The sequence below is a fragment of the Vibrio sp. FF266 genome, assembly GCF_041439695.1.
In the GTDB taxonomy this organism is placed as follows: domain Bacteria; phylum Pseudomonadota; class Gammaproteobacteria; order Enterobacterales; family Vibrionaceae; genus Vibrio; species Vibrio tasmaniensis_A.
Genome location: NZ_JBGOOO010000007.1, coordinates 57672 through 173014, shown reverse-complemented (window position 1 = coordinate 173014; position 115343 = coordinate 57672). Strand labels below are relative to the sequence as shown.

The window sequence follows — 115343 nt, the reverse complement described above, 5'->3', positions numbered from 1 at the left end:
CCACGCTGCCAACACAATAACATTGCTAAGAATCAGAGCCTTGTTGCTGGATTGGCTTTCGAAGTTCTCTATCCCATTGCCCCACAAGATGCCCGACAAAAAGCTCAAGATAACCACGCTGTAGGTGATGAAGAGTGTTTCGCCGCTCAAGCTAAAGAATTGGCTGTCGGTGAGTGATAACAGTAGGCCGAATAAAAAGGGGATTAAACCCATATAACCGAGCTTGGCCATGGTGTTGCGTGTTTGAGTTGTGTCCAAGTAATCTGACCTCATAACTGCTGCTCTATTGCATTTTTGAGGGTACTACTGGTTGGCGAGGTAGAACTCGGGAAGGTTGCTATCACTTTGCCTTCTTTGCTGACCAAGAACTTGTAGAAATTCCATTTCGGTTTGATACCGGCTTGTTGTTGGATTTCGGCAAAGACTGGGTTTGCGTCTGGCCCAGAGAGTGAAGCGCGCGCCATCATCGGAAAAGTCACACCATAATCTAGGTAGCAGATTTTAGCGGATTGCTCCTCGCTTCCTCTGTCTTGGCGAAAATCATTACTTGGGAAACCAACAACCGTGAAGCCTTCATCTTTATACGTTTGGTGAAGCTGCTCAAGTTGTTCGAATTGAGGCGTGAAACCGCATTGGCTTGCCGTATTCACGATTAATAAAGTCTTACCTTGGAACTCTTCACACAGCTCAATTTCGTCGTTTGAATTTAACAGCCTTTGTTTGCCGTTGAGTATCTCAGGGCAGCTTGCTGAAAAAGCGAATGGACTTGTTAGGCTCGCTATTAGGGCGGTGGAGCACAGCAGTAAATGTTTCATAAGTCTGACTCATTTTAGTTGGCGTAACTGTTATTACTGTTCAACGACTTAAAATGATCACTCTAAAGACCAAAATCGCTTAAGTATCAGCTATCGCTAAAGTGTCAATTGTCGCTTAGTAAATGGGGCTCTACTAAGCGCCTGATATTCACCTTTGCTCCAAGGCGAGATGCCAGCAGGTACATGCCTCCAATTTTTCGGTGGAGGAATAGGGCATCGGCTGGTGGCGTGTGCCAATACTCTTGTTCCATGCTGAGTATGGTTCCTGCTTCACGAAGCCTTTGGGCTAAACCACTGGCTTTGAAGTCGTAATCTTCATCGACAAGCATGGGTTCACAGGCCATTTTCACTAAGTTGAGAATCGCTTGGCGCTGGTCTGGGAGGATGGTCTCGCTAAAAAATCCAATCTGCTCTAACGCCTTGTTGAGTCCTTGTTCATCGCGAGTAATCACAGAGGTAAAAGCCAAACGATAGCCATCACTGAAGCGGCCGCTGTATTCTCGGGTTGCTCCAAAGTCTAAAAGCCCAATCTGTCGCGTGTTTTCAACGTAAAGATAGTTGGCGAAGTTGGGATCGGTTTGCACCATCTTGAAGTCGAATAACTCTCTGAACAGAAGCTCGAGCAAGCTGTGCATCACAAAATCACGGGTGCTTTGATCGTAACCTTCTATTTGCTCTATCGAGACGCCTTCAATGAAGTCCATTGCGAGCACTGATTCTGAAGACATTTGAGGGTGAATTTTAGGTACAACGAAGTGAGAGTGTTCTTTTAATGCATGGTGATAACGAGTCGCATAGTCAGCCTCGCGAGCATAGTCGGCTTCATCATGTAGTTGTTTTTTTGCCTCTTCTAATAAGCCTTTGTAATCGACAGACTTGGGAATCAAACCAACGATGTTCAGCAATGTACCTACGTTGTCTACATCACTGTCGATGCTTTTTCGAATGCCTGGGTATTGGACTTTTATGGCAAGTTTGTCTCCAGAGTCGCTATACGCTTGGTGAACCTGACCGATGGACGCACTGGCGATGGGCTTAAAGTTGAAGGAGATAAACTCCGCCTTCCAGTTCATTCCGAGTGAATTTTCTAACACTTGGCTGAGCTGTTTGGCTGGCAGTGGGTCAGCGTCTGAACGCAGGCGAGCGAGAATGTTGGCTAACTCGGGTTCAAGAATATCACCCGCATCCATCGACAGCATTTGACCGAACTTCATCGCCGCCCCGCGTAAATGGGCCAGTTGATCGGTGAGCCGAGCAATGTTTTGAGGTGTTAGCAGTAGGTCTTTTGCTTTGGGCCTGTTGCCTTGTGCTATTTGCTTGGTGCCTTCCGTTAGCACATTACCCGCGACCCTTGTTGCCAGCGAGGCGAACTTACTGAATCTAGAAATTCGATGGGTAGGTAGATTTCTCTCTTTTGCAGACATAAAGGTTCTCACTTAGTTATCAAGATTGATACCAATCGTAGTAAATAACTGTTCACCCTAGCTTGTTAAAAATCTCGATAACGTCGTTAGATTTTTTGATTGTAGAATAACTACTTATCGAAAAAATCCGCCTTGTTCTCCAGCTTTTTCCCTGCGCTATTTTTGACCACTTACTTACTGTGATTGGTATGACTACAAAGTTCTATAAATCATTACCCAACCGAATGTTTTGTTGTGGTAACTTGTCTCGCGAAACAGTAAACAGAATTTAAAGGACAAAACATGAAGTTTATTTGGTTAAAAGTCGCGGTTACCGTTTTAGTTTTTGCTGCGCTGTTTGGTGTGGTGTATTACAAAGTCGCAAGTGGTATGTCTTAACCAAGTACTATTTTGTGCAGCTGTTACCATCGCAGCGTGACTTTCCAGTTAGCCAGAAAGAGACTTTGTATCGGTTCTTGGCAAACCGAAGATAACACCAGTCGGCCACTGGCTTGAATATCGCCCAACGTAAAGGGGCGTATAGCCAACCTTTTCCTACTAAGCGCCACGCTTGGTAGGTCACGTCTAAACCTAGCAGCAGTTTTCCATTCTCATCCAGTGCATGCAAAACGGTGTTGGCTGCGTCGGCATCAATCTGAGGGTAGTCTGAAAAGGCTTCACTGTAGATATCGATGGTTTGAATCTTATTCTCGACATCATGCTTTGCAAGTGCCGCCATCTCCTTTGCGCACAATGGACATGTCCCATCGTAGAATATCGTAAGTTGTGTCATCGTCTGTTCGCCTATCATTTCACGACCTGAACCTTCAGTTACCCGTTAAGTCGGCACCCGTCAATTCAATCGCTTGTTATTCAATAATCTAGCAATGGCTACGTGATTGTACCTTTTAAAGATCACTCTCCTCGTATCAAAGCTAAAAAAATGTCTGACGTAGACACTTTGTTCATCTATTCAAGTCCTTGATTGTTTGGTCAAATCTCGGGTTTATGGACAAAGGATAACAAAGCGTCAATAAAGGTTTGCCTTCAATATATAAACATCAATCAATTCAACAAGTTGAACTTGGCTTGGAATATGCTCTATCGAACCTACGAATTGCTAAAGGATTTTCTCCAATTTGGGCAAGGCAGAAAACCCTAAAAGCATAAGTATGAACAAATGGAGAGAGAACATGAAGGTTATAAATTATTTACTTAGTGTGCTTTTGTTGTTTAGTAGCCCCGAGTTGGTGTGGGCTACTGTTGATGTGATGGAACTCGATGGTAACGCGACCAGTGATAATAGTGGTATTGATTGGGATGACGTAAATGATCCCAACAGCATGGTTGGGATTGCAGAATTTTTCGAAAAAGACCGTAACGGTATCGACCAAATCTTTTGGAAGGGTGGATCAAAAGATGATTCCGACATTACAGATTGGGCGTTCCGTACCGCGTCACCACAACCAAAAGATGACTTTACCAATGCGTATGCCGCTGCCTTTGAAAGCGAAGGTGACTTGCTGATTTACTTTGGTGCAGACCGATATGCGAACAATGGTGATATGTACATTGGCTTCTGGTTCTTACAAGACCAAGTAGGGTGGCCGGATGGGAAAACTAAGGGCGACTTTGTTGGACAGCATATCAATGGAGATATCCTTGTGCTGATTTCATTCCCACAAGCAAGTGGCGGTAATCCGTATATAGAAGTGTTGCAGTGGGATTTGAATAATGGCGATGTCACCGACAACATGACGAGAATCTTCCAAACTGATGGTGACCCTAAGTCGAATGACTTCGTTGGTGCAAGATGTGGCAGTGGTGCTGTCGGTGTCGAGAAGATCTGTGCGATTTCAAATGATGATTCTATCGGGGCAATTGATCTACCCAATGTACAAGGTTGGGAGTATCTCGCGAAAACGGGTGAAACAACCTCTATTCCGACAGAAAGCTTTGTGGAAGGTCGATTAAACTTGTCAGCTCTGTTGAATGATGAGTTTGGTATTGAGGATATTCCTTGTTTCAGTAGCTTCTTAGTGGAGTCACGAGCTTCTCGTTCGATTGATGCATCTTTGGCTGACTTCGTTGTCGGTTCATTCAGTTTATGTAGCATCAATATAGCGGCGACTTGTAACACAACCAGCTTTACGGTTGATGGTATGTTCAACATAGATTACACCGTGACGGTTACCAACACTGGCCCTGGTTCGTTAGGCACCAATGGTGACTACTAAGTGGCCTTTTTATCTGAGTCACCAATCTTAGGTGCGCTTCCAGTGGTTGGTAACGGCGATGAAGTGTGGAGTGTCGGTGAGTCATTCGCAATCATGGGGAATTATCTGTCTGTAAATAACGGTGCCGTCGGCGTGATAGATGGTGCGGTGGATCTTGATGGGCTTATCGTGAATGCTCAAGCGCCAGTGGCCTACAATTGTCCACCAATAGACTTGAGTCCAATGGTTGAGATTTCTAAGGTGTGTAATAGCTTCTTAGAGGTTGATGGCGGTCAAGTTGTGCTTAAGAAAACCTATGATGTTGAAATATGTAATACCGGTGATATCCCATTGGCCATTGAATCGCTGGTGGATTCTAAGGATGACTCTCTGAGCCGTTCTGATTTACCTACTGAAGTAGTCAACAGCAGTTATTACCTCGACTTTGCTTTACCTTGTGATGATCTTGAGGATGTGACCACATGTGGTGCTGGTAATATGTGTAGTGCATTAAGTGCCGACCCTGAGCTGTTTGCTTGTAAAACGGGTGAAGGAGAGTGGATACCGAACTTTGGTGATGCGATTGGTCAAGTGTGTACACAAGTAAGTAAAACTTATGCGCCAAATGTGTTACCAACCGGAACTGCAGGAATGCTATCTAATCAAGTGACAGCAACGTTTGACTCGCTGTTCTTGCAACAAGCATTTATGGAAACATCGAACATTGCAACCTGTGATGTTTGTCCGTTTACTGTTCCTGAGCCATAAGCACTTTCATTAATTGAGTACAACTAAACTCCAAAGCAGCCTAGTTCGTTAGGCTGCTTTATTAGTTATTTAGCTAGCTAGTTAGGCTACTTAAATTACTATCTGATGTTTTTTGATCAGCTTGTATAAGGTTGTCCGAGAGATAGATAACGCTTTAGCGGATTGGGAAATATTGTAGTGGTGTAGCTGAATCACACGACGAACATTTTTTGACGAAAGTCGAGTATCATTTTCTACGTCGGGCGACGCGTCTTTCAATTGAATCCCCATATGACGAGTAGAGAGGGCGCTTGAATTAGAAAGAACAATCGCCCTTTTTATGCAGTTGAATAACTCTCTAACATTGCCCGGCCAATGGTACTGTTTCATTTGCTCAAGGGTGTCACTAGGCAGTTTGGTTTTGGATGCGTAATTGTGCTTCAGTTCAAATCGAACCAAATCTTCAATGTCTTCTTTGTGATCATTGAGTGGTACTAGGTCTAATGGAAGTACATTGATGCGATGAAAGAGATCCTTTCGAAATTTACCCGCAGCAACGGCTTGTTCGATATTGACGTTGGTGGCGAAAATTACACGGCAATCTACGGGCAATTGGTTATTACTACCGAGTCGTTCTATCGAACTATTTTCAAGAAAGTGGAGCAGGTAAGTTTGCAGCGAAAGTTCAAGGTCGCCGATCTCATCCAAAAATAGTGTGCCACCATTCGCTCTTTCCACGTGTCCGACGTAGCGTTTGTTTGCACCCGTGAACGAGCCTTTTTCAAAGCCAAATAACTCTGAGTGAATCAGGGATTGTGGAATTGCGCCACAATTTACAGCGATGAAAGGTTTTTGACTGCGGGCTGAGGCCTCATGTATTAAACGAGCACATAGGCTTTTTCCTGTTCCGGTTTCCCCTTGAATCAGCACTGGAAAATCGTTGTTAGCGATCTTGGCTATCTTCTTTTTAAGTTGCTGGATGGTTCTGGATTGCCCCACCAATTGACATTCATGGCACGAGACAGGCTTAGGTTTAGTTTGCTTGGTGTCGACCATGCCATACGCATGGCCTAAATTTCGACAAAGCCATTCTGTATCAATAGGGAGGTGGTAATAATCCCAAAAGGTTTGTTTAATGAGCGATAAGTTGCGTCTTGGTGGTTGGTTGCAGATAGCGATTGCTTTTAAATTTGGAGAGTGAACCTTTAACGCTGATATTTGCTCACATTGTTTGTCGATTGAGGATGATGTTAGACAAGAAACCACAATTGGTGCGTAGCTTTCGCTGCGTGTATCGAGTAAGTGAATGGCCTGTTCGGTTGTTTCTGCAACTTGAGCTTCCCAGTTATGGAGACGCAGTTCTCCGACCCACTGACTATGGTGCAGGCATGCGGTGTTGCATAACAAAATCACAGAACGAGTTATTGGCTCAGGTGATACTCTTTTTGATGGCATTGTGCTCACTCTTCATGTTTCGATATCCATGATGAAACCTTCAGTAAGCCCCCTAAATATCCCATAAGCTTAGAAGCAAAATTCAATTAATTCGAGTACACAAACCTAAGAACGTTGAGCAAGTAAGTGGCAGTGCTTCAAGCGAGAAAGCCAATCTGGTGCTTTACTTACTGATAGTTATACTTATTAATACACGTATTCACGGATATTGTGTTTTTGCTGTTTTGTGTATTGATGATCACAAGGTAAACTCCGCGGTAATCACTAACAATAAAGAGCTGATATTGATGATAATTAACGTAGCAAAAAAGTTCATTTTGGCAGCGTCTGCACTGATATTAGGTGGTTGTGTTAGCTACAGCGTGACTGAGCAAGAAATGACGAACTACCTTCAAGATTCGGTGATGTTAGAGCAAGAAGTGGGTGTACAAAACGTTATGTATGCGCAAGTCGCTGTCGATGACTTAGCGGTGCAAATTGGCCGAGCTGATGCCGAGCGCGTTTCTGTTCTGGCGAATACCAATGCACAAGTTCAGGTGTTTAACGTGCCGAACATGAGGTTGGATCTTGATATCGAGTTCAGTGCGATTCCTGAATACGACAAAGAGAGTGGCGAGGTCTACTTAAAATCTCTGCGTCTTGAGCGCTTTGAGGAGAAGGGAAAGCAGCTTTCTCCTGAAATAGAGAAGTTACTAAAGCCTGCCGTTTCTATGATTGGCTTTGCTTTGTCCCAGTCACCGGTTTACAAATTGGATAGCAACAAGGTTCAAGAGTCATTGATCAAGTCATCGGAACCTAATCTAGTGATTAAAGACAACAAGCTGGTCATCGAGTTATTCGATTAACCTTTCACGTTTAGCTTAGACTCAGATTTAAAACACAATGGCTGCCGATTTGGTGGCCATTTTTGTTTGTGTTGAATCAGCAAGATTTCTGTTTTTAGGCTGTCTATCCAGCTTGTTTTCTCTGGCTCATTCATTGAATTAGCCGCGTATCTCACCTTTACTTTACTCTTGTGAGCAAGTCATCGCTTCAGTCATCAAATCATAAGAAAGAAAAGGTGAGCGAACTATGAAGAATCCAGTAATAGCGGATAACAAACCCGTTAAGGTCGAGCTAACAGAAGGGGAGGAGTATTACTTCTGTACCTGTGGGAAATCGAAAAACCAACCGTTTTGTGATGGTTCTCATGCAGGAACGGGCTTCAAACCGAAGAGTTTCGTGGCCGAGGAAACCGGTGACGCTTACCTGTGCCGCTGTAAGTATTCAAACAATCTCCCATTTTGTGACGGTACCCATAAACAGTTTACGGCTGAGCAAGTGGGCCAAGAAGGCCCTGATGTTCATATCCAAGCGGCAACGCCCGATCTCTCACCTGCGGCTTCTGCAACCAAAGAGGAGCCCACGGTTGAGTTCATTCATCAATTAGCACGAGATGGCTTATCCAAAGTGGGTCACCATGGGCCGATGACCTCAATGGGTGTTCCAAGATATCTACTGCCTCACTGGGATGATATTCAAGTGATGGTTGCACAAATGGCGACCAAACCGTTATTGGAACATGTGCCCGTCGGTACTGAGCTTATTATTGGGCCAAAAGCGAAAAAGCCGCTTAAATTGAACATCTCTTTATTTGTGTCTGATATGAGTTTTGGTTCGTTATCTGAAGAAGCGAAAATTTCTTTAGCGACAGGCGCGGAGCTTGCGGGAACGGGAATTTGCTCGGGTGAGGGCGGAATGCTACCTGAAGAGCAAGCGGCGAACTCACGTTACTTTTATGAATTAGCCAGCGCACAATTTGGCTACGATGAATCTAAGCTCAAAAATGTCCAAGCCTTCCATTTTAAGGGTGGGCAGGGTGCTAAAACCGGAACAGGCGGTCACCTACCTGGGGCGAAGAACATTGGCAAGATAGCTGAGGTGCGTGGTATTGAAGCAGGTACAGCCGCGATTTCTCCACCCACCTTTGTTGATCTAAAAACCGTCGAGGATTTCAAAAAGTTCGCCGACCGAGTTCGAGAAGTGACTGGCGGGATCCCAATTGGCTTCAAGTTGAGTGCCAATCATATTGAAGAGGATATTCAGTTCGCATTGGATGCTAGTGCCGATTACATCATCTTGGATGGTCGAGGCGGTGGTACTGGGGCGGCGCCAGAAATGTTCCGTGACCATATTAGTGTGCCAACTATTCCTGCGCTTGCTCGTGCCAGAGCTTATCTAGACAAGCAAGGCGTCAGTGACAGAGTCACCTTAATCATTACTGGTGGGCTTCGTGTTCCGATGGACTTTGTAAAAGCGATGGCGCTTGGTGCAGATGGTGTCGCTATCTCGAACAGTGCCATGCAGTCGATAGGGTGTGTTGCTGCCCGAATGTGTAATACCAATAATTGCCCGGCGGGCATCGCGACTCAAAAAGCCGATTTACGCCAACGGTTAAATGTCGAGAAGGCCTCGAATCAATTGAAGAACTTCTTCGAAGCCTCGACTGAATTGATGCAAGTGATGGCGAGAGCATGTGGTCACGACCATTTGAATCAATTTAATCCTCACGATTTGGCAACATGGAATCGCGAAATGGCCGAGCTATCTGGAGTCGCTTACTCTGGTGTCAGTTCATCAAATCAACTTAAGTAAATAGTATTTCGATAAAGCACACTCACTGTATTTTGGGTGTGCTGACTTTTTCCTGTGTAATGCCAACCTATGTTTAACCTTTCGTAATTAACTGCTTTATAAGTATTTTTAAGTTATTTCCTATTTTTTGAAAATATCGCTTTACCTCAAGTTAACTTGAGGTTTTATCATCATCCCCAATCTAAAAACACAATCTATCACCTTGTCGCCTAGTGCAGGTTTTGATGTTATCAAACAGACGTTACGAATCTTCAGTTATGAACTTTGAGCTCCGTAATTGAAGTCATGAGTGCAAAAAGGTGAGAAAAATGAACAAGGATCAACAATGAAAGTATTAGCGATTGGCGCGACCAACAGTAAAGCATCGATTAACCAACAATTGGCAGCGTACACCGCAAGCTTAGTTGAGGGCGCGCAAGTAGAGGTGCTCGATCTTAATGATTTCGAGATGCCCATTTACAGTGAAGACAGAGAAAAAGAGTCCGGTGTCCATCAACATGCGCAGCGCTTTTTTAGCAAGATTGGCGAAGCAGATGCTGTGGTCATCTCTTTTGCAGAGTACAACGGTTCATACACCGCAGCCTTTAAGAATGTGTTTGATTGGACATCTCGAATCGACATGAAAGTGTATCAAGGCAAACCTGTTGTTATGCTCTCCACATCACCAGGCCCAGGTGGCGCAAGCTCTGTGTTGTCGTCTGCGGTAAACTCGGCACCTTACTTTGACGCAGATGTGAAGGGCTCGATGTCGGTGCCGAGTTTCTACGACAACTTTAATGTAGAAACGGGTGAGATCATCAATGCCGAAATAGCAGAGAACTTGAAATCGATCATGAGTCAGATTTAGAGAGCGAGAACACCACAATAAAACAAAGCAGCTATTTGCGTGGTTTCTTTTCATTGCGCCCGTTATCAAAGTTTAAGGACATTAACTGGTTAAGGTAACAATAGGTCGCTATTCTAAAGTTAAAGTAAGCTTTAAATATTTATGATCTCAGGGATAGTGTAACAATGAGAAACATCGTATACCTCAGCATCGGCCAGTTGGCAGAGCGCAGTGGCGTGGCTCCTTCGGCGTTACGTTTTTACGAAACCAAGGGGTTGATTGCTTCAATTCGTACTAACGGAAATCAACGCAGGTATCAGTCGGCGATGTTGCGTCGAATCGCGCTGATACAAGTCGCGCAGTCAATAGGCTTCACGCTGGAAGAGATCACCGAAGAGTTATCGACACTGCCGATGAACCATACCGCGACTAAGCGAGATTGGGAGCGCGTTGCTAAGAAGTGGCAGGGGCAACTCGACAGTAAAATGGCGCAGATTAAATCGCTACAAGAGAACTTAACAGGTTGTATCGGCTGTGGGTGTTTGAGTATGCAGAAATGCCACTTGTTGAACCCTGAAGATATTTTGCATGATCAAGGGCAGGGCGCACAACGGATCGTTGAGTAGCCCTGAATTAATGTATCTTATCTGAGATCGTCGAATCCAATGCACTCAATCTGATGGTCAGCCAACCACTGTTTTAGCGCAGGGCTAGTGAGAAGTTGATGCTCTTCGACGCGTTTATCACTATAGCTTGATAGGGACTTAAGCTGTTCACTTGCCACTGATGAAGGGTGGCACATTAACTCAAGCACACCATCAGGCATCATAGTTTGGTAGCTCAGCAATAAATCTTGCAGGCCATTAAGCGATACGCCTTCGTCAAAGAAACGCATATCGAAAGCATCTGGCGTTGGCACTCGCAGTGCATCTTGGCCACTTAGGATGTTATCAATTCGTCTAACTGGAAGACCAATGCGATTCACTGTGTGGGTAAACGCTGCTTTTAGAGATTTAAATACACCACCAAAGTGATGGCTGTCGATATGGTTAATCTTTAAACCGGCATCGACAGCGGCTTGATATTGCGCGTTGAGTTCGAGCATCACCTCATCTTCATTCACGTCTGATTTATCGAACAGGGTGACGTTGCTAAAGAAGTGGCCGTGTTCTTCGACTAAGCTCGGAACTAACTCTGGTGAAGTCAGTGGTTTGCCTGCGGTGACCGTAAAGTGCAAGCCAACTTCAGGGACTAAACCTTGATGATAGAGCTCAATCGCGTGCTGTGTACCCGGTTGATTCATCATGATGGTGGTCGACTTAACCAACCCCGCCTTGAAGCAGTCAACGATGCCATGGTTCACGCTTTCAGTGAGGCCGAAATCATCGGCGTTGAGTATCAATTTCATCATGACCTCTTATTAAAAGATTTGGATTCAATATCTTGAATTAGCTCTGCTGTCATTGAGCTCATTAGCTTGTTATCACCGAGCTTATTAACTGTTATCACTGAGCTCATTAGCTGTTATCACCGAGCTTATTAGTGGCTAACAAAATGCCACATTAAGCGAGTCGATGAGCGAACGCAGGCATGAAGTCTAAGTTCTCGCGAATGGTTTCTTGCAAAGCCTCGTCGATGTGCGAACCACTATCGACGATAGGGTTTAAGATCAGGGCACGTTTTGCTGTTGCGATGTCACCCGTCATCGCCGCTTTAACGGTCAAGGTTTCAAACTCTTTCATCTGCTGAATCAAGCGCAGCGTGTCGCTATCAAAAGGTTCAACGTTGAGTGGCAGGATCGCACTGCTGGTGATTACCGAACTTACTTCTACCGCACAATCATCGGGTAATCCTTGAATCGCACCATTGTTGCGAGTGTTGACGTGCATGATAGAACGTTTGTTGTTGTGAATACTGCTCATCAGCTCACAGGCCGCTTCAGAGTAGTAAGCACCGCCTCGTTCTTCTAACAATTTAGGCTTGGTATCGAGCATGGGATCTTTGTAGATCTCTAACAACTGTTGCTCAACCTTGGCAACTAGGTCTGCGCGATTGGTGTTGCTTTCGGACGCAGCAAACTCTTTGTCTAAGATATCTCTGGATTGGTAGTAGTAACGTAGGTAAGCACAAGGAACGATGTTCAGAGAACGAATCAATTCAGAGTCCCACTCAAAAGGAGGGATGTTCTTTGGCATCATTTGATCGTTACCACCAAGGAGTTGTTCGATGAGTTCTCCCAACTTGTCTTCACCTTTATGAAGCACCTTACGAGCCCACACTAGGTGATTTAATCCGGCAATTTGCATCGTGATATCTTTACGTTCTGCGTCGAGCATTTTCGCCGCGCCTAGCTCCATGTTGACGGGAACGTTACATAGACCAACGGTTTTAATGGTTGAGTGCTTAATCAGTGCTTCCGTTACCATGCCTGATGGGTTGGTGAAGTTGAGTAACCACGCATTCGGACACAGTTGTTCCATCTCTTTCGCTATATCGAGTGCAATCGGAATGGTTCGGCACGCATTAGAGAAGCCACCCAAGCCATTGGTCTCTTGGCCGATCATGCGATACTTCAGAGCAATCCTCTCGTCACGTAATCTTGCTTCCATTCTTCCTGCGCGAAATTGTGAGCAGACAAAATTGGCGTCTTTCAGGGCTGATTTTCGATCTGTGGTGAGGTGAACATTAATCTCACAGCCTGCTTTGTTTATCATTCGCTTGGTGAGCGCCGCGATTATCTCTGCTTTTTCCATGCCTTGTTCGATATCGACCAACCACAGATCAGAGATAGGTAATTCGTGATGGCGCTTGAGCAGTCCTTCAACGAGCTCTGGGGTGTAACTTGATCCACCACCAATCACAGTTACTTTGAGTTTTTGATTCTGTTGCATGCTGTTCACCATTTTATGTTGTAGATTACTTGGTTTAATTTATATGATGGTTACATACGCCGACAAACCAGTTACGACGACTTATGAATTAGTGGGGTTAATGCATGGGGCTGTTCGAAAATCGCCAACAAACGCTGTCACTGCTGCACACCTTCAGTGTTGCGGCTAAACATTTAAGCTTTACGCTTGCCGCCGATGAGCTCTTCTTAACGCAGGGAGGGGTCAGCCATCGCATTAAAAAACTCGAACAACAATTGAAGTTCAACCTGTTTGTGCGCAAGACAAGAAAGCTCGAACTGACGCCAGAAGGTCAGCGCGTGTTATCCATGTTGAACGTCTCGTTTGAGTCTATCTTTTCCGAACTCATGGATATTCAAACGGGTGAGCTAAGCGGGGAGTTATATATCGCGACATCGCCTTATTTCGCTTCCTCGTGGTTGATGCCGCGCTTGCCAGAGTTCAGACGCTTGTATCCGAATCTAAGCATCAAACTGCAAACCAAACAGAGCCAGTCAGACTTCCAGTTTGAACCTTATGACGTGGCAATTTTCTATAGCGAAGGCCATTACCCAAACCATTACAGCGAGCGATTATTCAGTGGAGTAAGAACTCCTGTGTGCAGCCCTGAATACGCGAAACACTTCAAACTAGACCAAGGCATTCAACACTTAGACGATGTTCGCTTCATTCACAGTGGCGATATCACTGCGTGGCAGCGTTGGTTGTATGAAGCTCAAAGTGATACCAACTGCGCACTTCAGTGTGACTATTACAGTGATAATCGCTTGGCGATGGATGCGGCGATATTATCGATGGGGCTGGCACTAGGGCGGTTAGAGTTTATGACACCGCAGATTGAACAAGGCTTATTGGTCGCGCCTCTTATGAGCATTGAATCGGGCAAAGGGTATGATTTAGTGTGTCCGAAAGGCATGGAGCAACGAACTAAGTTTCAGGTGTTTGCTCAATGGGTTAAGCAACAGTTGTGACCGAATAGCGTGCCTAGACAAACACGAATTATAGGTCTAGTTTAGGTGGTTCTTTCAATAAAAGAAGAGGTTAGTTATGTTCAGCCATGTTTTTCTCGGTACCAAAGATATTGAACGCGCGAAGGCTTTTTATGACCCAATCATGAAAGTGCTTGGTTATAGCGAAGGTTCTGTTGATCCCAAAGGGCGCTGTGTTTACGTTAGCCAAACGGGTGTGTTGGGTTTAACGAAGCCGATTGATGGTCAGCCTGCGACTCACGGCAACGGTATGACGGTGGGTTTTCTTGCATCCTCCCCAGAAGTTGTAGATGAGTGGCATCGTGTTGGCGTCGAAAATGGCGGTACCAGTATTGAAAATGGCCCCGGAGCGAGAGGTTCTGACGAGCGTCGCTTGTACATGGCTTATTTGCGAGATCCTGATGGAAACAAGATCTGTGCAACTCACTTTATGCCATAATGGCTTATACTTAGATGACATGGACTGTTAAGGATCGCTGGCGAATGCGAAGAACCAACAAAATGACACCTAATGAACTGTTTTATGAAAGCTTTGAGCGTTGCAGGATCGATGAAGAATTTCTAGAAACATTTTTGGCGGACTTCTGCGAACACAACCCTAGGTTTTCAGAGCGATTTGAAAACATAGGGTTAGAGCAACAAACCAAGATGCTTAAAGCTTCAATCATCCTTATCTATAACTCTGCAGGTCTGCCGAGCGTACGAAACTCGGTGAGAAAGCTTGGGAAGCGACATAAAGATTTAGGCATGGATATTTCTGAGCAAGAGCTCAACGAGTGGTTTAATTCCTTGCTCAATACGGTTAAAAAATACGATCCACTTTATGATGAAAATATCGAACAAGCTTGGGCACATACCTTGGAAACAGGACTTGCTATCATGAAGAAAGAGTGTGTAGTCTGAATCAAAAAATGTACAAAGTAAGCCCCACACAACAAGAGGCTTACTTTTTTATCGACTCAATTAAAAGGTAAAGCCTGCTTGGATACTCAGTACCGACTCAGCGGTATACCAACCAGTACTTCCGCCGAACTCATACCAATCAAATCCAGCTCGAGTCACAAACTTGGAGTGGCCGAAAACTGGTTTTAGTGACTTGTATTCTGCGCCGATGCCGTAAGTTAAGCCAAAATCACCATGGGACCCTTTGTGGACTTCATTATTATCGCTAGATCGGAACACCAATTTGGTATCTGAGTGTGCGTAAAACGCGCCCGCCTTACCATAAACAGCGAAGTTTTCGCTGAAGCTGTGCTTATACATAGGTGTTAATGAAAGCATTAAAGAATCGAACTCTTGCTCTGTTTGAAGCACCTTGTCACCATTATAGCTAGTAGACTTATCGTCAGTGCTGATAACAAGTAACGTCGATTCAATATACCAATTGCTTTGAACGATCTGGCTACCTAACGTGAATTGAGCGCCAACGTCACCGCTATCCATACCTACACCACCTAATGTGTACATTTCGTTTGATGCGAAAGCTGAAGTTGATGCGATCCCCGTAACTGAGGCAATCGTAAGAGCCGCTAAGACTAATTTTTTCATTGTTTTTACTCTGGTTTGTAAATTTCGGGAGAGGATTTTAGCGGCATTTTCAAAATAAAAAACACTGTTCGAATGGGCGATGGTAAGATTAAATGAAGATTAAATATCTCAAAACATAAGCCTGTATTTCCATGATCTAAAATTACAATTTTTTAGATGGATCAAATGCGCGGTGTGCGAGAGTTAGTCTATGATTTAATGGGTTTTCTATGAGGGAGGGCGGTGCATGTTTCACGCAGAAAAACCTCTGGCGACGGAGGTCATCACCAGAGATAAGAATCATTCGAGGCTTACGTTTTAATTGAAATTAAATCCAAATGACCAATGTTGGGTTGGCATTGGATTGGCCGAGGTTCTAACACGTTACGATAATCGGATTAAAAGTGAGCAGCCCAACCAATCAGGAACCCTTGCGATGCGGTATCGTATTCAAAGGTACCTTTATTTTCGTAATCAACCCAAGTGGATTTATACGCCAGATTTAAATCCGACCAGTCGTTAATTTGATAGCGAGCGCCGGTTAACAGAGATGAGGTAAAGTCGGTATCGCTTCCAAGGCCCATATCTAAGCTCGTGTGCACAGTCCAATTTTTGTTGAGTTCCTTGGTCCAACGAACGCCTATCAGATAATCAATCCAATCTTCTTCTAAAGATCTTGAATTCAGGGTTGTCCCGCTGTTTGTGTAGAGTTTGGAATCAATATCGTTATCCCACCAGCGTAATCCAACCATATAATCAATGGCACCAATGTCGTATTGGTAGCGTTTAAAGCCTTTTGCTTCTAAAACGCCTTGTCTGATCTCAAGCTTGCCATTAAGAATGCCTGTGTTGCCAATGATTGAATCTGACTGTCCGCTCAGTTTCATGTAGCTGTAGTCAACGTAATAACCCCACTGATTGTTATAGACCCCCTCTAGTCGAAGCATCGCCCCCATATCCAAATGATCCATGATGAACGCTGGGTCAACATCAACATCGCTGGACAAATTACCAATGGTGGTATCGCCACGAATATTCAGCGTCAGTGCGTAAATTTCAATGCTGTGTTGCCATTTTTTGGTGTCTGTTTGTGAGTCGGCCTGTTGCGCATTTACGGTTGAGCTAGCGACCAATGCAAATGTGAGAACGTAACGCCCTTTAGCCATATTGATATCCCTATCTTCGGTGTGAAATAGCAAGGTTGTGAATGTTTGCTTTAACCACTTGGTTTTTACATATGCAACTTGTATAACTCTGATTGTAGACTATGTTTTTTGAAAAGAGCCAAATTAAAAGAGTAAGGATATGAAGCAACAAAGCGTTTTTTTGTTCGTCGCAGTTATGGGTTTAACACCGATAGCTTTGTCGTATGGTTATGCCCCGGTTGTCTCCCTTGATTATCTTTTCGGAATTGATGCTAGCCCTATCAATGTCACTCATATCTTTCGTGCCGTGATGGGGTTGTACTTAGCGTTGGCTCTGTTTTGGATAGCAGGGGCGTTACTAAAGAAATACCGACTGGCAGCACTCTACAGTTTGGTGGTCTTCATGTTGGGTTTGGCTGCCGGCCGAGTCATTAGCTTGTTGATAGATGGCATGCCTTACTGGCTACTTGTCGTTTATCTACTATTGGAGCTTGGCTTTGGTTTGGTAGGAATAAAAATGGTTCACAAAGAGCAATCTGAAACAGTATAAGGACATTCTATGAAAAGGATTTTCCACCTTGTTGTGATGAGTGTGTTGAGTAGCTTTTCGCTATCGGCATGGTCAGCACAAGAGCAACCGAATATTTTTGTTATCTTCACGGATGATATTGGGATCTCAAATCTGAGTGCTTATCACAATGGTGTGATGAGTAGTGAAACACCGAACATCGACAGTATTGCTGAAAAGGGCATGCTACTGACGGATTATTACGCTCAGCCTTCTTGTACGGCGGGTCGTTCTGCATTCTTAACGGGTCAACTTCCTGTGCGAACAGGCATGCACTCAGTCGGGTTGCCAGGTGGCCCTGTTGGTTTAAGTGCCGACACACCAACGCTTCCTGAAATCCTTAAAACCATGGGTTATGTGACTGGACAGTTTGGTAAAAACCACCTTGGTGACCGAGATGAATTCCTACCGACAATGCACGGTTTTGATGAGTATTGGGGTTGGTTGTATCACTTGAATGCAATGGAATACACAGAAGATCCAGATTGGCCAAAAGATGGCTCTTTGGATGCCTTTGCACCTCGTAATGTTATTTACGCAAGATCAGACGGTAAAGGTGGTCAAACGATCGAAGACGATGGTGCATTGTCGATCGAGCGTATGCGTACACTCGATGACGAAGTGAATAAACACGCGATCAACTTCATTGAAAGGGCGGTTGAAGCGGATAAGCCCTTCTTCACTTGGTACTGTCCATCACGTGGTCACGTTTAGACGCACCTGTCACCTGAATACGAAGCGATGCTCGGCCAAAACGGTTGGGGACTTCAAGAAGTGGTCATGAAAGATCTTGATGATCACGTCGGCGAGATGATGGCGAAAATGGAAGAACTCGGTATTGCCGACAACACCATCATCATATTCACTGCCGATAACGGCCCTGAGATCATGACTTGGCCAGATGGCGGTATGACACCTTATCACGGTGAGAAAGGCACAACTTGGGAAGGTGGCGTAAGAGCCCCTGCACTGGTTAGCTGGCCGGGTAAAATCCCAGCGGGTACTGTAGGCAATGGCATCTTTGATGGTATGGATTGGTTACCCACTCTTGTCGCTGCGGCTGGTGGTCCAACGGATCTAAAAGAAAAACTGCTGAAAGGTCACGATGGCTTTAAAGCGCACCTTGATGGTTACAACCAAGTGGATATGCTGACTGAGAAAGGTGAGTCAAACCGTAAAGAGATCTACTACTACGAACGAGACAAGCTGCAAGCGGTTCGTGTTGGTGATTGGAAGGCGCACTTTGTGGTCCAAAACCATGGCTGGAGTGGTCCGAAAGAAGAGCTAAACGCACCATTGCTGTTTAACTTACGTCGTGACCCATACGAGCGAGCGGCAGAAGAGTCGGGCATGTACTTGAAATGGATGGGGCAGAAAATGTGGGCATTTGGTCCTGCTCAAGCTGCTGTTCAACAACATCTAGCAACCTTCCAAGAGTGGCCCCCAGTGACACCAGATTTACCAGCTGAGAAAACAGGTGGTGTAGGTAATTAATACGCACTTGTAAAAACTAAGTGCCCGGTTAACAAACCGTTGACTGGGCATTTTTTGTTTGGTCTATCAATCTTTTCTTTGAGTAAAAATAAGCCCGAGTTAATAGAGTTTTGAGTAGATGGTAGCCCAAGCTAATCCCCAAGAGGCAACTTATAGCTGTTTTTCAACTCCTTAACCGAGATATTAGACTTAATCGCACTCACGCCTTTTACTCGTCTGATCGAGCTAATACGCTCAAAGTACTCTTCTAAATCTTTCGCTAGCACTTGAATCATATAGTCGGCGCCGCCTGCAATACAGTGACACATAGGAATCCAATCGGTTACTTCGACAAACTCTTCAAACGGTTCTGTGTTTTCTACTTCATGGTTACCTAAGGTCACAAGAGTAAAACCAGCCACATGAAAACCAAGCTTTTTGCGGTTTAGCTTCGCGGCGTAACCATCGATGTAACCCGTCTCTTCCATGCGTTTCCAACGGCGCCAGCACGGGGTTTCGCTGAGGTTCACTTTCTCTGCGAGCTTACTGTTGCTCATGCGTCCGTCTTGTTGGATATGTTCTAAGATGGCGATATCTGTGTCATCTAACACTTCTTTGGTGGATTCTTTCTGTTTCATGGCTATTTTAGAAAAGTCTTGCTCAAATTTAGATTAATATTAGCCTATATAGCAATTTAATTCCTAGTCGAATCTGTAAACTCTCTCCCTATAAATACTTTACTTATTAGGAGTGAGAGGAAATGAGCTCTCAATTAATGCTGGCGTTCTTGCTATTTTCAACATCAATTGCAATTACACCTGGGGCAGGCAATATCGCATTACTTGGGATTTCAAGTCGTTATGGATTTGCTGCGACTTTACCTTTTATCTCTGGGAACGCTGTTGGCATCATCATCGTACTGGCAGGATCCAGTGTCGGATTGGTGAGTCTATTTACCCTTTACCCAGATCTTTATAACATTTTGAAATACGCGGGTGCGGCTTACTTGCTGTTTATGGCGTGGTCGATTGCGAACATGCAAATCGAAGAAAGCACGACTGATAATCGCTCGGGCTTTATGTCAGGCGTGTTAGTGCAGGTGTTGAACCCTAAAGGTTGGATTGCTTCATTAACCGTGTTTTCGCAATTCATTACTCCGAATGCAGATTACTTGATTCAAGTCGTGACCATTATCGCGGGTATGGTTATTACCGGTGTGCCGTGCATGTTGGTGTGGGCGTATTGCGGCACCATGCTGAAAAAATTACTGCAATCACCAAAACAGATGATGTTTGTGAACCGTTGCTTGGGTGGAAGCTTAGCGATGGTGGTTGCCTTTATGCTTTATCAACCGGCATAAATCACAAAGAAAAAACCACTCCTAAATCCATAGGAGTGGTGTCTAAATGTCGACTAAGTCGTTAACAGTAAAGAAATAAGTTAACAAATATTTAAGGAACTTGAGCTAAAAGCTTTTAAGTTTGAAGCTTAAGCCGTTTCAGCCTCTTTAACTGGAGCTGAGTTACGGATTAGGTGGTCAAATGCACCTAAGCTTGCTTTTGCACCTTCACCCATTGCAATGATGATCTGTTTGTAAGGTACGGTTGTTACGTCACCCGCTGCGAATACACCTTTCATTGATGTTGCGCCATGAGCGTTAATTTCAATTTCACCGCGTGGTGAAAGCTCTACCTTCGAACCCTTCAACCATTCGCTGTTTGGCATCAGGCCGATTTGAACAAAGATACCTGCTAGTTCAATCTGTTTAAGTTCATCGGTGTTGCGGTCTTTGTATTCCAGACCGGTTACGCGGTTGCCATCACCAATCACTTGCGTTGTTTGCGCCATCTTGATGATTTCGATGTTTGGTGTTGCGTTCGCTTTGTCGATAAGCACTTGGTCGGCACGCAGTGTGTCTGCAAATTCAAGTACGGTTACGTGTTCAACGATACCCGCTAAATCAATTGCCGCTTCGATGCCTGAGTTACCACCACCGATAACCGCTGTTTTCTTACCTTTGAATAAAGGACCGTCACAGTGTGGGCAGTAAGCTACACCTTTATTGCGGTACTCTTGCTCTCCCGGAACGTTCATTTCACGCCAGCGAGCACCGGTACTTGTGATAACCGTGCGAGCTCGTAGTGTTGCGCCGCTCTCTAGCTCTACGTGGATGTAACCGTCTTCAGTGTTTTCTGCCGCAATGATGTTTGCAGCGCGCTGCTCAGTCATCACTTCAACACCGTACTCTTTTACGTGCTCTTCAAGGCTTGCCACTAATTTAGGGCCAGTTGTCGCTTTCACTGAGATAAAGTTCTCAATCGCCATCGTATCCATCACTTGGCCACCGAATCGGTCAGCAACCACACCAGTGCGAATGCCTTTACGTGCAGCATAGATAGCGGCTGAAGAACCTGCAGGGCCACCGCCGACAACCAATACATCAAACGGTGCTTGTTGGTTTAGGTTTGCTGCTTTCTTTTCTGCTGCGCCTGAATCGACTTTGTTAAGGATTTCAGCCAGTGACATACGGCCTTGACCAAATAGCTCACCGTTAATAAACACGCTTGGTACTGCCATGATGTCGCGAGACTTCACTTCGTCTTGGAATGCTGCGCCATCAATCATTGTTGTCTTAACTAGAGGGTTAATCGCCGACATCATGTTGAAGGCTTGAACCACTTCTGGACAGTTTTGGCATGAGAGCGAGATAAAAATCTCTACATTAAGCTCTTGATCGAGTTCTTTAATTTGCTCGATTACGTCCGCTTCAAGCTTGATAGGGTGACCACCACTATGAAGCAGTGCAAGTACCAGTGATGTGAATTCGTGACCCATTGGTAAACCGGCGAAACCGATCGCAGTGCCTTTCTCTTGGTTTACGACCTGCATGATAGGGCGGCGAGTGCTTGCGTTATCATCACGAATTACTTCAATTTTGTCGGTGAGAGAGGCGATATCATTCGCCAGATCTTGAAGTTTGTTCGCGGTATCGCTGCTATCAAGGCTCAGTACTAACTGAACATTGGTTTTTAGGTTTTCTAGGTATGCTTTTAGCTGCTGCTTCATTGCTTGATCTAACATAATCGTGCCTGCTCTTAAATTCTGTGTCTTGGTATTGACCAATACCTTCTTGCTGAAAAAGGGAAATAAAAAGGGGGCGCAAGTCGGCAAATACTGTGGTGTTGATGTTTTGAAAGGGTGGCGCGCGACTGCCCTTTAGGAGGGGGGCCGAAGCGCGCCTGTAGAACCGTTTAACTGTTCTGTTTTACTCGTTCTTTCTTGGCTATTCTTGTTTAGCTAGGCTTAGATTAAATCTTGCCTACTAGGTCTAGAGATGGCGCTAGAGTCTCTTCGCCTTCTTTCCATTTAGCTGGGCAAACTTCACCTGGGTGAGCGGCTACGTATTGTGCTGCTTTAACCTTGCGTAGTAGGTCTTCAGCGTCACGGCCGATGCCTTCAGCTGTGATTTCCATTGCTTGGATAACGCCTTCAGGGTCGATTAGGAACGTTGCACGGTCTGCAAGGCCTTGACCTTCACGCATAACGTTGAAGTTGTTTGTGATGTTGCCTGTTTGGTCGCCGACCATGAAGTATTCGATAGTGCCGATTTTGTCAGAAGTATCGTGCCATGCTTTGTGAGAGAAGTGCGTGTCAGTTGATACTGAGAAAACTTCTACGCCGCGAGATTGAAGCTCTGCGTATTTGTCTTGTAGGTCAACTAGCTCAGTTGGACATACAAACGTGAAGTCTGCTGGGTAGAAGAAGAATACAGCCCACTTGCCTTTAACGTCTTGCTCAGTGATTTCTACGAATTCGCCGTTTTTGAATGCTGTTGCGTTGAATGGTTTGATTTCTGTGTTGATCATGATTCGACTCTCTTTCTAATTTGTAGTGTTTAACGCTATCCCGCGTCGATGGAGCTATATTGCATTCGCACCGAAAATTAGTGAAATCGGACATTTCTATAGATTCAATAGGCAAATCCTATCTTCGTAAGAAGATCGCTATCGACAAAAACTATCGATAAAAGTTATCAAACTAGGGCTACGTTCTATTTGGGTAGCTATGCTCTTTAGGCTGTTCTCTATTTCGGCTTATCTCTATTCACGTAAGCCTCTATGTATCTATGTATCTATGTATCTAAGTAGGCAAGTAGGCAAGGGCAGGCGTGGCTTCTTTAAGCGAGCTGGGATTTGATGCTAAATCTGTAAATAACAAAAAATTGTCATTAATATAATTAATGATAATTTCAGTTAATCGTTACATCTCCATATACTCTCTCCATCGAAACGAAACATCGAAGCCAGTCTTCGAAACGCACAGAATTAAAAACGAATTTGGAGTAAGTTATGAAAATGAATCACGTAGGCATCATGGTGGGTGACATGGATCAAGCAGTCGAGTTTTACACGAAAGCGCTGGGTCTAAGAATCGTAATGAACAACACTAAAGTGATGGAAGAGCGCGAATCAGCAATCGGCCGTATGTGTATCGCTGTGTTCGGTGAAGGCTTTAAAGGCTTCAACATTGCACACCTAGTAACTTCTGATGGTATTGGTGTTGAGCTGTTCGAAATGAAAGATCGCCAAGAGCGTCACGAAGTTGATTTCTCTCGCCTAGGTATCTTCCACTTCTGTCTGCAACTTCCAAAAGAGCAGTTTCATTCAGCTATTAAGCGTGTTGAAGAGTATGGCGGTAAGGTTCGTATGGACATCATGCGTTACCACCCAGAAGACGAACTAAAACAAGCGCAAATGGTTTATCTAGAAGACCCGTTTGGCAACCTATTCGAATTCTACTCGCACACATACGAAGACACGTACGCGACTGATTACGAGTAATCGCGTTACCTGCCTGTCATAAGGTAGAAAACCGAAACACCCCCTAAAGAGGATTGGTAGAGATACCAATCCTTTTTTGTTTTTGGATGTTTGGTTGAGTGACTTATCTATATGAAGTGATTAAGAAAGGTACAGATTTAAGGCGTTGCTAAAGTTGACGTTTTGAAGATAAAACCTTTCATGAATATGACGGAAGAAAACGTAGTTTATGGAAATATTGCGGGCTCATACCGAATGGTAGCCTTGATTGAGCTGAGACTATACTCAGCTCAATATTGCTAACCAACAACAACGAAAATAGAGAAACATGCAGAGATTAGCGTTCCCAAATCACATGAAAAAACTACATATCATCTTTACCGCTCTTATTCTTATGATATTAGCTGGATGCACCTCAACGTCGGCTGTCGGCAGTTCTAAAACAAAGGACTATGCCAAGTCACATGCTCTTGTGGGTAAAGCTTCTTGGTATGGCGATAAATTCCATGGAAAACTCACAGCAAGTGGTGAGACATACAACATGAATGCCTACACAGCGGCTCATAAAACCTTGCCCTTTGGGACGATCGTGAGAGTGACCAATACAGACAATGGCAAGTCGGTCGATGTGAAAATTAACGATCGAGGCCCTTACGTAAAAGGCCGAGTGATCGACCTTTCTCACAAGGCATTTGCACAAATAGGTAACGTTAAGCAAGGCACTGTGCCTGTCAAAATTGAGATTGTTGATGACAGCAATACCTTTAGGTATAAGCACTAACCAACTTCAAGTATTCCTTTGAATTGTCAACCACTACTATAAACGGTACTAAGAGCTAGGCCGGTACTGGTTAGTAATCAAAAGTGAAGTTGTATTCGTTAAACAGGCTCACATCTTACTAAACTTGTGAGACATAAAATGGCCTACGGTTAAGTTGGGAATATAGAATTGAGTCGCTCCGCCAGGTAAGCCTTGCGAATTACCTCTCATTTCAAGAGCTGTATTTCTTTTGGATTGTGAGCCTGTATCAATCCGGTCCATCCCTTTAAAACCGCCAAACCAAGCATAAACCGGAGATTTTAGTCTCATCTCCAATAAGTAATCCAATGAACTCCAGTTCTCTTTGATAACTGAGGTCAAACGTCCCCATTCTCTAAGAGATACGCCATTACGCTGCGCAATTTTTTTCTTTTGTTCTAGTCCTGCATCATGTTGGAAAGGGTCGGTTGGTGACCACCATGGTGAGAGTGTGGTCTCGTCTGTAATTTCACCTCGCCCTAAAGTTGGATAACCATTAAATTTATATATCGATGTCCCAGCTGGAAGGAGTTCTCTAGTGGGTTGGCCATATTGTAATTGAAAGGCATCTCTTACAAATGTTCCAGGGCCAGTTGGTATAGAGCCAACAATACTCCAGTCTAAATTATGATTTAGTATCACTTTAATACTCCTGCGCGATTCATTATAAATAATTGAATTTGCGAATCGAATAACTGTCTGAAAAATAGCTATTATTATTTGTTTGCAATATCATCACCAAGTATTACCCAGCAATATCACTCAGTGTTCATATATGTTCGGTTTCAATGCAATTGACAAGTGCGTTGGAGGCATGAGTTGATTCGCTATGTCTATATTTCCCCGTCGAAAATCTACATATAGGATGAGGATGATTAGGACTAAAAATAAGTGAACTTAGGTGAATTAAGGAGATTAAAAAATCGGCTTTCAATGCTGAACCAACAAGCGACATGCTGACTTTGGAGGGTGTCACTTCTCGTAAGCGCCAGATTGGCCCTGCGGTTCAAAAGGCAATTGAGAGCTTGTAAGCAGAAAGAGAGTTTGGGAAAGGGATTGGTAGAGAACCCCCCCTTTTTTTGATAAACTAATTAACTTGGACTTAAGGACTAAATTCACCAGTGTTTTCGTTGGCAAAATACTAATACCCGCATTGTATAAATATGGTAAAAAGTAGAGTTTGGTTGTTTATATGAAGTGTATAAATAAAAATTTCTTTTTATTTGAGTAGAAATGCATTTTCTGTTGTCCAAAACACACAATGTTTCTACCTAAAGGATTTTATTCTGTATGAGAAAACTAATAATAACTGCTCTTTGTCTTTATATATCTGGCTGTGCAACCAACGGTGCTGTCTGCATTCCTACAGGAGTTAGTATTTACTGTGGTAGTGGTGTCTAAATAAACAATATCAATAGTGGACAACCAATAGTCAATTAATCTTAAAAATTATTTCCATTAGAATTATAGCCTTGTTCGGCTCTCAACCAAAACTCAGAAAGATCTTCAAACAAGTCGTCGTTGTCTAAGATGCTTAAATGGTTTTCATCGTAACCAAGAATTTGGTCGGCGTTTAATTGAGCTGGACGCGAAAGCTGGCTTGATAGGTCAATTACGCCATCATTACTGTTGGTATTAAATAACTCCCCTGAATTGTATCCAAACGCTAAAAAGTGCGGGGTATGGTTTTTAGTCTTACTACCAAATAACTCGGCGATAAATTTTCCGTCTGGATTTAAATCTACCCAGGCTGGCATCACGATAGGGGAGTATTCAACTCCTTGCTTGGCGGATGCCACACCCCCAAACGGGGAAGATATGGTGGTGATGCTGCTGACAAAATTGCACAACTGCCCGATTTGGCACTGACGAACACTGTTTGCCACGATCAGCCCGCCCATGCTGTGTGCCACCACGTGTAATTGTTGGATCTTGTATTCCGTCACTATGGTATGCAGCAGGTTATTTAAGCCTTTCGAGCTTAAAACCAGAGATAAGCCAGAAGGGTAGTTGAATACCCATATTTGGTATTTAGATTGATCGATTTTTTCGATTAATGGAGCAAAATCTAAAGCGGTCGCATTGATACCATGTACAAATAGGATAGGGATTTTAGTTGGGTCGTATTCCGACAAAAAGTAGAGTCCAGCATTGCCTTCAAAAAAGAATGTTACTGGCTGCCACATGCCGAGCTTAGCGTTTTCTCGCTTAAAGGGCGGATCCGTTAAACTCACAACAGTGCCTATATCGACAAGATCCAATTCCACTTTCAGTAAAGAGGACAGTGAGTGATTAACAAAGGCTCTGGGCGCTTTGTTTTCGTCAATGGCGAGTGAAATTCTTACTGTAGAATTGTCTTGGTGATCGTGCAGATTAACGACACTGAATGGTTCGTCAGCTTGTAGGGTTAAATCTTGGTTTTTATCATCAAAGACAAGTAGGTAGTGTATTTTTCTAGATAGCTGCAATTGAATACTGTCGCTATCTATTATGCCGTCGTAGCCATCAACTTCGCTTTTATTGATATCTTTTATCTGTTGAATAACGACGGCTGAGCCCGACGCTGGTTCGGTCAAAATGATTTGGTACTGGTCGGTATAGGCATCAATTGCGTCTATCTCATGAGATAGATTTCTAAAATTACTGCACCCTGATAGCACTGAACTGAGTAACAATGCTGAACTGAAAAATATTGCAGTAAGTAATCGCCTCATTCTAATTTAATCCCCATATCAACAAGCTTCGTCATTCAATCAATAATTTTTATACATAAACAAACAGCATGAGTTTAATACTAGCAAGAAAACAGAGAGTTAGGTCATACGTTGTTCTTGAGCATGTATTGTCTTGGTCCGAGTTTACTTAGTTCACGCTGCTCGACCGCGGTATGGCTGATGTCGATTGTCTTTTCGATACTGATTGTCTTTCCGACCCTGATTGTTGGTATATGATTTTTACGATTCTCAATCGCTTTGATTCATGAAAATTATCGACATTAAGAAAAAAATTGAACTTTATTATTTTAGTTAAGTCGTATTGCTACGTTTACCATAACAAGACATCTGCAGTTTAGATATGATCTCAAGTCGAAACACACATCAGCTAACTCGTAGCGCACTATTATTAGTGGGTTGGGTTATCTGTTTCTGTCTCGCCAGTAATATGAGTTTTATCCAAGGCTGCAAAGTAAATTATGACAACAGTGATTCTGCTATTTCTACTGCCGTGCAGGCAAACAAGATTAGCGATGGTGGCGTTTTTATTGATGGGGCATCTCAATCCCAAGACGGCCAATCCGTCCAAAAATGTGAGTTATCAGAACATCTGATAAATTTTGATCACCACCAAGTCAATGATCAAGCAATATTCACGTACTTCATACTCGTTGTCGTCGTATTGTGGCTGCTAAGTACTGTCCCGTATTTCCCTCCCTTCACTGAGCCAATCCTCCACAAAGGTAGGCGCATCCATCTCAAGGTCTGTGTCTTTAAAGAATAAGAATAAGAGCGTTTAACTAACACTCATATTATTCATTTTTTAAGGAAAAATTAGACATGCCTAAAAGCAAAATGTCATTGCGCTTTGTTGTGCTTTGGCTATTCGTTGCGCTGTGTTCAACATTCACTGTGAACGCAAGTGCGAGCGAATCGATGACTCCTGTTACAACGGGTTGGATGCAAGACAAGTTACATCCGTATGTAGAAACGCGTTTTGTCATGACAGGACAAATTAATAAAGAAGATAAAACCGCGGCGGGTTATCTGGAAGTGAACCTTTCTGATGAATGGAAAACTTACTGGAGAAGTCCTGGCGAAGGAGGCATTGCGCCCAAAATTAAATGGGCCGACTCTAAGAACGTTTCGCAACTGCAATGGTTTTGGAAGTTTCCTCAACGCTTCAACTTGCTCGGCATAGATACGCTGGGCTACAAGCACAACATCATCTTTCCGATGAATCTTCATATTGATGATATGAACAAACCTGTTGAGCTCCATGCAGTGCTGACGATGTCTTCATGCACCACCATATGTATTCTCACGGATTTTGACATCAACTTGGTGTTTAACCCAAGTGAGATGACCGTGAATAACGACGCGATGCTTGTCTACGCAAAAGCAATGAGCGAAGTGCCGAAAGACTCACCGCTTGTAGAGGGCACATCTACGATTTGGGATGCTCACAAGTCGCAACTTCAAGTTATTGCTACACATCAAATTGGTTGGACTGCACCCGATATAATCGTGGATGGTGATTCAGATGAAATGCAAGATGCTGAATTTGGTATTCCTCACATTGAAATTGAAGGTAACCAAGCCATTGCGACTTATGACGTAAGCAGCTGGATGGGCACACCCGATCTCAACAACCAACACATTCGTGTAAGCATCAAAGACAAAGACTTCATCACAGAATACCCAGCCACCGTTACCAACGGCATAGTGGGTAATAGCTCTATGATAAGTATGGTGCTTTTGGCGCTATTAGGAGGGTTGATTCTCAATATCATGCCCTGTGTATTCCCTGTACTTGGAATGAAACTGAGTGGGGTTATTTCTGCTCAAGGCATGGCAAGAAAACAGGTTAGGTTCCAATTCCTTGCATCTGCGAGTGGCATCCTCGCATCCTTCTGGTTAATCGCCACTTTCTTGGCTGTGTTAAAAATATCAGGCAGCGTTATCGGTTGGGGAATTCAGTTCCAAAATGGTTGGTTTATCGGTGGGATGTTTATCGTCACAGCCCTTTTCAGCGCCAACATGTTAGGGCTTTTCGAGATCCGTCTTTCATCGAATACAAGTACGTGGATGGCAACCAAGGGAGACAGTAGTTACGTCGGACACTTTACTCAAGGCATGTTCGCAACGCTATTGGCTACGCCATGTTCTGCTCCATTTCTTGGGACAGCCGTTGCATTTGCTCTTGCCACGACTATCCCGACGATGTTTGGTATTTTCACCGCACTTGCCGTTGGTATGGCACTTCCATGGATCATCGTTGCTGCATTCCCATCGATAGCTTTGGCGCTGCCTAAACCAGGAGCATGGATGAACCGTGTTAAATACCTGTTCGGCGGAATGATGCTAATCACTAGCGTTTGGCTCTTTAGCTTGCTTCGACCTCATGTCCCTCAATTGTGGCTATACGCAATACTGGCGGTCAGTGTTTGCCTATTGCTTGTCAGGTTGGTTCAAGTGCATGGAATCAAGACTGCGGGTGCTGTTGCCTTGCTGCTGTTGAGTGTTATCTCTGCCTCGTTATTTGTCGAGAAGGCAACATCCAAAATTCTGCCACCAGAACCTGAGTGGGAAGCTTTGTCGACCGTAGCCATTGATGATCATGTTGCTAACGACAAAGTAGTTTTCGTTGATGTTACCGCTGATTGGTGCGTGACTTGTAAAGCAAACAAGATCGGGGTTCTCTTACAAGATCCTGTTTACAGCGTATTGACTGAAGGTGATGTAGTGCCGATGGAGGGCGATTGGACAGTCCCAAGTGATAGTGTCACGTCATACCTACAAGATCACAACCGTTTCGGTGTTCCGTTCAACATGGTTTATGGCCCTAACGCTCCGGAAGGTATTGAGCTTCCTGTCATCTTAACCAGTGATGCGGTGATGGAAGCCATTGAGAAAGCAAAAGGTGGTGACGAATGATGAGAAAAAAAGCTAAGGCAAAACCTCAGTCCAAAAAGCAGAAGTTGAGATCGGCATTACTGTATACCTTGTTCGCATTGGTCGTGGTCTTTGGTGTTGATTATTGGCGTACAAAAGACGTTCCAATGCAGAACGTTCCGCCAATGGTTGGGATGTCGTTATCCGGTAAACCGATAGATGTAATAGAGATGAGTAAGAAAGAGCCGGTATTAGTTTATTTTTGGACGACATGGTGCGTCGCCTGCAAATTTGTGACGCCAGTGGTTGATTGGTTTTCATCGAGCTATCCCGTCGTTGGTGTATCACTGACTTCGGGTAAAGATGAAAGAGTTCAACGCTATATGAATGCTAAAGGGTATAGCTACGACAACATTAATGACACTCAAGGTAAAATTACACGCGATTGGGGAATCTCCTTAACGCCAACACTCATTGTTATTAATGATGGAAAAGTAACAAGTGTTACTTCAGGAATTACTACGCCAATAGGTATCGCAGCCCGACTTTGGTTAGCTAAGTATTAATGGGAAAAATATGAAATTCATTACAAAAAGCATCATCACACTATTGGTTACTCTGGCTTTCTCTCCCGTCACTTTCGCAATGACAAAACAAGAAAAAATTGCCGAGATAACGCAAATGCTAGAAACGAACGAAGGTATTATCGATTCAGTTCACGACAGTCTAGCTGCTTACATAGATCAACAAAGTAGCTTTGATAAAACGTTAGTTGAGAGTCATGACTTTATTTATAACAACCCACATCACCCTTGGTATGGTTCCGAACATCCAAAACTGACGATCGTAAATATGACTGATTTTAGTTGCCCGTGGTGTAAAAAATTAGACCCGGTTCTTCGAAAAATAGCGGATGAGTTCCCTAATGACATCAAGGTGATAAATATTTATATCCCTCTAAAGGAGAGAGATTCGCCATTGAACTCAGCAACTTTTGGACTCAATGTCTGGAACAATGACAAAGAAAAATACAAAGCAGTTGAAGAGATGTTGATCAGTAAGCCTGGTATTCACAACGTTCGTTCGATAATGAAAGTAGCGAAGAAGAACAAAGCCACCGATTATGTTTCTTCAGACAGTGAAATAGCGATTGAAGTTGCTGAAAACTATAACTTATTTACGAGGCTGGGTGTTCGGGGTACACCAGCGATGCTAATTGATGGAACATTGCTCCCCGGCTACTTGCCATACGAAAAACTATATCCAATAGTAAAGGCTAAGCTAGAAGAGAAAAGTAAATAGAATAAATTTACGATAACTTAATTATTATCTTTGATGGATAAAAAGCCCTATTGATTAGGGCTTTCTATCATTTAAATATTAATTGTAAAAGTGGATTACAAATTAATAAACAATATACAACGCAGCTAGTCCAAATATGCCTAGAAAACTCAGAACACCACATGTCGAGTACAACAACAGTCTCATTGTTAATTCCTGATTACAAAAAATTATTAATAGTATTTACTTTTATAAATTGCCTTATGTGAAATTTAAGGGCGTGGGGTTGACAAGGTTATATTAAAATAGCACCTCCAGATAAATTATCACTTAACATTTAGTTAGAGTTCCCCATGCTGAAATAATTCCCTTTACTCTGTGTTTTTTACGAAGTAATTAGAGGTTGTTTATTTTTAATTTTTACAGGTTGATATTCCATTTTGTTTCTTGTGTGGTTGTTATTTGGGTGGGTAATACGTGAATGTAAATTGATTCATAGAGTTGGACTTAACTCGAAAAACGGAAACTAACTCGTAGAATGGAAGTTAATTTCTCTAATCTGGGTGATCAAGTTATCCTCGATTAAGTTGTTATCAACACCGTTAAATACGTTCACGTTAGTGATTAGCTTTTTCATAGTCTGCACCTTTTGGAAATGAGTGTGTGTCGCTGATGGAGTCATCATATGGGGGCAGCATTTGAAGAATGGCCATTTGGTGACAGTGATGAATTGGGTGTGTTTTTGCTATTGCTATAAGAGAAGGAAGGGGGATTTCTGTCGAATCATTAATTTGAATAATGATTATTGGTGGTGTCACAAAATGGTAAGTTTTGCTCCTTTTCGAGCGCTAAGATGTATTTCAAATCAAGGCGACTTATCAAATTAGAGAGAGACAGAATGACTAAATCAGACAAAGTTTACGGGTTCAACACACCACAACGTCTATTTGTAGGTTACACGTTAGCTGTGCTGGTGGACTTAGTGGTACTTAACTTTTTCGATGAGTACTGGGACTTCGTCAACATTGAGTCTTTCACTATTTCTTTGATAGCAGCGTTATTACTGCAGTTATTGTTGAAGCTCTCTATTGGCTTAGAGCACAAGATTGCTGAGCACTTCAAAAGTAAACCGGGTACCGCGCCTAAGGTTTATCGCGCCATCACTACTTACATCATCTTGGTGGGTTCAAAGTTCGTGATGCTAGAAGCGATTAACTTATTGTTCGGCGAGAAGGTGAGCTTTACAGGCCCTTGGAATGGTGTAGTGGCGTTCTTCGCCGTGGTATTTACGATTCTCATTGCTGAAGTAATTGTATCGAAGATCTACTTTGCGCTTGATGATAAACAAGAATCAAACTTGAAAGAAAAGACAGCTTAAGCATAAGTAGAGTTAAACATAGGGGAGTTCGGAATGAACCCTCAATTGAAAAGGGTTGGCATGTTTGCCAACCCTTTTTGTCTTTTAGCTATCCCACACTTTAGAGTAAGCGACTAATTCAGCTTATGCAGACCGATTAATTAGTACTTAACTTGGTAGTTCAGAGTGTAAGTACGGCCGCGGCCTTTGTAGTCATACGCTGCTGAGTCGTAATGAGACGAGTAAAGGATTTGAGCACGTTGACCCCAAACAGTGGTGTAGTCTTTGTTCAGTAAGTTTTGAATACCAAAACCTAGACTACCGACAGGAAGCTGATAGGTACTCACTAGATCAAACACGGTGTAGCCATCAAGTTTGTTTTTGTCGTCTTCGTAATCAAACATAGTTTGGCTTTGTACTTTTACAGATAGGTCTGTGTCATACCAACCTGCCCAAGCACTTGCTTTAGAAGTACTTGCACTTCCTGCAGATACATCTTTCCAACCGTCGTTACCTTTCACTTCAGAGGTGACGTAGTGACCAGAAGCGCCCAGTTGAATGTTGTCATGTACCCAGTAAGAAGCCATCGCCTCTAGCCCGTACACTCGCTTTTTGTCATTGATGTTTTCAATCAGCAATGTCTTTCTGTTGTACTTCACTGATTTGTCAGATTGTGAGTAATAAGCCGCGGTTTGCAAGCTTAGCTCGCCAGTATCAAGGCGGTAACCTAACTCGAAACTGTTGGTTTTGATACCAGACATTTTTGAGTCATTAACGTTGATGCTGTCGTTGAGTTTCCAGTGATCACCAACGAGCTTGTAGCTGCCTTGTCCGTAGTATTTAGCTGGGTCTGCAAGGTCGAAACCTTGCGAGAAGTTTGCCCAAACTTGAGACTCGTTATTAAGGTGGTAGATCGTACCTAGGTTAAATAAGCCAACACCGTAATCAGTTTCACCACCTGGTACTGCGTCTGCTGTTTTGCCTTTACCAGCAGCAATTTTCTTCTGCTGGCTGTAGCCGACAAAATCATCAATCTTGTTAGAGATGTATTGGTAGCGGAATCCACCTTCCACCGTCCAATCATCGGTGATCGCATAGTCAGATTGTATAAAGCCTGCGATAGAGCTGACTTTAACACCTGCATAGCGACCCACTTGTGCATAGGTCTTGTTGACTAAGTTGCCTGAATTGTTCGCAATGGTGCGATCGTAAAGCGCTTGATTGCTATCAAGCTGATCTTGATACGCATCGATACCATAAACAATATTGAACTTATTGAAGCTCTTAGCCAGTGCTGTTTTTAATGAAATAACATCGGTAATTTGTTGACCAGAAGATTGGAAGTAAGGCGTGTAAGTTTGGTCTTCTTTACGGTATGAAGCTTCAGCAATAAACTGATGCCCAAGGAATTGATCATCGACGTAAGAGGCACTCAGCATGATGCGCTCAGTTCCGTGTTCGCGATCCGAGTAAAACCCTTTACGTACGTCAACAAAATCGCGCCCGGTGATGTATAGACCGTAAGGAGAGTTTTGCTGGCTATCGTAATATTGTGCTAGGAAGTTGAGCTTTTTGGTCTCAGACAGGTTCACGCCGACAGTTGTCAGAAAATCTAACGTCTTGTTGAACTGCAGTGAGCCTTGTGAAATGTCAGGAGTAACAATATCGCCATCTGCATCGAATACACCTTGTGTCTCGGTGTAAACCACAGAAGAGCGAGCTTGAACTTTGTCGTTACCGCCAGAGATAGATTGACCGACTTTGTAATCGAAATCTTCACCTGAATTAAAGCCCGATGAGCCACCGACATAAGATTCGAATTCTAACTCTTCACCTTGTGCTTTTTTGGTGATGATGTTGATGACACCACCAGAAGCACCGGCACCGTAGATAGATGTTGCACCCGATAACACTTCGATGCGATCAATGTTAAATGGGTCGATTGAATCTAAGTGGCGGCTGATTTGGCGAGAGGATTGCAGTGATACGCCATCGATCATAACGAGCATCTTACGGCCACGTAGATTCTGACCATAGTTAGTACGAGCGCCGCTGCTTACATCTAAAGAGGGAATGCTCGCCGATAGAATTTCACCTAATGATTTACCACCACGGTATTCCTGTTCGATTTTATCTGCGTCGATGTACCAAACTGTTCCCGGAATATCGCTGATCGCTTTTGGTGTTCGGCTAGCGACAACCACCATGTTTTCTTCGGTTGTGTATTCTTGTGCTTGGGCTGTAAACACTGTGCTTGCTGCGACAATCGCTAGCGTAACGGTGGAAAGCTTGAAACTTCCTTTTTCGGTTTTCATTTTGTTCTCAATCTTGATCAATAAAAGGCTGCACAAAGACTCATATTTGTGCGATGACTTTGTTTTTTATAAGTAAACAAGCGTTCATCTTTACTGGTTAGTAATAAATGAAGCCTCCTAAATTAGAAAAGAGGTTAACAGTGGTCACTTACTTATGGCCCCAAACATACTCATCTCGATATCTTTCAAGCTTGTATACGTTCGCATTCACGCCACCTAAGCGGTTACTACTTCAATAGTTAAAGTACGAAGTATTATCGTTAAGCTTATCAATTCTAAATAAGAATCATTATTATTGTGTTTTTGTTGCGAAAATACAATATGAAAATGCAATTTTATTTTATAGATTTGGAAACACTTGTTTGCCGGGAGGGTTAGTCACTCGGGCGGAACAGAGCCAGTGCCTTGTTCCGCAAGTGTTTAAGCGGGTGTGATACGTATAATTCAGAAGGTGTGAAAGTGCAGGTATTAGGGCCTGTTGATCTTTTGAACAAAATTTAACAACGAAAGGTAAACAGGCCTCGTGTGTTCATGAAGTCAGAATGGCATTTTCGATGGTAGAAGGACACGATAAGGGCAGCCATGATTTGACTGCTCACGTAGTTAACTGTTTTTTGCAATGATGCTGTTGATTAAACTTTCTCGCTGCTCCATAGAGACCGTCATTACGTCGTTGTAGGTGCGTTTCATGACTCGAATGTCATTTTCCAGTAGCTGAGCTAATTTTGTCGAGGCCGTTTGGTTGTCACCTTCTAGCACCAATTCGATGATCTCTAGGCGACGCTGGCACGATTTAGTGACCGAAGATTGAATGTGCATCGAGACGAGATCGGTCGCTTTACGTAGGCGATTATGTTGTTGCATGGTGCTCAATAAGAAGCGATTTCCTGAACATGCGGCAAGTTGCTCGTGAAACTCGGCACTGAGGCTAAAGAGTTGACTGGCGTTGACTGATTCTGGGGCGTTAATCGCTTGAGCATGGCGATCTCGGCAGCTTTCAATTGCACTGTTATCAAGTGTCCATGTTGGTTCGAGTAGGCCTGCAGGCTCGAAAATGAGTCGACAGCGATAACTTTCGGTGTGTCTTTCTAAGGTGTTCAACACACCATCAAGCTGCCATTTGTATCCTGGACTGCGACGAAAAATACCATCGCTTTCTAACAGGCGCAGTACGCTTTGCATCTCACCACGGTTGGCATCATAACGTTGTTGCAGGTCTTTCTCGGAAAACGACTGACCTAACTCACTAAAAAATAAATCCATGAGTACGCGCAGGTATAATTGTTCTTGGCGAGGTTGTTGGTCGTTGTCTTGGCCTGAAATTTCGATATCTGCCGCATCGGTTTGTAATACAGACCCTTTATAAGGGACGACTTTAGTGATGCCTTGCGCTGACAAGTGTTTTAGCACCGCTCGAATAGGGCTTCTTGATACTTCGAATTGCTGCGCCAAAGATGATTCATTTAGGCTGCTTCCCGCTTTCGCGTTGTCGGCTTTTAGCCTCGCGATGACCTTGAATAACAAATTTTGTTGGAGCTTTGTAATTGTCGTTATGTCCATGACGCTCAGAGTATGTGTTTAATCTTGATTCCATGGTAAACACAAAAAGGCTTAAATACCATAAATTGTGTTTTTGTAACCAAAAGACAATGTTAATCGACCTGTTGCAATGGATAGATTGGTTGGTAATTTAGCGGTTGATTGGGAATTGATCGGTTATTGATAGCTTTGTTGGCAAGTGTGTCAATGAGTAAGAAGAGAGCCCGCTTAAAGCCTCGACTGCAAATGGAGGCTTCAAACGGGGGCTTTAAGCGGAGAAAGTGACTTCTCGTGTGTGCTTATTTTCTCATTAGATAGAGGAAGTAGCCGCCACCAATCAGAGAGGCTAATAGACCTGCCGGGAACTGCCAAGGGAACCATAGCGTACGACCAATCCAGTCTGCAGCCACCATGATGATAGCGCCTAATAATGCTGCTGTGAGCATTTGAGGAATCGCGCGATATTGGTGAAGCGAACGCGCCATGTGTGGCGCCAATAATCCAATGAAACTTAATGGCCCAATGACGATGGTGCACAGAGTTGTTAGTGCCGCGACTAGCAAAAGCAAAGCCAATCGAACAGCGGTTGTGTTCATACCTAGGCTGCTTGTGGTGACGTCGCCTAAGTTAATCAGCTCTATCCAGCGATTCAAAGACAGCGCCACTGCACTTATGATGGCAACCCCAACGGCGAGCAAAATGACATCTTGATTAGCGACTAAATAAGTCGAGCCTGAAAGCCAAGTGAGGAGCGCGGTTGCATTCTCATTACCCGAGCTCATTGTGATGCGCAATAGAGCGTCGAGCCCTGCACTTAGCGCGATGCCTGTTAACAAGGTTTGCGTTGGGGCGAAATTGTGTTTTCTTCCCATTAACCAAACCACGGCAGTCACTGAAGTTGCACCGAGTGTACCAAGCAGCATTTGCTCTTCTCGGCCGACTGCAGTGCCAAATAGTGTGCCGAGCACTAACGCCAGAGCAGCCCCTGAGCTGATCCCCAATACTTCGGGGCTCGCCATTGGGTTGTTTGAGATGCGTTGAATAATCGTGCCTGCAAACGCAAGCCCGATCCCTGCCAATAGCGCGACTAATACACGCGGTAGACGTAGATCGAATAGCGATGGGTTGAGTTCAAGATTCCAGCCGAACTGGTTTTTACCTACTGTAAGGGCAAGAACACACATTGCCATCAATAGTACTGACATCGCGGCAAGTACTTTACGCGTACTGACGAATTTGTAGTGCTCAATGGTTTCACTGCGGTTTTTGAGATCGGACTGCAGCTTGGTACGTTGCAGTAACCACAATAAGAAAGGAGCACCCAGTAGCGCCGTCATTGCGCCGGTAGGGAGCAGTTCGCCACCGAAGCCAGAGAAGGGCTGAATCACTAAATCCACAATCAATAGAATGAAGCTGCCTACCAACCCGCTGACCAGAATCTGTTTCGCGAGTGCTCTTACACCGATAAGCCTAGCGATAGCAGGAGCCACAATGCCAACGAATCCGATTAAGCCTACTTCACTGACTACGGCTGCAGTAATAAAGATCGCCAACGATAAGCAAAGCAATTTGATTTGTTTGATGTTTACACCAAGCGAAGTGGCGACATTATCGCCAAATTGCAGCGCTGATAATGGACGCTGTAAAACCAGTAATAACAGCGTCGGGATCGAGACTAAAGGTATGAGAACCTGCACGCTCGACCAATCATTCTGATTCAGTACACCTGCACCCCAAACAAAAATACTGGTAAGCCGTTGTTCATGCAGCATGAGCAACATGGTGTTGAGTGAGCCTAAAAATAGGCTGACCACCATACCGGCTAACACCATGTGTAATGGTGAAAAGCCTCGTGCAGAACTTAAGGTAAAAACTAAGCCTGTTGCAAGGCAGCCCCCAATGAAAGCGGGAATAAACCCTGGGATAGCTAGGTTAGCAGGAATTAAAAGGATCCCTAATACCATGCCGAGTTCTGCGCCCGCAGCAACACCCAATGTGGTAGGTGAGGCAATGGGGTTACGCAGTACAAATTGCATCACGCACCCAGAGACTGCCAGTGCAAAACCACAAATGAGAGCGACGGCAAGCCTAGGTAAATAGGTGAGGTGAGTAATCAGATGCTGATAATTTGAAGAATCAAAGTGAAACAGCGTATCCCAAATCAAGCCAACCCCTTGCGAGTAAGGAGCGGTAATTTGCAGTAGCGAGCTGATCAACAAAACAGCAGCGACAGGTAGTGCCGCTGCCTTGATATTGAATCGCCCGGTGACGGTTTTTTCGATCTTTGCGGTAGCCATTATTTTTGGATAAGCAGTTCGGTAATGTGGTCACTAAACCTTTGAGCGGCGATTAGCCCACCGAAGGTCCAGATGGTAGGAAGTTCGTAAACGGAGTCTGTACGCGTAAACGCCATCGCTTGCCAAAGAGGGGATTGAGTCAGTTTCTTATGCTCTTCTTCCGTTAGCGGGCCAAAGATCATCACATTCGTCTGTTGGTGTTCAGCGAGCCTTTCAGTACCTGTAGTGGTAAAACCCCAGAGGTTTGTCTGCTCTTGCCAGTCGTTTTTAAGACCCATGCTGCTTATGGTGGCTTGCGCTAATGAACCTTGGCTATGAATGCGTAAGGTTTTGTCGTTGATAAAGCGTGCAAAAATCAGTGGTTTGTCTGAGTTGCCTGCGGCACGTATTTTTTCACCGTTATCGCTTAGTCTCTTATTTGTCTCATCAATCACTTGTTGGGCGCGTTGTGCTTTGTTAAATAGCTTGCCTAAAGAGAGGGTAACCGAAGTTGCGGATTCAAGTGGTTGTTTCTTTTTGCTGTAGACACTGTAAACCAAGACAGGTGCGATTTTATTGAGCTGGTGGTAGGCCGCCGCCATATGCTCACTGATTAAAATGACGTCAGGTTTGAGTTCTGTTAGTAGCTCTAGGTTTGGTTCTCTTCGAGATCCCACATCTGTCACGTCTGCATTTAACGCAGGTTTTACCACCCATTGCTGATAACCTTGTGCGTCTGCCACACCTTGCAACTCAACGCCTAGGCTTAATACGGTTTCGGTGAGTGCCCAATCTAAAGCCACCACTTTTTTAGGTGTAGCATCGAAAGAGACACTGCCCATTTCATGTTTGATTTCTAGTGCGTGAACGCTCTCTAGAGCAAGGGCGTTGAAAGCTAATACTGTGAACAGCATGGTGATGAACTTTTTCACAACAGGTTCCTTTTGATTTAAGGGATGTAGCTGATAGGTTGCCCTGTCTCAGGGTGTTTAAAGAGCGCAAGCTCCATTCCGTAGATTTGCATTAGTGTTTCTGGCGTCATCAAATCTTTAGGCGAACCGGAAGCGATCACTTTCCCAGAATGAAGCGCAATCAAATGATCACTGAATTTGGCGGCCATGTTCACATCATGAAGCACCATGATCACGGTTAAGCCGAGTGACTGATTAAGCTCTCTGATTAAAGCGAGCAATTCATGCTGGTGCGCGACATCGAGTGCTGAGGTTGGTTCATCAAGCAAAATACATTGGCTTTGCTGAGCAAGCAGCATGGCGACCCAAGCTCTTTGTCTTTCTCCGCCGGAAAGTGTTGCGACAAATCGGTCAGAAAAGGCATTAAGGCCAACTTTCTCAATCGCTTCGTCTACGATGGCATAATCATCTTTGCTGTAACGTCCAAATGCGCCTTTCCATGGATAACGGCCAAAGCAAACCAGTTCACGAACGGTCACGCCATCAGTAATCGGTGGGTGCTGCGGCAAGTAGGCGACTTGGTGTGCAAATTCAAGGTTACTGTATGAGGTGAGTGGTTGCTCATTGAAGAAAACGTCACCTTCTGTTGGCGTGTTTTGTCGACTTAACAGTTTAATGAGTGTCGATTTGCCACATCCATTATGGCCAAGCAAGGTGGTGATCTTCTTTGGTTCAAAGGTCAAAGTCGTTGGCGAAAGGATTTTCTTACTGTCGATTTCGAACGAGGCATTGGTAAGTGTGTACATAATGCAATATGAAGTTGAGTTATGGGCTGCTAGCCGCTAATGTAACACAGTGAAATCAAAATGATAATTATTCGCTAAATCAATCTATTTATCATTGTAATGTGCTCGTGCCCACTACGAACCTACCAACCTTATCTAGCGCCTTCGAGTTTATGTCTGTGATACAAAATAAAAAATTTCAACTATTGGCTATTGGTCTTGCTTCGGCTCTTATGGGAATTGGGCAAAACGGCTTACTCGTTTCCCTGCCTTTTCTTGTGGAACAGTCTTCATTTAGCTTGCCTACGTGGTCGATTCTTATCGCAATAGGAAGCATATTATTTCTGCCATCTGCGCCGTTTTGGGGAAGGCAGAGCGACAAATATGGCCCTAAAAAAGTAGTCATTCAAGCACTGATAGGCATGGCTATCAGCTTTGCTTTGTTGTGTTTTTTCGCCATGTTTAGCAAACAGGGGCAGGCATTCGTGTTTTGTTTGATTGGGCTGGTGGTCGCGCGAATTATTTATGGTTGTACGGTGTCTGGAATGGTGCCTGCGAGTCAGCATTGGGCGATATTATTGTGTGGTGAGAAGAACCGTTTACAGGCTATTACATCAGTGAGTCTTGGCCTAAGTGTTGGTCGATTAATTGGGCCTTTGGTCTCCATTTTAGCGTTAAAGTTATCGCCTTTTGCTCCCCTGATCGTGATGATCTTTTTGCCGTGTGTTGCTTTACTTGTCACGATGTTGTTACCAACCCCTAAAGAAGAAACTCGGAAGGCTGAAGGAATAGGGCAAGCACCTTGGTTACCGAATAAAACATTACTGCCTTTTTTATCTTGCGGGTTGTTGTTGTGTGCCGCAGTCGCGTTGTTGCAATACAGTTTTTCTCCACTTATCTATTCGATCACCCGTTGGCCTACCGATCAAATAAGTGACACGATCGGGATTCTTTTGACTATCAGTGCTGCCTGTACTTTTGCTACTCAACTCTTGGTTATCAAAAAAGAAAAGCTGACACCGTTTGTTATGTACCGTTGGGGGGCATTGGGTTTGCTTGTCGGCTTTGGAGTGTTCTTGATTCCCAGTATGTGGGCGTTAGCTGTGGCGATGGTACTGACAGCGATTGGCGCAGCGTTGCTTGTTCCTGCTTACACGTTGTTTGCCACTGAAAAGCAAAGTGGTACACCGGGTGCAGCCGCAGGGTACATCGCCATGTCTCATACTCTAGGCTATGGCGTTGCTTCATTGCTTGCATTTACTTCAACCTTGAACCCTATGTATCCCATCTACTTATGTGTACTGTGTTCAGCACTGATCTTTGTAACGAGCTACATTGTTAAAAGAGAGGGAAATATCAAGGTCGCTGAGCAAGCTTAACCTTGTATTTCCCTGATACTTTTTAGCGAGCCAATTGGAAGTGAGCTAACGGATAGCATATTAACTAGTAGCAAACGGCTTTGTGTCGAACGTTGGTTTGCTAATTTATGTCTTTGAAAGCAGCGTCTTCGAAAACCACATCCCCTCTTAACACTGTCATCAACACCTGAGTCTTGGCTATTTGTCTTGCCGATACTGTAGTGATGTCTTTGTTGAGAATCGCGAAGTCCGCTGATTTTCCTACCTCAATAGATCCAGTGACGTCGTCGATGCCCAAGTTAGAAGCGGCATTAATCGTGTAAGCGTCGATAGCCGTGTAGATATCAGTTAGGCCCGTTTTACCCATGATTAAACTGTTCGCGATGCCGACCAATGGGTTGATGTCGTGTACGTTCCAATCACTGCTTAATGTGATGTTGGCATCAGTCTTAAGTATCGCGTCTAAGTTCATCATGGCTTTGGCACGGCGAGCACCAAGGAAAGCTTCGGCCCATTGGTGTTGATGCCTTGCAACGTAATCAGAGCCGACTTGGAAATCTGCGGTCACGTCTAATTGGCGAAAACGTGGCACATCTTCATCATTGATTAATTCGACATGGGTTAGGGTGTAGGGCTTGGTTGAACCTTGTTTGCGAATGCTTTCTATCGCATCAAGCGATTCACGAACGGCACCATCACCAATGGCATGAATGTGGGCGCTAAAACCTATTTTTTCGAGCGCAGTTAGCCACTCTTTCATTTGTTCTGGTGGAATATAGTTCAAGCCATTAGGAGACTGGGGCAGATAAGTATCTAAGTAGGGTGCGAGCGTTTTGGCGGTGCCATTGATGAAGATGCCATCGCTGTACATTTTCACCTGATCGACAAGTAACAGACGGCTTTTATCGTCGGAATACATCTTCTCAAAGACTTCTAATTGAGAAGGTATTGCCATCGATGGGTATACCCAAGGGCGCAGCGACACGCGCGCCGTTAAGTCTTGATTTTGCTCGGCCTCTAGCCAAACGTCATACCAACCTCGTTTCCAATACATGCGACCGTCGCCAATGGTGGTGATGCCGTGCGCAGCGGCTTCTTCAAGACCGAACATTAACCCTTGGTAGCTTTGTTCAAAGAGCTCGCTTTGGCTGTTCCACGCCATCTCCATAATTTGGTCGCCAGCGTTATCTAATAAGATGCCATTGAGCTTGCCGCTGTCTTGGTCTTTTAAATAAGCGCCACCTTGTGGGTCAGGAGATTGTTGGCTGATTCTGGCTATTTTTAAGGCTTTCGAGTTGACCCACATCGAGTGAGAAGTTTGCTCCATAAACACCACGGGGCGATCAGGGAAGATGCTGTCGATGATCTCAAGTGGTGTGTATTCAGAGTCGCTGTCGAGTGTCGATTCCAAAGAAAAGCCATAACCCATCAACCAGCCTCGACCATTGGTTTCGGCATTGATTTTACACGCCTCTAAGTAAGGGATTTGCTCTTCTAATGTGGCTTCAGAATCCAGTTCGCAATTGCCACCCAGCTCTGAGGCGGCTTCAAACACATGGTTATGATTATCAATGAACCCCGGCAAAACAAAGGCATTCTCCAAGTCGATGACATCGGTACTCTGACCTTGAAAAGATTGCGCCTGAGTGTGGTCACCGATGAAGATGATCTTGCCTTTATGGGTAACGATCGAGTCTGACTCGCGATGCCCATATATGTCGGCATTGGTAAAGATCTGGTCTGCGGTTAGGCTTTGAGAAAAAGCCGATGGCACAGAGACTAGGCTAGCGAATAATGCAATCCATGCAGTGCGTGGCAAAGTGAGCTTATTGTTCATTGTTATTTATTCCATGTTCCACTGTTTAGTAAGTATAGAAAGCGAGTGGTAAGAATCATATCGCGGATTTTTAATAATAAAGTGTCCATAGTTGCTCTCCTGATTAAGTTAACTTGCCGTATATTTTGTGGTGACTCCGACTCAATATCGAACATCAATGAAACACCATTGATTCATTCGCAGACTAAACAATTCACATAAGATTCTGAATAAATTACAGTTAGGTGAACTTTAAAAATGGATTTAACGTATTACCAAGGATGTAAGTTTATGTTTTCACAAGGCTTACTCGCATTACTAATAAAAACAAGCCGAGGTTAGGATGAAAAAAATATTATTGCTGCTTAGTGTGATTCTATTGGGTGGTTGCGTGGGCATGCCTGAAACAGTAAAGCCCGTTCAACAGTTTGAATTGGATAGATACTTGGGCAAATGGTACGAAGTGGCTCGTTTAGACCACTCGTTTGAGCGTGGCTTAGATAACATCAGCGCGGAATACAGCTTGCGTGATGATGGTGGCGTTAAGGTGATTAACCGCGGCTATTCGGCGGAAGATGGCGAATGGAACGAAGCGGAAGGTAAGGCGTACTTTGTCGAAGGCAGCGATCAGGGTTATCTAAAAGTGTCGTTCTTTGGCCCCTTCTACGGAGCTTATGTGGTGTTTGAGTTGGACAAAGAGAATTACCAATACGCGTTTGTTTCGGGCCCAGATACCGACTACTTGTGGTTACTTTCAAGAACACCAGAGGTTGCACCAGGAGTGATGGAGAAGTTCAAAGCGATGTCTAAAGAGCGTGGCTTCAATACTGATGAATTGATTTACGTTGAGCACGGTAAATAAGCTGAGCGCGCTAGGTTAACGACAGTTGATTGAGAAAAAGGAACAGATGATGAGTGCATCTGTTCCTTTTTTATTGGTTTGGTTTTGTATGAACTAGCCTTGTCGACGAACCTGCAACACGCTGAGCACCGATAGTGAAAGGAAGAACGCCGGATCACTCCAGCCGAAGCCAACAAATATTCCTGTAAATGCCGCATACAATGTGATGATGGCGCCGAGCATATTTGTAACCACCAAGCCTTGGATGAGCTTTTTAGCGGACAAGCCAGGTTCAATGTCTCTAAGCAGCCAGCTTATTGCAGCGATACCACCCAAAAATATACTGGTGTGTTGAGAGAGAAAGTACGCGTACTTATCATTGATCTCTACGCCGTACATGGGCCACATTACCGTTGGGATAAAAAAAAGTGCGATGGCAAACCCTGCGTAAATAATGCCGTGTAGGCTAAGAAAAGTTTTGTTGTTCATTACGTATCTCTCTATTTATTACTTAGCTATTCAGTATCTTTGTTGTCATTCAGCGAATGAACAAGTTTGATTAACCGTTGATTGGGCCTTTATTAATGGTAGTTAATGGCTGATTGACGTCAAAAATCACACCACGCACTTCTTCAACACCCATCTCTTTTAAGCGAGCGCTATGCATCGCTAGGTAAGCCTCTGCACTGAGTTGGTCTTCAAAAAGATAGACACCACCGCCCAGTCTTTCAGCTTCGTTTTCTGTCCAGATTTTCCAGATCATACCCGGTTCGTTGTTAATAGACTTTGCTAGGTCAACGAGTGCGTTTGACATCTCTTCACCAAATGGGCCGCTAAATTCAAAATCAACTTGTAATAATTTCATGGTTATTTCTCCAAACAGTTACTTGGTATTGCGCTGAGACTCATGGTCATTTCGCAAAACATAGGAGGCTTGATTGCCTGTTGAAATAGATATTACCTGTAAAAAACAGACAGAAAAGTTCATAATATAGTTATTAACTGTCAGGATTTTAGACCGATGAGATTGAAAACCACCCTCGACCAATGGCAAACCCTTTACGAGATTGACCGCGCAGGCAGTATTCAGGCAGCGGCACTGCAATTGAACAAGAGCCATACCACGCTGATTTATGCGCTGAGAAAATTGGAGGACCAATTAGGCGTGACTTTAGTACAGGTTGAAGGTCGTAGGGCGGTATTGTCGGAGGATGGGAAATCACTGTTGCGCCGTGCAAGCAGTATGTTGGAACAAGCTCGCGAGCTAGAGTTGATCAGTGAACAGCTAGCGAAAGGTGTTGAGTCTGAAATTGTGGTTGCTGTTGATCACTTGTGCTGCCTTGAACGCCTTTATCAACCGATGGCTACATTTTTGACGGAGAACAACACCACATCGATACAAGTGATTGAAACGTCTCTGTCTAAAACAACCGAAATGGTGACTCAAGAACTGGCTGATGTGGCTATCATCAACTTGCCTATTACTAATTACTCAGCCGAAGCCTTTGGTTTTACGATGATGGAGCCAGTAGTTGCTAGCTCACATCCGTTAGCAAGTGCCGTTTCAGTGTCGTTGAATCAACTGTCGTCTTTGCCACAAATTGTGGTGCGAGATTTAGGTACACGATCTAATCAAGGCACTAAAAGCCAAGGGAACAAACAGGATGTGGGTTGGTTGAAGTCGAGTCAGCGTATTACTGTGGATAATTTCGACCATGCGTTTGGCGCGGTAGAGCAGGGAGTCGGGTATTGTCGACTACCAAAGCACATTGTTGAAAGCCGAGGAAGTGACAAGCTCACTGTGTTGAATGTCGAAAATGGCAGTGGGTATCACGTTCCGCTGCACCTGACTTTACCAAAAGGAGCCAAGACAGGCCCCGCTGCTCAACGTTTCTATGAGTTACTTTTTGAGTCAGCTGCTCCTGCTAACTAACCCTCATTCAGTCGGGCTCAAACTAGTGAGGCTGATTGCCGTTTAAGAACAGCGCGACACATTCGCGAGTGTAGTGAAGTCTTTCTTCTTCAGATTCTCCGCTATCGTGTCCGAAGAATCCCCAATATGCCGATTTGCCGTGAAGCATCAGCAACAGTTGGCGTGCTGCAATAACTGGTGAGCTTGATGTCGACAGTGTGAGATCACCAGAGTCTATTTTCGACTGCAAATAATCAGCGAGTAATTTTGTGGTTTTCTGAGGGCCAGTTTCTAAATAGATAGAGGCGATCTCTGGATGCGTATTCGCTTGGCTAATGGCATTTTGAAAGGTTTGTCTAGATTGTTCATCAAGTAATAAATCCTGAAACTTCACACCAAACTTCACCAACTCATCACCCACCGCAGCATCCATATCAAAGGCTGCAGGACTGAGTTCTCGCTCCGCACACTTGGTTTGCATGCAGGTTTCGAAAAGTTCGTCTTTGTTTTTAAAGTGAGAGTAGACCGTTTGCTTAGAAACGTTCGCTGCTTTGGCTATCTGATCCATATTGATCTTGAAGCCATATTCAGAGAAAAGTTGGCTGGCTGCGGTTAAGATCTGCGATCTCTTCTGTTCACTCTTGATGATTTTAGTCACGTGCTGTTTCTCGTTGCTTGGTGTTGCTCAGTTCAATGCATTTCGTTCTGCGCTAAGCATTATGCTTTTTGTGATGGTTTTATCAATCATTAACGATGAAACTTATTTTTAACACAATCAAACTAGACAGTCTAGTTTGATTTGGTTAGTCTAAAAAAAGAACATAATTGAGTACCGCATAGGAACAGTACGTATGTATAAATTGATGAAGGGAAGCGCAGTGGCAGTGGCGTTGTCGGCTTTTCTTGTTGGATGTGGCGAAAAGGAACAAGCCCAAGAGTCGGTTGATTCAACCGCTGAAACGGCATCGAGCGTCCAAACTATTTTAACCGTGGAAACGATGGCCTTGGCGCTGTCTCCTTCTTATGCAGTACAACGTGAATATGTCGGTGTGGTTAAGGCGGGTCAACAGGCTAATTTAGGTTTCGAACTGGCGGGCAAAGTAAACGAGATTCTGGTGGATGTCGGTGACACAGTCACAACGGGTCAGCCGTTGATCAGACTGGATACCCAACTTTTGGAAACCGAGTCTAGCCAACTGAAAGCGCAGGCTGAAGAAGTCAAAGCTCAATTGAGTTTGGTGGCAGCGAACCTTAAACGTCAACGTTCATTGAAAGCGAAAGGCTTCAGTGCCGAAGCTGAGATTGATTCGTTAACCAGTGAGCAACGCGTATTGCAGGCGAACTTGCTGCGTATTGATGCCTCGGTAAAAGGCAATCAATTGAAGCTGGTGAAATCGACAGTTCGTGCGCCATATTCAGGGACCATCGCAACACGCTTTGTCTCGCTTGGAGATGTAGTGAATGTAGGGAATCCAACTCTTACACTGCTTGCCTCTGAAGGGAAAGAAGCCTTGATCGGTATTCCTGCCCATCAAATGAAAAAGGTTACTTCACTTTCCGCCCCAAGTATTCGCGTCGGGCGAGATGAATTCGCTGTGAGCCTGTTGAATCCGGGCGCAATGGTCGACACACAGTCTCGCAGTGTCGGTTTGCGTTACTTGTTTCCTGAACAATCGTCGGTGTTAGAAGGGCAACTTGCCTATTTGAAATTTGATGAGCAGATTGATGACCAAGGCTACTGGGTGCCATTAACGGGTTTGATTGATGGATTGCGCGGTGTGTGGAACATCTTTGTGATTGGTGAAGACAACAAAGTTGAGCGCCGAAGTGTTCAGGTGTTGTTTGCCAACAATCAACAAGCGTACGTGAGTGGGGCGATTGAAGACGGTGAACAAGTGATTGCCAGTGGCTTACATCGTTTAGTTCCTGGACAAACCGTGAAGCCAGCAAGCGTTACTGCTGAATAGGAAATAGCATGAAAATCATAGAGACTATTTCCAACACTCGACTGCTTATCTTAATGACAGCACTGCTGATGGTGAGTGGTATTTCTGCGTTCATGACGTTGCCACGTGCAGAAGACCCAGTAATCATCAACCGTTACGCGAACATCACAACCAGTTTCCCCGGAGCCAGTGCCGAGCGTGTTGAAACCTTGGTAACAGAAGTTATCGAGAACAAGCTGCGTGAGCTGAGTGAAGTTAAACTCGTGAGCTCAACCTCAAGGCCGGGCGTGTCTATTGTCACCTTAGAATTGAATGACACCATCACCGAGCCTGAGCCAGTTTGGTCTCAAGCTCGCGACAAGCTATCTGACATCGAATCCATTTTGCCTGCGGGCTCTCATTCTCCCGATCTCGACAGTGATCATACCTATGCTTTCACAACTATCGCATCTCTAACCTGGTCTGGTGCAGGTGAACCTGACCGATTAACACTCGGGCGCTATGCCAAAGAACTCGCTAAGCGACTAAGAACTTTGTCGGGTACTGAATTCGTTGATGAATACGGGATGCCACAAGAAGAGATTCAAATCAGTTTACGTACGGCCGATGCCGCCGCGTTGGGGCGTTCAAGTGCCAATATTGCTGAGTCGCTCGAAGGGGCAGACGCCAAGAACTCCGCCGGCGAGTTAGTGAGTGCTTATTCTCGCTTTGGCTTAGAAATTAAATCTGAACTCGATTCTATTGAACGCATTAAGCAAGTGCCAATAGCCACTGATAGCAAAGGTCACATCATCCGTATGGAAGACATTGCTTCTGTGAAACGTGGTGAGAAAACCCCACAAGACCAGATTGCCATTATTGATGGTGAGCCGGGTGTGATTGTCGCGGCAAGAATGCATCCTGATCTGCGAGTCGACAACTGGACGTCGCGAGCTAATGCTCTGATTGGTAAATTTGAGCAAGAGTTACCAAGTAACGTTAAGGTGACGGTGCTCTTTAATCAGCAAGGTTATACCGAAACTCGCTTAGACGATTTAGGCAAAAGCTTGATGATCGGTTTCGGTCTGATCTTGATTGTGTTGTTTGTGACTTTAGGCGTGCGTGCCGCGATCTTAGTCGCCATTTCTCTGCCGTTAACCTCATTATTGACCTTGTCGATCATGAAAATGACCGGTGTGCCGATTAACCAAATGTCGGTGACAGGCCTAATTGTGGCGCTCGGGATCATGGTTGATAACGCGGTGGTGATGGTCGATACAATTCAAGCTTATCGTTTGAAAGGGCAACAGCGCGCTGAAGCGACCATGAATGCATTGAAGCATTTATGGGTGCCGTTATTAGGCTCAACCTTAACTACCGTGTTGGCGTTTGCTCCGATTATCTTGATGCCGGGTGCATCGGGTGAATTTGTCGGTGGTATTGCGATTACCGTTTCTTTCTCATTGATCGGCTCTTACATCATCTCGCACACCTTAATCGCAGGCTTAGCGACCAAGCTACTGCCCAAGCAACTCAGTGATGTCGACAAGAAAGGACAGCACCATTGGTACATGACGGGTTTGAGAATCCCGGCTTTGACGCGCTGGTTCTCATCTTCTGTCCGCTTTGGTGTCACGCATCCAATCATCACGATTGCTTTGGTGTTGTTGGTTCCGTTTACCGGTTACTGGAGTATGTCTCAGCTGACTGAGCAATTCTTCCCACCATCAGACCGAGACATGTTTGAGATTCAGGTTTATATGCCGCCGCAAGCGAGCATTTATGCCACTAAAAACACCTCTGAAAAAATCGACGATATCATTCATCGTTACCCTGAAGTGGAGCGTATCGATTGGCTCGTGGGTGCAAACTTCCCATCCTTCTATTACAACCTGCAAGCGAGGCAAAATAACGCGCCGTACTTCTCGCAAGCCATGGTGAAAACAGAGAACTTTGACCAAGCCAATGCGCTAATTCCACAGTTGCAAAAGGTGTTGGATGAAGAGGTGCCGGAAGCACAAATCTTGGTACGTAAGCTTAACCAAGGGCCTCCATTTACCGCGCCCGTTGAACTGCGAGTGTATGGTGAAAATCTCGATACCCTAAAAGTGATTGGTGAAGATGTGCGATTGATTCTTGCAGGTGTTCCTCATGTCACGCACACAAGGGAAACGCTGCAACCAGGCACGCCGAAGGTATGGTTGAAGGTTGATGAAGACACAGCGAAACTTAACGGTATCTCACTCAATCAGTTTGCTGGCATGCTTCAAACTACGCTGACAGGTCGTGAAAGTGGCTCGGTGATTGAGGGCAGTGAATCGGTACCAATCCGTGTTCGTGTGGCGGATGATGCGCGTGAAAACTTGGCTCACCTGAGTAATATTCGCTTGCCGATAAGCTCAGATGTCTATTCTACGGGTATCAATGTGTCTACTTTGGCTGAGCTTGAATTGACCACAAGTCGAGGTGCGATCACCCGCCGTAATGGGCAACGTGTCAATACCATTGAGGGTTATATTGAAGCGGGTGTCTTACCTCAAACCGTGCTCAATGAATTCCAAAAACGCCTAGAAAGCTATCAGATGCCATCGGGCTATACGATTGGTTTTGGTGGTGAATCCGCTGAACGAGATAATTCAGTCAACAGCCTCATCTCGAATGTCGCTGTCGTGGTGGTATTGATGGTGTTGGTGGTGGTGATGTCGTTTAACTCGTTCCGAATGAGCAGCATCATCTTCATGGTCGCAGGATTGGCTGGTGGGCTAGGGTTGTTGTCGGTGTGGATCTTCGGTTATCCATTTGGTTTTACGGTGATCATCGCGATGCTTGGGATTGCGGGCTTAGCGATTAACGCGGCCATTGTGATTCTGACCGAATTGAAACTCGATAAAGAGGCTTCCTCCGGCAATGTAGATGCAGTCGTTGAAGCTGTGATGTCATGTACTCGACATATCAGTTCAACCACGATCACAACCGTGGGCGGCTTTATGCCATTGATCATTGCTGGCGGTGGTTTCTGGCCTCCGTTTGCGGTCGCGATTGTGGGCGGTACTGTGTTAACCACGCTTATCTCGTTCTACTTTGTGCCTGTGGTTTATCATTTGATGACTCGAAATCAGCGGAAAAACATCGCGACTCAAGCTGCGTAACTGTTTTTCAATTTAACTGCTCTTCAATTACCCATAATCGAGCCGTATCTGGTTCGATTATGGCGTTGTTCTCTCACTAAATTCATTCCAACTACCCTTCAAAAATATCACTAAGCCAATCTTCAAGTTGCTCTCGTTTATCTTGTGGGCCATTGATGATCACCAAACCGTTTAGTGTCGCGTGATCCCAAGATATGGTGCCAGTAGCTAGCGCATCGAACACATCGAGTTCCGTAATCAGTAATAGATCTTCCTCTGTAGGCAAAGTATCTCGACCTGACACATCGACACCTTTCTCAAGTTTAACTTGGCTGTAATGACCTTTAATTGCTTCGAATAAGTTGAACTCAATTTTGCTTGGGTGGGGTTTCGCAAGCGCAGCCTTGATGGCAAAGAGTCGAAAATGATCCGGTTTATTGAGGTTGTTGAATTCATCGTCTTGTCTGGCTGTGATGACGTTGCCAAAGACTTCTAGTGAACCGGGCTCTGTCACTAAACTAAATCCTGTATCTTGGTGAAGACCACAAGCGAAAGTTAGGGAAGATGTGAGTGAAAGAATGAGAGCAAATCGTTTTAGCATGTGTGAACCTTAAACGAACTAGGGCAGTTTTCTTACTTCAACAATAGATCGAGATTGTTGAGTGAAGGTTGCGAACTGTACCAATAAATAAACGATAAAGGGACCACAATAGGTCCCTAAGTTATCGGCTCGCCATCCTTAGCATGCCTTTGCTTGGTGTATATCTAATTAACGAACGATGAGCATGATCTCTTCTGGAGTCATTGGCTTATCGAAGTAGCTCATGAATTGACCGAAGCCCTTGATGTCGCCATTCGAGAACTTGAATGCACCAGACTGTAGGTTGCTACCAATCACTTGTTGAGCGTTTGGACCCGCAATCAAGATTTGGTTCAGTACTGCACGAGTGGTGTCGATTTGAACGTCTGCGCCTTTTACTGCTTCCTCGTGTAACTGAGCAATACCGTTACGGATTTCGATAGTGAATGCTTCGTTCGTATCAGAGAAGTTGTACGTTAGCATCATGTTCACGTCTAACGAGTTTTCTGCGATAAGCGTTGAAGTCATCATGTCGAAGATCTGCTTGCTTGGTAGCGCAGTAAGCACGTCAACAGAAGCGAAGCTGATCATGTTAGAGAAGTCACGTTTGTTCTCTAGTTCAGCCGCCGCGTTAAGCGCCCAGTTACGCCAGTTGATGTTCACTTGGTCTGCAGCCCATGCTTTGTAAGCTTGTGCTTTCATCTCGCGAGCTTCCATATCTTGCTTGTTTACCGTGATTGGGTAAGAAAGAATTTCTGCTGCAAATGTGTAGTTTTCAGCCTTAATTGCTGCTTGTGCAGTCGTAAGGATGTTCTCACGGCCGCCCATGATCTCTACGAACGCTTTAGCACGTTGCTCGTAAGCCATTGGCTCTAATTGCCATGGATCTGCTTCGAAGAAACCGTTGTAACCAACGTAGATCTGACGAACAGCATGTGCAACGGTACCGTAGTGCTCTCCTAACCAAGGGTGCTCAGCAAGGTGCTTAGGAAGTTTAACGACTTCAACTAGCTCGTCCGGCGTCATACCTTTGTTCATGTAACGGATAGTTTGGTCATGCGTGTATTGAATCGCATCACGGTAAGCCGTTAGTACGTCAGCTACCGCTTCTTTACCTTCAACTGGACGACCGTGAGAGTTAATCATGATCTCAGTGTCGAACTTACGCATTACGTCGATGCCCTTGAACCACATTGATGGGTCACGGAATTTAGTACCACGGATGGTGTGAAGGTTAGGGAAGTTTTCGCCTTGAAGTACTTCAGCCGCGTGCAGGATTTTTTGCTCTGGGAAGTAAACCACTAACTCATCTTTCGTTTCAGATGGCACGTTCTCAATGTGCATTTTCACGCCAGCGATTTCGATTTCGATGTGGCTTTGGCTTGGTACAAGCAGGTTTGGTTCGATGAACGAAATAGCACCTTGCATGAAGCGTGGGCCAAGGCCGTCATTTACTGTACCGTGCTCACCTTCTTCTACGTGCTTAGCACCTGTGTAAGAAGTGCGGTGACCAAATAGAGTACCTAGGTTTGAAGACCAGTTAGCCACTGCAGCTGTTAGGCCTTCTTCAGCGATGATTTTTACTTCACCTGATGCTACTTCTTCGTCAGTAACCCATGCACGCACGCCAGAGATGTGGTCGATGTGGTTGTGAGAGTAGATGATTGCTTTAACCGGTTTGTCTGTGATTTGACGGAACTGCTCTTTAACCGATTGAGCCATTTCTACTGACTCGCCTGGATCAACAATGATGATGCCGTCAGTACCTTCAATCATGACTGGTGTGTCTAGACCGAAGCCGTAACCAAGGTAAATATTGTCATCTACTTGGATGATAGCTTGGTCCATTTTACGACCATGCTTGGTTAGGATTGGATGAACGTGGTCAGATTCTGCAGTGTAAGCTAGAGAATCGCCCGTTTTAGAAACAACCTGGATACGTTCGCCTTTACCCCAGAACATGTTTGACTTGTGTTCGAATAGAACCTCGCTTTTGTAGCGTGCATCAAGATCGATGTTTTGGTATTGAGCTGCGTTTGCCGTTTGAAGTTCTTGGCCTACTTTCGATACTGCTTCAACAGTGGGTGTTGCTGATGCAAAACCAGAAGCAAATAGAGCGCTTGCGATAGCAACAGGAAGAGCCATTTTTTTGAATGTATTAGTCATGATAGTGACCTTATATTTGGATACAGGAATTGGATTTCTTGACTCAAATAATAGAGAGGGTAGAGGTCGCTATCTACACGCTAATAGTATTTCGATATATCGCTTTTACGATGATTGTGTTGTTATTTATATTGATTTTTCGATTTGTATCGAAGGTTAAATTAGGAAGATTGGTTTGTGATAGATACAAAAATGCCCTGAAAACCAGGGCATTTCTTAAAGAACTAAAAGTAATATTTTCGATTATCTAAGTGCTTACCAAGCTCCTAAGTAAGACTTATAAGATTGCAGGCGAACTGTTGCTGCACCGATAACATCAATAAAGCCCCAGAACGGATGCGGTTTCTCAGCAGAAATCCAAGCCGCACCAGCCGCACCGATTGGGATATCGAAACCTTCTGGTTCGATGATCTCAAGAACGATGGTACGGCCTAATCCGTTACTATTTCTTACAACGTGTTGACCAACACTCTGTGGGCCTTGAAATGGAGAAATAGCCGCTTCGCCAGTACCGGTTGTGAAGCTGTGTACTTTTGCTCTGAACACGTGACCTGGGTATGCATCAACGAAAAACTCTGCGAAATCGCCTTTTTGAACATATCCGTAAGTTTGGTCAGAAACTCGCATTTCTAAAAATTTCTTGTTGGTGTTGTAAAGGTGCATGTTGCCCATGACTGAACCTTCGGCAATGTTGACAATCGCGACTTGTCCATCAAACTCAGCACGAATCGTCTTTTTCTCTTGCGCCCAGTTCACTTTTTGAAGATCGGCAACCAATGAATTAAGTTCAGCGTTCATTACACGTAGGTCAGAATCGTATTTCTCAACATCACGCGCATTAAAGATTTGCGGTGATGTTTCAGCACGCTCAAGATCTCGTGTCATCTGCTTGATCTGTTCTTCCTTCTTAACAATGGCAGATTCGATCTTTGCTTTGTCAGCTGCAGAGTTAATGTCGACGAGTGTGTAAAGTACATCGTTTTCTTTTACTCGTTGGTTGTGGTCAACATGGATTTCATCAATTTGTTGGCCAAATACAGGCGACATTACCGCGTGTGGTGCTTTTACTGTGGTTGAGTTCGTTAAATCAACCGGCGCCCACAAGCGAGAAATAACCGCCAATACCGCAAGAATCGTTACGCCGCCAATGGCAGCCCACGTGTAGTTTTTGAAGTTCTTCTTCAGTGCGCCTGTCGCAAACAGTGACCATACAATTAGGATGTATGGAATCATCATCTCTTTCATTATGCGACCTCTTTTTCTGTAGGGGATGGTTTTGTTGGAGTCTTTTCTTCTGAAGCCTGTTCTTTTGAAGGCTGAGCTTCTGAAGACGGTTCTACTGGAGACTGTTGTGTTTGAGACGGCTCTGTTGCCGATTTTTCAGGTGATACGTGGACTGCGGCTGCCTCTGAATTGGTCGCGTCTTGTTTAGGCTGCACACCACGGCGAATGACATCACTCAGTGATTGACCAATATGTTTCCAGTTCGCTAGCGCGATAACCAAGGCGATAACCCAGAATGTTTTGCTGATGAAGAGCCCGCAAAGTGACAGTGCAAAAACGATCTGTACGTGAGCGCTTTTGTGTTCTTTTGCTTTATGCACACCCAGTTCATGCAACTGCCACATGCCGTAAACACCGGCTAATACCACAGCAATGGTCACCGAGAACAAGTAACCAGAGAAGTACTCCATCTGGAAGAAGTTCATCATCATTTCATTGGGATGATTGTTGAATTGAGACATGTCGATGTCTTTAGAATGGATAGTGCCTAACGGTGCAAGAGCCCATGCACCAGCAAACATTACCGCCATAAACAGGCAGAATTTAATCAAGACCATCACAACGGCCCAGATTTTCTGGAAAATGATTTTTATAAAGTTCATATCTCAACCTACATCAATAAGAAGAGAGAATTTGCAGCCTAGAAGTCACCTTTAATGACATCTTAAAAAGTAGATGTCTATTATGTGGGTAGATTAGTGCCCATAATAAACAAAAGTAATAGATGATATTTAAAGTGATATTGCACAGTCCAGACAACCGATTCTCGGTATCAAGAAGCGAATATGCTTCTCTACAAATCAATCTTTATTATTTGTCAGCAGACGTAAATGAAATGGCTATGAAGCGTTCGAATTAATATTCGCGCGGCTTTCTAGCGACTGTTTTTATTACGTGTATTACCTCGACAATCGAGGGGCTCTTCCATGACAATTGACATACCAAAGTAAAACATTGGTCAGTTTTCTATTTGGGCTGGTGATTGATTTGTTAGCAGGATAATAGGAAGAGTTTTGACCAGTATCTACCCAGAATTACGATTTGATAATATCGTAATTACGATTAGTAGTTATAACTCTAAATCGGTAAAGTGATTTATTTGAAAAGGCTCATATACAGATAGAAAACATTGTTCATTAACTTGGTTTGGATCATAGAAGTCGATGAAAAGTACTAAAAAGACTGGCCTAAAATATTGAATAAATTAGACCAGCTCTAGGGAGGATTTTAATCGATTATTTGAACGGGTTTAATGTAACAGGAGCAATAAAGAATTTTAGGTTCCAATCTGGTGCATATGGCACATACTCAGCTGGATTGGTCGTATTAACATTTGCGTCTGGTTTCATTACGTAATATTGAAGTTCTACACCCCAACGAACAGGCATCGGTCCAATCTTAAACATATCGATATAGCCTAACCCGACAGGTACAGTAAATTGGTCGGAACCATCTTTTGTCCAATCAATTTGAATATTAGGCGTCATACCAATTAACGCGGTGTTGCTGACACGATAGTTTAAGAAGTACTGGATGTCCGCTTGATTGGTTGATTCAGTAACGCTGTCGCTACCGCCTACATCCCACCATTGCTGAGCTAAGAAACCAACGTTCCAGCTTTCAATACTTGCTGGGTTACCGGTTTCTTTACCAAGGCGAGCGACCATTGCCGCAGGGCCTACTTGCCATTTATCTTGGGTTAAACCATCAGTACCAGTTGGCATGATCACCGTTGGACCAACACCCCAAATCCAGCCGTCATCACGGTTAGGCGCTGCCATTGATAGAAAGACGGTGTCTCCCATGCCATTTGTACGACCTTCAAAGAAATCACCGTCTTCACGGTCACCTGGTGAACTGTAGTGGTTGGCTACCAGACGGTTCACCAAGTTCCATTCGCCATCCATGATAGGAACAGGCATTACTGGTTGAAAGCTGAAACGGTTTTGCATTTCATGGTGGCCATCTTCTTTCTCAAGAAAGGTGTAATCATTCTGAGTGATTAGCATCCATACGTCAGATACCGGGTTAGCCGATTTTTTTGCGGCTTCCTGAACTGAGAGTTGTTCCTTTTCAGCCAGCGCAGAACCAGAGTAAGCGATAGCCGCACCGCTTAAGAGTAGGGAAATTATTTTAGTGTTTTTCATATTGATACCGAGGGTCATTATTTTGGTGCCATTGTAGTATTCACAAAAGGAATGTATATGTACCGAACGGAAACTCAGTGTCATGTAATTTGAGACAATGTTGTGGTTTCAAAGCGCGTTGCATGAAGTGCACCCCATTATTACAGGGCTCACGGAGAAGGGAGGGCTTTATTGTCTCAATATATGAAGGTTTATTGAGAGTTGATGAGTGTGAGTAAAGTCTGGTTAATATGCTTTTTATTAGCAAAATAATCGATGCGTTATACCTTTAACAAATGTTTTTATTGACGATATTTAATCGTTTTTACGATAGCATGGTGTTTATGGTCGCCTAACGAGTAATGATATATGAGCAACGAAATCCCCAACTTCAACCTACTTGCTGTGTTTTCTGCGGTGATGGAGCAGGGCAGTTTAAGTAAGGCTGCGGATCAACTCAGTACCAATCAATCGACCATCAGTACCGCGTTAGCCCGCCTAAAAAAAGAGATTGGCCAAGAGCTTTTTGTTCGTAAAGGAAGAGGTGTTGCGCCTACGTCTTATGCGCAAAGCTTGTATGAACAAATTAAAGCGCCGATCAATGAACTCAATGGTGTGTTTCAGTCGATGGCTAATTTTGATGAGCAATCTTCTGAACGTAAGTTTGTGATTTCTGCGCCTGAACATTTGCAGTGGGTATTACTCAATAGTTTCGCGGCGCTTCCCAATCAAAATTTGTCGTTAGAAGTGTTTGATCAACCAGACAGTGATGAGCGCATTTACGAAGATCTTTTGACGCAAGAGTTCGATGCGATGATCGATATTGTGGTGCCTGAACACCCAAGCATTGTTAGTGAAACTCTATATGAAGGCGAGTTTGTTATTGTGTGTAGAGAGGATCACCCGCGAATCCAAGGTGAAATCAGCGAAGCTCAGTTCCTAAGTGAAAAGCATGCCGTATTAGACAGAACACGACGCAAAGTTCGCAGTTTGAATCACTACACTTCTTTGGATCTGTCCCAACGTAAAATCGTATTTCATGGGCGTTCGCTGTTCAGTAATATCTTGCTGTGTAGCCAATCCGATTACATCACTGTGGTACCTTTATCTATGGCCGTGCAGTTCCAAGAAAAGTTAAGTTTACAGCTGTTCAAGCCACCCTTTGAGTATCAGCCGATGTCTCACTACCTGATTTGGTTGAAGAAGCAGAACAGCGACCCCGCTCATAAATGGTTCAGAGAACAAGTCATCAGTACGTCAGATGCAATGTCGAAGGCGCTTAAAGATAGGCGTTTGCAGTTTTAATTGAGGGTCTAACTCGAAGGGAAGCATTGGCTTCCCTTTTTTGTGTCATTGAGTTCGTGCTAGTCATAAATTTCATAACAAAAAATTATCACATTGAGAATTTTTGATAATTTCCTTAATTCCTCGGTGAATCGTATTATTTCACTCAGAGATTAGTGGATAACCTCCACTCAAAATCATAACGGCGCCATGCTTGTGGTGCCAATAAGGGTGAAATATGAAATTCCTACACACAATGATCCGAGTTGCTGATTTAGACAAGTCGATCGAGTTCTACACCAAGGTATTGGGAATGAAGGAACTTGAACGCCACGAAAACAACGACTACCGCTACACATTGGTTTTCGTTGGATACGAACAAGGCGGCACGACTATCGAGCTAACGTACAACTGGGATACTAACGAGTACGAGATGGGCAGCGCGTTTGGTCATTTGGCATTGGGTGTGGAAGATATTTACGCCGCATGCGACAAGATCAAATCACTGGGTGGCAACGTCACTCGCGAAGCGGGGCCAGTAAAAGGTGGCTCAACGCACATCGCATTTATCACAGACCCAGATGGCTACCAAATCGAACTGATTCAACTGGGTTAATCGAGGATATAACAATGACAAACGCACTATTTCAACCAATTCAACTTGGTAATATCGAACTTAAAAACCGTATTGTTATGCCACCGATGACGCGTTCTCGCGCAACGCAACCTGGCAATTCAGCAAACGATATGATGGCGGCTTACTACGCTCAACGCGCTTCTGCAGGTTTGATTATCGCTGAAGGCACACAAATTTCACCTATGGGTCAAGGTTACGCTTGGACTCCGGGTATCTACTCTGATGAGCAGATTGCGGGTTGGAAAAAAGTCACCGATGCAGTACATGAAAAAGAGGGCGTTATCTTCGCTCAACTTTGGCATGTAGGCCGTGTAACACACCCAGACAACATTGGTGGTGAACAACCAATTTCGTCTTCTGCACTTAAAGCAGAGAACGTAAAAGTATTCATCGATAATGGTACTGATGAACCGGGTTTTGTGGATGTGGTTGAACCTCGTGAGATGACGAAACAAGACATCAAAAACGTGGTTGGTCAATACCGCCAAGCGGCTTTGAACGCGATTGAAGCGGGCTTTGATGGTATCGAACTTCACGCGGCGAATGGTTACTTGATTAACCAATTCATCGACTCTGAAGCAAACAACCGCACTGACGAATACGGTGGTTCAATTGAAAACCGTTTACGTTTCCTAGGCGAAGTAGTTGAAGCTATGGTTGAAGCGATTGGCTCTGACCGTGTAGGTGTTCGCCTTGCTCCGTTCACATCGTTGAATGGTACGGTTGACGCTACGCCAGTAGAGACTTACACAGCGGCGGCGGTGCTACTTAACCTATACAACATTGTTTATCTGCACGTGGCAGAAGTCGATTGGGACGACGCACCTGAAACGCCAATAGCGTTTAAAGCAGCGGTTCGTAAAGCTTACAATGGCGTGTTGATTTACGCAGGTAAATACGACAGCGAGCGCGGCGAAAAAGCGGTTGCTGAAGGCGTAACTGATATGGTTGGTTTCGGTCGTCCATTCGTCGCAAACCCAGATCTACCCGCTCGTATTCAAAATGGTTACCCATTAGCAGCGCACGATCCAAACACATTGTTTGGTGGTGCTGAAAAAGGTTTAACGGATTACCCAAAATACGCAGGCTAAAAATAGCTGCCTGAAGCAGAGTATTGAGATAATATCTCGATCCTGTTGAATGTTTATAAAAAGCAACCTTGCAGAGTCGGGTTGCTTTTTTTGTTATTGGACCAAGTAAGATGATGAAAGCGATGCGCGGAGAGCTTTATCTCCTATTTGCTACCTTGTTAGCTGGGATTGGATGGATTGCATCTAAGCTGGTGGTGTTAGAAATGCCTGGGCCAGTGTTCATTGGTGTGCGATTCTTCGTCGCGAGTTTGATTCTTTTGCCATTTTGTATTCATCACATTCGTAAGCTTTCGCTTAAGCAGGTACTTTCTCTTTGCGGCGTTGGCTTGTTGCTGTCTGCTTCATTGCAAGTCTGGGTGTATGCAGTATCGATGACGGAAAGTTTGTCGGAAGGAGCGTTTATCATGAGCTTAGCCATGATCATCGCGCCGTTTGTCTCTTGGGTTATATTTCGAGTTAAGCCTAATCGTGCCTTCTGGATGTCATTTCCAATTGCGATTATCGGTATGTTGCTACTGACCCTAACTAACGGTTGGCACGTTGAGCAGAGTCAGCTCTATTTCCTATTAGCATCGATGTTGCTTTCGGTTCACTTTGTCATGAATAAGCGAGTGATTACGAATATCAAACCTATAGCTTCAATTTGCGTTCAGCTTTTTGTGGTGGGTGTTAGTGGGTTAGCGTTTGCTTCGATGACCACTCAACCAGAGTTTGAAATAACTCAAACCTTAATATTCTGGTTTATCGTCTCAGCGGTTGTCGCGACATCGATCCGTTACTTATTGCAAACTGTCGGTCAGCACTCCGTGAACATGGAAGTGGCGGCATTGATCATGATTCTTGAGCCGGTGTGGACATTGTTATTGAGTGTCAGCGTGTTGGGAGAAACGGTTGAGATGCAAAAGCTACTAGGCGGAGCGGTAATTATTGGTTCGTTATTTTGTTATATCAAATGGTCGAGACGAAAATAAAACACTCGGCGCAAGGCCGAGTGCTCGTTGGTTGTTAGCGCATGTTTATAGCTCATTAAGCATGTACTAGCAGTAAGCTCCGGTCACAGTAAGATCAGATTGCTGCGACCATCTTTTGAAGTAGCTTGATCATCTGCTGTTGTTCTTCAGCGTCCAACTCATTCATCAGTTCTTTGTTTAAACGAGTAGGGATTGGAATCAACTGTTCTTCGAGTGCTTTCCCTTTTTCCGTTAAGTAGATTCTGAAAGAACGACGACTGTTTGGATCGGCTCTGCGTTCAACCAGCTCAAGCTTTTCTAGCTTGTCTAGTGTGCGAGTCGTCGTTGAATTCTCGACTTTGGACTTTGCCGCGATATCACGCTGAGTAATACCTTCCTCTTCCCATAGGCACATCAAGGTTGGCCAGAGCGCAATGGTTAAGCCATTTTCTTTCAATTCTGTGTCGAAATCTTTGCTCGCTTTATTGGCGATCACGTTGATCATCCAACCAAAGCTATTTTGCCTATCAAATTCTTGTGACATCCGTCAGTACCTAATTCTTACGATGACATTACAACTATTGTCATCGTAACTAATACCGATGCAATTAGCACCAACATTGCTTCGTTATTTGATAAAAAAACGAATTGACTGCTAATTTTGAATTAATCGCGAATCGTGACCTTGGTGATCATAATATCTTCGCAAGGTACATCTTCGTGTCCCCAGCGAGTGGTCGTTGGAGCGACAGCAATCTTGTTGACCACGTCCATGCCTGCCGATACTTTGCCAAACACTGCGTAACCCCAACCTGCGTTGCTGGTCGCGGTATGGTCAAGGAAATCATTGTCGTCAAGGTTGATAAAGAACTGCGCCGTTGCTGAGTGTGGTGCGTCTGTACGAGCCATTGCCACTGAGCCAATCACGTTCTTTAGTCCACGATTTGCTTCATTGACGATAGGTGCGTGTGTTGGCTTCTCTGTCATGTCTATAGTGTGTCCACCACCTTGAATCATGAAACCCTCAATTACACGGTGAAATGTGGTGCCTTCATAGAAGCCTTCTTGGCAGTATCTAAGGAAGTTTTTTGAACTTACTGGCGCTTTCTCAAGGTTAAGTTCAATTTCGATGTTGCCAAAGTTAGTGGTCAGAATAATCATAAAGGTGCCCAATGTTCGAGTACTAATATTTTGAGTACTACAGAGTAGTGGATGACGTAATAGGGTGCAGTATATGAGAAATAACGACGGATGCCAGTGAACAGTGATTCTGACGTGTATTCAAGGGCGATCTGAATGATCTTCGAGCGTGCGTTGCGCGCTCACTTCACTTGTATAGACAAGAAAGCCAACGAACAGGTCGCTGGCTTTTGAGGTTTTAAAGATTATTGCTTTTGATTAAAGCGTTAGAAGGTAATTTACCAGCTGGTTGTACTCTTCGTAGCTCTTGATTTGATCCGGTTTTACGATGTATTTGTTGTTAACTAATACGCCTGGAACGCCAGTTAATGTGCTCGCATCAAACTGCTTATCAAAACGCTTCTGCATTGAGTTAACTGCGAAACCGTTGTAGGCCGCATCAAACTTCTTCGCATCGATACCGTTATCAATGAAGATCTGGCGCAGTTCCGCTTCGTTTCTTGGAGTCTGTTGCTTCTCGTGAATTTTGGCGAACATTGCTGGAGCCATATTGTCTTCAGCGTCGAGTGCAATCATGGTCGCGTAAGCTTTTGCCATAGGCACAGCCATGTCGTTGCCCATAAACGCTACGTGCACTTTTTGAAAGCTTGCTGACTCTGGTAGATCTTGTTTAAGGAACTCAATGACGCCTTCAAATTTGTAGCAATGAGGGCAGTAAAACGAGAAGAACTCGGTAACGACGGGTTTATCTGCTTTCGCTACGTCGAGGATCTTGTAGTGAGTACCTTCTTCAAACTGAGCGGCATTAATTGAAGCGCTCATGATCAGAGCTGCGAATAGGCTAAATAGCTTTTTCATGTGTTATTTCCTAAATTTGGATGTCATTGTTTACAGCGATAGAGCTGTATTAGTAATACGTTGGCAAGCGTTGCCAAACAGGGACAAACAATTAATAAATAGGAGGGCGATAAGGAGCTTGTGGCGACATGATTGCCTTGTGTGAAGGCTCTTTCTCGATCAAAGCCAATGAACCAATTTGGGTATCAAAAGACTCTGACACAATCAACGGTGGCATTTTAAGTAAGCATACAGAGCCACAGCAGTGGTGTTCTACATTGGGTTGCGCGCTGGAATATGGGAATGAGTCACTGGTGTCGAATGAGGAATCGGTGTTCAGCGATAAGGTTGATAGATTTTGAGTTACCTGCATAGCATTGGCGTTCGCGATACTGTCCACACTGACGGTGGCCACTAACATAGCGAATAGCATAAAAGCATGTACCCAAATTTTGCTTATCAACTTTGGCATGGAATATTGGTCTTTGTGTCCGAATTAAGGTTGGTATGAATCACATTCTGCAACCGCTAAACAGGAAAGCGTAGAACGAGCGCATGATACATCACTCGTTTACGCATCTCTAATTAAACCCAACAAAACTTAGCAGAGCTCAACTTTTATTACGCTTGGTACTGTTTAAGGAACATCTCGACGCTGGAATTAATGATTATTTGCTTGTGCTGCTTATCAGGAGAGGGCGCATGACCAATGATCTGTGGCCAAAATGCAAAAGATTTCAGCAGGGCGATAAACTGAGTGGATGCAAACAATGGGTCGAGTTCAACCAAACGCCCATCAGCCAATGCCGCTTTGATCCAAGTCGTCAGGCCGCTTTCTGCTTGAGAATATTTTTCCATCGCTTGATGCGCGAGTTCTGCGTTATGAAAATATTCAGAGAACAGTACGCGAGATAAGTCGATGAAACCTTCAGACTCGAGAAGCTCAAGTTCTTGGTTGGCTATAGAGGTAAGTTGTTCATCTAGCGGTTGTTCGGCTTGATAGGGGAACTGAGTCGCTGCGAGTGTTTTGCTCCAAATGCTGTCTAAAATCTCATCCAGTAGCAGTTCTTTACTCGCAAAGTGATTGTAAACCGTGCGCTTTGATACTTCCGCGCGGCTCGATATTTTATCCATGCTGGTGGCTTTATAGCCATGCTCGGTAAACTCTGCGATGGCAGCGGCCACGATAGATTCGCGTTTTCTTTGGCTTAGTGTTTTTTTTACCGTCATCTGGATATTACTCAATATGTCCTGGTTAGTATTGCATACTCTAATTTTACACCAGTAAGTTTACTTTTAGAATACCAATCAGTGTATTGGTAATTAGCACGCTAGCACCTGAATCGCTTTGCAATGAACTGCGGGTGTCATAGAATCGAAAACGTATTCGAATTTTATTGATATCAACGGAAGAGAATAAACAATCAATGAGTAGTATTTTAGAGTGTATTCGTACAGTTGGACGAGGGGAAAGAGGTCGTAAGCCTTTGTCGTTCGAACAAGCCTACCGCATCATGGATGAGTATTTAAGCGGAGAGGTCGGTGACGACCAAATGGCTATGCTACTGATGTTGATTCGTGTGCAGAATGAAACCAATGAAGAGATCGCAGGCTTTGTAAAAGCGTTTCAATCTCGAGTGCCAGACTTAGGTGCTGATATCGATTGGCCGTGTTATGCAGGTAAGCGTAACGATAACGCCAGTGGAAAGCCTTGGAACCTGTTGGCAGCAAAAATTCTAGCTGACAACGGCTATAAAGTATTAATGCATGGCTACATGGACAAACCCAGTGGTCGTACGCATGCCGAAACGCATTTAGAATGTGTCGGCGTTCGCAGCGCGCAAGATCCGCAAGACGCAAAGCAGATTCTAGAAGCCGATGGTATTGCTTACTTGCCTTTGGCGAACTTCGCCCCACAAGCTCAAACTATGATTGGTTGGAAACATCGTTATGGACTGAGAACTCCGATTAATACCGTTGTTCGTGCATTGAACCCTGGTGGTGGACGTTTAGGCTTGCGTGGCAGCTTTCACCCTGGATTCCCACAGCTTCATGCAGAAGTTGAGCATGTGATTGGCAATAAATCCCACTCGGTGATTTCATTTAAAGGCATGAATGGCGAATCAGAATACAACCCCAAGGTAAGCCAAACTGTCTGGATGAGTTCTCCTGAAAAGGTGGAATCTTTCTACTGGGAAGGCACGATGAATGCTGAGCTGCCTCTGCCTTCTGAATGTGTACTGGGTACACCGGAAGATGAGATGGAGCTGATGGCGAATAGTGTTGTGGATAGTATGACGGCGATTTTATTCGCAGAAACGCACGATAAGGCTGAAGCTTACTCAAAGGCAGCGCGTTTGTGGGAAGCCTATTGCACTCGTTAGTAGCTACTAGCCAGTCGTTAAGAGCTAGCAAATAACGTATAGCGATTGAAATCGTGAATGAGAAGGTCAGCGAATGCTGGCCTTTTTCGTATATTTACCGTGGTCGGTATTCGCTGTTGAATTAAGTAGGCAATCATTGTCAAGGTGATTGCCTACTCATAACATGTTATTCAACGGTGTTCTGTGCTGTTGACCATGCTGCTTAAGCTTGCCGAACAAGACATGCGTTATGAGTGCGCTATTTTAGGAATAGGCCGAAGTCGATCTCTTGTTCTCTTCCGTATTTAACCAGTTTCACTTTCAAGTTGTGTTCTGCTGCAAGATCAATAGCTAAGTTAGACATGCGCTTTATCTCATTAAAACAGCTTGAGATTAGGGGCTTTTCTTGGTTGTCGACAGTAGCGATAAGTGTGTTCTCTGTACCTTCGTTGTCTGCATAAACATACGCGTACATGTTGTTGTCGTGTTGCATAAATTACCTAAGTTGAGCTTTTTATTATTAGTGTGATGAAGGTTACAGTATTTATGTATTCAGGCTAGCTTATGGGAGGAATCAAAGGTAAGAGTTTGTAAGCGGTGTTTAAATTTTTGCTTCATAGGCATGCGTGCAAGCCTTTTGTTACCTCGTTTTTTGCTTTGGTAGGTTTTGCCTATCAATAAAATTGTTGAAATCCATTTAGTAAAATCAAGATTTTAGACAACAATTAAGGTAACACGATAGAAAAATCGATAACAAAACGTATTTTAGGGAGAACGCAATGCATTCTATTAAAGTGAAAGATTACATGACGCCGCAGGTTGTGACATTCACTCCTGATATGCCGTTAAGTCTCGCGTTAGACAGAGTAATGCGCAGCCATCATATGGGTGGTCCAGTCATTGATGATAATGAACAAGTGATTGGTTTCCTTTCTGAACAAGATTTACTCGAGAAGTTAGTGAAGGTGAGCTATTTCTGCCAAGACACGCATATTGTAGGTGATTGTATGTACCAAGAAGTTCTCTCGGTATCACCAGAATTATCCATTATTGAATTGGCAGATATGATGCAAGTTGGAAAACCCAAAGCTTATCCAGTACTCGATAACAAAAAGCTAGTGGGAATGATCACTCGAACCGATGTTTTGAGAGCAATCGGCAAGAACTTAGATGAATGCTTTAAACATCAGGTATAGTTTTAAACATCATGTATAGTGGTGCGTTAAGAACGATTATTTTTCTCAATACCCTCAATTGAAAAGGCGCACTAGCGCCTTTTTTCTTTGTAGAGCTTTTCTTGGTGGATCTTTTTTGTAGATCCCTAGTTTGTGGCTGACTAGCTTATAGAGCTTTATTTTGTGGTGTTCCAACTTTTGGAGGTTTCATGTCAAATCAAACTGCGAAGTTTGTAGAAGGTTCAACGATGCGCCACATATTGGTGATGTCGGGGGCTGGCTCTGTTGGTTTGATGGCGTTATTCGTGGTCGATTTACTCGATATGTTGTTCATCAGTATGTTGGGACAAGTCGAATTGGCCGCGGCTGTTGGTTTTGCAGGCACACTGACATTTTTCTCTACCTCCGTTTCGATCGGTACTTCTATTGCTATGGGTGCGTTGGTTTCCAAAGCTATTGGTTCAAAGAATCAAGAACACGCTCGAAACCTCGCTACTAGTATTATGCTGACTGCTTTTGTCATCAGTTTGACGATTACTGCGGTGATGTTCGCCTATATCCCAGAGCTACTTGCTGCGATTGGTGCAAAGGGGGTTGCCGCAGAGCGGGCGCAAGCTTACCTGCAAATCTTATTGCCAAGCGGGCCATTTCTAGCGCTAGCGATGGCTGCGGGTGCAGGCTTGAGAGCTGCAGGTGATGCCAAACGTTCGATGTGGGCGACCTTGTCGGGCGGCATTGTTAACGCGATTCTCGACCCTTTGTTTATTTTTGGTTTTGGTTGGAACATCGAAGGGGCGGCTATCGCTTCTGTCTTTGCTCGTTTTTCAGTACTCTTTTTCTCGCTTTACCCTTTGATTCGCAGTCACCAGCTGGTGACTCCCCCTTCTCTTGTACAATGGCGCATTAATATTCGACCAATATTGGCTATTGCGCTGCCTGCTATTATCACCAATACCGCAACGCCTATCGGTAATGCGATTGTAACGACGGGGATTGCACAATACGGAGAGGATTTTGTCGCGGGCTTTGCTGTGATAGGTCGTCTGACGCCGGTTTGTTTTGCGGTTATCTTTGCTTTGTCTGGCGCTGTGGGCCCTATCATTGGGCAAAACTTTGGTGCAGAGCGAATGGACAGAGTAAAAGAAACACTCAACAACTCATTGTTGGTTACAACGGCGTACACCATCACCGTTTGTATTCTCTTATACTTTGTCCAAGACTATGTGATCCAAGGCTTTAGCCTACAAGGTGATGCAGCAATTATTGTTGCCGCATTCTGTACCTATGTGGCGTTAACCTTCACCTTCAACGGCGCACTGTTTGTTGCCAACACGTCTTTTAATAACTTAGGTAAACCGCTTTACTCGACGGCACTGAATCTGGGTAAAGCCACTCTCGGTACATTGCCGTTCGTTTACTTAGGCTCGCAATGGTATGGCGCATTGGGTGTGCTGTATGGGCAAGCCTTGGGCAATGTTTTGTTCGGAATACTCGGTACCCTAGTGCTTCGCTATCATATTGCCGAGCTTATGCAAGGTTCCCAAGTTGATCCTGTAGAAGACGATGTGTCGATAGTCAGCTTGAATACACAACCATTCTGTTCACATGATGCCGTTCTTATTGATGATGTATCGGCGAACAGAGAAGAGTGTAAAGAGCTCAAGTCGCAATAACAGCGACACTCCAATATAGATTAGTTGGTTTGTAAATTTCTTCTTGGTCTTGGACAATTTGTTCTTGACCTTGGAGTAGTCTCCAAGGTTTATACTTTTGTTGTACTTAAGGTTCTGTTGCTCATGAGTGAGCAATAACCTCAAGGCTTTTGAGTATTAAGGAGATACATTATGTGCGCAAAACACGCAGCGTGCCGCTCAACAAAAGTGGACGTTCAACCACAAGCGACTGGAGCAAGTTGCTCTAGCCCTAAAATTTCAAGCATTACCGCAGCAGGTACTTCATCTTCATGTTGCAGCTCTTCTGCTACTGCGTCTTCATCGTCAGGAGATGATTGTTGTGGTTCAGACAGTGGAGAAGAAGACAGTCAGTCCTCTACTCAAACTTTAAATGCCCAATTTTCTAAAAGTTGGTTGGTCTCAGGAATGGACTGCCCAGCTTGTGCTAAAAAAATAGAGAAAGCCGTTAGTAACATTGAAGGTGTTATTCAAGCCAAAGTTCTCTTTGCCACCGAAAAGCTAGTTGTGAAATTCGACAATGAAAGTCTTGCCGACACCATTGAACAGGTCTCTATCAAAACGGGCTTCCCTCTTTCGGAAGTTGGTTCTAAAAAAGAAAAACAGCACCCCGAGACTTTTTGGCAAGCTCATATCCAACCTAATTTAGAAATTATAGCGATTGCAGCCGCAATGCTCTTCGCAGCACTGTTGAAAAGTATTTCTCCTCAACTAAGTGAAGGTTTGTTTACCGTAACCTGTTTGCTTGGTTTGTATCCAGTGGCCAAGAAAGCAGTTCAGTTGGCACGTTCAGGTACGCCGTTTGCAATCGAAACCTTAATGAGTGTTGCCGCGCTCGGTGCTTTATACCTTGGCGAAACCGCTGAAGCTGCGATGGTTCTGTTACTGTTTTTGATTGGTGAGCGTCTAGAGGCATTTGCTTCATCAAGAGCAAGAAGTGGTGTTCAAGCCTTAATGGCATTGGTGCCAGAAAATGCCACCAAGATTATCAACGGCGACCGTGTTGACGTTGCAGTAAGTGAACTTGCTCCTGGTGACGTGATTGAAGTGGCAGCGGGTTCTCGTTTACCTGCTGATGGTCAACTTATTACCGACGCTGCGAGCTTTGATGAAAGTGCGCTAACGGGTGAGTCTGTTCCTGTCGAACATATAGCAGGCAACAGCATCATGGCTGGTGCTGTGGTGGTCGATAAAGTCGTTCGTATCACCATCACGTCAAAACAGGGTGAGAATGCGATCGACCGTATTCTTCACTTGATTGAAGAAGCAGAATCTCGTAAAGCACCGCTTGAACGTTTCCTCGATAAGTTTAGCCGCTGGTACACACCACTAATGATGTTGGTGGCTCTGTTGGTCATCATCACCCCACCATTGCTGTTCGCGCAGCCTTGGGAAACCTGGGTTTACCGAGGTCTAGCTCTATTGTTGATTGCTTGTCCGTGTGCGTTGGTTATCTCGACACCTGCTGCAATTACTTCTGGTTTAGCAGCAGCGGCGAAACGTGGCGCATTAATTAAAGGCGGCGTGGCACTAGAGCAGTTAGGGAAAATTCAAACGATTGCCTTTGATAAGACAGGTACGCTGACTGAAGGTAAGCCTCAGGTTACGGATATTCAACCTCTATCAGGTTGGAAACAAGACGCGATGCTTCGTGTAGTTGGGGCGATTGAAGTTGGTTCGACTCATCCTTTGGCGCAATCGCTTGTCGCTAAAGTTAAAGAGCTGAATGTTGAGATCCCTGAGTCACACAACAAGAAAGCGCTCATTGGTAGCGGTGTTGAAGGCGATGTCGATGGTGTTAAGTATCAGGTTTTATCACCGTCTAAAGTCACGTTCGCTCTTGGACCCGATGTGGTTTCTCAGGTAGAAGCATTAGAAGGCGAGGGCAAGACGGTTGTGGTTGCTCTTGAGCTTAAAGATCTAGAAGAGTCAACAGAACAAGCTACGACTGTGATTGGTTTGATTGCTTGGCAAGATACGTTACGTAGTGACGCTAAGCTTGCGATTGAACGACTTAATTACTTGGGTATTCAATCTATCATGCTCACAGGGGACAACCCACGAAGCGCAGCAGCGATCAGCAGCAAAATTGGTATGCAATATAAAGCGAGCCTGCTTCCAAGTGACAAGGTGTCTTATGTTGAAGAGTTATCTCAACAGTCACACGTTGCTATGGTCGGTGATGGCATCAACGATGCGCCAGCAATGAAAACGGCGAATGTAGGTATTGCTATGGGGGGAGGTACTGATGTTGCGCTTGAAACGGCAGATTCAGCACTGACTCACAACCGTTTAACTGAGCTGCCCGCGATGATTGAATTGTCGCAAGCGACTATGAATAACATTCGTCAAAACGTAGCACTAGCGCTCGGTTTGAAAGGTGTGTTCTTGGTGACCAGTTTGCTTGGTATTACCGGGCTTTGGGTTGCCGTTCTTGCAGATAGTGGCGCGACAGCACTGGTGACACTCAACGCACTGCGCCTGCTTCGATTCAAGTCTAAAGCGGATTAAGTTCAGCTCTCAGACATAGACGCTCTTAATTTTAAAAGCGTCTTATATAAGAAGCATCTCGCATAAAAGCGCCTTTAGCGGTCATACGTTAAAGGCGTTTTTTGTCTCATTAGTATGCAACGCAGCCGTTCGGATTGCTTATTTTTGTGATGCCAATCGGTTTTTCGTGAAACCTGAAATGTTGTTGCGATCATTGGTGTGATGTTCGTCACTTCATTTCATTATGAGCTTGGTTAGAGTGTGTTCGTACCCCACGAATTTACTATGAGCTTAAATAAGGGTAAAAAGCCCAATAAGCCAAAAGGAGCGAACTATGTCTCAAGCTGTTTTCCACTTAGGTGTTACTGAAGCAGATCTTAACGGTGCTACTCTTGCGATCATTCCTGGTGATCCTGCTCGTGTGCAAAAAATTGCAGAAGAGATGGAGAATCCCGTATTTCTTGCGAGTCACCGTGAATACACGCTTTACCGCGCAGAGCTAGACGGTAAGCCAGTTGTTGTATGTTCAACAGGTATCGGCGGCCCATCTACTTCTATCGCAGTTGAAGAGCTTGCTCAGCTTGGCGTTCGTACTTTCCTACGTGTTGGGACTACTGGTGCGATCCAACCTCACGTAAACGTGGGTGACATGATTGTTTCTACGGGTTCTGTTCGTCTAGACGGCGCTAGCCTGCACTTCGCTCCTATGGAGTTCCCAGCAGTTGCTGACTTCGAAGTTGCTACAGCAATGAAAGCAGCAGTTGAAGAATCAGGCGCAGCAGTTCACATGGGCGTAACCGCTTCAAGTGACACTTTCTACCCAGGTCAAGAGCGTTACGACACGTTCTCTGGTCGCGTGGTTAAGCGTTTCCAAGGTTCTATGCAAGAATGGCAAGACATGGGTGTTCTTAACTTCGAAATGGAATCTGCAACGCTACTAACAATGTGTGCAAGTTCTGGTTTGAAAGCAGGTTGTGTTGCTGGTGTGATCATCAACCGTACTCAAAAAGAGATACCTGATCACGAGACACTAAAAGTAACGGAAGCGCGCTCAATCAAAGTGGTTGTAGAAGCTGCTCGTAAAATGCTTTAAGTCGGTAACAGTACTTTTAGTTTTCAAGTGCTTTAAGTTTTCAAGTGCTTTAAGTCTTAAAATGACTTCAAATTTTGAAAATGGCCACATCGAATGATGTGGCCATTTTTTTGGGTGTTTACAAGTCCTTTGAGCTTTTTACCTTGCGAGCTTTAGACTTTGTAAACGTAGACCTTGTGAGCTCTAAACCTTGTGAACATCTAGATGCTGTAAAGTTTAGACCTTGTCAATACGGGCGGGGTAGTGGATATAAGTCATTTACTACGATTGGCATAATCGTTACGGGTACAAAAAAGGCGAGTGACTTAAGCGGTCATTCGCCTTTTTGTTTTTGAGAATTCGATATGTTCGAGTTTCTTAAATTAGCACTCTAAATCTTCATCACCACCGGCAGCGGTAAACCATGCCGCGAGATGTGTTTTAAGATCTTTTAATTCGTCAGGGCCAATCAATGCAAGGCCAAGATCTTCTGCTCGTGTGATGTCATTATGACGAAGAGGGCGGAAGCTCACCAACATTGCACGGGCCTGTAGGCCACCTAGCAGGTCTCTGAGCGATTCCAGCTTGTACAAGGTATCATCGCCATCATCTCGCATACCTTTGGTCTTACACTCGATGATGTGCAGCTTATTGTTCACTACAGAAGCAACATCAAGCTCATTACGAACCTCACGCTCACCGAGTTGACGATAAACCTGAACATTCAAAGAGCGGTCTTGAATGGTCGGCATGTCATCTTGGATCTGCTTTACGGTGCTATGAACCAATGTCTCAAGCCATTCGCCGTTTGAGAAGCGTCGCGCGTCTTCATTGGCAAACGTCAAAATACCATTGTCATAAGTGGCAATCTTAGCTTCAACCAAATCGCTCAACAGCATGTTCAGCTCGCGATAACCTTGTTGCTTCTCAGACAAGCCCACATCAAGCCTCTGTTCTTTACGGCAGGTCGTTGCAAGGTAGTTCAATGTAGCAAGGCCTGGGCCTAATTCTAATGCGTTACTTGCCCAACGCTCACCCAGTTCATACAGTTTTTGGTCAAGTTGCGGAGACAGTTGTACATCGCTGAATTCACCACGAGCACCGAATACCGTTAAGTAGTCATCGATAGTGATGCGGTCTTGAACTTGTGCGTCTTCTTTCCCATTCGGGTAGAGCCAGCACAGCTTGTCACTGTTTGGTTCAACAACAAAGATTGGCCAGTGGTAAGTACGAAATACTTCATAGACAGACAGTAGGCGGTGACGAAGGCCACAACTTGCGTTGAGCTTCACTTCTTGTCCCCGAGCTTTTAAGTCTTCAGCAAGGTTTTGGATCGATTCTTTAATTGCAGAGGTGTTTACGATAGTTGGAATCTCGAAAAATTCACTCGTAATATCACGCTTCTGCAAAACGCTGTCTAAGCGTTGATAGATACTGATTTGATTTTTGTCACCGATGAACACGATGTGAGTGCTGATCGTTCGGTTGTCGAGTAGTGGGGTGATCAACCGAATGGGGTCTTGATCGATAATGCCAACATGAACAGCCATATAAATTCCTTAATAGCGGCTCGCTCATAAAGGTGAAAGAAAAACGGGAAGCAGCAAGCCTTTATCATCATATAATGACAAAGCTCATAAAAAACAAGGGCAACCCTTGATAAAAGTTGCCCTTGTTCAATTAGTTATCACTATTGGGTGAGATATCCCAACATTTCAGGTGAATATCTATTGGTTCTTCGTTTACTTATAGCTTGAATTGATGAACTAAATCGCCTTGCTGGTTTGCCAGAATTGTTAGGTTTTGGCTTGCCTCTGCAATTGATGACATCGCTTGATAACTCTTATCAGCAATCTGGTTGATGTCTTCAATGTTACGCGCGATATCACCCGAAGTTTCACTCTGCTCAGCCGCGGCTTGAGAAATGTGCGTACTCATTCGACTGATTTCTAGAATCAATGCCTGAATTTCTTCCATAGCACTATTAGCACTTGAAGCTTGTTCAACCGACATATCCATATCGCTCATGCAGCTTTCAATCACATTACTTGCTGTTTTAGAACTTGATTGTAGGTTACTGATCATGGTCTCAATTTCAGACGTCGATTGAGTTGTCTTTTGTGCCAGTACTCGGACTTCATCTGCAACTACAGCAAATCCACGGCCTTGTTCACCAGCGCGTGCGGCCTCGATTGCTGCGTTGAGTGCAAGTAGGTTGGTTTGATCAGCAATACCACGAATAACATCGAGGATAGAGCCAATCTGGCTACTCATTTGTTGTAGCTCGCCTACAGCACCCACGGATTCAGTCAGACGTACCTCAAGTTGATTAATGGTACTGATGTTGGTGTTCATGACCTGGCGACCTGATTCAGAAGCCGATTCTACTTGTTGAACCATAGTTAATGAGCTTTGTGCGCTGTTTGCTACTTCTTGTACAGAGTGAGACATTTGTGTCATTGCCGTTGCGACGGTTGCTGTTTGTTCACGCTGACTGTTCAATTGAGCCTGTGTCTCAGAAGAGGTTTTTTGGTTTACGCTTGCAGTATTGGTTAGGTCATCTGAAGCGTCATTCAGTTTCACCAGAATATTGTGCAGGTTGTCGGCTAAGGTATTGATGTGACGGCTTACTCGGCTGAATTCGTTGTCGTATCGAATATCGATACGCTGAGTCATATCTCCTTCAGTCAGGCCTTCTAATGTACCTAGGATACGCGTTAGTGGCTCTCTTACACTATGTGCAATGTGGTAACCAATTGCTGCAGCGAATACGGTGACAACAATGCCAATTGCAATCGCTTTGAATAGACCGTTGTCGTAGATGCTGCTCGCATCTGCTAATGATGAGTTGAGTTGCTCTTCCGCTGTGACGTTGAAAGAATCCAGTACCGCCATTGCTTGGTCGACTTCAACGGCTAGATTAGCAATGTTGATGTACAAGGCTTCTTTCGCTTTCAGATAGTTATTATGTTTATCTAAAACACCGCCTTTTTGTCCCACGTCTTTGGTGAAATTTTTAACCGATTCATCGAAAACATTTTTAATCGCAGGCAATTGTGTCGCTAAGCCACGGTACGCGTAGTTTAGGTGGGTAACGGCCTTTTTGTTTTGGTTGACGGCTTTTTGTACGAAGGCAACATCAGAACTTGCTAGTGCATCAGAGGTAATCACCTCGGCGTCTTGTAGTTTAATAAAGTAGCTCTTTGCCATCACTTTTACAGAGATGCTTTTTTGGTCGGCAACGTACTCTTTCATGCCAACGGTCAATTCTGAATGTAAGCGTTGGAAATCACGTGATGCTTTTTGTACTTGCTCTTGCGCCTCAAACATAGCGATATAATTGTTCATCGCTTCATCTGCTTCGGTGAAGTAACGTTCTTCCATCGCTCTTAATTGCGTGATGCGCTCAGTGAGCGAGGTATTGTCTTGGCTTGCTGTTTCTAGGCTACCTAGAACTTCAGAAAAAGCGTTTTGTGATGCAGCAAACTCTGTACGCATTGCAGACATACGCTCAGAATTTTGTGTGGTTAAGAAGTCTTTAAATGACTTGTCAGCGGAAAGTAATTGGACACTTGTTTGGTTTGAAAGCGCAACCAGCGGCAATGAGACTTTTGAGACGCTCTCAAAGTTGCTATGTATCTGATTCATGCTGCTCATCATGATGGTTATCGTGACTGCGAACATGATGATGATCAGTGCGAAACCAGCGTACATACGCTTGATCACAGATCCCTTCATGACTTTCTCCCTAAATAAATGTGGACCTAATACCAGGTCAAAACAAAACTAACAAAATTATCAGGATTCTATTGAGCTCGGCTTACGCATTTTATGACGCACACGTCAAAAATAGCCCTTTGTCCTAGCCAATATGCTGTTCTTGAGAGGTAAGGCGTGTTTTTTTTGATTTGAACGGTGTTTTTTATTATGCTTTAAAGCAGGTTTATTGTGGTTTGATGCGGCATAGCGCATACTCAAAGCATTAAAAAATAAATGTTTTATCGGAGAGACACATGGCTGAAGAAACCATTTTTAGTAAGATCATCAATAAAGAAATCCCAGCAGATCTACTATACCAAGACGATTTAGTAACCGCATTTCGCGATATTAACCCTCGTGCTCCTAGTCATATTCTAATTATTCCTAACAAGCTGATTCCAACAACGAATGATGTTGAAACGGAAGATGAAGCAATGATGGGACGTATGTTTACTGTTGCTCGTAAGTTAGCAAAAGAAGAAGGCATTGCAGAAGATGGCTATCGTCTTATTGTGAACTGCAATTCTCACGGTGGCCAAGAGGTTTACCATATTCACATGCATTTGGTTGGTGGCCGCCCGCTTGGTCCGCTTTTAATGAGTTAATTAAAAGGCTAATAAGCTAACGAAACAGTTAATGATCTCGTTAATACAAGTTAATGGTTAATTAACATAAACAGCGAGTTGGAAAATTTGTTGTTTGTATGCCAACTTTTAGTTTTATCTGTTGTCTGAATATCGGCATCGATTAGGTAGAGCCTAAAAAGCAAGGTATCCACTTGCTTAAGATCCTTTTAACAAAGTTGGCATTTTAAACATGCACGGAGACGATAAGTGAAGCACCAGTTTAGATTCGCTTCCATTGCCCTGTTATCGGCGTTGACAGCGGGTTGTGCGAATATGTCGGCAGGGAGCCTGTTCAGTCATTACAGCGCGCAAAACAAAGAAATTTACCAAGCAGTCAAGTCTGGGGATTATTCAACGGCTCAACAAGAGTTACCAGATTACGCAGCAGGTGACATTCTTGATAACTTTGAAAAAGGTAGAATTAATCTACTTGATCAAAAATATCCTGAGAGTAAGTCGTCGCTCGAACTGGCCGATCAGGCAGTAAAAGATCAGCAAAGTAAAGCGGTGATCTCTGTATCAGACAGTGCAACCAGTGTCGGCGCGTTGGCTGTGAATGACAATATTACCGAGTATGTGCCAGCCGATTATGAGTTGGGCTTTCTGCATTTATATCTTGGTTTGAATTATTTAAAGAAAAACGACTTAGAAGGTGCGGTGATCGAAATGCGTCGTGCTAACCAAGTTCAGGAACAAGCCAAGAAGCAACGTGAAGCTGAGTTAGAAAGTGCTGCAAGCGATGCAAAATCTCAAGGGTTGTCTGCCAACGTGGGTAGTATTCTTGCGAATTATCCTGATGCGGGTAAAAAGCTGCAATCTGTGCAAAATGCGTATTTGATGTTTTTGTCTGGTCTGCTTTACGAAGCATCTAACGATCTGAACAGCGCTTATGTGGACTATCGACGAGCTTTGGCCATCATGCCTGAGAATCAAGAAATCATCGATAGAACCATGGCAACAGCTGCTCGCTTAGGCATGCGACAAGATTTAGCAACACTGAAAAAGCGCTACAAACAGTCATCTAAGTTAGGGGCAAGCGAAGGGCGAGTAATTGTGCTTCAAGAACAAAGTGCAGTTCAAGCGATGGACAGTTGGCGATTAGATTTACCTATTTATGACAGTCGCGATCAGGGCGCAATATACTCTCTGGCGCTGCCATATTATCCGAGCCAAAGCGTAGAACGCTTTTCTGCGCTACGAATCAGCGGGCAACCGTTGTCTGAGCATTTGATTACGGATGTGAATGCGATGGCGCAGAATGATTTATCTGAACGTATGACGAGCATTGTTATTCGCCAAGCGTTACGTGTGGTCGCGAAAGACCGCATTCGTAAAGAAGCAACTCAAGGTAACGATGTCGGTAACATTTTGTTCAACGTCTGGAATGCATTCACGGAACAACCAGACACTCGAAGCTGGCAATCTTTGCCTGCGGAAATAAAGACCAGCACGTTTGTAGCAAACAGTGGTCAATATACGTTAGAAGCGGGCGCTAAAACGTATGACTTTGATATTCGAGAAGGGCAGACCACTTTGGTGTGGATTTCTCGACAAGGAAACAATGCAACAATGTGGCATAAACAGCTAGGGAGGCTGTAATGAAAAAGTGGTTAATGAGCTTAGCAGCGGTTATGGCTCTGGCTGGTTGTGCTGATAATACAGCTGGCGTAAGGGTAGATAGTCAAACTCAGAACGTTTTCTTTGGTGATAAGGTATTGGGTAGCCGCTTACAGGTTGAAGATATCCGTACTGACCTCGTCGACGGTCATACGCGAGGAATCGTGCGTTTAAACAGTAACTATAAAGGCGATCAACATATCCTTTATCGCTTTTACTGGTACGACGATGCTGGTCTTGAGGTCAACCTAAAACAAGGACCTTGGAAGCAAGCGATTGTTCGTGGCTTTGAAAGTATTTCGTTGTCGGAAGTGTCGGTAAATCCGAAAGCGACTCAGTTCAGAGTTCAGTTCAGAGAGCAGTAAACTTTCGTTTGGAACCGCTCATATTTAGAGTGGTTCCAAGCTTTATAGCAAAGACGAGATAGAACGGGTCTAAGGATTCGAAAATACAAAAATTTAAGAGAGTGGGTAACCCCGCTTAGTGATTAGTTAAGGAAACAAAATGAAAAAGAGTGTCATTGCGCTACTAGGTTTAGCGGTTATTTTAGGCGGTTGTTCAAACAAGGTAAGCTACGGTGATGCACAATCAGTAGAAACCACGACAATCGATTTCGGTTCAACTGACCTTCAAACGATTGCGGGCGAAATGGTCGATAGCATGATGGCGTCTGGTTCTGTGTCTTACATTACTCGTGAGCAACGTCCAATCGTGTTCGTAGAGCGAATCAAGAACAAAACAAGTGAGCACATCGATACTGAGTCAATCACTGATACCATCAGTACTAAAATGCTGAACTCTGGTAAGTTCCGTTTCGTTGATATGGACCGTGTAGAGTCTGTTCGTGAACAATTGAATTTCCAAAATAACGATGAGCTTGTAAATCAAAGCTCAGCAATCCAATTTGGTAAAATGGTTGGTGCTCAGTACATGTTGTACGGCAACCTATCAAGCATCGTTAAGAAAGCGGGCAGCGACGAAGACGTATACTACAAAATGACCATGCGCCTAATGGATCTTGAGTCTGGCTTGATTGAATGGGCTGACGAAACTGAAATCCGTAAGCAACAATCTAAGAGCTTGCTGGGCTTTTAATTAAGTTTACTTGGCTTCTAATTAGCTTACTGGGTTTTTAATTTAGCTTATTGAGCTTCTTAAATGGTTTAGTGTGCTATTAACTTGGCTTAGTCATGCCTCAACGCAGTACATGTTATTTGCTGTGATTGGTATTAATGAAGAGGCACTGGCTTTTGGTCAGTGCCTTTTTTGTAGGGAAATTAAGACGTTTATAGGGCAGTTAAGACGTTTATAGGGAGTAAATATGGCGATTTTTTCTTGGTCTGAAGCAAAGCTTCTTGATACCAGTTTGAGTTCTCTTGATGGTTACTTTTCTGAGCCTCCAATCAGAGCACAGACACTGACAGGTGGGTTGACTAATCGATGTTGGAAATTGGTTTTAGCCGATGGCACCGCGTATGTTTGGCGTCCAATTACCCCCATCACCAAAGCGTTCTTCATCTCTCGCCATGAAGAGTATCAAGTACTGTCTGCTATTGAGCGCCTAGATATCGGCCCAAGTCCGATAGTGGTCAATGAGCAAGGCTTATTGGTTGAATGGATCGCGGGTGAGACGTTGTACGAAGGACTCGAGCAGGATGATTTACTGAAGACGCTGATCTCGGTGCATTTGGTTAATACTGCGCGACTGCCGCTCCAACCGTTCAGTTATACGGCTCGAGTTGACCACTACTGGCTTCAGCTTGATGCGGTTCATAAGACTGAAACCTGCACTAAGATTTATCAAGAGTGGCGCGTGGCTCCAAGTATCCCAAGTGTAGGCCTGTCTTTGTGTCATTTTGATCTCGGTGGCTATAACCTTGTGAAGAATCAAGATGGGATTAAGATCATTGACTGGGAATACGCAGCGCTAGCAGACCCAAGGCTTGATCTTACGCTGACTATTGCTGTTGCCCGATTACCAGTTACAGAAGCTGTTAATAAGTACTGTCAGCTAAGAGGTATCCATGATCCCCAATCTTGGCTTGACGGAGTAGAAGCCTGGTTACCAAGAAGCCAAATGATGGCAATGCTGTGGTATTTACTTGCTCATCAGCTATGGGGCGATGACAGTTATCTGCGTGAAGCAGAGGCTCTTAGTCACACTTTATGTAGCTATGATCACGTTTAGGAAGTGAAAAATATAATTTCAGAGGTCTTCCCTTTAAAACCTTGTTTTTCGTGTTAGATTGATCAAAACGTACCAATATTCAATGGGGGAGGTACAATGATTATCTATCTACACGGCTTCGACTCAACAAGCCCGGGCAATCACGAAAAAATACTGCAGTTGCAATTCATTGATGATGACGTTCGTTTCATCAACTACAGTACTTTGCATCCAAAACACGATATGCAGCATTTGCTAAAAGAAGTGCATAAAGTGATAGAGCAATCCGATGATCCACATCCAATCATTTGTGGTGTAGGTTTGGGTGGTTTTTGGTCTGAGCGTATTGGTTTCTTATGTGGGATTAAGCAGGTGGTGTTCAACCCTAATCTGCACCCTGAGAACAACATGGTAGGTCGAATTGATCGCCCAGAAGAGTATGAAGACATCGCGACTAAGTGTGTCGCTCAGTATCGTATGAAGAACAAAGGACGCTGTTTAGTGGTGCTTTCTCGTGAAGATGAAATTCACGACAATACGAAAACAGCTTCTGCTCTAGAAGATTACTACGAAGTTGTCTGGGACGAAAAAGAGAGTCATAAGTTCAAAAAGATCTCTCAACACTTACAGGCAATGAAGGCGTTTAAAAACGCTTAAGGATTACCGTCATTTTATAAAACAGCACTCAATTGAGTGCTGTTTTTTTATCCAAATTAGCAAGCGATGCCCGAAGGGTTCGAGCTGAGCACCCCGCAAAAAGCGTTTTACTCTTTGTTGAGGGAGATTTGCTTAGAATGACCAGGCTACTTCTCCCTTGCCGCGATTAAAACGCTTTTATATCGAACGAAATTTGACCGTGAAAAGGTCAATGTGCCCTAGTCATATAGATTTTATCGATGAGTTTGCGCAAACGTTAACTAATCAGTCACGAATCCTCATTGTGGGTAAGGATTTTTGTTGCGGTCATCTTTTTGCTATATATAATGTTCTAAAGCAAAATATTTTGATAAATGTCAAAAAAAATTGAGAGCGAGTGATAAAACTTGCCCATAATTTGTGCTCTGCCTCTCAGGTAGACACCTTTTTCATCCTCGTGAGCAAAGTGACAAACCAATGTTTGTTGCTTGTAATCCCTCTAACTACTCAGTGAGCTGTTGTTACTTATTATCACAGTCATCAAATGAGCCGCAGCCTTTGGAATTGAGGCCGAGTAGATACATAGAATTTATCGGTTGGAGTAATCGAGCCGAACCCCATTTATTCATTTTGTAGAGGATTGTCATTGTGACAAAAATTATCGTAGTAGGCGGCGGTGCTGGTGGTTTAGAACTAGCAACTAAGCTAGGCCGCACTTTAGGTCGTAAGAAACGTGCCCAGATTACTCTGGTAGACCGTAAAGCAAGCCACCTATGGAAACCATTGCTTCATGAAGTAGCCACTGGCTCATTGGATGAAGGTGTTGACGCGCTAAGCTACCGCGCACACGCGAAAAACCATTGCTTTGATTTCCAAATGGGCAGCCTGAACGATATCGATCGTGAACGTAAAGTGATTGCGTTGAGCGAGTTGACTGATGAGCACGGTGAGTTACTGATGCCAAGCCGTGAACTTGAATACGACATTCTTGTGATGGCGTTAGGTTCAACGTCAAACGACTTCAATACCCCAGGTGTTCGTGACAACTGTATTTTCCTTGATAGCCCAGAGCAAGCACACCGTTTCCGTACAGAAATGAACAACCAGTTCTTAAAGCTGCACGCTAAGAATGGTCAAGGTACGGTAGACATTGCGATTGTTGGTGCGGGTGCTACTGGTGTTGAACTGTCTGCTGAGCTTCACAACGCTGTGAAAGAGCTTCGTACATACGGTTTTGGCGACCTAGATTCAAGCAAGCTGAACGTTAACCTTGTTGAAGCGGGTGAGCGTATTCTTCCAGCTCTACCTCCTCGTATTTCCAGCGCAGCACATTCTGAGCTAACTAAGCTTGGCGTCAACGTGCGTACAACGACAATGGTTACACAAGCTGACGCTGACGGTCTAACGACCAAAGATGGTGAGAAGATCCCAGCACAGATCATGGTATGGGCTGCTGGTATTAAAGCGCCAGATTTCATGAAAGACATCGGTGGTCTTGAGACGAACCGTATCAACCAGTTGGTTGTCAAAAACACGCTGCAAACTACGCTTGATGACAACATCTTTGCTATCGGTGATTTGGCGCAATGTACACAAGCGGATGGTTCGTTTGTTCCACCACGTGCGCAAGCGGCTCACCAAATGGCAAGCTGCGCATTTAGCAACATCATCGCTAAGCTGAACGGCCGTGACCTGAAAGACTACATCTACAAAGATAAAGGCTCACTGGTTTCACTAAGCCGTTTCTCTACAGTAGGTAGCTTGATGGGTAACCTGACTAAAGGTTCGATGATGGTTGAGGGACGTATTGCTCGTGTGGTTTACATCTCTTTGTACCGAATGCACCAGATGGCACTTCACGGCTTAATCAAAACATCACTGATGATGTTGGTGGGTCGTATTAACCGTGTCCTTCGTCCAAACCTAAAGCTTCACTAATCAGGTAAGCCTTCTAAGGTCATTACGCTGATAATAAAAAAGAGCTCTTCGGAGCTCTTTTTCGATCGTGTCGAGTACGTGTTATTTCGGATTGTTACTCTATTAAGCGATTAAGATAATGGAGGTAACACAGAATAAACCACGCCATCTTTCGGTTTACCGTTAAAGATAAAGCGATTCTTTGCAATGGCTTCACGTTCAGCGCCACATTTCTCGATCAGCTTTTGGCTGGGTAGGTTCTCTGTATCGCAGACAATCTCCAAACGCGTCAACTTGAGCATTGCGAAGCAAAATTCAAATAGGGCAAGCATTGCTTCTTTCGCTATCCCTTTTCTCTGAAATTGATCACCCACCCAATAACCTAAACTTGCCATATTAAAGGTGTGGTAAAGCTCATTTATGGCCACCATGCCGACTAACTTTTCGCTTTTTCGTTCGAAGATACCAAAGCCAAACGCATCGGCTTTAACCCAGTTTAAGCGAGTCGCAAGAATGAATCTCTCGGCCTCGACGGTCGAAAACTCGTCGTGGCACCAGTCGAGCCATGGCAATAAACTCGGGGAGGATTTAACCAGCTGCGAAAACTCTTGAGCGTCTGAGGCTTCAATGATTTTTAGGTTGAGGTGTTGAGTATTTATCTGAAAGTCAGGGCTCATAAGAAATACCGAATTACATGTAAGTACTGAACAAAGGATTCAGTGCAGAATAAAGATAGATAGCACTTAATAAAACGCCCTCACTAGGAGGGCGGATTGAATTATTTATATAATTATAGCCGAATCGGCAAGTAACTTACTGCGCCACGCGTCGAACTTGAATAACCATTCCAAGAAGTGGGTGGTCAAGGTAGTGAGTTTCTGTACTGCGCATACGACGTTTTTGGTCCATGCGGTAGCTCTTAAGAAACTCTTGGACTTCAACCGTCGGAGAAATCTCCGTTAGATTACCCACTTGCACGTTACTTTCTGCACCACTTACAGGTGAATCTAGCTCGATTTGTTGCTCTTGTAGAGTCACTTCACGAACGCTCGGCGCTTTTAAATCCAATGTCGTTTCAGCATATAGATAGTGCTGAACGTAGATTTGCAGCTTGCCGTCTAACTCGTAAAGCGGCTTATCGATAGTCTCTTCTTGAAAACCATTCGGATTTGATGCAGTTACTGCACCTTTCTCAGAACCGTCGGCATTAAACTGTTTAGAGAAGTCTTTACCGGCTTGAATATGGAAAACCGGTGCCGAGCTTTTGCCTTGGTCGCCTTGACGCCAAGCGGTATGCATCAGAACTTCAAAGCCTGCGTGTTTGCGTAGCTTATCTTTCTGAGGTGTTAACTTGTATTCCGAGTAAGGCAGCATCTGCACGCCTTTCTTCGCTCGGTATTGGGTATCTTGAAATGAACCTACGCGCTCAAGTGAAATCTGAGGCTGTGTGTTTGGCCAAGATTCATTCACTTTTTCTGCATCAACAGCACGCTTAAAAATGATCACTTCTATATCAAATTGTCTCTGCGCCAAACTTGGCAGTGAGACGAACAATAGTAGCAGTGGGATCAGTCTTTTCATTTTTACTCCGTCTTCCAGCCGAACTACCGGCTGGATCATTTATATGTGCAAGTGGATTGGGTCTTATGCCGAAGGCAGCAAGTTCTGTCTGAATTCGCCCAATAAATCACTAACAAATTGAATTCGTTTCCGTCTGTCGACCAATGGTATCGTAAACTTGAACTTTGTTGGTCCTTCCATTGAAAACTTTTGCGGTTGAGATTGCAACAGTTTAACAAGGTAGGTCGGGTTTATGTCAGCATCCGGGTAGAATTCTAAGAATCCACCTTTATCATGAGCCTCAATTTTCTTCGCTTTGATAGACGCCGCGGCTAATTTTAGCTCTGAAACTGACAACAAGTTCTTGGTAGCATCCGGCAGAAGGCCGAAGCGATCAATCAGCTCGACTTTCAACTCTGCCAATTCGTCGGTGTCACTCACACTCGCAATACGCTTATAAGTAGACAAACGTGTATTGATGTCTGGGATGTAGTCATCAGGCAATAGCGCAGGCAGGCGCATCTCAATTTCAGTTTGTTCACGCAGTAGGTCATCAAGCGATGGCTCTCGCCCCTCTTTCAATGCTTCAACTGCTTGTTCAAGCATCTCCATGTACAAGGTGAAACCAACCGATTGGATTTGACCACTCTGTTCATCACCTAACAGCTCACCCGCGCCACGAATCTCTAAGTCATGGGTTGCTAGTGTAAAGCCTGCACCTAAGTCTTCAAGTGAAGCTATGGCATCTAATCGCTTAACCGCATCTTTGGTCATTGCTTTCGGAGGAGGTGTTAGCAGATAGGCATAGGCTTGGTGGTGAGATCGACCCACACGCCCACGCAATTGGTGCAACTGTGCTAAACCAAGGTTATCGGCTCTGTCCATTAAGATGGTATTGGCTGTTGGTACGTCGATACCGGTTTCGATGATGGTTGTACACACTAGCAAGTTAAAACGCTGGTGGTAGAAATCATTCATGATGCGTTCTAGTTCGCGCTCTCGCATCTGGCCATGAGCCACGGTGACACGCGCTTCTGGAATCAGTTTCTGTAGTGACTCAGCCGTCTTTTCAATCGTGTCTACTTGGTTGTGTAAGAAGTAAACTTGACCACCACGCATGATTTCACGAAGTACCGCTTCTCTGACGATCGCGTCATCACTCTCACGGACAAAGGTCTTTATTGCTAAGCGTCGTGCTGGTGGTGTTGCGATGATTGACAAGTCACGCATGCCGCTCATTGCCATGTTCAATGTACGTGGAATTGGCGTCGCGGTGAGCGTTAGGATATCGACATCCGCACGCATTGCTTTCACTTTTTCTTTCTGACGCACACCAAAGCGGTGCTCTTCATCGACAACCAACAGGCCAAGGTCTTTAAACTGAAGGTCACTTGAAAGTAACTTGTGAGTACCCACTAAGATGTCGACCTTACCGTCGGCGACATCTTGCATGATCGATTTCTGTTCTTTGGCTGATTTGAATCGAGACAGAACCTCAACACGAATCGGCAAGTTGGCGAAACGGTCGCGGAAGTTTTCAAAGTGTTGCTGAGCAAGTAACGTTGTCGGTACTAACACGGCCACTTGTTTGCTGTTATCGGTACACACGAACGCGGCACGCATTGCGACTTCTGTTTTACCAAAACCAACATCACCACACACCAAGCGGTCCATGGCTTTTGCTTGGCACATATCAGACATTACCGCATTAATTGCCATCGCTTGGTCATCGGTTTCTTCAAACGGGAAGCCAGATTTGAAGGTTGCGTACTGACCACGATCGAGCACAAATTTGTAACCCGGCTTAAGCTCACGCTTGGCGTAAACATCGAGCAGTTCGGCTGCGACGTCACGGACTTTCTCTGCGGCGCGCTTACGAGCTTTCTGCCATGCTTCACCGCCAAGTTTGTGTAGCGGTGCAGAATCTTCAGCGCCACCAGAGTAGCGGCCAATTAAGTTCAAAGAGGCAACAGGCACGTATAACTTGGCATCGTTTTGATACTCAAGTGTTACGTATTCGGTTTTCATCCCACCCGCTTCAAGTGTTTGCAAGCCGATATAGCGGCCAATACCGTGGTCAATGTGAACAACGGGTTGGCCCGGTTTAAGTTCCGCAAGGTGACGGATTACGGTGTCGCTGTTTACGCTTTTTTTGTCTTTTTTACGACGCTGAATAACGCGATCACCCAATAGATCACTTTCACAGATAAGGGCGATGTTTTGCTCTTCGTGGATAAAGCCATGCTCAGCAGAACCTAGGATCAGGGTGAACTTATCTTTACCTTTAATTGCCGCGTCGAGGTTTTCAACTTCGCTTGGACGAACTTTGATGCCTCGAAGCAATTCACTCAGAGCTTCACGGCGGCCTTCAGACTCAACCGAAAAAACAACCTTGCCATCGAAGGCTTCAGTGAACTTTCTTAAGTTAGACAACGGTTCTTTATTCTGATGTTGAACGCTGAGATCAGGCAGAGGCATAACCGGAAGGTTTGTACGCCCAGCTTTTTCTTCAATCGTGTCTAAGCTTAGGTTGACCTGTGGCTTCTGTTTGAAGTGTGCGAACAGCTCGTCTTTCTTCAACCAAAGTTGCTCAGGTGTCAGCAGTGGTCGTAGTGGATCAACGCCACGTTGCTCGTATCGGTGAGAAACGTCCGTTAGGAACGAATCTACTGCAGTCTCGACATCACCTAGAATCAGGAGTTGCGCTTCATCGGCAACATAATCAAACAAGGTTTCGGTGTGCTCGAAGAACAGCGGTTGCCAATACTCAATACCAGCAGGCCACGTGCCTTTAGAAACCTGCATATAAACCGATTCTGGTTCACGGCGCGCATCAAACTGTTGGCGCCAACGAATACGGAAATCTTCAATCGCTGTTTCCGAGGTTGGGAATTCGTGAGCAGGCAGCAGTCGAATCTCAGAGATGTCTTCGATAGAGCGCTGGTTTTCAGGATCGAAAGTACGGATCGTGTCGATCTCGTCATCGAAGAAGTCGATACGATACGGGTCTTTGCTGCCCATTGGGAACAGGTCGAGAATAGAACCACGGCTAGCGTATTCACCCGGGCCAAACACTTGGTCAACATAGCGATAGCCCGACTTTTCGAGTTGCAGACGTAATTTCTCTAGTGAATAGAGATCGCCTGTTTTCACCATTAACGTGTGTTGTAGTAAGAAGTCGCGCGGTGACTGGCGTTGCAATAACGTGCTGATCGGAACGATCGTGATGCCATCTTTTAGCGTTGGCAGTGCGTAAAGGCGTGCTATACGATCTGAGATGATCTCTTGGTGCGGTGAGAAGCTGTCGTATGGCAGAGTCTCCCAATCAGGGAATAGTGCCACCTCATTTGACGTAAACTGTTCAATTTCAGATTGAAGCTTGAGTGCGATCTGAGGATCGGGCACTGCAAGTAAAGTGTGGCTGTTATGCTGCTCCGCTAGTTTAGCGATAGTAAGCGCGAGAGATGAACCAACTAGGTTGCCGATGTGCTTTTTGTCACCGGCACCTTTGAGCTTAGGTAGTGTGAAAATGGATTGTTTTGTCATGTCTATTTACTTGTTATCTCGTTCTAGAGAGCGTTGACGTAAGAGCTTTTGTTGTTGATGGAGCGCAGCCTTGATCAACAAGTCTTGGTCAGTATCACGAAGATGAGCATATTTGAATTTGATTTCGAAGCCTGAATCTTTAGGTTCGCTAGCGAAGACCTCCGCGTAGCAATAGATAGCGGCGGCAGGGTGCTCGATAAAGAGCTTGGCTTTAACTAAGCGACCCGCTTCGATATCTGTTTTGGAAAAACACGAGAACTGACTCGCGCCAAATGAATACGTATGGGTGCGAAACTGTTCATCATCTTGTTGCGATAACATAAAGCTCAACAAGAGGTTTAATTTAGAGTTCTGTGCATCCAATAAACTGATGACATTCTTCAAGTCGCTGTTTTTCAGTTCGTTGCGAGCACTGTCGGCTAACAGGTCCAATTGGCTAAACTCACTTGCCACAACAAAAGGGGCAGGGATCTCCGATTCGAACTGAATCTGAGAAGGTAAAGCGAAGTTACTGTCCATTGGCTCAATATTAGCGGTAAGGCTGTGGTGAACGGTAAAAAACTCTTGTTCTGTCATGCGTTAGTTCCTTGAAGTGATCTATTGATTATCGCTATGTGGCCGCAGTAATCAAGGTCAGTTAATTGAAAGTCTCAAATAGTTGTTTGAAAGTCAGCTATTTGACAAGGTTCTGTTTTTCAAGCCTAACTAATTGAGTTAATTCACCCTATATTTTCAATTAACCCCTACACAGTAACGGCAATACCCGTTACATTAACCCGCATCTCCTTTAGATGGTTCAAAGTATGTTTCATCCTATTTCATTGTTTGTTGGCCTGCGTTATTTGAAAGGCCGTTCAGGTGATCGCTTTAGCCGTTTTGTTTCTTATATGTCGACAGCCGGAATTACCATTGGTGTGCTGTCTCTGGTTACTGTTTTGTCGGTAATGAATGGATTCGAAGCGCAGTTAAAAGACCGAATTCTTGGTGTCCTTCCTCAAGCCGTTGTTTACGAGCAAGGAGGCACAACGTCACTTTCTGCTCAAGCACCTAGCTTTGCGGAGCAAATGTCGCTCAATGGCCACGTAGAACCTATTGTTCGCAGTGAAGCGGTGATCCAAAGTCCTGCTCAGTTATCTGCGGGCTTGTTAATCGGTATTGAGCCAAATTCAGATGACCCTCTTCAGAATCATTTAATTGCTGGCAGACTGTCTTCACTCAAAGCTGGTCAGTATCAGCTTTTCCTTGGTCATACCTTGGCAAGAAACTTGAAAGTGTCTATGGGCGACAAAGTTCGCTTAATGGTCACCAGTGCCAGCCAATACACACCGTTAGGGCGCATACCTAGCCAACGAAATTTTACCGTAGCTGGCATTTTTAACACGGGTTCGGATATCGATGCTCAATTGATGGTGACAGATATCAACGATGCTGGGCGTTTGATGCGCTATAAATCAGACACCATTTCAGGCTGGCGACTGTTTTTTGATGACCCATTTGAAGTGGCAGAACTATCAAACCAACCGCTACCGGAAGGTTGGGTGTGGAGCGATTGGCGAGACCAACGTGGCGAGCTATTCCAAGCCGTTCGAATGGAAAAAAACATGATGGGTTTGATGCTTGGGCTGATCATTGGTGTTGCTGCGTTTAATATCATTTCTGCGCTTATTATGGTGGTGATGGAGAAACAGTCCGAAGTCGCCATCTTAAAAACCCAAGGTATGCGTGATGGTCAAGTCATGGGGATTTTTATGGTTCAAGGTGCAAGTAGTGGTGTGATCGGCGCATTATCTGGTGGCATCCTGGGCGTGATTTTAGCTTCGAACCTCAATACTATTTTAGAGGCGATGGGTGTTGCTCTGTTTTCATTTGGTGGACAGTTGCCAATATTGATTAATCCAATCCAAATTGCGGTTGTTGTGGTTCTGGCTATTGCACTTAGCTTGATTGCCACTGTATTCCCTTCTTATCGTGCATCGTCTGTAAAACCTGCTGAGGCCCTTCGTTATGAGTAATTTCCTTCAATGTAATGATATCCGTAAAACGTACCGTGAAGGCTCGTTAGATACTGAGGTTCTCAAGGGCGTCAGCTTCGAAATAGAAAAGGGTGAGCTAGTAGCAATCATTGGTACCTCCGGTTCAGGTAAAAGTACGCTATTGCATATTTTAGGGGCGTTGGATGATGCTTCTGATGGTAGCGTAAGCTTTCTCGGACAAGACTTAGCGTCTTTGAGTTCGAATAAGCAGGCTAAGCTTCGCAACCAGCATCTTGGCTTTGTTTATCAATTCCATCATCTTCTTTCTGATTTCTCAGCGTTAGAAAACGTAGCAATGCCGTTGTTGATAGGTGGAGAGAAGCCAGCGAAAGCTAAACAAGAAGCACAGTTGCTACTTGATAAAGTGGGGCTAAGTCATCGTGTTGACCACCGACCTTCAGAACTTTCAGGTGGTGAGAGGCAACGAGTGGCAATTGCTCGTGCATTGGTGAACAAGCCTGCGCTAGTGTTGGCGGATGAGCCGACTGGTAACCTAGACCACAACACAGCACTTTCTATTTACGACTTAATGCGCGAACTGAACCGTGAGTACGATACTGCCTTTTTGGTTGTGACTCACGATGGTGAACTTGCCGGTAAGATGGATCGCCAACTTCACATGCAAGATGGCTTACTGGTCAACGTAGAAAAAGAGGAGAGCTAAGTGTTTTCTTCTTTATCTCTATTGATAGGCGGCCGATTTAGCCGGGCGAAACAACGAGACAAAATGGTGTCGTTCATCTCTCTGTCTTCGACGATCGGTATTGCTGTCGGTGTCGCGGTAATCATCATTGGTTTGTCGGCCATGAATGGTTTCGAGCGTGAGCTTCAATCACGAGTACTTTCTGTCATTCCTCACGGTGAGTTTGAGGGCGTGAATAAACCAGTAACTCGCTGGGAGCATGTGATTGAGGAGTCGGTAAAGCACGATAAAGTCGTTGCTGCTGCGCCTTATGTGAAAATTACCGCGCTTGCCGAAAAAGGCAAAGAGTTGAAAGCAATTGAAGTTCGCGGCGTTGACCCACAACTTGAGCAACAAGTATCGAGCCTATCGAGTTTTATCGATAAGCAAGCTTGGAGCGATTTTAAGGCAGGGCAACAACAAATCATCTTAGGTTCTGGTGTGGCTAACGTGTTGGGGGCGAAAGTGGGTGACTATCTGACCTTGATGATCCCAACGGTTAACGGCTCTGTGAAAGTTCAGGCGCCAAAACGAGTTCGAGTGAAAGTGGTTGGCTTGCTGACGCTTAATGGCCAAATTGACCACAGCTTAGCTTTGATCCCGATCGGCGATGCGCAAATTTACGCAAACCTAGGCGAGGCAGTGACAGGGGTTTCTTTAAAAGTGACCGATGTTCTGAACGCGAACTCTATTGTGCGTGAGGTGGGTAACCAGCTTGATGTGTATGTGTATCTGCGAAGCTGGCAACAGAAGTTTGGCTTCTTGTATCGAGATATTCAGTTGGTTCGCACCATTATGTATCTGGTGATGGTACTGGTTATTGGTGTTGCTTGTTTCAATATTGTCTCGACATTAATGATGGCAGTAAAAGACAGAGCATCAGAGATCGCGATTTTAAGAACCATGGGCGCATCGGACGGCCTTGTGAAACGCATTTTCGTTTGGCAGGGCGTATTCTCCGGTGTGTTAGGTAGTTTGGTGGGCAGTGTAATAGGCGTGTTAGTGGCGCTTAATCTCACGACACTTATCAAAGGGCTTGAAAGGCTAGTTGATCACCAGTTCTTGTCCGGTGACATCTATTTTGTCGACTTCTTGCCATCACAACTCGATATGACGGATGTTGTTGTGGTTTCAGGTACAGCGATTGTATTGAGCCTATTGGCGACATGGTACCCAGCATCACGAGCAGCCAAGTTAAACCCTGCCTCGGTGCTTAGCTCGAAGTAATGCGCTGAGTAATACTTTATGTAGCATGATAGACAAATGGCATACACAAAAAAGGATCCCTGATGGGATCCTTTTTTTTGAATTCAATCTGCATTCTTTACGACTGTGGTTACATCCCAATATTGCAGAGTTCTGCGGTTCATCTGACTTTAACTTGTGTGCGGTTTAAGTGAAGCGCATACAAGGATAGATTGAACGACAAGGAAAAGTTGTCAGTACCTTGCTTGACGCTTCTTCCAACTTCTTACTACTGAGTAACGCCATAACCCGCGAATACCAAAGTAGCCAATCATTGCTGAAACCACGCCACAAATCAGGCAACCCAGTAAGAAAGGAGGCCCGATTGTATTCATTTGCGCCAAGATGAAGTCCCAAGACAATTCGAAATGGAAGGCTTGAGGTGGTACATGCATAACAAACGCCCCGACTTTATAAGCAAAGTAGAAGAGAACGGGCATAGTGACCGGGTTACTGATCCAAACAAGTGCGACAGCCAAAGGTAGGTTAACGCCACATGCGACAGCAAGGCCTGCAGACATAATCATTTGGCTTGGTAGAGGGACAAACGCCATGAATAACCCAACAGCGAATGCGCCAGCCGCAGAGCGACGATTAAGACACCATAAGTTGGGGTTGTACAAAACATTGCCAAAAACTTTCAATGCTTTCTGACGCTTGATTAGCTCATGGTCAGGCATAAATCGTTTGATAAACTTTCTTGGCATAGGAGGAAGCTACTCTCTTGTTTAACACTTGGTTCTTGATTTCATTTGCTGCGACAGTTGTGTCTGCCAGCTTCTGGCCTGTGATGCCTCATTGGGTTTGGGCACCATTGATGCTGTTGTTACTACTAGCATCAACAAAGTATAGCGTTTTCCGGAGTGCAAGAGGTCTAGCAACAGCATTGATACTAGTTATCTGCCTAGGGAATGTAATTGAAATACAAACGAGTCGCTTATTTCAATCAGGGCAGAATACTACCATAAATGCTTCGGTTGTTAGCCTTTTTAGTGAAAATAGCCACGGTTTTGAAAGCGTAATAGTAGCTAGATCAATTGGCGGCGAAAAATTAATCTTTCCTCAATTGATAAAATTACGTTTGTTTACTCCTTTTAAGTTAACACTCGGAGATGATGTCAATTTATCTGTGTATATAAAGCCTGTATGGGGCAAACTCAATGAAGCAGGCTTTGATTTAGAAAAGTATCTGTTTAGCGCAGGTGTGGTTGCCAATGCAATTTACAGATCTAATACAAAGTATCGCATTCATACCAATAGCAACTTACGGTCCTATTGGTTTGAAAACAGTCTTGAAAGGTTAAGTCAACTGGCAAATCAAGACCTCATTATGGCTTTGAGTTTTGGTTATCGAGACCTTATTCACTCTCAGCGTTGGGACTTACTTAAAAGCAGTGGTTTGATTCACTTGATGGCTATTTCGGGGCTGCATATTGGGATTGCCTTTGGTATCGGCTATCAAGTAGGAAAGGTATTCAGGTTACTATCATCTTCACTTCTTTGGTTGCCCACAATATTCGGAGTCGGCTTAGCCTATTTCTACAGTTGGTTTGCTGGGTTCACGCTGCCCACCTTGAGAGCTTTGGTGATGTGTATTATCGCCAGCTATTTCTTGTGGCGTGGGCAAAATATCAGTTTGTTTCGGTATGTCGCCTTAAGTCTGTGCGTGGTTCTGCTAATTTGGCCATTTTCAGCATTATCGAGTAGCTTCTGGTTGTCTTTTGGTGCGTTAGGTGCCGTTCTTTACATTGCGTTAAATAGTCAGTCATCCGATTCCAACTCAACATTTATCGACCGAGCACTGCAGCTCTTCAAGATTCAGTTAATGCTGACATTCCTGATTGCTCCCTTTTCGATGCTGTTCTTTAATGGGGTCAGCTTAGTCTCTGTTTTCTACAACTTGCTCCTTTTACCTTGGGTGTCGATGGTGGTTATTCCACTATTGTTCCTGGCAATGTTCTTTAGCTTAATATTGGCGCCAGTATCAGGTGGCGTTGGCTTAACTACATTCAACAATGGTTTGTCTGAACAATTATGGATGTTGGTCGACTTATCGCTTGAGCCTCTCGTATTTAGTCTTCCTTTCTCTGAACGATTTTGGTTTCAAGTGGATAATCACACGATTGAGTTGTCTGTATTCCTCATCTTGTTTTTCGGTTTTGGCAGTCGATATTTCAAGCGAGCACTATCTATATTGATTATTACCGTGTTTGTACTGTGGTGGGAGTTCGGCAAGCCTCAACAAGACAAACTAACTATCGATATCTTGGATGTTGGTCACGGGTTGTCTTTGCTCTTAGAAAAGAACAATCAGATTGTTGTTTACGATCTTGGTAACGCATGGCCAGGAGGTTCCATTGTCGAATCCTTACTTATCCCTACTTTGAATCAGAGGGGAATTCATGAGTTGGAGGGTGTAATAGTGAGTCATTTCGATTCTGACCACGCTGGTGGCTATTCGTCGTTACTTGAAAATTACAACCCTAAGTGGGTAAGAGCCAGTCAGAATATCAGTCAACAAGGACAATCTACGATTCAAGAATCGTCAAATATTCAAGCATGTATTTTAGGAGAAGTATGGACTTGGCAAGGGGTTGCTTTTGAGGTCTTGTGGCCTCCCAAACAAGTGAAGAGGGCGTATAACCCACATTCGTGCGTGGTCAGGCTTTTTGACCCCGATCTAGAGTTCTCGATGTTACTTACTGGTGATATTGAATTGGTCAGTGAGTGGTTACTTGCACGCGAAGGCGAACGGCTTCGAAGTGACGTAATGCTTGTTCCTCATCATGGTAGCAATACGTCTTCGATCGCCAGTTTTATTGAGGCCGTTTCACCTCAGTTAGCGATCGCTTCTTTGGGCAAAGGCAATCAATGGGGGATGCCGAGTGAATCCGTTATTGAACGTTATCACGACGCAGGGAGTGCTTGGCTTGATACTGGAGAAAGCGGCCAAATAACCATCAGTATTGGTCAAGAAGGTTGGCAATATCATGAGATTAGAGAACAACAAGGCAGACAGTGGTATAGGCAGATGCTTCGTAAGGGAGTAGAATAGGAAGACTATTGTGAGAAAATTAAGCGATTCTATGTCAACACAAACAGATGAAACTACCTGGGTCACATTTAAAAGACTTTGGACTTATATTCGACTATATAAGGCCGGCCTTGGTGTTGCGGTTATTGCGCTTATTATAAATGCTGTCACTGATACCTACATGATTTCCTTACTAAAGCCGTTACTTGATGAAGGCTTTGGTAATGCAGAATCTGACTTTTTACGTACGCTCCCTCTCATTATCTTTGTCATGATGTTCGTTCGTGGCATCAGTGGCTTTGTTTCAACTTATTGTTTGAGCTGGGTTTCAGGCAATGTGGTCATGGAAATTCGACGTAAAATATTCAGCCATTTTATGCATATGCCAGTTTCTTTTTTTGATAAAGAACAGACTGGTGCACTGCTATCTCGAATTACTTACGATTCAGAGCAAGTCTCTGCGGCAACCAGTAAAGCATTAGTCAGTATTGTCCGTGAAGGTGCAAGTATTATTGGCCTGTTGACGCTGATGTTCTGGAATAGTTGGCAGTTGTCTTTGGTGTTGTTCGCTGTCGCCCCTCTTGTCGCGTGGGCAATCAGTATCGTATCGAAGCGATTCAGAAAGATCTCTAAGAACATGCAAACCAGTATGGGTCACGTCGCCTCTTCTGCAGAACAAATGCTGAAAGGACATAAAGTCGTTCTAACGTATGGCGGACAAGATCTAGAAAAACACCGCTTTGACCAAGTTAGTAACCAAATGCGCCAACAAAGCATGAAGCTAATCACTGCTCAAGCGGCCGCTAACCCAATTATTCAGATGATTGCATCACTTGCAATCGTAGTTGTTCTATTTCTTGCTAGTGTTGATTCAATTAAAGCAGAGCTTACTCCTGGTACGTTCACTGTTGTGTTCTCGGCGATGTTTGGTTTACTACGCCCACTAAAAGCTCTGACTAATGTAACGTCTGAATTCCAACGTGGTATGGCAGCGAGTACGACCCTATTTGGTTTGATGGATCTAGATACGGAACAAAATAAAGGTACGTTGAAGCCTGAAACCGTAGCGGGTGAAGTCGAAGTAAAAGATGTAACATTTACCTACCAAGGTGCAGAGAAAGCAGCGCTTGATAAGGTCAGTTTTAATATACCGAAAGGCAAGACAGTCGCACTTGTCGGCCGTTCAGGTTCGGGTAAGAGTACCATTGCGAACCTGTTTACTCGTTTTTATGACGTAGACTCTGGCTCTATTGAGCTTGATGGTCACGACATTCGTGATTATGAATTAAGAAATCTACGTGAGCACTTCGCTCTTGTTTCCCAGAATGTGCACCTATTTAACGATACGGTTGCGAACAACATCGCTTACGCAGCTGAAGAACAGTATTCACGTGAACAGATCGAACACGCGGCTAAACTTGCGCATGCAAGTGAGTTTATCGAAAGCATGGAAAATGGCATCGATACGGTTGTTGGCGAAAATGGCGCGAGCCTTTCTGGCGGTCAAAGACAGCGTATCGCGATTGCACGTGCTCTATTGAGAGATGCACCTGTTCTGATCCTTGATGAGGCGACATCTGCATTGGATACCGAGTCAGAAAGAGCGATTCAATCTGCATTAGAAGAGCTGCAGAAAGACAAAACGGTACTTGTTATCGCACACCGACTTTCTACTATCGAGCAAGCTGATGAGATTCTTGTGGTTGATGATGGGCATATTGTAGAAAGAGGTGCACATGCCGAGCTCATCGCCCTTGATGGCGCTTATGCACAACTACACCGAATTCAGTTCAGCGGATAAGATTAGGTCTTGTTGTGATCGAAAAAATTTGGTTTAACAATCACCCATTAAAATACTTTCTCTGGCCGCTATTGTGGCCATTGAGTCTGCTGTTCAAAATGATCAGCGGTCAACGTCGTGATGCTTATCTATCGGGGAAAAAAGAGACCTATCGCCCGCCTTTACCCGTGATTGTTGTTGGTAATATTACCGCTGGCGGCAATGGCAAAACACCGGTTGTGATTTGGTTGGTAGAGATGCTTCAGGCTCATGGTTTTAAGCCAGGTGTTGTTTCTCGAGGTTATGGGGCGAAAGCACCAAACTATCCGTTAGTGTTGGATGAAAACACGCCAGCAGAGCACTCTGGTGATGAGCCTCGTTTGATTCGTAAGCGAACCGGTGTGCCTGTAGCGGTTGACCCTGTGCGCGCAAACGCAGTAAAGGCTTTGCTGAGCGAAGGGGTTAATGTCATCATCACTGACGACGGCCTTCAGCATTATGCACTTGAACGCGATATTGAATTTGCTGTTATCGACGGTGCGAGACGCTTTGGTAGTGAGTGCCTAATTCCTTTGGGGCCATTAAGAGAGCCAATATCTCGTTTAGATGACGTAGACTTTTTGGTTAATAATGGCGGTAAAGCGCGCGGGCGAGAGTTCTCGATGTCTTTGCTTCCAAGCCAAGCGGTTAACCTGAAGACGGGTCAGAAAAGGTCTGTGGCAGAATTACAGAAGCTGGTGGCTTTCGCTGGTATCGGTCACCCACCACGCTTTTTCAAAACATTGGAAGATCTTGATGGTGATGTGGTTTTCACACAGGGCTTCGCCGACCATCAAGATTTTGATAAAGATGAACTTCATGCCTTAGCTAAGAAAGGTATGAATCTGATTATGACAGAAAAAGACGCTGTAAAATGCGAAGAATATGCTCAAGATAACTGGTGGTATCTTCCAGTTTCTGCGCAGTTTGATGAAGATTCGCAACAGCAAATTTTAAAAAGAATAAAAGAGGTTATGGAATACTATGGATCACCGTCTACTTGAGATTGTTGCTTGCCCTGTATGTAAAGGTAAACTAACTTTTGACAAGGATAAGCAAGAACTTGTTTGTAAAATTGATCGCCTTGCTTACCCAATTAAAGAGGGTATTCCTGTTCTTTTAGAACCTGAAGCTCGCACCGTTTCAATGGATGAGGGTAAGTAATGTCTTATACGGTTGTTATACCTGCGAGATACCAATCGAGCCGTTTACCAGGGAAGCCACTGGCTGACATTGGTGGAAAGCCGATGATTCAATGGGTATACGAACAGTCAATGAAGGCGGGTGCCGATAACGTTATTATCGCTACCGACGACGCTCGAGTTGAAAAAGCGGCCAAAGCATTTGGCGCGACCGTTTGTATGACATCACCGAATCATGAATCAGGCACTGAGCGCCTCGCTGAAGTGATTGAAGTTATGAAGATTCCAGATGATCATATTATCGTGAATGTTCAAGGTGATGAGCCACTTATCCCACCTGCGATCATTAATCAGGTCGCGAACAACCTTGCGAACAGTACAGCTCCGATGGCAACACTCGGTGTGGAAATTACTCATGCTGACGAAGTGTTTAATCCTAACGCCGTAAAAGTTGTGACCGACAAAGATGGGTATGCCCTGTACTTTAGCCGAGCTACTATTCCTTGGGATCGCGATGCTTACGCGAACAATGGTACAGCTGCTGAATCTCCACTGCTTCGTCACATTGGCATTTACGCTTACCGTGCGGGTTTTATTAATACCTATATCAATTGGGAACCAAGTACCCTTGAGCGTATTGAGTGCCTAGAGCAGCTACGTGTACTTTGGTACGGTGAAAAAATCCATGTAGACGTTGCGGCAGAAGCACCTGCAGCTGGTGTTGATACGCCAGAAGACCTAGAAGCGGTTCGAGCTATTATTGGCTAAGCGTCTTTTAGCGACTACTTCTTTGCTCTACAAAAATGCAAAATCATGAGCCTTGCTTATCGCGAGGCTTTTTTATGCCTAAAGAGAAGCGGATGACAGCCTTATTTATCTAAGTTAATGGATATTGAGTTGGTTGCATGGGTTTCTGTAGCATCACCCCGGAATTATCTGAGATTTACCTCGCTCGACTTGCAAATTTTCTCTATAATATGCCGCCTATAAAGTAGTGGCGAATCGCTAGTACAGAATAAAACTTACGACAAAACGTGGAGTAAAAGATGCCTTCTCAAAGCCCAGTGATTACGGTTGATGGACCAAGTGGTGCAGGTAAAGGTACCCTGTGTATGTTACTAGCAGATAAGCTAGGCTTTCATCTTCTAGACTCAGGCGCGATCTATCGCGTATTGGCTTTAGCGGCAATTCACCATGGCGTGGATACTGAATCAGAAGATGCTTTAGTACCGCTTGCAACTCACTTAGATGTTCAGTTTATCGCTGAAGGTGAGCTAGTGAAGGTTATCTTAGAAGGCGAAGATGTGTCTGGTGAACTTCGTAAAGAAGAGACGGGCATGGCGGCTTCAAAAGTCGCTGCTTTACCTCGCGTTCGTGAAGCACTGTTACGTCGTCAACGTGCTTTTAGCGCAGCTCCTGGTTTAGTTGCAGACGGTCGTGACATGGGAACCGTTGTATTTGTTGAAGCTGAAGCGAAAATATTTTTAGATGCAAGTGCTGAAGAGCGCGCGAGTCGTCGCCTTAAACAGTTGCAACAGAAGGGGTTAGATGTTAAATTTGACGACCTTTTGAGCGAGATCCAAGAGCGAGACGATCGAGATCGTAATCGCCCAGTGGCGCCACTTCGCCCTGCAGAGGATGCTCTAGTGCTTGATTCCACCTCAATGAATATTGAGCAGGTAGTCGAAAAAGCACTACACTATATTGAATCGAAACTGGCTGGGTAATTTCGCCGAGCTAGTACGAACGTTGGTCGCAAGGATGATGACCGGCGAATTTATCAACCCCATGCGGTAGGATACCCATGGACGTTTAATTATTGAAGATTAAATAATGACTGAATCTTTTGCTCAACTCTTTGAAGAGTTTCTATCTGAAACTGAATTCCAACAAGGCAGCATCGTTAAAGGTACTGTAGTAGCTATCGAGAACGGTTACGTTCTTGTAGACGCTGGTCTTAAGTCTGAATCTGCTATCCCTGCTGAACAATTCAAGAACGCTGCTGGCGAACTTGAAGTTGAAGTTGGTGCTGAAGTAGACGTAGCTCTAGACGCTGTTGAAGATGGTTTCGGTGAAACTCAACTTTCTCGTGAGAAAGCTAAGCGTCACGAAGCTTGGATCGTACTTGAGAAAGCTTGTGAAGAAGCTGAAACTGTTGTTGGTATCATCAACGGTAAAGTTAAAGGCGGTTTCACTGTTGAACTTAACGGTATCCGTGCTTTCCTTCCAGGTTCTCTAGTAGACGTACGTCCTATCCGTGACACTGCTCACCTAGAAAACAAAGAGCTAGAGTTCAAAGTAATCAAGCTAGACCAGAAGCGTAACAACGTTGTTGTTTCTCGTCGTGCTGTTATCGAATCTGAAAACAGTGTTGAGCGTGACGAACTTCTTGAAACTCTACAAGAAGGTACTGAAGTTAAAGGTATCGTTAAGAACCTTACTGACTACGGTGCATTCGTTGATCTTGGCGGTGTTGACGGTCTTCTACATATCACAGATATGGCTTGGAAGCGCGTTAAGCACCCATCAGAGATCGTTAACGTTGGTGACGAAATCCTAGTTAAAGTTCTTAAGTTCGATCGTGAGCGCACTCGTGTTTCACTAGGTCTTAAGCAACTAGGCGAAGATCCATGGGTAGCAATCGCTAAGCGTTACCCAGAAGGTCACAAGCTTTCTGGTCGTGTTACAAACCTAACTGACTACGGCTGCTTCGTTGAAATCGAAGAAGGCGTTGAAGGTCTAGTACACGTTTCTGAAATGGATTGGACTAACAAGAACATCCACCCTTCTAAAGTTGTTAATGTTGGCGACGAAGTTGAGGTTATGGTTCTTGATATCGACGAAGAACGTCGTCGTATCTCTCTAGGTCTGAAACAGTGTAAAGCTAACCCATGGCAGTCATTTGCAGAAATGCAAGCTAAGGGCGACAAAGTTACTGGTAAGATCAAGTCTATCACTGACTTTGGTATCTTCATCGGTCTAGAAGGCGGTATCGACGGTCTTGTACACCTATCTGACATTTCTTGGAACGCTGCCGGCGAAGAAGCTGTACGTGAATACAAGAAAGGCGACGAAATCTCTGCTGTTGTTCTAGCAGTAGATGCAGAGCGTGAGCGTATTTCTCTTGGCGTTAAGCAAATGGAAAACGACCCGTTCAACGCATACGTTGCTGACAACAAGAAAGGTGTTCTTGTAAACGGTACTGTAACTGCAGTTGACGCTAAAGGCGCTACTATCGAGCTAATCGAAGGCGTTGAAGGCTACCTACGTGCTTCTGAAGTTTCTCGTGACCGTATCGAAGATGCATCTCTAATCCTAAGCGTTGGCGACAGCGTTGAAGCGAAGTTCACTGGTGTAGACCGTAAGAACCGCGTAATCAACCTATCTATCAAAGCTAAAGATGAAGCTGATGAGCAAGAAGCAATGGCTTCACTGAACAAGTCTGATGAAGGCGCGTTCGGTAACGCAATGGCAGACGCATTCAAAGCTGCTAAAGGCGAATAATAGCTTCTCATTAAGAGAATTATAGCTATCTAGCCAAGAAAGGAGCCGTAAGGCTCCTTTTTTTTTGCTTATTTTTCCTATAGGTCTATAATTTCTAAAAAGAAAACCAACGAGGGTAACTATGACTAAGTCTGAATTGATTGAAAGACTGTGCGCTGAGCAAACGCATCTTTCTGCAAAAGAAATTGAAGACGCTGTAAAAGACATTTTAGAGCACATGGCTTCAACACTAGAAAGTGGTGATCGAATCGAAATTCGCGGCTTTGGCAGCTTTTCTCTGCATTACCGTGAACCTCGTGTTGGACGTAATCCTAAAACTGGTGACAAGGTTGAGTTGGAAGGTAAATACGTTCCTCACTTCAAACCAGGTAAAGAGCTACGCGAACGAGTAAACTCAGGGTTGTAGGCTACTTATCGGAATTAAGAAAAGCGGCATACTATAATGTATGCCGCTTTTTTATGACCATAATATGGTGGTCTGATTAGTAATTTTCCTGCATAATCGTACAGCTAACTAATCAATGAGTGATGAACTATGAAAATTATAAAAATAGTCGCTGTTATCGCACTTTTCCTAATGGCACTGGCTTTAGGCTCTCAAAACCAAACAATTGTGAATTTCAATTATTTGCTAGCGCAAGGTGACTTCCACCTGTCAAGCTTGCTAGGTGTTGTATTCGTTTCAGGTTTTGCTCTTGCTTGGTTAGTCTTTGGAAATATGCACATGCGATCTCAACTAAAAATTCATCGCTTGAAGAAGCAACTCAATAAGCAATCAAAGCAGGTCGCTGCTGAAACTAAAGCTTAAAGGCCATATTTGATGTTAGAGTTACTGTTCTTACTTTTGCCCATCGCAGCCGCTTATGGTTGGTATATGGGTAATCGTAATGCTCAGCAAGAAAAACAAAAGCAATCACACCAGATCTCCCGCCAATACGTGACGGGTTTGAACCTATTACTGTCAGACCAATCTGACAAAGCGGTTGATCACTTCATTGAGTTACTTCAAGTAGACAATGAAACCATCGATACTCACTTGGCTTTGGGCAACTTGTTCCGCTCAAGAGGCGAAGTCGACCGCGCTATTCGTATTCACCAAAATCTTATCTCTCGGTCTGGGCTTACTCTCGATCAAAAAAACCTCGCATTGCAACAATTAGCTAAAGACTATACGGTCTCAGGCTTTCTTGATCGCGCAGAGAAAATTTTTGAACAGCTTGTAGAAGAGCCTGATCATAAAGAAGGCGCTTTACAGCAGTTGGTTGCCATTTATCAGCAAACGCGTGAGTGGAATAAAGCGATTCATTACGGGAATATCTTAGTTAAGCTGAGCAAGAAGAAAATGAAGACGCGTGCGATGGTTGCACACTTCTGGTGTGAGCTTGCGATGCAAGAACAAGCCGACGGCAACCGCCCTAAAGCGCTTCAGCACTTCAAGAAGGCCCTTTCAGAAGACCCTAAATGTGTTCGAGCCAGTATTGCTTTAGGAAAATTCTATTTAGCCAATGAAGATTATCACAAGACAATTACTTATTTGGAGTCAGTTCTCGAGCAAGATATCGACTTCATTAGTGAAGTCCTGCCAACGCTTGCTGAGTGTTACCACAAACTTGGACAAGAAGCGCAGTTGGTCGAGTTCCTTAAAGCGTGTATTCAGAAGAAAGCCGGTGTTTCCGCTGAGTTGATGCTGGCTCAACTCGTTGCCGACCATGAAGATGTTGGCTCTGCTCAAGAGCTACTGACAAAGCAGCTTGTTAAAAACCCAACCATGAAAGGTTTTTATCGATTAATTGATTATCACCTAGAGGAAGCGGAAGAAGGTAGAGCCAAAGACAGCTTAACAACGCTTCAATCTATGGTTGGTGAACAACTCAAGGTTAAGCCTCATTACCGATGCCGTCAGTGTGGTTTCTCAACTCACTCAATGTATTGGCACTGCCCTTCATGTAAGGGGTGGGGAACGATCAAGCCTATTCGTGGGCTTGATGGTGAATAGATTTGTGGTCATTTTAAGACCAAATTATTAATTGCAGCTTTCGGGCTGCATTTTTATGACTGTTATTTATGGCCTGATTGGTATAAATATTTTGTAGAAAGTTAACTGCGTTAGGAGATGAAATGAACGACCAAAAAATCATTGTAGCATTGGATTATGATAACCAAGCGGATGCGTTAGCCTTTGTCGATCGTATTGACCCAGCATCTTGCCGCCTAAAAGTTGGCAAAGAGATGTTTACTCTGTTTGGCCCTGAATTTGTTCGTGAATTACATAAACGTGGTTTCTCTGTGTTTTTGGACCTTAAGTTCCACGATATCCCGAACACATGTTCAAAGGCGGTACGTGCTGCCGCTGAGATGGGCGTGTGGATGGTGAACGTGCACGCGAGTGGTGGCGAGCGTATGATGACGGCTTCTCGTGAAATTTTGGAACCATATGGTAAAGATCGTCCATTGTTAATCGGTGTGACGGTACTAACCAGTATGGAGCAATCTGACTTAGCGGGTATCGGTCTGGATCTAGAGCCACAGCAACAAGTGATGCGCTTAGCGTCTTTGACTAAAAACTCAGGCCTAGACGGTGTTGTATGTTCTGCACAAGAGGCTTCTTTGCTCAAAGGTGCACTTGGTCAGGAGTTCAAACTAGTAACTCCAGGTATTCGTCCTGTAGGAGCTGATGTTGGTGACCAGAAGCGTATCATGACCCCTTCTAAGGCGATTCAAGCCGGCTCAGACTACTTAGTTATCGGTCGTCCAATTACTCAAGCAGCGGACCCTGCATCAGTACTTGCTGAAATCAACGGCACGCTAGCTTAAGCTTATCATTAAGTCGTAATTCCAATAAAGAAGGCCAGCAATTTGCTGGCCTTCTTATAGGTGTACTAAATACAGAATTGGTCTGGAGTAGACTTGTTCTAAACGGCTTAAACCGGAGCGCCACTATGAAACTTAAAGTCGCTGTCTTCTGAAGTGATAAGTTCTGCTTCAACTTGCGCAAAATGAGCAATACGCTCAGAGATATCTTTCCCTGCGATTTGTTCCGCGAGTTCAAGATAGTCTTGATAGTGACGAGCTTCTGAACGAAGTAGAGATACGTAAAACTTTTCCATGTCTTCTTCTAAGAAAGGAGCCAGTTTAGCAAAGCGTTCACAAGAGCGAGCTTCAATAAATGCACCAATAATAAGCTTATCAACCAGAGCATCAGGTTCGTAAGTTTTAACTTGCTTGATTAAACCTTTAGCGTAGCGGCCCGCCTCGATCGGTTGATAAGTCACGCCTTTTTTTACCATCAATTCCATCACTTGGTAGAAGTGATGCAGCTCTTCTTTGATCAGCAATACCATTTTATCGATCAAGTCAGCACCGTAATTACAGCCTTCTTTCGCTGTAATTTGCTTTGATACATTACTTTTACCACGTAGAGACTCCAAGTCTCCAATACGACGGTAAGCAAATTGCTCGTAGGGCAAAATCCACTCATTCAGTTGCTTCGCGCTTTCTTTATCTACCGCATATTTACGGATAAGGAACAAAGCACTTTGAGCTGCTTTAAGTTCACAAAGCATGTGATCGCGTAGAATGATATGAAGGTTTTCAGGCTTCTTGGCTTCATCTATCCATGAATCTGGCGTTTCAGCTTTAAGAAAAGAGTGTATAGGGGCTAATAATTCTTGATACATGGTAAGGGCAAGTTTGTTGATAATGCGGGATTTTATCACAGCTTAAGAGATCCCCCTATACGGAGAAAGGAAATTCCACAGGTACAAAAAAGGCCGCTAATTTAAATAGAGCGGCCTTTAAGTGTTGAGTTAGAGCGTTACCATTTTTTCTTCTGACCGAATAGAGCATCCATGTCATCTTCACGCTCTTTCGATTCCATCTGCTGTAAATCTTCTGCGTTTTTATTTAGGCGCTTCTGATCAAGATCGTCAAGCATCTGTTGTAGCTTGTCTTTCGCTTGATTGGAGTATGCGTCGTTTTTAGTGGCTAATGCATCGATGCCTTTGCGCAACAGTTGAATCGCTGTGCCAGGCTGTCCACGAGATATCGAGTCATTTGCACGTTTGATAACATTCTCGATGTTGATGCGAATTTGGATTGTTTCTAAGCGAGCGTTTTCAACCACAAAAGCTTGAGTATTAAAACGTCCTTTATTGTGCTCGTTACGAACCGTGTCACGCAAGCGTTTAACTAGCTTAAGCATCATGATTGCTTGTTTGTCACTACTAGGCATGCGAAAAGCGGTGCTTTCGCCCCCTTGGTGGTTCTCTTTAAGCTGCGTGATTTGTTGCTTTACGCTTTCGATGCGTTGGGCAAGCTGCTTATTTTTAGGATCGAGTTCATACATATTAACTAATGCATCAAGAATTCGATTGTTTAAGCATATAAGAAGATCTTGGCTAAACGGCATGTGGTGAGCATTGCCAATTAACTCTTCTGTTCCATCTATAATGGTTAGATAACGAGAAGCTTCCTGTTTCTTCGTTGTTTCTACCTTAACTTTGTATTGAAGCATGATGTTGTAGCCTAAAACCAACACCAAAAGCACGGCTACCAAGGCGATTATTAAACCAATATTCATATATTTGTGTCTGCTTATTGTTTTCTATAGCTAACTAGAGAGGATACACGATTCCATTGTGTATAGGCACTTGTAAATTACAATTTTTGATTATCTCTTGTTGAGCGCAATCGGCAATCAAAATTTACTAACTAATGTGTGAGAATGAGGAGTGGCTTACAAAGCGTCAGTGATGTTTTTATTTGTTACGCTTTAAAAGCTCGATATTTCTGTCATTTTAGTTCTCGAAGCGTTATAACTATTAATTATATTACACGAGACTATAACGCTCTATTTGCAAATAAGTTAGCGCAGAAATGAGTAAAGGATTACGAGGTTAGATATGAAGTTACAGCAACTGAAGTACATTGTTGAGGTTCTAAACCATAACCTAAATGTTTCAGCGACAGCAGAGAGTTTGTACACATCTCAGCCCGGCATAAGTAAACAGGTTAGATTACTTGAAGACGAGCTAGGCATTCAAATATTTGAGCGTAGCGGTAAGCATTTAACTCAGGTTACACAAGCCGGTGAGGATATTATTCGTATCTCTCAAGAGATTTTGGCTCGTGTTGAGAGTATTAAAGCGGTTGCGGGTGAGCACACTCATCCTGAGATGGGCACATTGAATATTTCAACCACTCATACTCAAGCTCGTTATGCACTCCCTGATGTGATTAAAGGTTTCACGGCGCGTTATCCAAAAGTGTCGCTTCACATGCATCAAGGCACGCCAAGCCAGATGTCAGAAGCGGTAGCTAAGGGTACAGCGAACTTTGCGATTGCAACGGAAGCGCTACACCTTTATCAAGATGCAATTATGCTGCCTTGTTATCATTGGAACCGTTCGATCGTGGTAACGAAAGATCACCCTCTTGCACAGAAACGAAATATCTCGATTGAAGATCTTGCCGCTTATTCTCTCGTGACTTATGTATTTGGTTTTACTGGCCGTTCCGAGCTGGATACAGCATTTAACAAAGTAGGCTTAACACCGCGTGTTGTGTTTACCGCGACGGATGCTGATGTGATTAAAACTTATGTTCGGATGGGGATCGGGGTGGGTGTAATTGCAAGCATGGCGATTGACCACGAGCAAGATACAGACTTGGTTGCTATTGACGCGAGCCATCTATTTGGTGCTAGCACCACAAGTATTGGCTTTAGAAAAGGCACTTTCCTGCGTTCTTACATGTTTGACTTTATGGAGCGTTTTGCACCGCACTTAACTCGCCCAGTAGTTGAGCAAGCTATTTCTTTGAAATCGAATGAAGAGATCGAAGAGATGTTTAAAGACATCGACTTACCCGTTCGCTAAGGGTCATAGTCTTACCTAGATTCCCAATTCGGCCTGTTTACAGGCCGTTTTCATTTAAGCTCATTTGTGGTTTTATTGCTGGTAGGTTGTCTTTATACAACCTCAATTTGTAACCTTCCTTTCCATTTAGGCCTCTTACCCCTACAATCATCGCACCATAGGGGGAAGCATGCATTCACGATTCAAAATACTCGATTCATTTTTGCTAGAGCACCAGATTTACTGGCGTTCAGAGCCTTTTCACCTATGCCAAACTCACGATCAGCCATGGACAGACGTGAACCTTCCACTTGTCGATTGGTTAGATGGTTTGAGTATTGAACGCATTCAAACGCTAAAAGAACAGCCTCAAGTTCTGATTTCGGAACTTATGCGTTTTCTCCCAGAGTTAGGGAATGCCAATCAACACATCCAGTTTGATAATTCGGCTTTAGTTGGGCTTGATCTTCCGCGCGGTACTGCCGATGGTATCCCCGGCAGAAAGCTGCAACAAATTGTCGCGATGGGAGAGGCTTCATTAAAAGAGCATCATGGTAAAGAGTGGCTTGAATGGTGTTCTGGCAAAGGCTTTCTCGGTCGAATCTTATCTCAGCAATCAGATCAAAAGGTCACTAGCTTTGAGTGGCAACAGTCACTGTGTGAAAGCGGGCAAAAGATTGCAGATGACCAGAAACTAGAGATGGACTTTGTTCAAGGTGACGCGTTTTCAAAAGATGCAGATCGGGTGTTTAACTCAAATCAACATGCTGTTGCTCTTCACGCTTGTGGTGATCTTCATGTTGAATTAGTGAAGAAATCTGTTTCACATGGGCTTCCTGCAGTCACCATTTCTCCATGTTGCTACCATCTTATTCGCGATGAAAGCTACCAAGCGATGTCATCCGTTGCGAAAAGCTCAGCATTAACGTTGAGCAAGAGCGACTTAAGAATCCCGCTTCAAGAAACCGTCACTGGTGGTGAAAGAGTAAAAAGACACCGTCAGTCAGAAATGAGTTACCGATTAGGCTTTAGCCAACTACTTAAGGGTGAGCTTGGTGTCGACGAGTACATTCCTGTACCAAGCATCAAGAAATCGGAGCTATCCGAAGGCTTTGAATCATTTTGTTGCTGGGCATCTGAAGTGAAAGATATATCGCTGGGTTCAGATATTGATTTTGACTCTTATTTAATTCAAGGCGAAGCGCTTTTCTGGGAAATGGAAAAGCTGAGTTTAGTTCAACAAGTCTTTAGAAGACCTTTAGAGATATGGTTGGCCTTAGATCGTGCCATTTATCTGCAAGAACAAGGTTATCAAGCTTCGATTGAAGAGTTCTGCGAACGTAGTGTAACGCCAAGAAACCTATTGATTCATGGGGTTAAGATCGAGCGCTAGCGGTAAACAGCACTTGTATGTGTTTTTGCGATCTAAAATCATGAATGCAAAATAAAGCTATAAATACAAAAAAGTGATAAATACAAAAAAAGCCAGCGCGACATTATGTCGTACTGGCTTTTTGTTTAATGTGTCTGAATTAATTGAACGCTTCAACGAGAAGGTTATTGCGTTCAGTTAGTCATTACATCATTAGTTAAACATTGCGATTGCTTCTGCAGGCGCTACGTATTCTAGGTCAAAGCTCTCTGCAACTTCTTTACAAGTCACTTTACCGTGGATTACGTTTAGACCTTCTAGGAAACCTTCATCAGATAGAAGTGCTTCGCGGTAGCCTTTGTTCGCTAGCTTAACAATGTAAGGAAGTGTTGCATTGTTTAGTGCGTAAGTAGAAGTACGAGCAACGGCACCTGGCATGTTAGCAACACAGTAGTGAACTACGTCATCAACGATGTAAGTTGGATCAGCGTGAGTCGTTGCATGTGAAGTTTCAAAACAACCACCTTGGTCGATTGCAACATCAACAACCGCTGAACCTGGCTTCATCTTAGCGATGTGATCTTTTGTAACAAGTTTAGGAGCGGCTGCGCCTGGGATTAGCACTGCACCAATCACTAGGTCAGCTTCTAGAACATGCTTCTCAATAGCGTCTTCAGTAGAATAAACCACTTTTGCGCGACCTTGGAATTCTTCATCAAGACGACGAAGAGTATCTACGTTGCGATCAAGAATGGTTACATCAGCGCGAAGGCCAACAGCCATACGTGCTGCGTTAGCACCAACAACACCGCCGCCAACAACAACAACTTTTGCTGGCTCAACACCAGGAACGCCGCCAAGAAGAAGGCCACAACCACCGTTAGATTTCTCTAGTGTTTGTGCACCTGCTTGAATAGACATGCGACCAGCGACTTCAGACATTGGTGCTAATAGTGGCAAGCGACCCATATTATCTGTTACAGTCTCATAGGCTACGCAGACAGCTTTGCTCTTGATCAGCTCTTCAGTTTGTGGAAAATCTGGTGCAAGGTGTAAATAGGTAAATAATATTTGCCCTTCGCGAAGCATAGCTCGCTCGACAGCTTGAGGTTCTTTAACCTTTACAATCATTTCTGCTTTCGCGAAAACGTCAGCAGCAGTAGGAAGAATGGATGCGCCTACAGCGATGTAATCATCGTCTGAAAAACCGATACCATTACCGGCATTGGTTTCTACAAAAACTTGGTGGCCGTGTGAGATTAGTTCTCTCACGCTAGCTGGGGTCATACCAACGCGGTATTCGTGGTTCTTGATTTCCTTAGGTACGCCAATGATCATCCTGACTCCTCATTTTATTTTGGTTGTTTTATCTATGTGTAGGGTAATTCTGTCGAATTAATATCTAGTATAGATATGTTTAAGTAAAATTTGATACTGAATATTAAAAAGTTGTAGTATATTTTTTTGCAAGGAAGTAATAAGGTGGAATAAAAAATGGCAGACAATTATAAGAAGCCGTCCAAGGAACTAGATCGTATTGACCGCAACATTCTTAATGAGTTGCAAAAAGACGGTCGTATCTCAAACGTTGAACTCTCAAAACGAGTAGGACTTTCTCCAACTCCATGTCTTGAGCGTGTTCGTCGTTTAGAGCGTCAGGGTTACATTACTGGGTACACAGCATTGCTGAACCCACAGTACCTTGATGCTTCACTTTTAGTGTTTGTTGAGATTACGTTGAACCGTGGTGCGCCAGATGTGTTCGAACAATTCAACACCGCTGTGCAGAAACTGGATGACATCCAAGAGTGTCATTTAGTGTCGGGTGATTTTGACTATCTTCTAAAAACACGTGTATCTGATATGGGTGCTTACCGTAAGCTACTGGGTGATACGTTACTTCGTCTACCAGGCGTAAACGACACTCGAACTTACGTTGTAATGGAAGAAGTGAAACAAACCAATCAACTTGTGATTAAAACTCGTTAATCATAATTGGTGAAATGAAAGAAAGCGGACATTTGTTCCGCTTTCTTGCTTTCTGGAATTGGGTTTTTCTGTTTGATATGGTTAAATCAACAGTAGTTTCATTGAAACGAGCGGCTATTGCCGCTCGAGATGTTTTTATCCCGTTTAATTATTAAGTTGGTTTATGTTCAAGCAGAGCAGTAATAAAGTAGAAACAATCATTAAAACGAGTGAAGAGCCTCAGTCTCCTCGTTTAAGTGGTTCTCAACGTCTAAAAGAGTGCAGCCTAATTCTAGGTGTTCTCTTCTCTATTCTACTTGCCGTTGCGTTATTAACTTTTAGCCCTGCTGACCCATCATGGTCGCAAACGGCTTGGGGTGGTGATATTCAAAATGCAGGAGGCTACGTAGGTGCATGGTTGGCGGATACGCTTTTCTTTGTGTTTGGTTCTTTAGCTTATCCTTTACCTATCTTGGTGACGGTTGCTGCGTGGGTATTATTCCGTAAACGTAATGAAGATGAGCAGATCGATTTCATGCTGTGGGGTACTCGTTTACTTGGACTGACTGTCCTTATTCTTACTAGCTGTGGTTTAGCGGATATCAACTTCGATGATATTTGGTACTTTTCATCTGGCGGTGTAGTCGGTGATGTATTAACAAGTCTTGCGCTTCCAACGCTGAACGTTCTGGGCAGTACGTTGGTTCTTCTTTTCTTATGGGGAGCTGGCTTTACCCTATTAACGGGCATTTCCTGGTTAAGTATTGTTGAATGGTTAGGCGAGTGTGCAATCAAATCCTTTACGTCAGCCGTTAATAAGGCGCGCGGCCAAGATCAAGAGCTGCTTGAACCTCAGTTAACAGAATCGGCAGACCGCGATTTAATCGAAGAACGTCATCAAGAGCCGAGTTACCGTGATGTTCCTGCTTTAGAAGATAACAAAGAATCAAAAGAGCATGATCTACTAGATCCTGCGATGAGCTTCTCAGCGACCAATGAGTCTTCAGATAAGACTGAAGAGTCGTTGGACAATACAGCAACACCGAAGCGCCATTATAATATTCATATGCCAATAGAAGCGGCCGTTAAGCAAGATGCTTCTGTTCATGAACAACCTCAGGTTCAGCCTCAAGCTATAATTGAGCCAGAACAGTCGATCTCGGCAGTTCCTACTTACCAACAGCCAGAAGAGCCTTTGGAAGAGGGTGTTGAGTGCTCGAAGCAGTTGAATGCAACGATAGAGCAGCTAGAAAATGCAGCAATGTATGAAGATGATCTAGCGGCTCAAGAGCAAGTTGACGCACATGAATCTCAGGTTGCGTATCAACAATACATGCAAAACGAACAAGCGGAAGTTAGTCCAACTCATAGTGACTTTGATAGTGCTGAAACAGCAACGGATAGTTCCTCTGAAGTCGAGGGTGAACTCGGTGCAGAAGACGTTCAGCCTGAATCTTTATATGCTTCGCCAGTGGATGAAACAGAAGAAACAATCGAAGACGATTCTTCTGTGCAAGCATCTCCGTTTGATATGGCGGAAGAGCAAGATGAACAAGCTTCAGTGTTCCAACCTGTATCGATTGAAGATGTTAATACTGAGCAACAAGAGCCTTTCGCTGCCCAACAAGGTAATGCTGAGTTTGAGCAAACTAACGAACAAGCTCAAGAGCAGGCTGTTGATCTTCCATGGGAAGAGGTCACGGAAGATGAGTCTGTGCACCAAGACCAAGATGTAGCAGCATTCCAAAATTTGGTATCTGAAGCGCAAGCGAATATGGCGGCGACACAAAACCCGTTCTTGGTACAGCAAGATGTGAATTTGCCCAAACCTGCCGAGCCATTGCCAACACTTGAGCTGTTGTTCCACCCTGAAAAACGTGAAACCTTTATTGACCGCGATGCACTAGAGGCGATTGCTCGTCTTGTTGAATCGAAGCTAGCGGACTACAAGATAAAGGCAGATGTGGTTGATATCTTCCCTGGCCCTGTCATCACTCGATTCGAACTCGATCTGGCTCCTGGCGTGAAAGTGAGCCGTATTTCTGGTCTTTCTATGGACTTAGCGCGTTCACTTTCTGCATTGGCAGTGCGTGTCGTAGAGGTAATACCGGGTAAACCTTATGTTGGTTTGGAATTGCCGAACATGAGCCGTCAAACCGTATTCTTCTCCGATGTGGTAGGTAGCCCTCAGTTCCAAGAAGCGACGTCACCAACGACCGTTGTTCTAGGACAAGATATTGCAGGTGAAGCGGTTATTGCTGATTTATCGAAGATGCCACACGTACTGGTTGCAGGTACCACCGGTTCTGGTAAGTCGGTGGGTGTGAACGTGATGATCTTGAGTATGCTTTACAAGGCATCGCCTGAAGACGTTCGTTTCATCATGATTGACCCGAAAATGTTGGAATTGTCTATCTATGAAGGTATTCCACATCTATTGTCTGAAGTCGTTACCGACATGAAAGATGCGTCTAACGCCCTTCGTTGGTGTGTTGGCGAAATGGAACGTCGTTATAAACTGATGTCGGCACTTGGTGTTCGTAACATTAAAGGCTACAACGACAAATTGAAGATGGCTGCGGAAGCGGGTCACCCAATTCATGATCCTCTGTGGAAACCGGGCGACAGCATGGACCCTGAAGCGCCATTGTTGGAAAAACTGCCTTACATTGTGGTTGTTGTCGATGAATTCGCCGATTTAATCATGGTAGTCGGCAAGAAAGTTGAAGAACTGATTGCACGCTTGGCACAAAAAGCGCGTGCGGCGGGGGTTCACTTGATCTTAGCAACTCAACGTCCTTCAGTTGATGTTATTACGGGTCTTATTAAAGCCAATATCCCGACACGTGTAGCCTTTACCGTATCAACCAAAACAGACTCTCGAACCATTCTTGACCAAGGTGGTGCTGAGTCACTACTTGGTATGGGTGATATGTTGTACTTGCCACCGGGTTCAAGCCACACAACTCGTGTACACGGCGCATTTGCATCTGATGATGATGTACACGCGGTCGTGAATAACTGGAAAGCACGCGGTAAGCCAAACTATATTGAAGAGATTACGAACGGCGACCAAACCCCAGAAACACTGTTACCAGGTGAGAAAATGGAAGGCGATGAAGAAGTCGATCCTCTGTTTGATCAAGTTGTCGAACACGTTGTCCATTCACGTCGTGGTTCAGTTTCTGGTGTGCAACGTCGATTTAAGATCGGCTACAACCGTGCCGCACGAATTGTTGAGCAATTAGAAGCTCAAGGTATTGTCAGTGCGCCAGGACATAACGGTAACCGAGAAGTCTTGGCGCCCGCGCCACCAAAAGATTAGTTCCAATAGGAACTCATAACTATTCAGTCGGTCAAAACCAAAACATAACCGACTTATGTTCTAACAGGATTATTGATGAAAAAAGTATTCGCACTTTTATTTATGAGCTTCTCAGTATTTGCTTCTCCGAAAGAAGAGTTGAGTAGCCGCTTGTCTCTGAATGCAGGTTTTAGCGCTGACTTTAAACAAGTTGTCACCAGCCCTGACGGTGATGTTGTGATGGAAGGCGAGGGCACAGTAGAGATTGCACGCCCTAGCTTGTTCCGTTGGGAAACGACTTTCCCTGATGAAAACCTATTGGTCTCTGATGGTCAAAGCTTGTGGTACTACAGTCCGTTCATTGAACAAGTGAGCATTTACTGGCAAGAACAAGCCACATCGCAAACGCCATTTGTATTGCTGACTCGTAACCAAGAAAGCGATTGGGACAACTACAACGTCGCGCAAACGGGTAACCAATTTACGCTAACGCCAACGGCTGTGGACTCTAATCAGGGCGATTTCCAGATTAACATCACCGAGAAAGGCATTGTTCAGGGCTTTAATGTGATTGAACAAGACGGCCAAAAAGGTGAGTTTACCTTTAACAATGTTGACTTAGGTAAACCTGCTGCTGACCGCTTTACTTTTGTGGCGCCGGAAGGTGTCGAGGTCGACGACCAAAGAAACTGATCCAAACTGGCAGATCGTTTGGTAGTAAGTCGATAGGTATTGATGCCATCAACGAATCAAGAGATTGCAATTGAGTAATTACAGCTTAGATTTTGCAGGGGACGAAGATTTTCGTCCCCTTGCTGCTCGTATGAGACCTGAAACTGTTGAACAGTATATCGGCCAGCAGCATATATTAGGTCCAGGTAAACCCCTTCGCAGAGCGTTGGAGGCGGGCCATATCCACTCCATGATTTTATGGGGGCCTCCGGGCACCGGTAAAACCACGCTGGCAGAAGTGGCAGCTAATTACGCCAATGCAGAAGTCGAGCGCGTGTCAGCAGTGACTTCGGGTGTAAAAGACATTCGTATCGCCATTGAAAAAGCGCGTGAGAACAAGCAAGCAGGGCGTAGAACGATTTTATTTGTGGACGAAGTCCATCGCTTTAACAAAAGCCAGCAAGATGCTTTTCTTCCTCATATCGAAGATGGCACGGTTACGTTTATTGGCGCGACGACAGAAAACCCTTCTTTTGAATTGAACAACGCTTTGTTGTCGCGTGCGCGTGTTTACAAATTGACTTCGCTCAATACAGAGGATATTTCCCTCGTCATTCGCC

Annotated in this window: 100 protein-coding genes and 3 pseudogenes (2 of these 103 cut by a window edge); 59 read left to right on the top strand and 44 right to left on the bottom strand. The window is 44.3% G+C overall.

What is annotated here, in order from left to right; translation table 11 throughout:
• The 4 genes from ACED59_RS08345 to ACED59_RS08330 form a co-directional block, all read right to left on the bottom strand.
• Nucleotides 1-273 carry the 5' portion of a DUF3429 domain-containing protein gene (locus tag ACED59_RS08345; RefSeq protein ID WP_017098717.1) on the bottom strand. The gene continues 195 nt to the left of window position 1, outside the view, so the window shows 273 of its 468 coding nt (coding positions 1-273); its start codon is at nt 271-273; the stop codon falls past the left edge of the window.
• Nucleotides 270-815 carry a glutathione peroxidase gene (locus ACED59_RS08340; protein ID WP_017098718.1) on the bottom strand — a complete coding sequence of 182 codons (546 nt, stop codon included), beginning with the start codon at nt 813-815 and terminating at the stop codon, nt 270-272. Before ACED59_RS08340 ends, ACED59_RS08345 begins: the two co-directional genes overlap by 4 nt.
• 104 nt (nt 816-919) lie before the next feature.
• Nucleotides 920-2239, bottom strand: a complete 1320-nt coding sequence (locus ACED59_RS08335) for an AarF/ABC1/UbiB kinase family protein (RefSeq protein WP_017098719.1) — start codon at nt 2237-2239, stop codon at nt 920-922.
• 385 nt (nt 2240-2624) lie between these two features.
• The gene (locus ACED59_RS08330; RefSeq protein WP_017080389.1) at nt 2625-3011 is read right to left on the bottom strand and encodes a thiol-disulfide oxidoreductase DCC family protein; all 387 of its coding nucleotides are present in this window, start codon (nt 3009-3011) and stop codon (nt 2625-2627) included.
• A 400-nt stretch (nt 3012-3411) separates the two neighbouring features.
• Here ACED59_RS08330 and ACED59_RS08325 point away from each other — a divergent pair.
• Nucleotides 3412-5202: pseudogene (locus ACED59_RS08325) on the top strand (hypothetical protein).
• 90 nt (nt 5203-5292) lie between these two features.
• Here ACED59_RS08325 and ACED59_RS08320 read toward each other — a convergent pair.
• A complete protein-coding gene (locus ACED59_RS08320) occupies nt 5293-6636 on the bottom strand; it encodes a sigma-54-dependent Fis family transcriptional regulator (RefSeq protein ID WP_017098722.1) in 1344 nt (447 codons plus the stop codon).
• A gap of 287 nt (nt 6637-6923) precedes the next feature.
• Between ACED59_RS08320 and ACED59_RS08315 the strand changes: the two genes are divergently transcribed.
• From ACED59_RS08315 to soxR, 4 genes are all read left to right on the top strand, one after another.
• Nucleotides 6924-7481, top strand: a complete 558-nt coding sequence (locus tag ACED59_RS08315; protein ID WP_029224029.1) for a DUF1439 domain-containing protein — start codon at nt 6924-6926, stop codon at nt 7479-7481.
• Nucleotides 7482-7707: 226 nt separating this feature from the next.
• Nucleotides 7708-9270, top strand: a complete 1563-nt coding sequence (locus ACED59_RS08310) for a glutamate synthase-related protein (protein ID WP_017098725.1) — start codon at nt 7708-7710, stop codon at nt 9268-9270.
• Nucleotides 9271-9595: 325 nt separating this feature from the next.
• The gene (locus ACED59_RS08305; RefSeq protein ID WP_020477192.1) at nt 9596-10117 is read left to right on the top strand and encodes an NADPH-dependent FMN reductase; all 522 of its coding nucleotides are present in this window, start codon (nt 9596-9598) and stop codon (nt 10115-10117) included.
• A gap of 164 nt (nt 10118-10281) precedes the next feature.
• A complete protein-coding gene (gene soxR, locus ACED59_RS08300) occupies nt 10282-10722 on the top strand; it encodes a redox-sensitive transcriptional activator SoxR (RefSeq protein WP_017087167.1) in 441 nt (146 codons plus the stop codon).
• A 17-nt stretch (nt 10723-10739) separates the two neighbouring features.
• On the opposite strand, the gene ACED59_RS08295 is transcribed toward soxR, so the two are convergent.
• Nucleotides 10740-11504, bottom strand: coding sequence for a carbohydrate deacetylase (locus ACED59_RS08295; RefSeq protein ID WP_017098727.1), 765 nt, complete (start codon nt 11502-11504; stop codon nt 10740-10742).
• Nucleotides 11505-11658: 154 nt separating this feature from the next.
• Nucleotides 11659-12987, bottom strand: coding sequence for a 6-phospho-beta-glucosidase (locus ACED59_RS08290; RefSeq protein ID WP_017098728.1), 1329 nt, complete (start codon nt 12985-12987; stop codon nt 11659-11661).
• 104 nt (nt 12988-13091) lie between these two features.
• Between ACED59_RS08290 and ACED59_RS08285 the strand changes: the two genes are divergently transcribed.
• The 3 genes from ACED59_RS08285 (at nt 13092) to ACED59_RS08275 (ending at nt 14897) form a co-directional block, all read left to right on the top strand.
• Nucleotides 13092-13976: a LysR substrate-binding domain-containing protein gene (locus ACED59_RS08285; protein WP_017098729.1), complete on the top strand. Its 885-nt coding sequence runs from the start codon at nt 13092-13094 to the stop codon at nt 13974-13976.
• Between the two features lie 76 nt (nt 13977-14052).
• Nucleotides 14053-14433 carry a VOC family protein gene (locus ACED59_RS08280; protein WP_009847216.1) on the top strand — a complete coding sequence of 127 codons (381 nt, stop codon included), beginning with the start codon at nt 14053-14055 and terminating at the stop codon, nt 14431-14433.
• A 62-nt stretch (nt 14434-14495) separates the two neighbouring features.
• Nucleotides 14496-14897: a globin gene (locus tag ACED59_RS08275; RefSeq protein WP_029224030.1), complete on the top strand. Its 402-nt coding sequence runs from the start codon at nt 14496-14498 to the stop codon at nt 14895-14897.
• 60 nt (nt 14898-14957) lie between these two features.
• Here the strand turns inward: ACED59_RS08275 and ACED59_RS08270 are convergent, their stop codons facing one another.
• Nucleotides 14958-15542: a hypothetical protein gene (locus ACED59_RS08270; protein WP_017098731.1), complete on the bottom strand. Its 585-nt coding sequence runs from the start codon at nt 15540-15542 to the stop codon at nt 14958-14960.
• Between the two features lie 377 nt (nt 15543-15919).
• Entirely contained in the window at nt 15920-16687 is a 768-nt protein-coding gene (locus ACED59_RS08265) for a hypothetical protein (protein WP_017098732.1), read from the bottom strand.
• Nucleotides 16688-16826: 139 nt separating this feature from the next.
• Here ACED59_RS08265 and ACED59_RS08260 point away from each other — a divergent pair, with 139 nt between their 5' ends.
• Together ACED59_RS08260 and ACED59_RS08255 are read left to right on the top strand one after the other, a co-directional pair.
• Nucleotides 16827-17216 carry a DUF4345 domain-containing protein gene (locus tag ACED59_RS08260; protein WP_017098733.1) on the top strand — a complete coding sequence of 130 codons (390 nt, stop codon included), beginning with the start codon at nt 16827-16829 and terminating at the stop codon, nt 17214-17216.
• Between the two features lie 9 nt (nt 17217-17225).
• Nucleotides 17226-18728 (top strand): annotated as a pseudogene (locus ACED59_RS08255) (arylsulfatase).
• A 131-nt stretch (nt 18729-18859) separates the two neighbouring features.
• On the opposite strand, the gene ACED59_RS08250 reads toward ACED59_RS08255, so the two are convergent.
• Nucleotides 18860-19345: an Lrp/AsnC family transcriptional regulator gene (locus ACED59_RS08250; protein ID WP_017098735.1), complete on the bottom strand. Its 486-nt coding sequence runs from the start codon at nt 19343-19345 to the stop codon at nt 18860-18862.
• Nucleotides 19346-19467: 122 nt separating this feature from the next.
• On the opposite strand from ACED59_RS08250, the gene ACED59_RS08245 reads away from it, so the two are divergent.
• A complete protein-coding gene (locus tag ACED59_RS08245) occupies nt 19468-20067 on the top strand; it encodes a LysE family translocator (protein ID WP_012604451.1) in 600 nt (199 codons plus the stop codon).
• 128 nt (nt 20068-20195) lie between these two features.
• Here the strand turns inward: ACED59_RS08245 and ahpF are convergent, their stop codons facing one another.
• Both ahpF and ahpC read right to left on the bottom strand, forming a co-directional pair.
• Nucleotides 20196-21788, bottom strand: coding sequence for an alkyl hydroperoxide reductase subunit F (gene ahpF, locus ACED59_RS08240; RefSeq protein WP_017098736.1), 1593 nt, complete (start codon nt 21786-21788; stop codon nt 20196-20198).
• Between the two features lie 227 nt (nt 21789-22015).
• Entirely contained in the window at nt 22016-22573 is a 558-nt protein-coding gene (gene ahpC, locus ACED59_RS08235) for an alkyl hydroperoxide reductase subunit C (protein WP_004736364.1), read from the bottom strand.
• Nucleotides 22574-23056: 483 nt separating this feature from the next.
• On the opposite strand from ahpC, the gene ACED59_RS08230 reads away from it, so the two are divergent.
• Together ACED59_RS08230 and ACED59_RS08225 are read left to right on the top strand one after the other, a co-directional pair.
• Entirely contained in the window at nt 23057-23548 is a 492-nt protein-coding gene (locus tag ACED59_RS08230) for a VOC family protein (RefSeq protein WP_029223140.1), read from the top strand.
• Nucleotides 23549-23855: 307 nt separating this feature from the next.
• The gene (locus tag ACED59_RS08225) at nt 23856-24308 is read left to right on the top strand and encodes a septal ring lytic transglycosylase RlpA family protein (RefSeq protein ID WP_017096918.1); all 453 of its coding nucleotides are present in this window, start codon (nt 23856-23858) and stop codon (nt 24306-24308) included.
• A 108-nt stretch (nt 24309-24416) separates the two neighbouring features.
• Here the strand turns inward: ACED59_RS08225 and ACED59_RS08220 are convergent, their stop codons facing one another.
• Nucleotides 24417-24968: a hypothetical protein gene (locus ACED59_RS08220; RefSeq protein ID WP_017096917.1), complete on the bottom strand. Its 552-nt coding sequence runs from the start codon at nt 24966-24968 to the stop codon at nt 24417-24419.
• Nucleotides 24969-25237: 269 nt separating this feature from the next.
• On the opposite strand from ACED59_RS08220, the pseudogene ACED59_RS08215 reads away from it, so the two are divergent.
• Nucleotides 25238-25357, top strand: a pseudogene (locus ACED59_RS08215) (manganese-dependent inorganic pyrophosphatase); the annotation flags it as partial.
• Between the two features lie 411 nt (nt 25358-25768).
• Here the strand turns inward: ACED59_RS08215 and ACED59_RS08210 are convergent.
• Entirely contained in the window at nt 25769-27040 is a 1272-nt protein-coding gene (locus tag ACED59_RS08210) for a triacylglycerol lipase (RefSeq protein ID WP_017096916.1), read from the bottom strand.
• A gap of 840 nt (nt 27041-27880) precedes the next feature.
• Here ACED59_RS08210 and ACED59_RS08205 point away from each other — a divergent pair.
• The 4 genes from ACED59_RS08205 (at nt 27881) to ACED59_RS08190 (ending at nt 32594) form a co-directional block, all read left to right on the top strand.
• Nucleotides 27881-29977, top strand: a complete 2097-nt coding sequence (locus tag ACED59_RS08205) for a protein-disulfide reductase DsbD (protein WP_017096915.1) — start codon at nt 27881-27883, stop codon at nt 29975-29977.
• Entirely contained in the window at nt 29974-30501 is a 528-nt protein-coding gene (locus ACED59_RS08200; RefSeq protein ID WP_017096914.1) for a protein disulfide oxidoreductase, read from the top strand. The genes ACED59_RS08205 and ACED59_RS08200 overlap by 4 nt, the downstream gene beginning before the upstream one ends.
• Nucleotides 30502-30511: 10 nt before the next feature.
• Nucleotides 30512-31237: a DsbA family protein gene (locus ACED59_RS08195; protein ID WP_009847198.1), complete on the top strand. Its 726-nt coding sequence runs from the start codon at nt 30512-30514 to the stop codon at nt 31235-31237.
• 877 nt (nt 31238-32114) lie between these two features.
• Entirely contained in the window at nt 32115-32594 is a 480-nt protein-coding gene (locus tag ACED59_RS08190; protein WP_012604442.1) for a hypothetical protein, read from the top strand.
• A 140-nt stretch (nt 32595-32734) separates the two neighbouring features.
• Here ACED59_RS08190 and ACED59_RS08185 read toward each other — a convergent pair whose 3' ends face one another.
• The 5 genes from ACED59_RS08185 to ACED59_RS08165 all read right to left on the bottom strand — a co-directional run bounded on the left by ACED59_RS08185 (nt 32735) and on the right by ACED59_RS08165 (nt 40420).
• On the bottom strand, nt 32735-34888 hold the full coding sequence (locus ACED59_RS08185) for a TonB-dependent receptor (protein ID WP_017096912.1): 2154 nt from the start codon (nt 34886-34888) through the stop codon (nt 32735-32737).
• A gap of 603 nt (nt 34889-35491) precedes the next feature.
• A complete protein-coding gene (locus ACED59_RS08180; protein WP_017096911.1) occupies nt 35492-36448 on the bottom strand; it encodes a GntR family transcriptional regulator in 957 nt (318 codons plus the stop codon).
• Between the two features lie 278 nt (nt 36449-36726).
• Nucleotides 36727-38724 carry a Fe(3+)-hydroxamate ABC transporter permease FhuB gene (gene fhuB, locus ACED59_RS08175; protein WP_017096910.1) on the bottom strand — a complete coding sequence of 666 codons (1998 nt, stop codon included), beginning with the start codon at nt 38722-38724 and terminating at the stop codon, nt 36727-36729.
• Nucleotides 38724-39635 (bottom strand): iron-siderophore ABC transporter substrate-binding protein, encoded by a 912-nt coding sequence (locus ACED59_RS08170; protein ID WP_017096909.1) that lies wholly within the window; start codon nt 39633-39635, stop codon nt 38724-38726. Before ACED59_RS08170 ends, fhuB begins: the two co-directional genes overlap by 1 nt.
• Before the next feature lie 17 nt (nt 39636-39652).
• The gene (locus tag ACED59_RS08165; RefSeq protein WP_009847190.1) at nt 39653-40420 is read right to left on the bottom strand and encodes an ABC transporter ATP-binding protein; all 768 of its coding nucleotides are present in this window, start codon (nt 40418-40420) and stop codon (nt 39653-39655) included.
• 152 nt (nt 40421-40572) lie between these two features.
• Between ACED59_RS08165 and ACED59_RS08160 the strand changes: the two genes are divergently transcribed.
• Nucleotides 40573-41778, top strand: coding sequence for an MFS transporter (locus ACED59_RS08160; protein ID WP_029223807.1), 1206 nt, complete (start codon nt 40573-40575; stop codon nt 41776-41778).
• A 100-nt stretch (nt 41779-41878) separates the two neighbouring features.
• On the opposite strand, the gene ACED59_RS08155 is transcribed toward ACED59_RS08160, so the two are convergent.
• Nucleotides 41879-43594, bottom strand: a complete 1716-nt coding sequence (locus tag ACED59_RS08155; protein WP_017096907.1) for an amidohydrolase — start codon at nt 43592-43594, stop codon at nt 41879-41881.
• 322 nt (nt 43595-43916) lie between these two features.
• On the opposite strand from ACED59_RS08155, the gene ACED59_RS08150 reads away from it, so the two are divergent.
• The gene (locus tag ACED59_RS08150; protein WP_009847187.1) at nt 43917-44435 is read left to right on the top strand and encodes a lipocalin family protein; all 519 of its coding nucleotides are present in this window, start codon (nt 43917-43919) and stop codon (nt 44433-44435) included.
• Nucleotides 44436-44528: 93 nt separating this feature from the next.
• Here the strand turns inward: ACED59_RS08150 and ACED59_RS08145 are convergent, their stop codons facing one another.
• Complete coding sequence (locus ACED59_RS08145) at nt 44529-44903, bottom strand: hypothetical protein (protein ID WP_009847186.1); 375 nt, start codon at nt 44901-44903, stop codon at nt 44529-44531.
• A gap of 70 nt (nt 44904-44973) precedes the next feature.
• Nucleotides 44974-45279 (bottom strand): monooxygenase, encoded by a 306-nt coding sequence (locus tag ACED59_RS08140; protein WP_012604433.1) that lies wholly within the window; start codon nt 45277-45279, stop codon nt 44974-44976.
• 156 nt (nt 45280-45435) lie between these two features.
• Between ACED59_RS08140 and ACED59_RS08135 the strand changes: the two genes are divergently transcribed.
• Nucleotides 45436-46347: a LysR family transcriptional regulator gene (locus tag ACED59_RS08135; RefSeq protein WP_017096906.1), complete on the top strand. Its 912-nt coding sequence runs from the start codon at nt 45436-45438 to the stop codon at nt 46345-46347.
• A 22-nt stretch (nt 46348-46369) separates the two neighbouring features.
• Here ACED59_RS08135 and ACED59_RS08130 read toward each other — a convergent pair whose 3' ends face one another.
• Nucleotides 46370-46984: a TetR/AcrR family transcriptional regulator gene (locus ACED59_RS08130; RefSeq protein ID WP_017096905.1), complete on the bottom strand. Its 615-nt coding sequence runs from the start codon at nt 46982-46984 to the stop codon at nt 46370-46372.
• A gap of 193 nt (nt 46985-47177) precedes the next feature.
• On the opposite strand from ACED59_RS08130, the gene ACED59_RS08125 reads away from it, so the two are divergent.
• Together ACED59_RS08125 and ACED59_RS08120 are read left to right on the top strand one after the other, a co-directional pair.
• A complete protein-coding gene (locus ACED59_RS08125) occupies nt 47178-48293 on the top strand; it encodes an efflux RND transporter periplasmic adaptor subunit (protein WP_017096904.1) in 1116 nt (371 codons plus the stop codon).
• An 8-nt stretch (nt 48294-48301) separates the two neighbouring features.
• Entirely contained in the window at nt 48302-51400 is a 3099-nt protein-coding gene (locus ACED59_RS08120; RefSeq protein WP_017096903.1) for an efflux RND transporter permease subunit, read from the top strand.
• A gap of 91 nt (nt 51401-51491) precedes the next feature.
• On the opposite strand, the gene ACED59_RS08115 is transcribed toward ACED59_RS08120, so the two are convergent.
• From ACED59_RS08115 to ACED59_RS08095, 5 genes are all read right to left on the bottom strand, one after another.
• Entirely contained in the window at nt 51492-51980 is a 489-nt protein-coding gene (locus ACED59_RS08115; protein WP_012604429.1) for a hypothetical protein, read from the bottom strand.
• Between the two features lie 168 nt (nt 51981-52148).
• On the bottom strand, nt 52149-54125 hold the full coding sequence (locus ACED59_RS08110) for an alkyl sulfatase dimerization domain-containing protein (RefSeq protein WP_017096902.1): 1977 nt from the start codon (nt 54123-54125) through the stop codon (nt 52149-52151).
• A gap of 255 nt (nt 54126-54380) precedes the next feature.
• Entirely contained in the window at nt 54381-55370 is a 990-nt protein-coding gene (locus ACED59_RS08105; protein ID WP_017096900.1) for an efflux RND transporter periplasmic adaptor subunit, read from the bottom strand.
• Nucleotides 55370-56011, bottom strand: a complete 642-nt coding sequence (locus tag ACED59_RS08100; protein ID WP_017096899.1) for a hypothetical protein — start codon at nt 56009-56011, stop codon at nt 55370-55372. The genes ACED59_RS08105 and ACED59_RS08100 overlap by 1 nt, the downstream gene beginning before the upstream one ends.
• A gap of 633 nt (nt 56012-56644) precedes the next feature.
• Nucleotides 56645-57574, bottom strand: a complete 930-nt coding sequence (locus tag ACED59_RS08095; protein WP_017096898.1) for a hypothetical protein — start codon at nt 57572-57574, stop codon at nt 56645-56647.
• Nucleotides 57575-57904: 330 nt separating this feature from the next.
• On the opposite strand from ACED59_RS08095, the gene ACED59_RS08090 reads away from it, so the two are divergent.
• The 4 genes from ACED59_RS08090 (at nt 57905) to ACED59_RS08075 (ending at nt 61518) form a co-directional block, all read left to right on the top strand.
• The gene (locus ACED59_RS08090) at nt 57905-58840 is read left to right on the top strand and encodes a LysR family transcriptional regulator (protein ID WP_017096897.1); all 936 of its coding nucleotides are present in this window, start codon (nt 57905-57907) and stop codon (nt 58838-58840) included.
• A 217-nt stretch (nt 58841-59057) separates the two neighbouring features.
• Nucleotides 59058-59435, top strand: coding sequence for a lactoylglutathione lyase (gene gloA / locus ACED59_RS08085; RefSeq protein ID WP_012604423.1), 378 nt, complete (start codon nt 59058-59060; stop codon nt 59433-59435).
• 14 nt (nt 59436-59449) lie between these two features.
• Nucleotides 59450-60547, top strand: a complete 1098-nt coding sequence (locus tag ACED59_RS08080) for an alkene reductase (protein WP_017096896.1) — start codon at nt 59450-59452, stop codon at nt 60545-60547.
• A 110-nt stretch (nt 60548-60657) separates the two neighbouring features.
• Entirely contained in the window at nt 60658-61518 is an 861-nt protein-coding gene (locus tag ACED59_RS08075; RefSeq protein WP_029223806.1) for a DMT family transporter, read from the top strand.
• 94 nt (nt 61519-61612) lie between these two features.
• On the opposite strand, the gene ACED59_RS08070 is transcribed toward ACED59_RS08075, so the two are convergent.
• The 5 genes from ACED59_RS08070 to ACED59_RS08050 form a co-directional block, all read right to left on the bottom strand.
• Nucleotides 61613-62041 carry a MarR family winged helix-turn-helix transcriptional regulator gene (locus ACED59_RS08070; protein ID WP_017096894.1) on the bottom strand — a complete coding sequence of 143 codons (429 nt, stop codon included), beginning with the start codon at nt 62039-62041 and terminating at the stop codon, nt 61613-61615.
• Nucleotides 62042-62163: 122 nt separating this feature from the next.
• The gene (locus ACED59_RS08065; RefSeq protein WP_017096893.1) at nt 62164-62658 is read right to left on the bottom strand and encodes a peptidylprolyl isomerase; all 495 of its coding nucleotides are present in this window, start codon (nt 62656-62658) and stop codon (nt 62164-62166) included.
• A 237-nt stretch (nt 62659-62895) separates the two neighbouring features.
• On the bottom strand, nt 62896-63495 hold the full coding sequence (locus ACED59_RS08060) for a thiol:disulfide interchange protein DsbA/DsbL (RefSeq protein ID WP_017096892.1): 600 nt from the start codon (nt 63493-63495) through the stop codon (nt 62896-62898).
• 91 nt (nt 63496-63586) lie between these two features.
• Nucleotides 63587-63946 (bottom strand): hypothetical protein, encoded by a 360-nt coding sequence (locus ACED59_RS08055; RefSeq protein WP_017096891.1) that lies wholly within the window; start codon nt 63944-63946, stop codon nt 63587-63589.
• Between the two features lie 149 nt (nt 63947-64095).
• Nucleotides 64096-64704: a TetR/AcrR family transcriptional regulator gene (locus tag ACED59_RS08050; protein ID WP_009847169.1), complete on the bottom strand. Its 609-nt coding sequence runs from the start codon at nt 64702-64704 to the stop codon at nt 64096-64098.
• A gap of 167 nt (nt 64705-64871) precedes the next feature.
• On the opposite strand from ACED59_RS08050, the gene ACED59_RS08045 reads away from it, so the two are divergent.
• Nucleotides 64872-65858, top strand: coding sequence for a glycosyl transferase family protein (locus ACED59_RS08045; protein WP_017096890.1), 987 nt, complete (start codon nt 64872-64874; stop codon nt 65856-65858).
• A gap of 238 nt (nt 65859-66096) precedes the next feature.
• Here ACED59_RS08045 and ACED59_RS08040 read toward each other — a convergent pair whose 3' ends face one another.
• On the bottom strand, nt 66097-66330 hold the full coding sequence (locus tag ACED59_RS08040) for a hypothetical protein (protein ID WP_012604416.1): 234 nt from the start codon (nt 66328-66330) through the stop codon (nt 66097-66099).
• 286 nt (nt 66331-66616) lie between these two features.
• Here ACED59_RS08040 and ACED59_RS08035 point away from each other — a divergent pair, with 286 nt between their 5' ends.
• The 4 genes from ACED59_RS08035 to udp all read left to right on the top strand — a co-directional run bounded on the left by ACED59_RS08035 (nt 66617) and on the right by udp (nt 72286).
• Nucleotides 66617-67033, top strand: coding sequence for a CBS domain-containing protein (locus tag ACED59_RS08035; protein WP_009847166.1), 417 nt, complete (start codon nt 66617-66619; stop codon nt 67031-67033).
• 188 nt (nt 67034-67221) lie between these two features.
• Nucleotides 67222-68685, top strand: a complete 1464-nt coding sequence (locus ACED59_RS08030) for an MATE family efflux transporter (protein WP_017096889.1) — start codon at nt 67222-67224, stop codon at nt 68683-68685.
• Between the two features lie 171 nt (nt 68686-68856).
• The gene (locus tag ACED59_RS08025) at nt 68857-71214 is read left to right on the top strand and encodes a zinc/cadmium/mercury/lead-transporting ATPase (RefSeq protein ID WP_017096888.1); all 2358 of its coding nucleotides are present in this window, start codon (nt 68857-68859) and stop codon (nt 71212-71214) included.
• Between the two features lie 313 nt (nt 71215-71527).
• Nucleotides 71528-72286 (top strand): uridine phosphorylase, encoded by a 759-nt coding sequence (gene udp / locus ACED59_RS08020; RefSeq protein WP_009847163.1) that lies wholly within the window; start codon nt 71528-71530, stop codon nt 72284-72286.
• A gap of 362 nt (nt 72287-72648) precedes the next feature.
• Here udp and ACED59_RS08015 read toward each other — a convergent pair whose 3' ends face one another.
• Together ACED59_RS08015 and ACED59_RS08010 are read right to left on the bottom strand one after the other, a co-directional pair.
• The gene (locus tag ACED59_RS08015) at nt 72649-73815 is read right to left on the bottom strand and encodes a DUF1887 family protein (protein WP_009847162.1); all 1167 of its coding nucleotides are present in this window, start codon (nt 73813-73815) and stop codon (nt 72649-72651) included.
• Nucleotides 73816-74011: 196 nt separating this feature from the next.
• Nucleotides 74012-76003 carry a methyl-accepting chemotaxis protein gene (locus tag ACED59_RS08010; protein ID WP_017096887.1) on the bottom strand — a complete coding sequence of 664 codons (1992 nt, stop codon included), beginning with the start codon at nt 76001-76003 and terminating at the stop codon, nt 74012-74014.
• A 275-nt stretch (nt 76004-76278) separates the two neighbouring features.
• On the opposite strand from ACED59_RS08010, the gene hinT reads away from it, so the two are divergent.
• From hinT to ACED59_RS07975, 7 genes are all read left to right on the top strand, one after another.
• Nucleotides 76279-76629, top strand: coding sequence for a purine nucleoside phosphoramidase (hinT, locus tag ACED59_RS08005; protein ID WP_012604413.1), 351 nt, complete (start codon nt 76279-76281; stop codon nt 76627-76629).
• 228 nt (nt 76630-76857) lie between these two features.
• The gene (locus tag ACED59_RS08000; protein ID WP_017096886.1) at nt 76858-78249 is read left to right on the top strand and encodes a COG3014 family protein; all 1392 of its coding nucleotides are present in this window, start codon (nt 76858-76860) and stop codon (nt 78247-78249) included.
• Nucleotides 78249-78632: a YcfL family protein gene (locus ACED59_RS07995; RefSeq protein WP_017096885.1), complete on the top strand. Its 384-nt coding sequence runs from the start codon at nt 78249-78251 to the stop codon at nt 78630-78632. Before ACED59_RS08000 ends, ACED59_RS07995 begins: the two co-directional genes overlap by 1 nt.
• Nucleotides 78633-78771: 139 nt before the next feature.
• The gene (gene lpoB, locus ACED59_RS07990; RefSeq protein WP_009847157.1) at nt 78772-79362 is read left to right on the top strand and encodes a penicillin-binding protein activator LpoB; all 591 of its coding nucleotides are present in this window, start codon (nt 78772-78774) and stop codon (nt 79360-79362) included.
• 226 nt (nt 79363-79588) lie between these two features.
• The gene (locus tag ACED59_RS07985; RefSeq protein ID WP_017096884.1) at nt 79589-80455 is read left to right on the top strand and encodes a phosphotransferase; all 867 of its coding nucleotides are present in this window, start codon (nt 79589-79591) and stop codon (nt 80453-80455) included.
• Nucleotides 80456-80551: 96 nt separating this feature from the next.
• Nucleotides 80552-81091 carry an alpha/beta hydrolase YcfP gene (ycfP, locus tag ACED59_RS07980; protein WP_012604408.1) on the top strand — a complete coding sequence of 180 codons (540 nt, stop codon included), beginning with the start codon at nt 80552-80554 and terminating at the stop codon, nt 81089-81091.
• Nucleotides 81092-81718: 627 nt separating this feature from the next.
• Nucleotides 81719-83008, top strand: coding sequence for an NAD(P)/FAD-dependent oxidoreductase (locus ACED59_RS07975; protein WP_017096883.1), 1290 nt, complete (start codon nt 81719-81721; stop codon nt 83006-83008).
• A 110-nt stretch (nt 83009-83118) separates the two neighbouring features.
• Here ACED59_RS07975 and ACED59_RS07970 read toward each other — a convergent pair whose 3' ends face one another.
• The 4 genes from ACED59_RS07970 to ACED59_RS07955 all read right to left on the bottom strand — a co-directional run bounded on the left by ACED59_RS07970 (nt 83119) and on the right by ACED59_RS07955 (nt 88669).
• Entirely contained in the window at nt 83119-83664 is a 546-nt protein-coding gene (locus ACED59_RS07970; RefSeq protein ID WP_012604406.1) for a GNAT family N-acetyltransferase, read from the bottom strand.
• Between the two features lie 136 nt (nt 83665-83800).
• Entirely contained in the window at nt 83801-84568 is a 768-nt protein-coding gene (locus tag ACED59_RS07965) for a peptidoglycan binding protein CsiV (RefSeq protein WP_017096882.1), read from the bottom strand.
• A gap of 63 nt (nt 84569-84631) precedes the next feature.
• Entirely contained in the window at nt 84632-88093 is a 3462-nt protein-coding gene (gene mfd, locus ACED59_RS07960; protein ID WP_017096881.1) for a transcription-repair coupling factor, read from the bottom strand.
• Between the two features lie 6 nt (nt 88094-88099).
• On the bottom strand, nt 88100-88669 hold the full coding sequence (locus tag ACED59_RS07955; RefSeq protein WP_009847150.1) for a hypothetical protein: 570 nt from the start codon (nt 88667-88669) through the stop codon (nt 88100-88102).
• 227 nt (nt 88670-88896) lie between these two features.
• Between ACED59_RS07955 and lolC the strand changes: the two genes are divergently transcribed.
• The 3 genes from lolC to lolE are packed head-to-tail and all read left to right on the top strand — an operon-like array spanning nt 88897 to nt 92035.
• Nucleotides 88897-90105 carry a lipoprotein-releasing ABC transporter permease subunit LolC gene (gene lolC / locus ACED59_RS07950; RefSeq protein ID WP_009847149.1) on the top strand — a complete coding sequence of 403 codons (1209 nt, stop codon included), beginning with the start codon at nt 88897-88899 and terminating at the stop codon, nt 90103-90105.
• Nucleotides 90098-90790, top strand: coding sequence for a lipoprotein-releasing ABC transporter ATP-binding protein LolD (lolD, locus tag ACED59_RS07945; protein ID WP_009847148.1), 693 nt, complete (start codon nt 90098-90100; stop codon nt 90788-90790). The genes lolC and lolD overlap by 8 nt, the downstream gene beginning before the upstream one ends.
• Nucleotides 90791-92035: a lipoprotein-releasing ABC transporter permease subunit LolE gene (gene lolE / locus ACED59_RS07940; protein WP_017096879.1), complete on the top strand. Its 1245-nt coding sequence runs from the start codon at nt 90791-90793 to the stop codon at nt 92033-92035.
• A 212-nt stretch (nt 92036-92247) separates the two neighbouring features.
• On the opposite strand, the gene ACED59_RS07935 is transcribed toward lolE, so the two are convergent.
• On the bottom strand, nt 92248-92760 hold the full coding sequence (locus tag ACED59_RS07935) for a DUF2062 domain-containing protein (RefSeq protein ID WP_009847146.1): 513 nt from the start codon (nt 92758-92760) through the stop codon (nt 92248-92250).
• A 215-nt stretch (nt 92761-92975) separates the two neighbouring features.
• Between ACED59_RS07935 and ACED59_RS07930 the strand changes: the two genes are divergently transcribed.
• From ACED59_RS07930 to pyrF, 11 genes are all read left to right on the top strand, one after another.
• Nucleotides 92976-95108, top strand: coding sequence for a DNA internalization-related competence protein ComEC/Rec2 (locus ACED59_RS07930; RefSeq protein WP_371704879.1), 2133 nt, complete (start codon nt 92976-92978; stop codon nt 95106-95108).
• 31 nt (nt 95109-95139) lie between these two features.
• Complete coding sequence (gene msbA, locus ACED59_RS07925; RefSeq protein ID WP_029223805.1) at nt 95140-96888, top strand: lipid A ABC transporter ATP-binding protein/permease MsbA; 1749 nt, start codon at nt 95140-95142, stop codon at nt 96886-96888.
• Between the two features lie 14 nt (nt 96889-96902).
• Nucleotides 96903-97910 (top strand): tetraacyldisaccharide 4'-kinase, encoded by a 1008-nt coding sequence (gene lpxK / locus ACED59_RS07920; protein ID WP_017096877.1) that lies wholly within the window; start codon nt 96903-96905, stop codon nt 97908-97910.
• A complete protein-coding gene (locus tag ACED59_RS07915) occupies nt 97891-98070 on the top strand; it encodes a Trm112 family protein (RefSeq protein ID WP_004736429.1) in 180 nt (59 codons plus the stop codon). The genes lpxK and ACED59_RS07915 overlap by 20 nt, the downstream gene beginning before the upstream one ends.
• Complete coding sequence (gene kdsB / locus ACED59_RS07910; protein ID WP_009847141.1) at nt 98070-98816, top strand: 3-deoxy-manno-octulosonate cytidylyltransferase; 747 nt, start codon at nt 98070-98072, stop codon at nt 98814-98816. Before ACED59_RS07915 ends, kdsB begins: the two co-directional genes overlap by 1 nt.
• Nucleotides 98817-99094: 278 nt before the next feature.
• Nucleotides 99095-99775, top strand: coding sequence for a (d)CMP kinase (cmk, locus tag ACED59_RS07905; RefSeq protein ID WP_009847140.1), 681 nt, complete (start codon nt 99095-99097; stop codon nt 99773-99775).
• Nucleotides 99776-99881: 106 nt separating this feature from the next.
• On the top strand, nt 99882-101552 hold the full coding sequence (gene rpsA / locus ACED59_RS07900; RefSeq protein WP_012604398.1) for a 30S ribosomal protein S1: 1671 nt from the start codon (nt 99882-99884) through the stop codon (nt 101550-101552).
• Between the two features lie 121 nt (nt 101553-101673).
• Nucleotides 101674-101958 carry an integration host factor subunit beta gene (ihfB, locus tag ACED59_RS07895; RefSeq protein ID WP_010439923.1) on the top strand — a complete coding sequence of 95 codons (285 nt, stop codon included), beginning with the start codon at nt 101674-101676 and terminating at the stop codon, nt 101956-101958.
• A 129-nt stretch (nt 101959-102087) separates the two neighbouring features.
• The gene (locus tag ACED59_RS07890; protein ID WP_012604397.1) at nt 102088-102360 is read left to right on the top strand and encodes a LapA family protein; all 273 of its coding nucleotides are present in this window, start codon (nt 102088-102090) and stop codon (nt 102358-102360) included.
• Between the two features lie 12 nt (nt 102361-102372).
• Entirely contained in the window at nt 102373-103548 is a 1176-nt protein-coding gene (gene lapB / locus ACED59_RS07885; RefSeq protein ID WP_009848862.1) for a lipopolysaccharide assembly protein LapB, read from the top strand.
• Between the two features lie 122 nt (nt 103549-103670).
• A complete protein-coding gene (pyrF, locus tag ACED59_RS07880; protein WP_017096875.1) occupies nt 103671-104366 on the top strand; it encodes an orotidine-5'-phosphate decarboxylase in 696 nt (231 codons plus the stop codon).
• A 107-nt stretch (nt 104367-104473) separates the two neighbouring features.
• Here the strand turns inward: pyrF and ACED59_RS07875 are convergent, their stop codons facing one another.
• Nucleotides 104474-105268, bottom strand: a complete 795-nt coding sequence (locus ACED59_RS07875) for a tRNA-(ms[2]io[6]A)-hydroxylase (RefSeq protein ID WP_012604394.1) — start codon at nt 105266-105268, stop codon at nt 104474-104476.
• Between the two features lie 98 nt (nt 105269-105366).
• The gene (locus ACED59_RS07870; protein ID WP_009848859.1) at nt 105367-106131 is read right to left on the bottom strand and encodes a hypothetical protein; all 765 of its coding nucleotides are present in this window, start codon (nt 106129-106131) and stop codon (nt 105367-105369) included.
• A gap of 322 nt (nt 106132-106453) precedes the next feature.
• Here ACED59_RS07870 and cysB point away from each other — a divergent pair, with 322 nt between their 5' ends.
• Nucleotides 106454-107428, top strand: a complete 975-nt coding sequence (gene cysB, locus ACED59_RS07865) for an HTH-type transcriptional regulator CysB (RefSeq protein ID WP_009848858.1) — start codon at nt 106454-106456, stop codon at nt 107426-107428.
• Nucleotides 107429-107597: 169 nt separating this feature from the next.
• Nucleotides 107598-108800 carry a methyltransferase gene (locus ACED59_RS07860; RefSeq protein ID WP_017096873.1) on the top strand — a complete coding sequence of 401 codons (1203 nt, stop codon included), beginning with the start codon at nt 107598-107600 and terminating at the stop codon, nt 108798-108800.
• Between the two features lie 192 nt (nt 108801-108992).
• On the opposite strand, the gene ald is transcribed toward ACED59_RS07860, so the two are convergent.
• On the bottom strand, nt 108993-110117 hold the full coding sequence (ald, locus tag ACED59_RS07855) for an alanine dehydrogenase (RefSeq protein ID WP_012604392.1): 1125 nt from the start codon (nt 110115-110117) through the stop codon (nt 108993-108995).
• Nucleotides 110118-110273: 156 nt separating this feature from the next.
• Between ald and lrp the strand changes: the two genes are divergently transcribed.
• The 4 genes from lrp to ACED59_RS07835 all read left to right on the top strand — a co-directional run.
• Nucleotides 110274-110768 (top strand): leucine-responsive transcriptional regulator Lrp, encoded by a 495-nt coding sequence (gene lrp / locus ACED59_RS07850; protein ID WP_004734558.1) that lies wholly within the window; start codon nt 110274-110276, stop codon nt 110766-110768.
• A 163-nt stretch (nt 110769-110931) separates the two neighbouring features.
• Complete coding sequence (locus ACED59_RS07845) at nt 110932-114072, top strand: DNA translocase FtsK 4TM domain-containing protein (protein ID WP_371704875.1); 3141 nt, start codon at nt 110932-110934, stop codon at nt 114070-114072.
• 75 nt (nt 114073-114147) lie between these two features.
• Complete coding sequence (lolA, locus tag ACED59_RS07840) at nt 114148-114744, top strand: outer membrane lipoprotein chaperone LolA (RefSeq protein WP_029222615.1); 597 nt, start codon at nt 114148-114150, stop codon at nt 114742-114744.
• 64 nt (nt 114745-114808) lie between these two features.
• Nucleotides 114809-115343, top strand: the beginning of a protein-coding gene (locus ACED59_RS07835; protein WP_017098146.1) for a replication-associated recombination protein A. The gene runs 821 nt beyond the window's last position; 535 of the gene's 1356 nt are visible here — the first part of the coding sequence; it begins with the start codon at nt 114809-114811; its stop codon lies off the right edge, out of view.

What these genes read in the sequence shown, in the direction of transcription:
- ACED59_RS07935 (WP_009847146.1), bottom strand. Translation starts at nt 92,760, where the DNA reads ATGCCAAGAAAGTTTATCAAACGATTTATGCCTGACCATGAGCTAATC.
- ACED59_RS08280 (WP_009847216.1), top strand. Translation starts at nt 14,053, where the DNA reads ATGTTCAGCCATGTTTTTCTCGGTACCAAAGATATTGAACGCGCGAAG.
- ACED59_RS08090 (WP_017096897.1), top strand. Translation starts at nt 57,905, where the DNA reads ATGAGCAACGAAATCCCCAACTTCAACCTACTTGCTGTGTTTTCTGCG.
- ACED59_RS08245 (WP_012604451.1), top strand. Translation starts at nt 19,468, where the DNA reads ATGAGCTCTCAATTAATGCTGGCGTTCTTGCTATTTTCAACATCAATT.
- ihfB (WP_010439923.1), top strand. Translation starts at nt 101,674, where the DNA reads ATGACTAAGTCTGAATTGATTGAAAGACTGTGCGCTGAGCAAACGCAT.
- ACED59_RS08060 (WP_017096892.1), bottom strand. Translation starts at nt 63,495, where the DNA reads ATGAAAAAGCTATTTAGCCTATTCGCAGCTCTGATCATGAGCGCTTCA.
- ahpC (WP_004736364.1), bottom strand. Translation starts at nt 22,573, where the DNA reads ATGATCAACACAGAAATCAAACCATTCAACGCAACAGCATTCAAAAAC.
- ahpF (WP_017098736.1), bottom strand. Translation starts at nt 21,788, where the DNA reads ATGTTAGATCAAGCAATGAAGCAGCAGCTAAAAGCATACCTAGAAAAC.
- ACED59_RS08100 (WP_017096899.1), bottom strand. Translation starts at nt 56,011, where the DNA reads ATGAACTTTATAAAAATCATTTTCCAGAAAATCTGGGCCGTTGTGATG.
- ACED59_RS08330 (WP_017080389.1), bottom strand. Translation starts at nt 3,011, where the DNA reads ATGACACAACTTACGATATTCTACGATGGGACATGTCCATTGTGCGCA.
- ACED59_RS08230 (WP_029223140.1), top strand. Translation starts at nt 23,057, where the DNA reads ATGAAAATGAATCACGTAGGCATCATGGTGGGTGACATGGATCAAGCA.
- msbA (WP_029223805.1), top strand. Translation starts at nt 95,140, where the DNA reads ATGTCAACACAAACAGATGAAACTACCTGGGTCACATTTAAAAGACTT.
- ACED59_RS08075 (WP_029223806.1), top strand. Translation starts at nt 60,658, where the DNA reads ATGATGAAAGCGATGCGCGGAGAGCTTTATCTCCTATTTGCTACCTTG.
- ACED59_RS08160 (WP_029223807.1), top strand. Translation starts at nt 40,573, where the DNA reads ATGTCTGTGATACAAAATAAAAAATTTCAACTATTGGCTATTGGTCTT.
- ACED59_RS08150 (WP_009847187.1), top strand. Translation starts at nt 43,917, where the DNA reads ATGAAAAAAATATTATTGCTGCTTAGTGTGATTCTATTGGGTGGTTGC.
- ACED59_RS08105 (WP_017096900.1), bottom strand. Translation starts at nt 55,370, where the DNA reads ATGAAAGAGATGATGATTCCATACATCCTAATTGTATGGTCACTGTTT.
- ACED59_RS08025 (WP_017096888.1), top strand. Translation starts at nt 68,857, where the DNA reads ATGTGCGCAAAACACGCAGCGTGCCGCTCAACAAAAGTGGACGTTCAA.
- ACED59_RS08180 (WP_017096911.1), bottom strand. Translation starts at nt 36,448, where the DNA reads ATGGACATAACGACAATTACAAAGCTCCAACAAAATTTGTTATTCAAG.
- ACED59_RS07890 (WP_012604397.1), top strand. Translation starts at nt 102,088, where the DNA reads ATGAAAATTATAAAAATAGTCGCTGTTATCGCACTTTTCCTAATGGCA.
- lrp (WP_004734558.1), top strand. Translation starts at nt 110,274, where the DNA reads ATGGCAGACAATTATAAGAAGCCGTCCAAGGAACTAGATCGTATTGAC.
- ACED59_RS08225 (WP_017096918.1), top strand. Translation starts at nt 23,856, where the DNA reads ATGCAGAGATTAGCGTTCCCAAATCACATGAAAAAACTACATATCATC.
- kdsB (WP_009847141.1), top strand. Translation starts at nt 98,070, where the DNA reads ATGTCTTATACGGTTGTTATACCTGCGAGATACCAATCGAGCCGTTTA.
- ACED59_RS08145 (WP_009847186.1), bottom strand. Translation starts at nt 44,903, where the DNA reads ATGAACAACAAAACTTTTCTTAGCCTACACGGCATTATTTACGCAGGG.
- mfd (WP_017096881.1), bottom strand. Translation starts at nt 88,093, where the DNA reads ATGACAAAACAATCCATTTTCACACTACCTAAGCTCAAAGGTGCCGGT.
- ACED59_RS08205 (WP_017096915.1), top strand. Translation starts at nt 27,881, where the DNA reads ATGCCTAAAAGCAAAATGTCATTGCGCTTTGTTGTGCTTTGGCTATTC.
- ACED59_RS07860 (WP_017096873.1), top strand. Translation starts at nt 107,598, where the DNA reads ATGCATTCACGATTCAAAATACTCGATTCATTTTTGCTAGAGCACCAG.
- gloA (WP_012604423.1), top strand. Translation starts at nt 59,058, where the DNA reads ATGAAATTCCTACACACAATGATCCGAGTTGCTGATTTAGACAAGTCG.
- ACED59_RS07955 (WP_009847150.1), bottom strand. Translation starts at nt 88,669, where the DNA reads ATGACAGAACAAGAGTTTTTTACCGTTCACCACAGCCTTACCGCTAAT.
- ACED59_RS07995 (WP_017096885.1), top strand. Translation starts at nt 78,249, where the DNA reads ATGAAAAAGTGGTTAATGAGCTTAGCAGCGGTTATGGCTCTGGCTGGT.
- ACED59_RS07845 (WP_371704875.1), top strand. Translation starts at nt 110,932, where the DNA reads ATGTTCAAGCAGAGCAGTAATAAAGTAGAAACAATCATTAAAACGAGT.
- lolD (WP_009847148.1), top strand. Translation starts at nt 90,098, where the DNA reads ATGAGTAATTTCCTTCAATGTAATGATATCCGTAAAACGTACCGTGAA.
- ACED59_RS08135 (WP_017096906.1), top strand. Translation starts at nt 45,436, where the DNA reads ATGAGATTGAAAACCACCCTCGACCAATGGCAAACCCTTTACGAGATT.
- ACED59_RS08305 (WP_020477192.1), top strand. Translation starts at nt 9,596, where the DNA reads ATGAAAGTATTAGCGATTGGCGCGACCAACAGTAAAGCATCGATTAAC.
- ACED59_RS07985 (WP_017096884.1), top strand. Translation starts at nt 79,589, where the DNA reads ATGGCGATTTTTTCTTGGTCTGAAGCAAAGCTTCTTGATACCAGTTTG.
- ACED59_RS08275 (WP_029224030.1), top strand. Translation starts at nt 14,496, where the DNA reads ATGACACCTAATGAACTGTTTTATGAAAGCTTTGAGCGTTGCAGGATC.
- ACED59_RS08200 (WP_017096914.1), top strand. Translation starts at nt 29,974, where the DNA reads ATGATGAGAAAAAAAGCTAAGGCAAAACCTCAGTCCAAAAAGCAGAAG.
- ACED59_RS07970 (WP_012604406.1), bottom strand. Translation starts at nt 83,664, where the DNA reads ATGAGCCCTGACTTTCAGATAAATACTCAACACCTCAACCTAAAAATC.
- ACED59_RS08250 (WP_017098735.1), bottom strand. Translation starts at nt 19,345, where the DNA reads ATGAAACAGAAAGAATCCACCAAAGAAGTGTTAGATGACACAGATATC.
- udp (WP_009847163.1), top strand. Translation starts at nt 71,528, where the DNA reads ATGTCTCAAGCTGTTTTCCACTTAGGTGTTACTGAAGCAGATCTTAAC.
- lolC (WP_009847149.1), top strand. Translation starts at nt 88,897, where the DNA reads ATGTTTCATCCTATTTCATTGTTTGTTGGCCTGCGTTATTTGAAAGGC.
- ACED59_RS07870 (WP_009848859.1), bottom strand. Translation starts at nt 106,131, where the DNA reads ATGAATATTGGTTTAATAATCGCCTTGGTAGCCGTGCTTTTGGTGTTG.
- ACED59_RS08185 (WP_017096912.1), bottom strand. Translation starts at nt 34,888, where the DNA reads ATGAAAACCGAAAAAGGAAGTTTCAAGCTTTCCACCGTTACGCTAGCG.
- ACED59_RS08295 (WP_017098727.1), bottom strand. Translation starts at nt 11,504, where the DNA reads ATGAAATTGATACTCAACGCCGATGATTTCGGCCTCACTGAAAGCGTG.
- ACED59_RS08190 (WP_012604442.1), top strand. Translation starts at nt 32,115, where the DNA reads ATGACTAAATCAGACAAAGTTTACGGGTTCAACACACCACAACGTCTA.
- ACED59_RS08285 (WP_017098729.1), top strand. Translation starts at nt 13,092, where the DNA reads ATGGGGCTGTTCGAAAATCGCCAACAAACGCTGTCACTGCTGCACACC.
- ycfP (WP_012604408.1), top strand. Translation starts at nt 80,552, where the DNA reads ATGATTATCTATCTACACGGCTTCGACTCAACAAGCCCGGGCAATCAC.
- ACED59_RS08010 (WP_017096887.1), bottom strand. Translation starts at nt 76,003, where the DNA reads ATGAAGGGATCTGTGATCAAGCGTATGTACGCTGGTTTCGCACTGATC.
- ACED59_RS08040 (WP_012604416.1), bottom strand. Translation starts at nt 66,330, where the DNA reads ATGCAACACGACAACAACATGTACGCGTATGTTTATGCAGACAACGAA.
- ACED59_RS08320 (WP_017098722.1), bottom strand. Translation starts at nt 6,636, where the DNA reads ATGCCATCAAAAAGAGTATCACCTGAGCCAATAACTCGTTCTGTGATT.
- ACED59_RS08120 (WP_017096903.1), top strand. Translation starts at nt 48,302, where the DNA reads ATGAAAATCATAGAGACTATTTCCAACACTCGACTGCTTATCTTAATG.
- ACED59_RS08315 (WP_029224029.1), top strand. Translation starts at nt 6,924, where the DNA reads ATGATAATTAACGTAGCAAAAAAGTTCATTTTGGCAGCGTCTGCACTG.
- cmk (WP_009847140.1), top strand. Translation starts at nt 99,095, where the DNA reads ATGCCTTCTCAAAGCCCAGTGATTACGGTTGATGGACCAAGTGGTGCA.
- pyrF (WP_017096875.1), top strand. Translation starts at nt 103,671, where the DNA reads ATGAACGACCAAAAAATCATTGTAGCATTGGATTATGATAACCAAGCG.
- ACED59_RS08155 (WP_017096907.1), bottom strand. Translation starts at nt 43,594, where the DNA reads ATGAACAATAAGCTCACTTTGCCACGCACTGCATGGATTGCATTATTC.
- rpsA (WP_012604398.1), top strand. Translation starts at nt 99,882, where the DNA reads ATGACTGAATCTTTTGCTCAACTCTTTGAAGAGTTTCTATCTGAAACT.
- ACED59_RS08055 (WP_017096891.1), bottom strand. Translation starts at nt 63,946, where the DNA reads ATGCCAAAGTTGATAAGCAAAATTTGGGTACATGCTTTTATGCTATTC.
- ACED59_RS07965 (WP_017096882.1), bottom strand. Translation starts at nt 84,568, where the DNA reads ATGAAAAGACTGATCCCACTGCTACTATTGTTCGTCTCACTGCCAAGT.
- ACED59_RS07915 (WP_004736429.1), top strand. Translation starts at nt 97,891, where the DNA reads ATGGATCACCGTCTACTTGAGATTGTTGCTTGCCCTGTATGTAAAGGT.
- ACED59_RS08335 (WP_017098719.1), bottom strand. Translation starts at nt 2,239, where the DNA reads ATGTCTGCAAAAGAGAGAAATCTACCTACCCATCGAATTTCTAGATTC.
- soxR (WP_017087167.1), top strand. Translation starts at nt 10,282, where the DNA reads ATGAGAAACATCGTATACCTCAGCATCGGCCAGTTGGCAGAGCGCAGT.
- ACED59_RS08050 (WP_009847169.1), bottom strand. Translation starts at nt 64,704, where the DNA reads ATGACGGTAAAAAAAACACTAAGCCAAAGAAAACGCGAATCTATCGTG.
- lpoB (WP_009847157.1), top strand. Translation starts at nt 78,772, where the DNA reads ATGAAAAAGAGTGTCATTGCGCTACTAGGTTTAGCGGTTATTTTAGGC.
- ACED59_RS08110 (WP_017096902.1), bottom strand. Translation starts at nt 54,125, where the DNA reads ATGACTAATACATTCAAAAAAATGGCTCTTCCTGTTGCTATCGCAAGC.
- ACED59_RS08015 (WP_009847162.1), bottom strand. Translation starts at nt 73,815, where the DNA reads ATGGCTGTTCATGTTGGCATTATCGATCAAGACCCCATTCGGTTGATC.
- ACED59_RS08140 (WP_012604433.1), bottom strand. Translation starts at nt 45,279, where the DNA reads ATGAAATTATTACAAGTTGATTTTGAATTTAGCGGCCCATTTGGTGAA.
- ACED59_RS08210 (WP_017096916.1), bottom strand. Translation starts at nt 27,040, where the DNA reads ATGAGGCGATTACTTACTGCAATATTTTTCAGTTCAGCATTGTTACTC.
- ACED59_RS08065 (WP_017096893.1), bottom strand. Translation starts at nt 62,658, where the DNA reads ATGATTATTCTGACCACTAACTTTGGCAACATCGAAATTGAACTTAAC.
- ACED59_RS08340 (WP_017098718.1), bottom strand. Translation starts at nt 815, where the DNA reads ATGAAACATTTACTGCTGTGCTCCACCGCCCTAATAGCGAGCCTAACA.
- ACED59_RS08115 (WP_012604429.1), bottom strand. Translation starts at nt 51,980, where the DNA reads ATGCTAAAACGATTTGCTCTCATTCTTTCACTCACATCTTCCCTAACT.
- lolA (WP_029222615.1), top strand. Translation starts at nt 114,148, where the DNA reads ATGAAAAAAGTATTCGCACTTTTATTTATGAGCTTCTCAGTATTTGCT.
- ACED59_RS08270 (WP_017098731.1), bottom strand. Translation starts at nt 15,542, where the DNA reads ATGAAAAAATTAGTCTTAGCGGCTCTTACGATTGCCTCAGTTACGGGG.
- ACED59_RS08310 (WP_017098725.1), top strand. Translation starts at nt 7,708, where the DNA reads ATGAAGAATCCAGTAATAGCGGATAACAAACCCGTTAAGGTCGAGCTA.
- ACED59_RS08125 (WP_017096904.1), top strand. Translation starts at nt 47,178, where the DNA reads ATGTATAAATTGATGAAGGGAAGCGCAGTGGCAGTGGCGTTGTCGGCT.
- fhuB (WP_017096910.1), bottom strand. Translation starts at nt 38,724, where the DNA reads ATGGCTACCGCAAAGATCGAAAAAACCGTCACCGGGCGATTCAATATC.
- cysB (WP_009848858.1), top strand. Translation starts at nt 106,454, where the DNA reads ATGAAGTTACAGCAACTGAAGTACATTGTTGAGGTTCTAAACCATAAC.
- ACED59_RS08165 (WP_009847190.1), bottom strand. Translation starts at nt 40,420, where the DNA reads ATGTACACACTTACCAATGCCTCGTTCGAAATCGACAGTAAGAAAATC.
- ACED59_RS08095 (WP_017096898.1), bottom strand. Translation starts at nt 57,574, where the DNA reads ATGACCCTCGGTATCAATATGAAAAACACTAAAATAATTTCCCTACTC.
- ACED59_RS08265 (WP_017098732.1), bottom strand. Translation starts at nt 16,687, where the DNA reads ATGGCTAAAGGGCGTTACGTTCTCACATTTGCATTGGTCGCTAGCTCA.
- lapB (WP_009848862.1), top strand. Translation starts at nt 102,373, where the DNA reads ATGTTAGAGTTACTGTTCTTACTTTTGCCCATCGCAGCCGCTTATGGT.
- ACED59_RS08290 (WP_017098728.1), bottom strand. Translation starts at nt 12,987, where the DNA reads ATGCAACAGAATCAAAAACTCAAAGTAACTGTGATTGGTGGTGGATCA.
- ACED59_RS08260 (WP_017098733.1), top strand. Translation starts at nt 16,827, where the DNA reads ATGAAGCAACAAAGCGTTTTTTTGTTCGTCGCAGTTATGGGTTTAACA.
- ACED59_RS08070 (WP_017096894.1), bottom strand. Translation starts at nt 62,041, where the DNA reads ATGTCACAAGAATTTGATAGGCAAAATAGCTTTGGTTGGATGATCAAC.
- ACED59_RS08195 (WP_009847198.1), top strand. Translation starts at nt 30,512, where the DNA reads ATGAAATTCATTACAAAAAGCATCATCACACTATTGGTTACTCTGGCT.
- ACED59_RS08035 (WP_009847166.1), top strand. Translation starts at nt 66,617, where the DNA reads ATGCATTCTATTAAAGTGAAAGATTACATGACGCCGCAGGTTGTGACA.
- hinT (WP_012604413.1), top strand. Translation starts at nt 76,279, where the DNA reads ATGGCTGAAGAAACCATTTTTAGTAAGATCATCAATAAAGAAATCCCA.
- ACED59_RS08080 (WP_017096896.1), top strand. Translation starts at nt 59,450, where the DNA reads ATGACAAACGCACTATTTCAACCAATTCAACTTGGTAATATCGAACTT.
- ald (WP_012604392.1), bottom strand. Translation starts at nt 110,117, where the DNA reads ATGATCATTGGCGTACCTAAGGAAATCAAGAACCACGAATACCGCGTT.
- ACED59_RS08030 (WP_017096889.1), top strand. Translation starts at nt 67,222, where the DNA reads ATGTCAAATCAAACTGCGAAGTTTGTAGAAGGTTCAACGATGCGCCAC.